Source organism: Demequina pilifera, from assembly GCF_048814985.1.
Taxonomy (GTDB): Bacteria; Actinomycetota; Actinomycetes; order Actinomycetales; family Demequinaceae; genus Demequina.
The window spans coordinates 410,514-525,268 of the sequence record NZ_JBMDTW010000001.1; the positions used below are offsets into that span (position 1 = coordinate 410,514).

At 70.2% G+C, this 114,755-nt stretch carries 99 protein-coding genes, 3 tRNA genes, 1 pseudogene and 1 riboswitch (1 of these 104 only partly in view); of the genes and pseudogenes, 27 read left to right on the forward strand and 76 right to left on the reverse strand.

The genetic code is table 11. The features are described from left to right. Both ACNI14_RS01830 and ACNI14_RS01835 read left to right on the forward strand, forming a co-directional pair. On the forward strand, positions 1–1,136 hold the 3' portion of the coding sequence (locus ACNI14_RS01830) for a PspC domain-containing protein (RefSeq protein WP_420518223.1). It extends 613 nt beyond the left edge of the window; only the last 1,136 of its 1,749 coding nucleotides appear in the window; its start codon lies off the left edge, out of view; it ends in the stop codon at positions 1,134–1,136. Continuing rightward, complete coding sequence (locus tag ACNI14_RS01835; protein WP_420518224.1) at positions 1,133–1,582, forward strand: hypothetical protein; 450 nt, start codon at positions 1,133–1,135, stop codon at positions 1,580–1,582. Before ACNI14_RS01830 ends, ACNI14_RS01835 begins: the two co-directional genes overlap by 4 nt. Positions 1,583–1,684: 102 nt before the next feature. Here the strand turns inward: ACNI14_RS01835 and guaA are convergent, their stop codons facing one another. The 5 genes from guaA to ACNI14_RS01860 form a co-directional block, all read right to left on the reverse strand. Then, positions 1,685–3,256: a glutamine-hydrolyzing GMP synthase gene (guaA, locus tag ACNI14_RS01840; RefSeq protein WP_420518226.1), complete on the reverse strand. Its 1,572-nt coding sequence runs from the start codon at positions 3,254–3,256 to the stop codon at positions 1,685–1,687. Between the two features lie 3 nt (positions 3,257–3,259). Continuing rightward, on the reverse strand, positions 3,260–3,631 hold the full coding sequence (locus ACNI14_RS01845; RefSeq protein WP_420518227.1) for a DUF3817 domain-containing protein: 372 nt from the start codon (positions 3,629–3,631) through the stop codon (positions 3,260–3,262). Further along, on the reverse strand, positions 3,628–4,404 hold the full coding sequence (locus ACNI14_RS01850) for an SURF1 family protein (protein ID WP_420518228.1): 777 nt from the start codon (positions 4,402–4,404) through the stop codon (positions 3,628–3,630). Before ACNI14_RS01850 ends, ACNI14_RS01845 begins: the two co-directional genes overlap by 4 nt. 5 nt (positions 4,405–4,409) lie before the next feature. Continuing rightward, positions 4,410–5,609 carry a GGDEF domain-containing protein gene (locus ACNI14_RS01855; RefSeq protein ID WP_420518229.1) on the reverse strand — a complete coding sequence of 400 codons (1,200 nt, stop codon included), beginning with the start codon at positions 5,607–5,609 and terminating at the stop codon, positions 4,410–4,412. Positions 5,610–5,727: 118 nt separating this feature from the next. After that, positions 5,728–6,861 (reverse strand): GGDEF domain-containing protein, encoded by a 1,134-nt coding sequence (locus ACNI14_RS01860; protein ID WP_420518230.1) that lies wholly within the window; start codon positions 6,859–6,861, stop codon positions 5,728–5,730. Between the two features lie 209 nt (positions 6,862–7,070). Between ACNI14_RS01860 and pta the strand changes: the two genes are divergently transcribed. The 3 genes from pta to ACNI14_RS01875 all read left to right on the forward strand — a co-directional run bounded on the left by pta (position 7,071) and on the right by ACNI14_RS01875 (position 11,252). Continuing rightward, a complete protein-coding gene (pta, locus tag ACNI14_RS01865) occupies positions 7,071–9,158 on the forward strand; it encodes a phosphate acetyltransferase (RefSeq protein ID WP_420518231.1) in 2,088 nt (695 codons plus the stop codon). Beyond that, a complete protein-coding gene (locus ACNI14_RS01870; protein WP_420518232.1) occupies positions 9,155–10,291 on the forward strand; it encodes an acetate kinase in 1,137 nt (378 codons plus the stop codon). The genes pta and ACNI14_RS01870 overlap by 4 nt, the downstream gene beginning before the upstream one ends. A 178-nt stretch (positions 10,292–10,469) precedes the next feature. Further along, a complete protein-coding gene (locus ACNI14_RS01875) occupies positions 10,470–11,252 on the forward strand; it encodes a phosphoketolase family protein (RefSeq protein WP_420518233.1) in 783 nt (260 codons plus the stop codon). A gap of 21 nt (positions 11,253–11,273) precedes the next feature. On the opposite strand, the gene ACNI14_RS01880 is transcribed toward ACNI14_RS01875, so the two are convergent. Beyond that, entirely contained in the window at positions 11,274–11,900 is a 627-nt protein-coding gene (locus tag ACNI14_RS01880; protein ID WP_420518234.1) for a hypothetical protein, read from the reverse strand. A 270-nt stretch (positions 11,901–12,170) separates the two neighbouring features. Here ACNI14_RS01880 and ACNI14_RS01885 point away from each other — a divergent pair, with 270 nt between their 5' ends. Both ACNI14_RS01885 and ACNI14_RS01890 read left to right on the forward strand, forming a co-directional pair. Then, positions 12,171–14,873: a helix-turn-helix transcriptional regulator gene (locus tag ACNI14_RS01885; protein ID WP_420518235.1), complete on the forward strand. Its 2,703-nt coding sequence runs from the start codon at positions 12,171–12,173 to the stop codon at positions 14,871–14,873. Between the two features lie 3 nt (positions 14,874–14,876). Next, positions 14,877–16,742 (forward strand): ABC-F family ATP-binding cassette domain-containing protein, encoded by a 1,866-nt coding sequence (locus ACNI14_RS01890; protein ID WP_420518236.1) that lies wholly within the window; start codon positions 14,877–14,879, stop codon positions 16,740–16,742. 77 nt (positions 16,743–16,819) lie between these two features. On the opposite strand, the gene ACNI14_RS01895 is transcribed toward ACNI14_RS01890, so the two are convergent. Beyond that, positions 16,820–17,992, reverse strand: coding sequence for an ABC transporter permease (locus tag ACNI14_RS01895; RefSeq protein ID WP_420518425.1), 1,173 nt, complete (start codon positions 17,990–17,992; stop codon positions 16,820–16,822). A gap of 2 nt (positions 17,993–17,994) precedes the next feature. Next, complete coding sequence (locus ACNI14_RS01900) at positions 17,995–18,900, reverse strand: ABC transporter ATP-binding protein (protein WP_420518237.1); 906 nt, start codon at positions 18,898–18,900, stop codon at positions 17,995–17,997. Positions 18,901–19,155: 255 nt separating this feature from the next. Here ACNI14_RS01900 and ACNI14_RS01905 point away from each other — a divergent pair, with 255 nt between their 5' ends. Next, entirely contained in the window at positions 19,156–21,621 is a 2,466-nt protein-coding gene (locus ACNI14_RS01905) for a phosphoketolase family protein (protein ID WP_420518238.1), read from the forward strand. A gap of 107 nt (positions 21,622–21,728) precedes the next feature. Here the strand turns inward: ACNI14_RS01905 and ACNI14_RS01910 are convergent, their stop codons facing one another. Beyond that, a complete protein-coding gene (locus tag ACNI14_RS01910) occupies positions 21,729–23,348 on the reverse strand; it encodes an HNH endonuclease signature motif containing protein (protein ID WP_420518239.1) in 1,620 nt (539 codons plus the stop codon). Positions 23,349–23,456: 108 nt separating this feature from the next. Between ACNI14_RS01910 and ACNI14_RS01915 the strand changes: the two genes are divergently transcribed. Next, positions 23,457–24,437: a hypothetical protein gene (locus tag ACNI14_RS01915; RefSeq protein WP_420518240.1), complete on the forward strand. Its 981-nt coding sequence runs from the start codon at positions 23,457–23,459 to the stop codon at positions 24,435–24,437. 9 nt (positions 24,438–24,446) lie between these two features. Further along, complete coding sequence (locus ACNI14_RS01920) at positions 24,447–24,803, forward strand: GntR family transcriptional regulator (protein ID WP_420518241.1); 357 nt, start codon at positions 24,447–24,449, stop codon at positions 24,801–24,803. Between the two features lie 87 nt (positions 24,804–24,890). Here ACNI14_RS01920 and ACNI14_RS01925 read toward each other — a convergent pair. Next, positions 24,891–24,966 (reverse strand) — tRNA-Ala (locus tag ACNI14_RS01925). 179 nt (positions 24,967–25,145) lie between these two features. Here ACNI14_RS01925 and ACNI14_RS01930 point away from each other — a divergent pair. Both ACNI14_RS01930 and ACNI14_RS01935 read left to right on the forward strand, forming a co-directional pair. After that, positions 25,146–27,461, forward strand: coding sequence for a glycoside hydrolase domain-containing protein (locus ACNI14_RS01930; protein WP_420518243.1), 2,316 nt, complete (start codon positions 25,146–25,148; stop codon positions 27,459–27,461). After that, positions 27,458–28,738, forward strand: a complete 1,281-nt coding sequence (locus ACNI14_RS01935; protein ID WP_420518244.1) for a glycosyltransferase — start codon at positions 27,458–27,460, stop codon at positions 28,736–28,738. The genes ACNI14_RS01930 and ACNI14_RS01935 overlap by 4 nt, the downstream gene beginning before the upstream one ends. A 64-nt stretch (positions 28,739–28,802) precedes the next feature. Here the strand turns inward: ACNI14_RS01935 and ACNI14_RS01940 are convergent, their stop codons facing one another. From ACNI14_RS01940 to ACNI14_RS01950, 3 genes are read right to left on the reverse strand one after another with little or no spacing between them, the layout of a single operon-like run. Beyond that, positions 28,803–29,810, reverse strand: a complete 1,008-nt coding sequence (locus tag ACNI14_RS01940) for a hypothetical protein (protein ID WP_420518246.1) — start codon at positions 29,808–29,810, stop codon at positions 28,803–28,805. Positions 29,811–29,862: 52 nt separating this feature from the next. Next, the gene (locus ACNI14_RS01945; protein ID WP_420518247.1) at positions 29,863–30,438 is read right to left on the reverse strand and encodes a GNAT family N-acetyltransferase; all 576 of its coding nucleotides are present in this window, start codon (positions 30,436–30,438) and stop codon (positions 29,863–29,865) included. A gap of 3 nt (positions 30,439–30,441) precedes the next feature. Continuing rightward, complete coding sequence (locus ACNI14_RS01950; protein ID WP_420518248.1) at positions 30,442–31,668, reverse strand: molybdopterin molybdotransferase MoeA; 1,227 nt, start codon at positions 31,666–31,668, stop codon at positions 30,442–30,444. A 125-nt stretch (positions 31,669–31,793) separates the two neighbouring features. Between ACNI14_RS01950 and ACNI14_RS01955 the strand changes: the two genes are divergently transcribed. Both ACNI14_RS01955 and ACNI14_RS01960 read left to right on the forward strand, forming a co-directional pair. Then, positions 31,794–32,420, forward strand: coding sequence for a 5-formyltetrahydrofolate cyclo-ligase (locus ACNI14_RS01955; RefSeq protein WP_420518249.1), 627 nt, complete (start codon positions 31,794–31,796; stop codon positions 32,418–32,420). A gap of 9 nt (positions 32,421–32,429) precedes the next feature. Continuing rightward, positions 32,430–32,633: an FmdB family zinc ribbon protein gene (locus ACNI14_RS01960; protein WP_420518251.1), complete on the forward strand. Its 204-nt coding sequence runs from the start codon at positions 32,430–32,432 to the stop codon at positions 32,631–32,633. Between the two features lie 15 nt (positions 32,634–32,648). Here the strand turns inward: ACNI14_RS01960 and ACNI14_RS01965 are convergent, their stop codons facing one another. The 10 genes from ACNI14_RS01965 to manA form a co-directional block, all read right to left on the reverse strand. Then, positions 32,649–36,914 carry a PDDEXK-like endonuclease domain-containing protein gene (locus tag ACNI14_RS01965; protein WP_420518252.1) on the reverse strand — a complete coding sequence of 1,422 codons (4,266 nt, stop codon included), beginning with the start codon at positions 36,912–36,914 and terminating at the stop codon, positions 32,649–32,651. Positions 36,915–37,138: 224 nt separating this feature from the next. Then, positions 37,139–39,064 (reverse strand): oxidoreductase, encoded by a 1,926-nt coding sequence (locus tag ACNI14_RS01970; protein WP_420518253.1) that lies wholly within the window; start codon positions 39,062–39,064, stop codon positions 37,139–37,141. A gap of 114 nt (positions 39,065–39,178) precedes the next feature. Next, a complete protein-coding gene (locus tag ACNI14_RS01975) occupies positions 39,179–40,027 on the reverse strand; it encodes a diguanylate cyclase domain-containing protein (RefSeq protein WP_420518426.1) in 849 nt (282 codons plus the stop codon). After that, on the reverse strand, positions 40,027–40,413 hold the full coding sequence (locus tag ACNI14_RS01980; protein ID WP_420518254.1) for a DUF7793 family protein: 387 nt from the start codon (positions 40,411–40,413) through the stop codon (positions 40,027–40,029). The genes ACNI14_RS01975 and ACNI14_RS01980 overlap by 1 nt, the downstream gene beginning before the upstream one ends. A 123-nt stretch (positions 40,414–40,536) precedes the next feature. Then, positions 40,537–40,611: riboswitch (cyclic di-GMP riboswitch) on the reverse strand. Between the two features lie 109 nt (positions 40,612–40,720). Continuing rightward, positions 40,721–40,796, reverse strand: a tRNA-Arg gene (locus ACNI14_RS01985). A 46-nt stretch (positions 40,797–40,842) separates the two neighbouring features. Continuing rightward, complete coding sequence (locus ACNI14_RS01990; RefSeq protein WP_420518256.1) at positions 40,843–41,826, reverse strand: aldo/keto reductase; 984 nt, start codon at positions 41,824–41,826, stop codon at positions 40,843–40,845. 184 nt (positions 41,827–42,010) lie between these two features. Beyond that, the gene (locus tag ACNI14_RS01995) at positions 42,011–42,697 is read right to left on the reverse strand and encodes a C40 family peptidase (protein WP_420518257.1); all 687 of its coding nucleotides are present in this window, start codon (positions 42,695–42,697) and stop codon (positions 42,011–42,013) included. 150 nt (positions 42,698–42,847) lie between these two features. Continuing rightward, complete coding sequence (locus ACNI14_RS02000; protein WP_420518258.1) at positions 42,848–43,570, reverse strand: metal-dependent transcriptional regulator; 723 nt, start codon at positions 43,568–43,570, stop codon at positions 42,848–42,850. Continuing rightward, positions 43,567–44,901 carry a UDP-glucose dehydrogenase family protein gene (locus ACNI14_RS02005; protein ID WP_420518259.1) on the reverse strand — a complete coding sequence of 445 codons (1,335 nt, stop codon included), beginning with the start codon at positions 44,899–44,901 and terminating at the stop codon, positions 43,567–43,569. The genes ACNI14_RS02000 and ACNI14_RS02005 overlap by 4 nt, the downstream gene beginning before the upstream one ends. A gap of 35 nt (positions 44,902–44,936) precedes the next feature. Beyond that, on the reverse strand, positions 44,937–46,094 hold the full coding sequence (gene manA, locus ACNI14_RS02010; RefSeq protein ID WP_420518260.1) for a mannose-6-phosphate isomerase, class I: 1,158 nt from the start codon (positions 46,092–46,094) through the stop codon (positions 44,937–44,939). 21 nt (positions 46,095–46,115) lie between these two features. Between manA and serC the strand changes: the two genes are divergently transcribed. Beyond that, positions 46,116–47,240 (forward strand): phosphoserine transaminase, encoded by a 1,125-nt coding sequence (gene serC / locus ACNI14_RS02015; RefSeq protein ID WP_420518261.1) that lies wholly within the window; start codon positions 46,116–46,118, stop codon positions 47,238–47,240. Then, the gene (locus ACNI14_RS02020; RefSeq protein ID WP_420518262.1) at positions 47,237–48,091 is read left to right on the forward strand and encodes a CAP domain-containing protein; all 855 of its coding nucleotides are present in this window, start codon (positions 47,237–47,239) and stop codon (positions 48,089–48,091) included. The genes serC and ACNI14_RS02020 overlap by 4 nt, the downstream gene beginning before the upstream one ends. 72 nt (positions 48,092–48,163) lie before the next feature. On the opposite strand, the gene ACNI14_RS02025 is transcribed toward ACNI14_RS02020, so the two are convergent. Both ACNI14_RS02025 and ACNI14_RS02030 read right to left on the reverse strand, forming a co-directional pair. Further along, entirely contained in the window at positions 48,164–49,168 is a 1,005-nt protein-coding gene (locus ACNI14_RS02025) for a DUF3027 domain-containing protein (RefSeq protein WP_420518263.1), read from the reverse strand. Between the two features lie 8 nt (positions 49,169–49,176). Further along, positions 49,177–49,560, reverse strand: coding sequence for a cold-shock protein (locus tag ACNI14_RS02030; protein WP_420518264.1), 384 nt, complete (start codon positions 49,558–49,560; stop codon positions 49,177–49,179). 181 nt (positions 49,561–49,741) lie between these two features. Here ACNI14_RS02030 and ACNI14_RS02035 point away from each other — a divergent pair, with 181 nt between their 5' ends. From ACNI14_RS02035 to ACNI14_RS02045, 3 genes are all read left to right on the forward strand, one after another. Next, on the forward strand, positions 49,742–50,443 hold the full coding sequence (locus ACNI14_RS02035) for an HD domain-containing protein (RefSeq protein ID WP_420518265.1): 702 nt from the start codon (positions 49,742–49,744) through the stop codon (positions 50,441–50,443). Between the two features lie 125 nt (positions 50,444–50,568). Then, positions 50,569–50,862 carry a WXG100 family type VII secretion target gene (locus ACNI14_RS02040; protein ID WP_420518266.1) on the forward strand — a complete coding sequence of 98 codons (294 nt, stop codon included), beginning with the start codon at positions 50,569–50,571 and terminating at the stop codon, positions 50,860–50,862. Between the two features lie 28 nt (positions 50,863–50,890). Continuing rightward, complete coding sequence (locus ACNI14_RS02045) at positions 50,891–51,166, forward strand: DUF4031 domain-containing protein (protein ID WP_420518267.1); 276 nt, start codon at positions 50,891–50,893, stop codon at positions 51,164–51,166. A 163-nt stretch (positions 51,167–51,329) separates the two neighbouring features. Here ACNI14_RS02045 and groL read toward each other — a convergent pair whose 3' ends face one another. The 3 genes from groL to ACNI14_RS02060 all read right to left on the reverse strand — a co-directional run bounded on the left by groL (position 51,330) and on the right by ACNI14_RS02060 (position 54,161). Further along, a complete protein-coding gene (gene groL, locus ACNI14_RS02050) occupies positions 51,330–52,958 on the reverse strand; it encodes a chaperonin GroEL (protein WP_420518269.1) in 1,629 nt (542 codons plus the stop codon). A gap of 275 nt (positions 52,959–53,233) precedes the next feature. Next, positions 53,234–53,854 (reverse strand): LytR C-terminal domain-containing protein, encoded by a 621-nt coding sequence (locus ACNI14_RS02055; protein ID WP_420518270.1) that lies wholly within the window; start codon positions 53,852–53,854, stop codon positions 53,234–53,236. Between the two features lie 10 nt (positions 53,855–53,864). Beyond that, positions 53,865–54,161, reverse strand: coding sequence for a DUF3263 domain-containing protein (locus ACNI14_RS02060; RefSeq protein WP_420518271.1), 297 nt, complete (start codon positions 54,159–54,161; stop codon positions 53,865–53,867). A gap of 274 nt (positions 54,162–54,435) precedes the next feature. On the opposite strand from ACNI14_RS02060, the gene ACNI14_RS02065 reads away from it, so the two are divergent. Further along, positions 54,436–55,116: a uracil-DNA glycosylase gene (locus ACNI14_RS02065; RefSeq protein WP_420518272.1), complete on the forward strand. Its 681-nt coding sequence runs from the start codon at positions 54,436–54,438 to the stop codon at positions 55,114–55,116. On the opposite strand, the gene ACNI14_RS02070 is transcribed toward ACNI14_RS02065, so the two are convergent. The 6 genes from ACNI14_RS02070 to ACNI14_RS02095 all read right to left on the reverse strand — a co-directional run bounded on the left by ACNI14_RS02070 (position 55,113) and on the right by ACNI14_RS02095 (position 60,832). Further along, a complete protein-coding gene (locus ACNI14_RS02070; protein WP_420518273.1) occupies positions 55,113–56,666 on the reverse strand; it encodes a signal peptidase I in 1,554 nt (517 codons plus the stop codon). The genes ACNI14_RS02065 and ACNI14_RS02070 overlap by 4 nt on opposite strands. A 26-nt stretch (positions 56,667–56,692) precedes the next feature. Next, positions 56,693–57,100 (reverse strand): hypothetical protein, encoded by a 408-nt coding sequence (locus ACNI14_RS02075; RefSeq protein WP_420518274.1) that lies wholly within the window; start codon positions 57,098–57,100, stop codon positions 56,693–56,695. Between the two features lie 457 nt (positions 57,101–57,557). Then, a tRNA-Thr gene (locus ACNI14_RS02080) sits at positions 57,558–57,633 on the reverse strand. 110 nt (positions 57,634–57,743) lie between these two features. Beyond that, complete coding sequence (locus tag ACNI14_RS02085) at positions 57,744–58,532, reverse strand: DsbA family protein (protein WP_420518275.1); 789 nt, start codon at positions 58,530–58,532, stop codon at positions 57,744–57,746. A 36-nt stretch (positions 58,533–58,568) separates the two neighbouring features. Beyond that, a complete protein-coding gene (locus ACNI14_RS02090) occupies positions 58,569–59,081 on the reverse strand; it encodes a MauE/DoxX family redox-associated membrane protein (RefSeq protein WP_420518276.1) in 513 nt (170 codons plus the stop codon). A 98-nt stretch (positions 59,082–59,179) separates the two neighbouring features. Further along, positions 59,180–60,832, reverse strand: coding sequence for a serine/threonine-protein kinase (locus ACNI14_RS02095; protein WP_420518277.1), 1,653 nt, complete (start codon positions 60,830–60,832; stop codon positions 59,180–59,182). 162 nt (positions 60,833–60,994) lie between these two features. Between ACNI14_RS02095 and ACNI14_RS02100 the strand changes: the two genes are divergently transcribed. Together ACNI14_RS02100 and ACNI14_RS02105 are read left to right on the forward strand one after the other, a co-directional pair. Then, positions 60,995–62,149, forward strand: a complete 1,155-nt coding sequence (locus tag ACNI14_RS02100) for an ABC transporter ATP-binding protein (RefSeq protein WP_420518278.1) — start codon at positions 60,995–60,997, stop codon at positions 62,147–62,149. A gap of 88 nt (positions 62,150–62,237) precedes the next feature. Further along, entirely contained in the window at positions 62,238–63,665 is a 1,428-nt protein-coding gene (locus ACNI14_RS02105) for a DUF4032 domain-containing protein (RefSeq protein ID WP_420518279.1), read from the forward strand. Positions 63,666–63,710: 45 nt separating this feature from the next. On the opposite strand, the gene rlmB is transcribed toward ACNI14_RS02105, so the two are convergent. The 8 genes from rlmB to ACNI14_RS02145 form a co-directional block, all read right to left on the reverse strand. Further along, positions 63,711–64,673: a 23S rRNA (guanosine(2251)-2'-O)-methyltransferase RlmB gene (gene rlmB, locus ACNI14_RS02110; RefSeq protein WP_420518280.1), complete on the reverse strand. Its 963-nt coding sequence runs from the start codon at positions 64,671–64,673 to the stop codon at positions 63,711–63,713. Positions 64,674–64,757: 84 nt separating this feature from the next. Further along, entirely contained in the window at positions 64,758–66,716 is a 1,959-nt protein-coding gene (locus ACNI14_RS02115; protein ID WP_420518281.1) for an endo-1,4-beta-xylanase, read from the reverse strand. A gap of 187 nt (positions 66,717–66,903) precedes the next feature. Further along, positions 66,904–70,113, reverse strand: coding sequence for a carbohydrate binding domain-containing protein (locus ACNI14_RS02120; RefSeq protein WP_420518282.1), 3,210 nt, complete (start codon positions 70,111–70,113; stop codon positions 66,904–66,906). An 89-nt stretch (positions 70,114–70,202) separates the two neighbouring features. Next, on the reverse strand, positions 70,203–73,394 hold the full coding sequence (locus ACNI14_RS02125) for a beta-xylosidase family glycoside hydrolase (protein ID WP_420518283.1): 3,192 nt from the start codon (positions 73,392–73,394) through the stop codon (positions 70,203–70,205). Positions 73,395–73,944: 550 nt separating this feature from the next. Beyond that, the gene (gene cysS / locus ACNI14_RS02130; protein ID WP_420518284.1) at positions 73,945–75,366 is read right to left on the reverse strand and encodes a cysteine--tRNA ligase; all 1,422 of its coding nucleotides are present in this window, start codon (positions 75,364–75,366) and stop codon (positions 73,945–73,947) included. 10 nt (positions 75,367–75,376) lie between these two features. Continuing rightward, positions 75,377–75,862 carry a 2-C-methyl-D-erythritol 2,4-cyclodiphosphate synthase gene (gene ispF / locus ACNI14_RS02135; protein WP_420518285.1) on the reverse strand — a complete coding sequence of 162 codons (486 nt, stop codon included), beginning with the start codon at positions 75,860–75,862 and terminating at the stop codon, positions 75,377–75,379. Beyond that, entirely contained in the window at positions 75,859–76,551 is a 693-nt protein-coding gene (locus ACNI14_RS02140) for an IspD/TarI family cytidylyltransferase (RefSeq protein ID WP_420518286.1), read from the reverse strand. Before ACNI14_RS02140 ends, ispF begins: the two co-directional genes overlap by 4 nt. Beyond that, positions 76,548–77,030 carry a CarD family transcriptional regulator gene (locus tag ACNI14_RS02145; protein WP_420518287.1) on the reverse strand — a complete coding sequence of 161 codons (483 nt, stop codon included), beginning with the start codon at positions 77,028–77,030 and terminating at the stop codon, positions 76,548–76,550. Before ACNI14_RS02145 ends, ACNI14_RS02140 begins: the two co-directional genes overlap by 4 nt. Positions 77,031–77,187: 157 nt before the next feature. Between ACNI14_RS02145 and ACNI14_RS02150 the strand changes: the two genes are divergently transcribed. Continuing rightward, a complete protein-coding gene (locus ACNI14_RS02150) occupies positions 77,188–77,649 on the forward strand; it encodes a hypothetical protein (RefSeq protein ID WP_420518288.1) in 462 nt (153 codons plus the stop codon). Positions 77,650–77,870: 221 nt separating this feature from the next. Here ACNI14_RS02150 and pstB read toward each other — a convergent pair whose 3' ends face one another. The 6 genes from pstB to ACNI14_RS02180 form a co-directional block, all read right to left on the reverse strand. Next, positions 77,871–78,650 (reverse strand): phosphate ABC transporter ATP-binding protein PstB, encoded by a 780-nt coding sequence (gene pstB / locus ACNI14_RS02155; RefSeq protein ID WP_420518289.1) that lies wholly within the window; start codon positions 78,648–78,650, stop codon positions 77,871–77,873. A 23-nt stretch (positions 78,651–78,673) separates the two neighbouring features. Beyond that, a complete protein-coding gene (pstA, locus tag ACNI14_RS02160; RefSeq protein WP_420518290.1) occupies positions 78,674–79,639 on the reverse strand; it encodes a phosphate ABC transporter permease PstA in 966 nt (321 codons plus the stop codon). Beyond that, complete coding sequence (pstC, locus tag ACNI14_RS02165; protein WP_420518291.1) at positions 79,639–80,643, reverse strand: phosphate ABC transporter permease subunit PstC; 1,005 nt, start codon at positions 80,641–80,643, stop codon at positions 79,639–79,641. Before pstC ends, pstA begins: the two co-directional genes overlap by 1 nt. Before the next feature lie 76 nt (positions 80,644–80,719). Further along, positions 80,720–81,832 (reverse strand): phosphate ABC transporter substrate-binding protein PstS, encoded by a 1,113-nt coding sequence (locus ACNI14_RS02170; protein WP_420518292.1) that lies wholly within the window; start codon positions 81,830–81,832, stop codon positions 80,720–80,722. A gap of 153 nt (positions 81,833–81,985) precedes the next feature. Next, complete coding sequence (locus tag ACNI14_RS02175; protein ID WP_420518293.1) at positions 81,986–82,681, reverse strand: response regulator; 696 nt, start codon at positions 82,679–82,681, stop codon at positions 81,986–81,988. Then, positions 82,678–83,820, reverse strand: a complete 1,143-nt coding sequence (locus ACNI14_RS02180; RefSeq protein WP_420518294.1) for a sensor histidine kinase — start codon at positions 83,818–83,820, stop codon at positions 82,678–82,680. The genes ACNI14_RS02175 and ACNI14_RS02180 overlap by 4 nt, the downstream gene beginning before the upstream one ends. Before the next feature lie 142 nt (positions 83,821–83,962). Here ACNI14_RS02180 and phoU point away from each other — a divergent pair, with 142 nt between their 5' ends. After that, positions 83,963–84,622 (forward strand): phosphate signaling complex protein PhoU, encoded by a 660-nt coding sequence (gene phoU / locus ACNI14_RS02185; RefSeq protein WP_420518295.1) that lies wholly within the window; start codon positions 83,963–83,965, stop codon positions 84,620–84,622. Between the two features lie 259 nt (positions 84,623–84,881). On the opposite strand, the gene ACNI14_RS02190 is transcribed toward phoU, so the two are convergent. The 22 genes and pseudogenes from ACNI14_RS02190 to dacB form a co-directional block, all read right to left on the reverse strand. After that, positions 84,882–85,625: a phosphoglyceromutase gene (locus ACNI14_RS02190; RefSeq protein ID WP_420518297.1), complete on the reverse strand. Its 744-nt coding sequence runs from the start codon at positions 85,623–85,625 to the stop codon at positions 84,882–84,884. Positions 85,626–85,782: 157 nt separating this feature from the next. After that, positions 85,783–86,874 carry a lactonase family protein gene (locus ACNI14_RS02195; RefSeq protein WP_420518298.1) on the reverse strand — a complete coding sequence of 364 codons (1,092 nt, stop codon included), beginning with the start codon at positions 86,872–86,874 and terminating at the stop codon, positions 85,783–85,785. Between the two features lie 64 nt (positions 86,875–86,938). Beyond that, entirely contained in the window at positions 86,939–87,253 is a 315-nt protein-coding gene (locus tag ACNI14_RS02200) for a histone-like nucleoid-structuring protein Lsr2 (RefSeq protein WP_420518299.1), read from the reverse strand. A gap of 136 nt (positions 87,254–87,389) precedes the next feature. Next, positions 87,390–87,611 carry a hypothetical protein gene (locus ACNI14_RS02205; RefSeq protein ID WP_420518300.1) on the reverse strand — a complete coding sequence of 74 codons (222 nt, stop codon included), beginning with the start codon at positions 87,609–87,611 and terminating at the stop codon, positions 87,390–87,392. A gap of 3 nt (positions 87,612–87,614) precedes the next feature. Beyond that, positions 87,615–89,078, reverse strand: coding sequence for a lysine--tRNA ligase (gene lysS, locus ACNI14_RS02210; RefSeq protein ID WP_420518427.1), 1,464 nt, complete (start codon positions 89,076–89,078; stop codon positions 87,615–87,617). A 226-nt stretch (positions 89,079–89,304) separates the two neighbouring features. Continuing rightward, complete coding sequence (gene nadC / locus ACNI14_RS02215; protein ID WP_420518428.1) at positions 89,305–90,195, reverse strand: carboxylating nicotinate-nucleotide diphosphorylase; 891 nt, start codon at positions 90,193–90,195, stop codon at positions 89,305–89,307. A gap of 276 nt (positions 90,196–90,471) precedes the next feature. After that, the gene (locus tag ACNI14_RS02220) at positions 90,472–92,166 is read right to left on the reverse strand and encodes an L-aspartate oxidase (RefSeq protein WP_420518301.1); all 1,695 of its coding nucleotides are present in this window, start codon (positions 92,164–92,166) and stop codon (positions 90,472–90,474) included. 184 nt (positions 92,167–92,350) lie between these two features. Beyond that, positions 92,351–92,812, reverse strand: a complete 462-nt coding sequence (gene panD, locus ACNI14_RS02225) for an aspartate 1-decarboxylase (protein ID WP_420518302.1) — start codon at positions 92,810–92,812, stop codon at positions 92,351–92,353. Beyond that, complete coding sequence (gene panC, locus ACNI14_RS02230) at positions 92,809–93,672, reverse strand: pantoate--beta-alanine ligase (RefSeq protein WP_420518303.1); 864 nt, start codon at positions 93,670–93,672, stop codon at positions 92,809–92,811. Before panC ends, panD begins: the two co-directional genes overlap by 4 nt. Further along, positions 93,669–94,553, reverse strand: a complete 885-nt coding sequence (locus ACNI14_RS02235) for a Rossmann-like and DUF2520 domain-containing protein (RefSeq protein WP_420518304.1) — start codon at positions 94,551–94,553, stop codon at positions 93,669–93,671. The genes panC and ACNI14_RS02235 overlap by 4 nt, the downstream gene beginning before the upstream one ends. Next, positions 94,546–96,162 carry a PH domain-containing protein gene (locus tag ACNI14_RS02240; RefSeq protein ID WP_420518305.1) on the reverse strand — a complete coding sequence of 539 codons (1,617 nt, stop codon included), beginning with the start codon at positions 96,160–96,162 and terminating at the stop codon, positions 94,546–94,548. Before ACNI14_RS02240 ends, ACNI14_RS02235 begins: the two co-directional genes overlap by 8 nt. Next, positions 96,159–96,638, reverse strand: a complete 480-nt coding sequence (locus ACNI14_RS02245; RefSeq protein WP_420518306.1) for a PH domain-containing protein — start codon at positions 96,636–96,638, stop codon at positions 96,159–96,161. The genes ACNI14_RS02240 and ACNI14_RS02245 overlap by 4 nt, the downstream gene beginning before the upstream one ends. Before the next feature lie 76 nt (positions 96,639–96,714). Then, a complete protein-coding gene (locus tag ACNI14_RS02250; protein ID WP_420518307.1) occupies positions 96,715–97,182 on the reverse strand; it encodes a DUF3180 domain-containing protein in 468 nt (155 codons plus the stop codon). Positions 97,183–97,191: 9 nt separating this feature from the next. Further along, positions 97,192–98,451: a 2-amino-4-hydroxy-6-hydroxymethyldihydropteridine diphosphokinase gene (gene folK, locus ACNI14_RS02255; protein WP_420518308.1), complete on the reverse strand. Its 1,260-nt coding sequence runs from the start codon at positions 98,449–98,451 to the stop codon at positions 97,192–97,194. A 4-nt stretch (positions 98,452–98,455) separates the two neighbouring features. Continuing rightward, the gene (folP, locus tag ACNI14_RS02260) at positions 98,456–99,292 is read right to left on the reverse strand and encodes a dihydropteroate synthase (protein ID WP_420518309.1); all 837 of its coding nucleotides are present in this window, start codon (positions 99,290–99,292) and stop codon (positions 98,456–98,458) included. Between the two features lie 6 nt (positions 99,293–99,298). Beyond that, a complete protein-coding gene (gene folE / locus ACNI14_RS02265; protein WP_420518310.1) occupies positions 99,299–99,997 on the reverse strand; it encodes a GTP cyclohydrolase I FolE in 699 nt (232 codons plus the stop codon). 10 nt (positions 99,998–100,007) lie between these two features. After that, positions 100,008–102,053, reverse strand: a complete 2,046-nt coding sequence (gene ftsH, locus ACNI14_RS02270; protein WP_420518311.1) for an ATP-dependent zinc metalloprotease FtsH — start codon at positions 102,051–102,053, stop codon at positions 100,008–100,010. A gap of 192 nt (positions 102,054–102,245) precedes the next feature. Continuing rightward, a complete protein-coding gene (locus ACNI14_RS02275; RefSeq protein WP_420518429.1) occupies positions 102,246–102,731 on the reverse strand; it encodes an endonuclease domain-containing protein in 486 nt (161 codons plus the stop codon). Positions 102,732–102,956: 225 nt separating this feature from the next. Then, positions 102,957–103,091: pseudogene (locus ACNI14_RS02280) on the reverse strand (type IV toxin-antitoxin system AbiEi family antitoxin domain-containing protein); the annotation flags it as partial. A gap of 221 nt (positions 103,092–103,312) precedes the next feature. Further along, positions 103,313–103,849 (reverse strand): hypoxanthine phosphoribosyltransferase, encoded by a 537-nt coding sequence (gene hpt, locus ACNI14_RS02285; protein WP_420518430.1) that lies wholly within the window; start codon positions 103,847–103,849, stop codon positions 103,313–103,315. 59 nt (positions 103,850–103,908) lie between these two features. Further along, positions 103,909–104,937 carry a tRNA lysidine(34) synthetase TilS gene (gene tilS / locus ACNI14_RS02290; RefSeq protein ID WP_420518312.1) on the reverse strand — a complete coding sequence of 343 codons (1,029 nt, stop codon included), beginning with the start codon at positions 104,935–104,937 and terminating at the stop codon, positions 103,909–103,911. Positions 104,938–105,000: 63 nt separating this feature from the next. Beyond that, the gene (gene dacB, locus ACNI14_RS02295; protein ID WP_420518313.1) at positions 105,001–106,419 is read right to left on the reverse strand and encodes a D-alanyl-D-alanine carboxypeptidase/D-alanyl-D-alanine endopeptidase; all 1,419 of its coding nucleotides are present in this window, start codon (positions 106,417–106,419) and stop codon (positions 105,001–105,003) included. Positions 106,420–106,483: 64 nt separating this feature from the next. Here dacB and ACNI14_RS02300 point away from each other — a divergent pair, with 64 nt between their 5' ends. Next, positions 106,484–107,008: an inorganic diphosphatase gene (locus ACNI14_RS02300; RefSeq protein ID WP_420518314.1), complete on the forward strand. Its 525-nt coding sequence runs from the start codon at positions 106,484–106,486 to the stop codon at positions 107,006–107,008. A 53-nt stretch (positions 107,009–107,061) separates the two neighbouring features. Further along, entirely contained in the window at positions 107,062–107,718 is a 657-nt protein-coding gene (locus ACNI14_RS02305) for a hypothetical protein (protein WP_420518315.1), read from the forward strand. Positions 107,719–107,749: 31 nt separating this feature from the next. On the opposite strand, the gene ACNI14_RS02310 is transcribed toward ACNI14_RS02305, so the two are convergent. Further along, positions 107,750–108,334 (reverse strand): hypothetical protein, encoded by a 585-nt coding sequence (locus ACNI14_RS02310; RefSeq protein WP_420518316.1) that lies wholly within the window; start codon positions 108,332–108,334, stop codon positions 107,750–107,752. Positions 108,335–108,652: 318 nt separating this feature from the next. Further along, positions 108,653–110,116 carry a C40 family peptidase gene (locus ACNI14_RS02315; RefSeq protein WP_420518317.1) on the reverse strand — a complete coding sequence of 488 codons (1,464 nt, stop codon included), beginning with the start codon at positions 110,114–110,116 and terminating at the stop codon, positions 108,653–108,655. A gap of 155 nt (positions 110,117–110,271) precedes the next feature. Here ACNI14_RS02315 and metX point away from each other — a divergent pair, with 155 nt between their 5' ends. Further along, entirely contained in the window at positions 110,272–111,468 is a 1,197-nt protein-coding gene (metX, locus tag ACNI14_RS02320; protein WP_420518318.1) for a homoserine O-acetyltransferase MetX, read from the forward strand. A gap of 94 nt (positions 111,469–111,562) precedes the next feature. Here metX and ACNI14_RS02325 read toward each other — a convergent pair whose 3' ends face one another. The 4 genes from ACNI14_RS02325 to ACNI14_RS02340 form a co-directional block, all read right to left on the reverse strand. Next, entirely contained in the window at positions 111,563–112,135 is a 573-nt protein-coding gene (locus tag ACNI14_RS02325) for a PIN domain-containing protein (protein ID WP_420518319.1), read from the reverse strand. A gap of 28 nt (positions 112,136–112,163) precedes the next feature. Then, positions 112,164–112,595, reverse strand: a complete 432-nt coding sequence (locus tag ACNI14_RS02330; protein ID WP_420518320.1) for a helix-turn-helix domain-containing protein — start codon at positions 112,593–112,595, stop codon at positions 112,164–112,166. A 113-nt stretch (positions 112,596–112,708) separates the two neighbouring features. Further along, the gene (locus ACNI14_RS02335) at positions 112,709–113,455 is read right to left on the reverse strand and encodes an SGNH/GDSL hydrolase family protein (protein WP_420518431.1); all 747 of its coding nucleotides are present in this window, start codon (positions 113,453–113,455) and stop codon (positions 112,709–112,711) included. 166 nt (positions 113,456–113,621) lie between these two features. Then, positions 113,622–114,752, reverse strand: a complete 1,131-nt coding sequence (locus tag ACNI14_RS02340; RefSeq protein ID WP_420518321.1) for an S-layer homology domain-containing protein — start codon at positions 114,750–114,752, stop codon at positions 113,622–113,624. Between the last annotated feature and the right edge of the window lie 3 nt (positions 114,753–114,755).

Sequence of the window (114,755 nt, forward strand, 5' to 3'; positions counted from 1 at the left end):
CCGGTTCGTTCGGCTCGGGTGGGCCGGCCGCGGGGGACGGCGCGAGCGCGCCGCCCCCTGTCGCCCCCGCCACCCGGGTGGACGGCGGAGAGGAAGGCGCCACAGCCGCTGGCCCCGCCGCGAGCGATGGGCGGGCGCAGCCGAACGAGCGGTCCCGCGCATCGGCCGTCGACCAGTCCGTTCCCTACGCCCCCCAGCCCTGGGAACCCGCACTGAAGCCGGGCGACCCCCGTGTGGCAGGCGCCGCCGGCGCCCCCACGCCGCCCCCCGGTGCGCCGGGGCATGCCGCGCCGCCGACGCCCCCCGCACCACCGGTGCCCCCGGTCCCCTACGCGCCCTACACTCCGCCCCGGCCCTCCGTGCCTGGACCGGGCAAGGGCGGCTACCTGGCCTTCCTCGGCGTGCTGCTGGTCGCTGCGGCAGTGGTGATCGGGGTCGAGCGGGCCGACAGTCTCGCGGTCAGCCCCGTGCTGGCATGGGGCGCGGTCGTGACGGTCGGGCTGGGCGTCGTGCTCATCGGGGTGGCCCTCAGCGGCCGCAAGCTCGGGTTCCTGGGATTCCTGTCCGTGCTCGCCGTGCTCGCGGCCGTGCCGCTGGCGGCGAATGCGGACCAGATCCGCGCCGACTACGACCAGCCGTGGGGCTGGTGGGACGTCGACGTGACCATCGGCGAGGGCGTCGAGACCACCGCGGCCTCGGCCGAACCGGTCGAGCCCGCCGACCCGGCGCTGAACCTGACCGCTCCCTTCGAGGACGACTACGCGCAGGTGTACATCGCCTCGGGGTGCTGGGCGCTGTCGGCCTCGGACGATCCGGACTGGGCTGGGGACCCGGAGTCCTGGGCCGGTGCGGGCCAGGCCAGCATCCGGCTCGACGAGGTGACCGCCGACACGTCGCTCGAAGTCGGCGACGGTGCGACCACTCTGACCGTTCCAGCCGGCACCAGCGTGACCGTGGCGAGGGGCGACTACGCCCACGTGGCGTGGGAGCAGCGCGACCTCGCGTGTGACTTCTGGGGCGACGAGCAGTCCGGTGACGGCGACTGGCTCGCGTTCACCAATCCCGGCGACCCCGTGCTCGAGATCGTCCCCACCGGCACCGATGCGGCCATCTTCATCCAGGAGGAGCAGTCATGACGTCCATCGCGAACCCCCGCCGCCGTGCGGGCCAGCGCATCTCCAGCGCCCTGTGGGGACTGCTCGTGGCAGGCATGGGAGTGCTGCTGATCGCGTCGTACTCGGGCTACGAGATCGACCTTGAGCTGGCCGCCATCATCGTGCTCGCGGCGATCGGCGGGTGGCTGCTGCTGTCCGCCGCCGTCTCCGGCATCGGCCGCAAGCGCGAGATCTCGCGCGCGACCGCGCCGACCGTCGAGGAGCGCGTGGGGCGCACCGAATCCGCGGATTCCAGCGCGGCCCCCGCGCCCGCCGACCGTGCGGGGGCCGAGCCACGCGAGAGCGCTGAGCCCGGCCACGCTGCCGAGGCGACGGAGCGCTCCGACCCGGGGACCGCATCGGCCGCCGGCGAGGGACCCACGGACGAGACCGCCGACCGCGAGGCCGAGGCCGACCGCGACCGCTGAGGGTCGGCGCGCGAGAGGACGACGCTCACGGTCCGCCAGGGCGCGCGGACTCTCCAGAACCGGCTCTCACGGTCCACACGGGCGCTGAGGCGGAGTGGGGGTCTACTCCCACTCGATCGTGCCCGGCGGCTTGGACGTCACGTCCAGCACGACCCGGTTGATCTCCGCCACGTCGTTGGTGATGCGGTTCGAGATGTGCGCCAGGGTCTCGTACGGCACGCGGGTCCAGTCGGCGGTCATCGCGTCCTCGGAGGACACGGGACGCAGCACCACCGGGTGTCCGTAGGTGCGGCCATCGCCTTGGACCCCCACCGAGCGGACGTCCGCGAGCAGCACCACGGGGCACTGCCAGATGTCCTGGTCGAGCCCCGCCTTGGTGAGCTCGTCACGCGCGATCGCGTCGGCACGGCGCAGGATCTCGAGCCGCTCCCAGGTGACCTCGCCGATGATGCGGATGCCGAGGCCGGGACCGGGGAACGGCTGGCGGCCCACGATCTCCTCGGGCAGGCCCAGCTCGCGGCCCACGGCGCGCACCTCGTCCTTGAACAGGGTGCGCAGCGGCTCGATCAGCGAGAACTGCAGGTCGTCCGGGAGCCCGCCCACGTTGTGGTGGCTCTTGATGTTCGCGGCACCCTCGCCGCCACCGGACTCGACCACGTCCGGGTAGAGCGTCCCCTGGACCAGGAACTCCACCTCTTCACCGTGCGCTCCGGCCTCCTCGACCACCTGGCGCGCGGAGTCCTCGAACACCCGGATGAACTCCCGGCCGATGATCTTGCGCTTGGTCTCGGGGTCGGAGACGCCCTTGAGCGCGGTCAGGAACCGCTCCTTCTCGTCGCGAATGATCAGGCGCACGCCCGTCGAGGTCACGAAGTCCTTCTCGATCTGCTCGACCTCGCCCGCGCGCATGAGCCCGTGGTCGACGTGGATGCACGTGAGCTGGTCACCGACGGCACGCTGCACGATCGCCGCCGCGACCGCGGAATCCACGCCACCAGAGAGCGCACAGATGACCCGCTTGTCGCCCACCTGCGCCCGGATCAGCTCGACCTGCTCGTCGATCACGTTCTCGCTGGTCCAGTCCGCGCGCAGGCCCGCGACGTTGTACAGGAAGTTCTCGATCGCGTGCTGACCGAGCGGCGTGTGCTTGACCTCGGGGTGCCACTGCACGCCGCACATGCGCCGCTCGAGGTCCTCGAACGCCGCGACGGGGGCGCCCTCGGAGCTCGCGAGGACCGTGAAGCCCTCGGGCGCCTCCTGCACGGAGTCGCCGTGGCTCATCCACACCTCTTGGACCTCCGGGCTGCCCGCGAGCGCGGTGCCGGGACTCGCGACGGTGGCCTGCGTGCGCCCGTACTCACGCAGCCCGGTCTTGGCGACGGTGCCGCCCAGTGCGCGGGCCATCTCCTGGAATCCGTAGCAGATGCCCATCACGGGCACGCCGCCGTCGAACAGCGCGGGGTCGATGCGCGGCGCACCGTCGGCGTAGACCGAGGCCGGCCCGCCGGAGAGGATCACGGCCAGCGGATCCTTGGCCAGCATGTCCGCGGCGCTCATGGAATGGGGCACGACCTCGGAGTAGACGTCGGCCTCGCGGACGCGCCGGGCGATCAGCTGGGCGTACTGCGCGCCGAAGTCGACCACCAGGACGGGCCGATGCTGGGTAGCGGGCATGGGTCAGGCCTCCTGTCCGGGGCGCACCTCGCGGGTGACCCGGCTCTCGATGAAGAAGGACAGCAGCGGCACCACGCCGCCCAGGAAGAGGGTGGCGAGGCGGCCGTAGCCCCAGCGCGCCCGCGACCACAGCTGCCACACGGTCACGAGGTAGACGATGTAGATGAAGCCATGGACCTGCGCGAGCACGGAGAAGTACGGCTCCCAGGACTCGGGAGTCGCGAGCGCGGGGATGTACCGCAGCATCGCGAGAAAGACGATGATGAGCAGGGTGCCGGTGATGAACGCCATCACGCGGTAGCGGGTGAGGACGCCGGGCGTCACTCCCGTCTCGGTCGCCTGCGCAGCCCTGGGCTCGGGTGCGGGTTCGGTCACGTATGTCCTCCGGGGGGCTCGTCCGCCGCGCCGGCCGGCTCGACGGCCTGGCGCTCACGCAAGCCATTGTCCCGTATCCATCGGCCCGCGATGAACGCGAAGAAGCCCCCGAACAGCCACCACTCGATCGCGTACGCGAGCGACCGGAAGTCCAGCGACCGCTCCACCTCCGGGGCGGGGAGCGGCTGCAGACCGGGCTCCGCGGAATCGGCGCTGAGCAGCGTCGTGTACAGCGGAGCCTCCCAGTGCTGCGCGAGGATCGCGGGAGACAGCCGGTCGGCCCAGAAGGCGTCGCCTGGAGCAGCCTCCTCTGGATCCGGGGCCGGGGCCGCCCCCTCTCCCGAGCGCAGGTATCCGGAGACGCGCCTATCGGCGGGAGCGCCCGCATCGAAGCCAGCCACGTCCTCCGGGGCGAGCCAGCCGACGATCACCGACAGGGTCGCGCTGTCCCCCGTGCCTGTGGCATCGGCCGCGACCGTGAACGGCCGCACCACCAGCACGGCCGGCGAACCGTCGATCTCGCGGCCAGGGACGAGGGCCGCACCGTCGGCGGCGAACTCGCCGTCGGCCCAGATCTGCCGGCCCTGTTCCGAACCCGGCGTGGTCGCGGGCGCGGCCACCTCCGCGATCGCGACGGCGGGGTCCGGCTGGCGCACCTCGCCCTGCTCGGAGGCTCGTCCCCACTGCCACCAGCCGAGGACTCCGCACACCACGATGGCGGCCGTGGCGAATGCCGCCACCGGGATGACGCGAGCCCAGAGAACCCTGCGCACCGCCGTCACGAACCCTCGCGGCTCTTGGCCGGCACGAGCGCCCCGTCCGCATCGGCCGGCGCGGCGGCCGTCGCCTCGACGACGGTGACGCGATCACGGCCGCCGGCCTTCGAGGCGTACAGGGCGTCGTCAGCGCGCCGGATCGCGTGGTGGGGACTGCCGTCGTACTCGCCCTCGGTCAGCCCGATCGACACCGTGATCGGGTGCTCGTGGCCCGTGCACGCGACGGCCACGCTTCCGATGGCCCCGCGCACGCGTTCCATCGACACCATCGCGTCGGGAAGCTCCGCATCCGTGATCACGAACACGAACTCCTCTCCGCCCCAACGACCCACCGAGTCCGTGACCCGCAGGCTCGCCTTGAGCCGGTTGCCGATGTCCGCGAGCACGCGGTCGCCGCACGCATGGCCATACCTGTCGTTGATGTCCTTGAAGTGGTCCAGGTCCGCGATCGCGAGGCAGTAGGGCGCCCCGCCCTCCACGGACAGCTGCTCGAGCCTCTCCATCACCGGCCTGCGATTCGCCAGGCCCGTGAGTGCGTCCGTGTTCGCGAGGTACTCGGCGCGGGCGGCGAGCTCGGCCGCGCGCCGGCGCGCGCGCTCGGCGCGGAAGTGGCTGAGGGCCGCGAGGATGAACAGGATGCTGGATATGAGCAGCGCATTGACCGAGAACAAGGCGGTGAGCAGCACCTGAGGCATCTGCACGATCGCGCTCGACGCCGGCAGCAGGAACTGGCACGCGAGGAAGCCGAACAGCGCCACGAACGCCCACACCCACCGCAGCGCGCGCTGAGCCTCGGTGAACACCATGAACACGAGCTGGGCGCCCAGCAGCATGAACAGGTGAAGCCCGGCCTCCCAGCCCACATAGGCGGAGGCCACGACGAGCTGGAGGACCGCGGTCCCCAGGGTGAGCAGGGCGGCGCCGAGCTGGCGCCCCAGACGGGCGAGCAGCACGCACAGCACGTAGATGACGGACACGACGAGGTTGAAGATGATGAGCGGCGCGAACGTCGACAGGTCGTAGGTGATGAAGAACGCCGAATACGACAGCGTGAGCAGGAGCGCGAGCAGCGCGATGCCATGGGTGGTCGACACGGACCGGCCGGGTTCACCGGTGAGCCGTCCGACGCGGCGGTCCAGCAGCCGCTCGACCGCTTCGCTCAGATGTCGGCCCCGTGCACCGCGCGCAGGGTCCCCGCCCATGGATGACCTCCCAATCGACCGCGCACCGCTCCGCAGCCGATCGCCGCTGGCAGCGCGCAAGGTATCCAGCCTACTTCGCCGCGACGGCCGGCTCCAGGGGCGCGGCGGAAACGGCCGCTCAGTCCAGTGCCGGCGTGGCGACGCTGGCGCCCAGCACCCGGTTCCGTCCTGACTCCTTCGCCTCGTACAGCTTCGCATCGGCGAGCCGCAGGGTCTCCTCCTTGCCCGCGTGCTGGCGAGCGTGAGCGACGCCCACGGAGATGGTGACGGGCTCGAGGAAGGCATCGTCGCCGTACTCGTACTCCATGGCCCGGCGCGCGTCCTCCATCACGGCGACGGCGGCGGAGAGCGACATGCCCGGCAGCACCACGAGGAACTCCTCGCCTCCCCAGCGCGCGACGCTGCCCCGGGACCCGACCGCGTCCACGAGCGTCCGCGCGACGTTGGAGAGCACCACGTCCCCCGCGCCGTGACCCAGACGGTCGTTGATGCGCTTGAACCGGTCCAGGTCCGCGAGGGCGAGCGCGTACTCGCCGGAGCGCAGGGCCTCAGACAGGACCGGGGTGATGCCCCGGCGGTTGTACACCTCGGTCAGGGCGTCGATGCGCGCCGCCACCTGCGCCTCCGCGAGCAGCTCGTCGTTGCGCCGCCGTTCCCGCACGAAGTAGTGGTTGTTGAACAGCGCGAGCACGGACACGATCATGACGACCACGATGACGTTCCCTACCGAGGCCCCGGTCAGCCACCCGTCGCTCACCTCCACATCGGGGACCTCGAAGTCCGCCGCGATGTACATGCGCACCAGCACGAGCGCGGCGATGGCGGTGATCGTGGCCGCCACCCGCCACTGCAGAGGGGGAAACATCACGAAGGCGAGTGCGCCCACTGTCAGCAGCGGCAGCGGGAAGCCCGCCTCGGTCGAGAACACCGACGACAGGTAAGCGAACTGGATGATGGGCATCGCGAGACCGATCACCGAGGCGACCACGTAGTGGCGGCGCCGGTTCAGGTCTACGCACACCACCCACCCGCACACCATCGCGAGGTGGGTGAGAGCGGGGACCAGGGTCTGGGGCGGGTGCGCCACGGCGATCGCGACCACCCACGGCAGACACACGGCGGCGCTCATCAGGAAGAATCGGTTGGCGCCCATCACCGACCGCGCGCGCACAGGATCCAGGCCGCTGATGCCCGAGTTCAGAATGATGACGAAGGCGCGTCGCAACGGTCGCCGACCCAGTGTGCCCGTCATGCCCCCGCCTCAGTTCCCGGTTCACGGCAGGCCGGCGCCACGGAGCACCCCCATCGCGTGCGCCGCTGTACCGGCCGCCATCGGTGGATCGAGTGTAGGCGAGGATGCCGACACGCCCGGCAGAAGTGTGGCGTGTTGCATACCGTCATCCCTGGCATGCCGGCAGTCGGGACCTCCGTCGCATGCGTGCGTCGGCCACGCGTGGAAGGATGGAGGGCGTGTCCAAGAGCATCTACATCGCATCCGCCGAGGGCCATACGGGCAAGTCCACGATCGCGCTCGGCATCACTGCGCTGCTCGCGCGCAAGGTGGGCCGGGTAGGAGTGTTCCGGCCCGTCGCCCGCGTGGCGGACGGCTCCGACTACGTACTCGACCTCCTGTTGGGCCACGACGGCGTCGACCTCAGCTACGAGGACAGCGTGGGCGTGACCTACGACGACGTCCACGCGGACCCCGACAAGGCGCTCGCGACCATCGTGGCCCGGTTCCACGAAGTGGCGAAGAAGTGCGATGCCGTCGTGATCGTCGGCACGGACTACACGGACATCTCCGGCGCCGCGGAGTTCGAGTTCAACGCACGGATCGCGGCCAATCTCGGCTCCCCCGTCGCCCTGGTGGTGCATGGGCTGGGCCGCTCTCCCCACGAGATCGCCCAGGTGGTCGAGCAGTCACGCGCCGAACTCGAGGAGCACCACGCGCGGGTCGCGGCAGTCTTCGCGAACCGCTGCGACCTCGAGCATCTCGACGAGGTCCGAGCGGTCCTTCCCGCGGACGTGGGCGTCAGCGCCCTGCCGGAGGAGCCGGTCCTGGTCGCGCCGTTGCTGTCCGCACTCGTGGAGGCGGTGGACGGCACCCTGGTCTCCGGCGACGAGTCGCTGCTGTCGCGCGAGGTGCGCGACGTGATCGTCGGCGCGATGATGCCCGAGCACCTGCTCGAACGACTGCGCGAAGGCGCCGTGGTGATCACTCCGGGCGACCGCTCCGACGCCCTGCTGGCCCTGCTCGCGGCACACGCCGCCGACGGCTTCCCCGCGCTCGCCGGAATCATCCTCAACGGGGGATTCCCCTCCTCCGAGCCCATCCGCCGGCTCGTCGACGGCCTCGGGTCCGCTCTGCCCGTCATCGAGACCGACCTGGGCACCTTCGAGACGGCGCGACGCGCCGGCGCCACTCGCGGCCGCCTCGCCAGGGAGTCGTCGCTCAAGGTCGACACGGCCCTGTCCATGTTCGAGCGCTACGTCGACTCCGATGCGCTGATCGACGTGCTCGACGTGGCCCGCACCGACGTGATCACGCCGCTGATGTTCGAGTACGACCTGCTCGACCGCGCCCGCGCGGCGCGCCGGCACATCGTGCTGCCGGAGGGCTCGGACGACCGGATCCTGCGCGCGGCGTCGACGCTGCTGACCCGCGGCATCGTGGACCTGACCATCCTGGGCGCGGAGTCCACGATCCGCGCGCGCGCCGCGGAGCTCGGCCTGGAGATCGAGGACGCGCGGATCGTCTCGACCGCGGACGAGACGCTGGTGAATCGGTTCGCGGCGAAGTACGCGGACCTGCGCTCGCACAAGGGCGTCACTCTCGAGCAGGCCCACGAAGTCGTGCAGGACGTGAGCTTCTTCGGCACCATGATGGTGCTCGAGGGCCTCGCGGACGGCATGGTGTCGGGAGCGGCGCACACCACCGCACACACCATCACCCCGTCCCTGCAGATCATCAAGACCGCGCCGCACGTGTCGATCGTCTCGTCCGTGTTCCTCATGTGCCTGGCCGACCGGGTGCTGGTCTACGGCGACTGCGCCGTCAACCCGGACCCGACGGCGGAGCAGCTCGCGGACATCGCGATCTCCTCCGCCGAGACCGCGCTCCAGTTCCACATCGAGCCGCGGGTGGCGATGCTGTCCTACTCCACCGGGTCGTCCGGCACGGGCTCCGACGTCGACAAGGTCAGGGAGGCCACGCGGATCGTGCGCGAGCGTCGTCCCGAGCTGCTCGTCGACGGACCCATGCAATACGACGCCGCCGTCGAGCCGTCGGTGGCAGCCAAGAAGGCTCCCGACTCGCCAGTGGCCGGCCGGGCCACCGTGCTGGTCTTCCCGGACCTCAACACCGGCAACAACACCTACAAGGCCGTCCAGCGCTCGGCCGGCGCGGTCGCGATCGGCCCCGTGCTCCAGGGGTTGCGCAAGCCCGTCAACGACCTGTCACGCGGCGCGCTCGTGCAGGACATCGTGAACACGGTCGCGATCACCGCGATCCAGGCGCAGGAGATGGACAGCGAGGAGACAGGCGCGTGAGCGTGAACTACGAGGGGACGGCACTCGTCCTCAACTGCGGCTCGAGCTCGGTCAAGTACCAGGTGGTCGACACCACCGTCGAGGAGCCGCTCGCCAGCGGCCTCGTCGAGCGCGTCACCGATCACTCCGAGGCGATCACCCAGATCATCGAGGCCCTCTCGGCGGCGGGCTCGGGGGTGGACTTGAGCGCGCTCACGGTCGTGGGGCACCGCGTGGTGCAGGGCGGAGCCGAGTTCTCGGCGCCCACCATCATCGACGACGACGTGGAGAGGGAGATCGCCAAGCTCTCGACGCTCGCGCCGCTGCACAACCCGCCCAACCTGGCGGGCATCACGGCGGCCCGGAAGGCCTTCCCTCAGTTGCCGCACGTGGCGATCTTCGACACCGCCTTCCACTCCACGCTGCCGGAGGCCGCGTACACCTACGCGATCGACCGCAGGGTCGCCAAGGAGCACGGCGTGCGGCGGTACGGCTTCCACGGCACGTCCCACAGCTACGTGTCGCACGAGACCGCGCGGCTCATGGGACGCCCGGTCGAGGACCTCTCGCTCATCGTGCTGCACCTCGGCAACGGCGCTTCGGCGGCCGCGATCCAGGGTGGCCGGTCGATCGACACGTCGATGGGGCTGACCCCGCTCGAGGGCCTGGTGATGGGCACGCGATCGGGAGACATCGACCCCGCCGTGACGCTCCACCTGGCACGCACCGCCGGCATGTCCATCGACGAGGTCGACGCGCTGCTGAACCGCCGCTCGGGCATGCTGGGGCTCGCGGGGTACTCGGACATGCGCGACGTGTGGCGCGCCGCGCGCGAGGGTTCGCACGATGCCCGCGTGGGCCTCGACGTCTACTGCCGCCGCATCCGCGGGTACGTGGGCCAGTACTACGCGCAGCTGGGCCACCTCGACGCCGTGGTGTTCACCGCGGGGGTGGGCGAGAACGATGAGGGCGTGCGGAGCGAGTCCCTCGCGGGGCTCTCGGAGCTCGGCATCGAGGTCGATCCCGAGCGCAACGCCGGACGCAAGAAGCAGCCGACCCTCATCAGCACCGACGACTCGCGCGTTCAGGTGTGGGTGGTGCCCACCAACGAGGAGCGCGAGATCGCCCTTCAGTCCGTCGCCGCGGTGACCTGAACCCGGGCCCGGGGGAATCTTCCACAGACCCCAGGCGGGGGTGTGGGGCATCTCACACGCCCGGGTTCGAAAGTTTCATCAGCGCTCCATTAACCTGGCATGACAGCCGCTCACGCCCAGATGGAGCGCCGAGAGATCGATGCCAGTGTGCACGTGCTGACATCGAGACGGAGGACCCTTGATCGACGTCAGCACGTGGACGGCGCACGCGAGCCGCGTACCCTCCGACGACTTCCTCAACGGCATCGACCGGCGCTGGCGCGAGACGCTCGTACAAGAAACCGGGACCTGCGTCTGGTCCCACTCCCCCCTCCATGCGCTCGTGCTGGCGCACGCCGACCGCGCGACTCATCGCCGTCGCCTGCGCACGCTGTTCGTGGGGCACGGCGAGTGCGAGCGCGGAGACGATGGCCACGGCTTCTCACCCATGTCGGACCTGATTCCGCACGACCAGTACTCGCCCGAGACCATCGCGGCTCGCCACACCGGCGTCGAGTCGCCGCTCGCGCAGGCGATGATCGCCGCGAAGCGCGACCCGAACCTGGCCGCCGTCACCGTGTTCACCGAGGAGCAGTTCACGTCGGTCGACTCGTACGACGCCCACTCCACCTCGAGCCTGCAGCCCGAGAGCCACGGGGTCGTGGTCCCCTTCCTCTACGCCTCCGAGGGCGAGTCCGAGGACGACGCGTACGAGCGCGAGGACCTGCTGCGCGCCAACGGCTTCGCGAGCTACACCGTCGACGTCACCGCGATCGAGGACGACCCCACCGGCACGCACCGCGCTCTCGCCCTCGTGATGGAGGACGTGTTCGACGAGATCTCTCAGCTCAAGGCTGACGCGGCGGCCCTGATCCTTACCCAGGACCCGCTCTGGCCGCTCGTCGTCGTGCGCGCCCCACGCTCGTGGGACCCGCTCGCCACCGCATCGGCCGGTCGCGGCCGAGACACGGCCGCCGCCTGACCCCTGGCGCAGGCCGCCAGGCTAGAGCCGGCAGTCCAGGATCTCGTCGGGTACCTCGATGTCGTAGGTGACCGTGACCCCCGGCTCCCCCGTCAGCGAGTCGACCGTGGCGGCCGTCCCGCTCACCCGGCCATCGCCGACGCCCACCTCGGTGGGGTCATCGGTGCCGAACACGCCCTCGGGCCCGGCCCACGAGACGGAGTCGAAGTCCGCCCCGGCGATCTGCTGGACGTAGACATCGATCTGCACCCAGTCTCCGTCGTTGTAGCCCTCGCCAGCGGGGACCTGGCCGCGCCCCGTGAGCTCGAGTTCGATGTCGATCATCTCTTGATCCGCGGGCTCGCATCGACGCAGCTCGTGCAGTTCGTACTCGACGCCGTCGACCACCGCCGTGCCGTATACCGTTCCGGAACCTGCGGCCTGCCCGGCATCCTCCTGCCCGGCATCCTCCTGCTCAGCATCCATCGTGGCTCCCGGATCCGGGTCGGAGGCCTCGGCTGCGGTGGCCGCGGACGACTCCGCCACTTCCGTAGGCGAGGGCGCCGAACCCGCGCCGGGGGCGGGGTCGCTTCCGCACGCCGCCAGCAGCACTGCCGTGACGCCCAGCGCGCCGAGCCTCGCGAGCGGCAGTGAGCGAGGCACGGTCACGACCCGGTCCCGCGGACAGCCAGCGGCGCCGTCACGTGTGGACGCCGATGCGACGGGAAAGCTCCGGCCCCGCGCCGAGGCTGTGCATGACGGCTCGCGCGGAGGCGGTGGATGTGCAGCATGTCATTCGACCTTCCCAGGTAGATGTGCGAATGCGGGGTGACCCGGACCGACGCTATGGTGGCCATTCGAGCGGGGCAATGGGAATAAGTTGGCTATGCCGCGTCACCACCGGCCCCGGACGGGTGACGCGCATGCTGAGGGGCGCCGATGAATCGACCTGCCGTGACTTCTGACGATGCCGCGCGCGTGCTTGCCGCGGTCGACGGCGCCGCCGCCGATGCCTCTGGCGCCGTGCTGCTGACGGGGCCTCACGGCATCGGCAAGTCTCATGTGCTGAGAGAACTCGCGGCGCGTGCGGTCGCGGAGGGCCTCGAGCCCCTGCGCGTCTCCGGCTCCCCGGCGGCCGCCTCGGTCCCACTCGGGGCCTTCGCGAGCGTGCTGCGCGAGAACGAGGGCGCACAGACGCCGAACACCGTCATCGGCACCCTGACCCGCCGGCGGTCCCGTGCGCTGCTGCTCGTCGACGCCGCCGATCTGCTCGACGAGAGCTCGCAGCTCGTGGTGGGCCACCTCGTCCGGTCGGCCGGAATGAGGGCGGTCCTCACCGCGCGCAGCGTGGGAGACTGCCCCGCCGAGCTGAGGAGCCTGTACGACGCGGGCCTGATGGCGGAGGTGGTGGTCGAGGGGCTGGCCGACGGCCCGCTCAGCGAGGCCATCGCATCGTGGCTCGGCGGCCCGGTCACGCCGGGCACGCTGCGGGCCGTGCTCGGCGCCGCGGACGGCAATCCCCTCGTCGCGCGCGAGCTCGTCGCCGGCACGGTGGCGTCCGGCTCCCTCCGCGAGACCCCTCACGGCTGGGAACTCGACGGCCCGATCGCGGCCACGCCGCGGCTGTCACAGCTGATCGGCGCCCACCTCGACGCCCTGGGACCCGACGAGCTCGACGCGGCCGCAGTGGTCGCCCTGGCAGGATCGCTGCCGGAGTCCGCAGTCCCGGATGCGCACCGCCGGCCGCTGCTGCGCGCGGGCATCGTCACTCAGGATGGCGACGGCTGGATCCGTTCGAGCCAGCCGCTGCTTGCCGAGGCGGTCCGGGCACGCATGGTCGACGCCCACTGGCGCGACCTTGCGCGCGACGCCGTCGCCGCCCTCGACCGGGCGGGGACGGACTGGCCCGAGCGCGCCCGCGAGGTCACGAGGCGCGGGTCGGTGATCGCGCTCGAGCACGGGCTTCCGCTCGACCAGGCGCGCTGCCTCGACCTGGCGGCGCACGCGCTCGGGGCGGGAGACCCAGCGCTCGCACTGCGAGCCGCCGATGCGGCCGCGGACTCCGCCGTTCACCGCACCGGGACGCGCCTCGGGCAGGCGACGGATGCGGGCGCACCGGCCGGCCCCCCGGCGGCCAACGCCCCGGCGGGCGACGCCGCCGCCCCCGATGTGCAGGCGCTGAGGCTGCGCGGCCTGGCGGCGTCCGCCTTGGGTCGGGCGGACGATGCCGAAGCTGATCTGCGCGGCGCCCTTGCCGCCAGCACCACGGACCCCGAGATCACCGCATCGGCGCTGGGCTTGGCGGGCCACCTCGGGCTGGCGGCGCGCGACGCTCCCGCCGCGCTGTCCGTGCTCGCGGCGGCGCAGGAGAGGGTGACCGACGCCGAGTCGCGCGGCCACCTCGAGCGGGCAGCGGTCAGGTGGGCGTCGGTGGCGGGCGCGGGCGGGGCCGAGGCGGCCGCTCCCGGCGAGGTCACCGAGGCCGAGGCCGCGATGGGGCTCGCCACGATGGCGACGGCCGCCGTCATCTCGGGTCCGCTCAGCCACGCCGATGCGCTCGTGCGGCGGTTTCGGGCGCTCCCGCCATCCGTGGTCGCCGAGGCGCCCGCGGCGGCCGCGCTCACCGAGCTCGCCTCCATCATGGCGCTGTCGTACTCGGGAGACGTGCGCGCCACTCGCGCCCGCCTCACCGCGCAGATCGACCTCTCGGTTCGCCACGCCCCCGAGACGAGCGGGGCGTGGGAGTACGCGCTGGGGATCGTCGAGCTGTTCGCCGCCGACGCGGGCGATGCGCACCAGCGCGCTTGCGACGCGGTGCAGCACCTGTCGTGGCGCGACCCCATGGGCCTGCTGCCTGCGGCGAGCGCGCTTCGCGGGGCCGCCGCCGCGGGTGCGGGCCTCGATCTCGAAGCCGCCGAGGCCTGGCGGGAGGTCCCGGACGAAGCCGCGACCGACCCCAAGGTCGCGGTGCTACGCCATTGGGCGGAGGCCTGGGGTGCCGCGGCGGAACGCCGCCGCACCGAGGCCGGGGAGCGACTGCGCGAGGGCGCGCAGGCGATGATGGCCGCCCAGCACACGTACTTCGCGGGCAAGCTCGCCCACTGCGCGATCCGGCTGAGCGGACGGGATGACGAGGCGCTGAGCGTGCTCGCCGAGGCGCACACGCTGGCCGGCGGCGGCCTGCTGACGGTGATGCTCGAGCACGGTCAGGCGTCGAGCGCCGGCGACGCATCGCGGCTCGACGCGATCGCCGAGGACATGGTGGAACTGGGCGCAGTGGTATCGGCGGCGGACACGTGGCTCGCCCTCACCCAGCAGCGCGAGCGGTTCGGCGCGAGCGAGCTGGACGCCCGGCGGTGGCAGGTGAAGGCGAGCGCGCTGCGCGCCGAGCACCCGTCGATGGCGCTGTGGCAGCACGAGCAGTCGGCCACGGGCGCGCTGCTGAGCAAGCGCGAGTACGAGGTGGCGTCGCTCGCGGCCCAGCGCCTCAGCGCCAAGGAGATCGCGGCGGTGGGCGGCGTCTCGCCCCACACCGTCACCAACCAGCTCAGCTCCGCCTTCCGCAAGCTCGGGGTGTCGAGCCGTACGGAACTGCGCGAGGTATGGGCGGAGAACGGGCGGCGCGACCGCGACTACCCTTGACGAGTGGCTCACCTACTCGGCGCTCAGGCGCTTCACGTCGACTTCGGGACCGGCACGGTGCTCGACTCCGTGACCGTGGGTCTCGACGACGGCGACCGGATCGGCATCGTCGGCTCCAACGGCGCCGGCAAGTCCTCCCTCATGAAGATCCTCGCAGGCAGGCTCGAGCCGCACGATGGGATCGTCACCACCTCGCGCGGCACGCGCATCGGCGTCCTGGACCAGTCGGACCACGTGGACCCCGAGATCACGGTCGCGCAGGCGATCGTCGGCGACGCCGACGAGCACGAGTGGGCCTCCGACCCGCGCATCCGCGACGTCATGGCAGGGCTCGTGCCCGACCTCGCGGCCGATGCGGTCGTGGGCACCCTCTCCGGCGGCCAGCAGCGACGGGTCGCCTTGGCGCACGTGCTCGTCGACGACCACGACGTGGTGTTCCTGGACGAGCCCACGAACCACCTCGACGTCGACGGCGTCGCGTGGCTCGCGGAGCACCTGGGCCGTCGTTGGGCGCGCGGCCGCGGGGCGCTCGCGGTGGTCACTCACGACCGCTGGTTCCTCGACGCGGTCACCACCCGCACGTGGGAGGTGCATGACGGCGAGGTCGAGGTCTACGAGGGCGGATACGCCGCGTACATCCTGCAGCGAGTCGAGCGGGACCGCATCGCCTCGGCGACCGAGTCCAAGCGCCAGAACCTGCTGCGCAAGGAGCTCGCGTGGCTGCGGCGCGGGGCCCCGGCGCGCACCAGCAAGCCCAAGTTCCGCATCGACGCCGCAAACGAGCTGATCGCGGACGTGCCCCCCATCCGCGACTCGATCAAGCTCAACCGCATGGCCGCCTCCCGGCTGGGCAAGGACGTCGTCGAGCTGGTCCGCTGCACCGTCCGCTACCCCGCGAACGACGGCAGTGCCGACGCGGACGGCACCGGCGGCGGAGAGGTCGAGGTCCTCACCGAGATCGACTGGAACATCGGCCCCGGCGAGCGCACCGGCATCCTGGGCGAGAACGGCGCGGGCAAGTCGACCCTGCTGAAGCTCATCACGGGCGACCTCGAGCCCACGTCGGGCCGGGTCAAGACGGGCACCACGGTCAAGGTCGCGACGCTCTCGCAGCAGCTCGCGGAACTCGAGGAGCACGCGGGCGAGCGCGTCTCGGCGGTCGTCAAGCGCTTCTCCTCCGTGTCTCTCGCGGACGGCAACGAGATGACGCCCACGCAGCTGCTCGAGCGGCTGGGGTTCACTCCGGTCCAGCTGAAGACCCAGGTGGGACGCCTGTCGGGCGGACAGCGCCGCCGCCTGCAGCTGCTGCTCGTGCTCCTGACGGAGCCCAACGTGCTGGTGCTCGACGAGCCCACCAACGACCTCGACACCGACATCCTCGCGGCGATGGAGGACCTGCTCGACTCGTGGCCCGGCACCCTCATCGTGGTCAGCCACGATCGCTACCTCATGGAGCGCGTCACGGACCAGCAGTACGCGGTCATGGACGGCGCGCTGCGCCACCTGCCGGGCGGAGTCGACGAGTACGTCGAGCTGTCCCGTGAGCGCCGTGCCAAGACGGGCGGGGTGGGCTCCTTCGGAGGCCAGACCTCGGCGACGGGCTCCGGAGGCCCGGCCCCGGCATCGGCCGCAGGTCCCTCGCTGGATGGCGCCGAAAGGCGCGCGCTCGAGAAGGAGCTCTCTGCCGCGGAGCGGCGCCTGGGCAAGCTGATGCGCGAGGACAAGGACATCCACGCGACGATGGCCGATCACGACCAGGCCGACTTCGAGGGACTCGCGAAGCTCACTGAACGGCTGCGCAAGAACGCCGCGGAGACGTCCGCTCTCGAGGAGCGCTGGCTCGAGCTGGGCGACCGGCTCGGGAAGTAAGGCCACTCACTTTCTTTCCGGCGCCACGGAGGCTCCGGCCCGCCGCGCAGCCCGCAGAGCCGCCAGCCGCCCCTGCCCTACCCGCGGCGCAGGGCCTCTCGCAGCTTCATCCGTCCGCCGGTGTTGAGCACCGCCCCGGCGTACACGCGCCCGGCCAGCCACGTCAGCACCGGGATCAGGATCACGCACAGGCCCACGGCGAGCGCGATCTCCCAGGTCTCGATGGCGCCGAAGGCCGAGCGCATGGGCACCATGAACGGCGCGAAGAACGGCACCTGGGTCAGCACCATCGTGACGGTGCCGTCCGGGCTGCTGGGAACCAGGTAGATCGCCAGGTACAGCGGCACCATGAGCAGCAGGATCATGGGGGTCGATATCGACCCGATGTCCTCTTGACGCGAGACCAGCGCCGCGAGGCCGCCGAACAGGATCGTGAACAGGGCGAAGCCCAGCACGAACCACACGCCGAAGTTCACGAGCAGCTGCCCCACGCCCACGTCGAGGGCGCCCAGGAACTCGAGGTGCCAGGCCGCGAACAGCAGCGGAAGCACCATGGTGGCGGCCTGAGCCAGCGAGTACATCCCCACGCCCAGGATCTTGCCGCCCAGCAGCGTCGAGGGGCGCACGGTGGCGAGCAGGATCTCCACCACGCGCGAGGACTTCTCCTCGACCACGCCCATCATGATGACGGAGGCGCTCTGGACCAGCACGAAGAACAGCACGAAGACCACGGCGAGCCCGGAGAAGAACGCCCCCGGCTCGAACTCGCCGTCGTCGTCGCCGAGCATGGTGATCGACGGGACGGCCTGGGCGAGCGCCTGGTTCACGGCCGCGGGGTCGCCGCCGAGGCCGGTCACCTGCGCGTCGAGCACGGCCGCCTGGGTCGCGGCGGTCAGGACGGACATCAGCGATTCCTGCATGCCGTCGACGAACAGCTCGGGCGAGTCGACCGGCCCCACGATGAGCCCGGTCGAGTCCTCGGTGAGCGCGGGCTCGGCGGGTGCGTCGACCTCTTCGAACACGGCGTTGAAGTCCTGGGCGGCCGCCGCGGCCTCGAGATGCGGGACCAGCTCTCCTGCGGTCGCGGAGTCCACCTCGACCACGTCGGGATCGTCGTCGCCGCCCACGATGAACGGCTTGAGGATGAGCGCGGCGGCGACGATGATGACGATCATCAGGCTCGACGAGATCAGGTTCGCCTTGGACAGGGTGCGGGTGCGGAACTCGCGCTTGGCGATCAGCCACAGCATGCTCACGCCACCTCCTCGGGGGCACTCACGACGTCTCGGAACAGGTCGGTCAGGGTGGGTCGCACGGGCGTGAAATCCGTCACCGCGCCAGCCTGGACGGCCGATGCGAGCACGGCCTGGGCGGCAGCGGTCGAGTCGGCCTCGACGAGCCAGCGGCCGGGACCGGACTCGCTGAGCCTCGTCCCGGGAGGCGCCACGGGCGGACCGCTCGCGCCGTCGAGCCCGAGGGTCCACTGGCGGGATTCGGTGGCGCGCAGGTCATCGATCGCGCCGGAGGCCACCATGGATCCGCGGGCGACGATGCCCACGCGGTCGCTGAGCCGCTCCACCAGCTCGAGCTGATGCGAGGAGAAGATCACGGGCACTCCCCGTTCCGCCTGGCCGCGCAGCACCTCGCTCATCACGTCCACGGCCACGGGGTCGAGGCCGGAGAACGGCTCGTCGAGCACCAGGATGTCGGGCTCGTGCACGAGCGCGGAGGCGAGCTGCACGCGCTGCTGGTTGCCCAACGACAGCTTGTCGACCTCGTCACCGCGGCGCCCGTCCACTCCCAGCACCTCGGTCCAGTGCTCCATCGCGGCGATCGCGCGCTCACGGCTGAGCCCGTGCAGGCGGGCCAGGTAGGTGAGCTGGTCGCCGACCTTCATGCGGGGGTAGAGGCCGCGCTCCTCGGGCATGTAGCCGATTCGCCTGCGCACGGCCACGTCGACGGGAGCACCCTTCCAGCGCACCTCGCCGCCGTCGCCCCGAAGCACCCCCAGGATGATGCGCATCGTGGTGGTCTTGCCGGCCCCGTTGGAGCCCACGAATCCGAAGATCTCCCCGGCGGGAACGTCGAACGACACCTCGTTCAGCGCACGCAGGTCGCCGTAGTACTTGGAGAGTCGGTCGATCTCCAGTGCGGTCACTCGTGCTCCTTGGGTGGTAGGTGAGGGCGCATCCACCTTAGACGAGACGGTCGGCTCCGTGGTGGCGCCGTCGTAGCTCTGTGGCGGCTCCGCGGCGGCTCCGTGGTGGCGCCGTCGTGGCTCTGTGGCGGCTCCGCGGCGGCTCCCTGACGGCTGCCGCAGGTGAACGTCGCGCAACGTAGGACCTTTGACCGCGCGCACCACGCGGCCCAGTGCAATGCTGGGGGCATCAGACACGCAAACGGAGGTCCAACGATGAGTCATCACGCCTGGCAGGAACGCACGAGCGACGCGGCTTCGACCGAGGAGATCGGCGCCATCGACCGCTGGTGGAGGGCCACCAACTACTTGAGCGTGGGACAGATCTACCTGCTGGACAACCCGCTGCTGCGCGAGCCCCTGCACCGCGACCACGTGAAGCCGCGCCTTGTGGGGCACTGGGGCACCACCCCGGGCCTGAACTTCCTGTACGCGCACCTCAACCGCATGATCAAGGCACGCCAGCAGCCCACGATGTACATCATCGGCCCGGGACACGGCGGCCCGGGGCTGGTCGCCTCGAGCTTCCTGGACGGCACCTACACCGAGACCTACCCCGACATCTCGTACGACCACGCCGGCGTCAAGCGGCTGTTCAAGCAGTTCTCGTTCCCGGGCGGCATCCCCTCCCACGTGGCGCCCGAGACTCCGGGGTCGATCCACGAGGGCGGTGAACTGGGATACGCGCTCAGTCACGCCTATGGCGCCGCGTTCGACAACCCCGACCTGCTGGTCGCCACGATCGTGGGCGACGGCGAGGCCGAGACCGGGCCCCTGGCCACATCCTGGCACTCCAACAAGTTCATCAATCCCGCCACGGATGGCGTGGTGCTGCCGATCCTGCACCTCAACGGCTACAAGATCGCCAACCCGACGGTGCTCGCGCGCATCGGCGACGACGAGCTCGACGCGCTCATGCGCGGCTACGGTCACAAGCCGCACGTGTTCACGGCCGGATTCGACGAGGAGTCCCACGAGTCGATCCACGCGAGGTTCGCCGCGACGTTGGACGACGTCATGGACGAGATCGCCGCGATCAAGGCGCAGGCTGCCGAGGACCCGGACATGGATCGCCCGATGTGGCCCATGATCGTCTTCCGCACCCCCAAGGGCTGGACCTGCCCCGACTCGATCGACGGACAGGTCACCGAGGGTTCGTGGCGCTCGCACCAGGTGCCGCTGTCGAACGCCCGCGACACGGACGCGCACCTGAGCACCCTGGAGGGCTGGCTGAAGTCCTACGGGCCGGACGAGCTGTTCGACGAGTCCGGAGCTCCGCTGCCCTCCACCAGCGAGATCGCGCCGGAGGGCGAGTTGCGCATGTCGGCGCGTCCCGAGTCCAACGGCGGCCTGGTGCTGCGGGACCTCAAGATGCCCGACTTCCGAGACTTCGCGGTCGACGTCCCGAATCCGGGGGCCGGCCCGGCCGAGGCCACCAAGCAGCTGGGGATGTTCCTCAAGGCAATCATCGAGAAGAACCCGGACAACTTCCGGATCTTCGCGCCCGACGAGCTCGCCTCGAACCGCCTGCAGTCGGTGCTCGAGGTGACAGACAAGGTGTGGAACGCCCGCCGCGAGGATGACGACGGTGCGCACACCGCGTCGTCGGGCCGCGTGATCGAGATGCTGTCCGAGCACCAGTGCCAGGGCTGGCTCGAGGGCTACACGCTCACCGGCCGCCACGGCCTGTTCACCTCGTACGAGGCCTTCATCCACATCGTCGACTCGATGTTCAACCAGCACGCCAAGTGGCTCAAGACGGCGAACGAGCTGCCGTGGCGCCGGCCCATCGGCTCGCTGAACTACCTGCTGTCGAGCCACGTGTGGCGCCAGGACCACAACGGCTTCTCGCACCAGGACCCGGGGTTCATCGACCACGTGGTCAACAAGAAGGCCGAGGTGGTCCGCGTCTACCTGCCCGCCGACGCCAACACCCTGCTCAGCACCTACGACCACTGCCTGCGCTCGCGCGACTACGTCAACGTGGTCATCGCGGGCAAGCAGCCTCAGGCCCAGTGGCTGACCATGGACCAGGCCATCGACCACTGCACGAGGGGCCTCGGCATCTGGGAGTTCGCGTCGAACGTTCCGCTCGGCGAGGAGCCGGACGTGGTGATGGCCGCCGCGGGCGACGTTCCCACCATCGAGATCCTCGCGGCGATCGACATCATCCGCCAGGAGCTCCCGGAGCTCAAGGTGCGCATGATCAACGTCGTCGACCTCATGCGGCTGCAGCCGGAGGAGGAGCACCCGCACGGCATGACGGACCGCGCCTTCGACCAGCTGTTCACCACCACCAAGCCGGTGATCTTCAACTACCACGGCTACCCGTGGCTGATCCACCGCCTCACCTACCGCCGCAACGGCCACGCCAACCTCCACGTGCGCGGATACAAGGAGGAGGGCACCACCACCACGCCCTTCGACATGGCGATGCTCAACGACATCGACCGCTATCACCTGGTGATGGACGTGATCGATCGCGTGCCGGGGCTCGGCACTCGCGCGGCCTCGCTGCGTCAGGACCTCTTCGACCGCCGACTGGCCGCACGCCGCCACGCACGCGAGCACGGCGTGGACCTTCCCGAGGTCGCCAACTGGACCTGGCCCGACGCCGATGAGGAGAGCAAGCGAGCCATGGCCGCGGCCAGTTCCACTGGGGGCGACAACGAGAACGACTAGCGTCTCCCGCACCACCTGAACGCTCCGCGCATCGGCGGATGCTGTATGGCATCCGGCCGATGCGCGCGCGGCTTCCCAGCGCGCGACACCTCCCGCCGTCAGAGCCGCTAGAGCAGCAGGATTTCGGGCTCTGACTCTGGCTCTGGCTCTGGCTCTGGCTCTAGTGCTTGCTTCCGCGCGGGCTCTGGCTCTGGACCTGGCGCCGGCTCGGGCTGGGCCTCCGGTGGCGGCGCGCCCGCTGCAGCGGCGTCGAGTTCGCGTTTTTCTTGGTCGGTGATGCCGAATCTGGCACGGCCGCCCAGTCTCGGTTGTCGCGTGGGGTCGATGGATGCGGGTGGGGTGAACCAGACGTGTTCGTTGGTGGCGTTGATGTCCCAGGTGCCCCACTTATCGCGATGGATGGTGTGGTGGCAGGCCACGCAGAGCATCACGCCGTTGGATAGGTCGGTGGGGCCTTGGTCTCTGTCCCACCACTTGATGTGGTGGGCCTCACAGTGGCTCGGCGGAGCCCCGCACATTGCGCACCCGCCGTCGCGCTCGACGAGGGCGACGCATTGGGCGGGGCTGAAGCGTCGCTTCTCACGCCCCACGTCCAACTTCTGGCCGTCACCACCGAGCACGAGGGGCACGTACTCGGCGTCGACCGCCATCTGGCGCAGCTCAGACACGGACATCGCACCCGCTGCCCCGTCCACGCTGACCGCGGTGTCACCGCAGTTCTCCAGCAGCTGGTCCAACGTCATCCGCACGTACACCTTGGTGGTTGCGTGGGCGATGGGAGCCTGGTCGCAGCCGAGCATGTGACGGGCGAACGTGGCGAGCGCGTCGGCACGGATCTGACCGGGCAGGCGGTTGTCGTCGGCGAGCGGGTCCCCGTCACGACGACGACGCAGCGTCGCCTTCACGACCGACTCCAAGGCCGCCCGAATCGGTGCTGCGGTCACCGGATCCAGAATCCCAGAAATCCGTACAGCACCGTCGGTTTCGTCCTTGATCACGAGGTATCGCCCTTTGGCGAGGCGTCGTTGCCTCTCCTCGGCGTCCTTCTCGACTAGACCGTCACGCCACCGCATCACGATGGGGGCGAACTGTTCCGCACTCAATCCCGGGGCACGCTCGACCAACTTCCGCTCCGCAAGCGCAAGCTGGTCCCGTGATGCAGCGTCAGACACCGAATCCAGCATCCGGGTGATCTGCGCCGCGTGATCCACACTGATCCGCCCCACCCCAAGCGCCTCAGCGACAACGGGGTAGGTGGGCTCCTCCGCCTCCGGCGCCGCGAGATCCGACTCGGCAGCTTCCTTCTCGCGGCGCTTCTGCTCCTCGGCCTCAGCCATCGCACGCCCGGCACGGATCAACCGGTCCGCCTCACGCCTGGACCCACCAGTCGCCGCAGCGATCTGCTTGGTCGGCTCAGAGAACCCCTGCTTGCGCGCCAAGCCCGTCGACCCCAACTCCGGTGCAGACAGCCGAGCGATCTCCGCGCACGCGGCGGCCAACACCAGATCCGCTTCCCTCTTCACATCCGTCGCGCCCGCCTGCACCGCCAACGCAGCCTTCTCCGACAGGGCCCGGCCCGCCATCAACTCACGAGCCGCACCCAACGCCACCCGCGCCTGCTGAAGGGCATCCACCAACCCAGCCGGCGCATCGGCCGACTGCGGTGAAGACTGCCCATTCGAGGTCATGAACCAAGTCAACCAACACCCTCTGACATTCCAAAACACCTGGCAGATAACTGTGGAAAGACAAAGGGCGCCCCCACCTGGGGACGGCCCGCAAGCAGTCGCAGTTCGCCTTCGACGCCGGATCATTGTATTGCTGCAATCGGCACCATGAGCGGCTCGCAGACCGACGTCTCCTTTGAGTTCGAGATCCCGACCGACGTGTTCGTCATGGTGATGAACGCGCTCCTCGTCCTGATGGTCACCGCCGTGGCGGTCCTTCTCATCGTTCGGCTCGTACGGACGTGGCAGCCCCGCCACCGGATGCGCGCGATCGAGTCTCTCTCGCGCAGCACGAACCCGACGATCCCCGACGACCTTCGGGAACCCCTCGCAAGCGCAGTCGCCGCCCGTACACGTGGAGCGGTGATCGGGTCGATGCTCTCGCTCCCCGTCGGACTCCACTTGCTCGCCCCCTGGTCTGACCCCCCGCCTTCTTACGGCGCCGCAGGCAGCCTCGTCGGCATCGCGACCGTCCTCGTCGGCACGACGACCGGCGCCCTCGTGGGCGGCCTGTTCGGGCGTCGGTCCACGCACACATCGCACCGCACCGCCCGGATGACGTCCGTGAACTACTCCGACCTGATCGCACCAGTCGAGCGCAGGCTCGTCACCGTGTGTGCGATCGGCGGGGTCGCCCTACCCGGGCTGCTCACGATCTCGACGTCCGCGCCCTGGGTCAATCGAGGCTTGGTGGCCTCCGGGGACTTCCCGCTGCTGCTCACGGCGGGCGTCTTCTCCGCCGCGCTCTGGCTGACGCTCCCCAGCATCGGCCGCCGACTCGCGGCAGCTCGGGCGATACCGGGCGACGAGCCGGCGCTGGCATGGAGCGACGCACTCGCCGCGCGCACCCTTCGCGATCTGGCATACCTCGTCGCCACTGTGAGTGGACTGTCCGTCATGATGGCGCTGATCTGGCTCGGCGCCGCCCTGCCCAGCGAATGGAGCACTGCGATCGGCTTCTTCGGCACGGGCGGCTTCTACCTGAGCATGGTCGGCCTCATTGCGGCGATCGTGGTCGTCAGCGCGCGCCACCCCGAACGCCACGTGCAGCGCACGCTCTGGCCGCAGTACGCGAACGACGCCCAGTAGTCTCAACCCATGCTCGTCGCCATCACCACCGACTCGGCCATCCCGCCGTACGAGCAGATCCGCACGCAGGTGCGCGAAGCGGTCCAGGCAGGAACCCTCGCACCGGGGGCCAAGCTCCCGTCCGTGCGACGCCTCGCCCAGGACCTCGGCCTGGCGGTCAACACCGTCGCACGCGCCTACCGCGAGCTCGAGGCCGACGGCGTGGTCGAGACGCGCGGCCGCAACGGCACCGTCGTCTCCCCCCACGGAGACGTGACCACTCAGGCCGCGCAACAGGCCGCGAGCGCCTACGTCGCAGCCGTGCGCCGCTTGGGGATTCCCGACGACGAGGCCCGCGCCCTGATCGACGCCGCGCTCGGAACCTAGACGCGCCAGCAGTCCGGCAGAGGGGCACCGACAGCACCCCGGACACACAAAACCCCCGGCACCGCGAGGGCGTCCGGGGGCTGCGCTTGGTGGAGCTGAGGGGAATCGAACCCCTGACCTTCTCATTGCGAACGAGACGCGCTACCAACTGCGCCACAGCCCCAAGGCTCAGACAGATTACCACCTCAGGCGGCCGGGATCATCATCGCCCGCAGCCGCCCCGCACACCGCGTAAAGCAATCGTCACATTCCGGCAATGCATCCGGAATCACGGAGGCCTACCGTCACACGTGTGGCGCCAGGAACGTCACCTCACGCCCTGAGCCGTACGAGGAGGCGCCCGTGATCGACAACGTTGACCCGTTCATCGGCGTCGGCCAGACGGACCTCCCCGCACAGTCGGGCCTCGCGGCGACGTGGTGGTGGCCCAAGCCGCAGGTGGGCAACACCCACCCCGGCGCGACGTTCCCGCTCGGCATGGTCTCGGCATGCGCCTACTCGGGCGGCTACCCCACCGGCTACGGCAGCTTCGATCTCTCCACGGAGGGCCTGCCCCCCGCCCTTCCCCAAGCGGCCGATGCGGTCGCCGGCGAGCAGCGCGCGTCCGGCTTCACGCATTTCCAGCAATCGGGGACCGGCGCGATCCGCAAGTACTACAACTACTTCCGGGTCACGCCCATGCTCGAGCCGCTCGACGTGCTGGGCCGCGACTGGGGCATCAGCGACGAGAAGGCGACGCCCGGGTACTACGCCGCGACCCTCGAGAACGGCGTGCGAGCCGAGATCACGGTGGGCCCCAAGAGCGCGGTCCACCGCTACACGTTCCCCGATCACCACGACGCCCGCGTGGTCGTCGACATGTCGATGGGCGGCCTCGCCATCCCGTACGGCGCCACCGTGCCGCTGCGCGCGCAGCTCGAGTCGGTCCAGCCCGGCGTCGCGCAGGGAGAGATCGTCGTCGAGGGCGCCCCGCTCGCCGTGCACATCGAGTGCGACGCCGAGTCGTGGCGCCAGATGCTCTGGTACGACCGCCGACTCATGCCCGGCGGCACGCGCCTGGACCTCGACCACATCCGCCCCACCACGCTGCGTCCCTTCGGCCTCATGTGGGCAGGTCCGGCCGTCGCGGGCCAGACCGTCGAGATCCGCATCGGCTTCTCGCTGCGCGGGGTCGATCAGGCCCGCAAGAACCTGCGCCGCGACTGCGATGACCGCTCCCCCGCCTTCGGCACCCGCCACGAGCGCACCCGCGAGGCGTGGCACGAGCGCCTGGACGCGATCCGCATCGAGGCCTCCGACGAGGACCGCCGCACCATCTTCGCGACGGCGCTCTACCACTCGCTCATCAAGCCGAGCTTCGCGGCCGACGAGAGCCCGTTCTGGCCCTCCAAGGGCCCCTGGGTGTTCGACGTCTCGACCATGTGGGACATCTACCGCACCCAGCTGCCGCTGCTCACGGCCCTGGCGCCCGAGCGCAGCGTCGAGCTCGCGAACGCGCTGCTGACCGTGTGCGAGCAGGAGGGCAACCTGCCCATCGGCTACCGCATGGCGCGCGGCTCCGACAGGTTCGGCCGCCAGGGCAGCGCGCTGGCCCACACGCTGCTGTCCGACATCTGCCAGATGGGCCTGCCCGGCATCGACTGGGACTGGGCGCTGGTGCACATGCAGACGGACCTGCGGCGCATCTACGGCGAGGACTTCCTGCAGCAGGGCTACGCGCACCCCATCAGCCACACGCTCGACCTCGCGTTCGGCTATTGGTGCACGCGCCACATCGCCACCCTGGTCGAGGACCACGACCTCGCCGCCGAGTACGAGCAGCTCGCCACCCGGTGGGTGAACGCCTACGACGAGGACACCGGGCTCCTCAAGGACTCCACGTTCTACGAGGGCACCCGCCACAACTACTCGTTCCGCATCCAGCACGACATGGAGGGGCGCATCGCCCTCGCCGGCGGCGACGAGGCCTTCGTCTCGATGCTCGACCAGTTCTTCGGCTATGGGGCCGATGCGGTGGTCCAGCCAGGCCTCGCACCCGAGCCTGAGGAGATGGCCGAGGGCTACGCCCTGGGCCGCTTCGAGGGCCTCAACAACGAGCCCGACATGGACGCGCCGTGGGCGTACTACTACGCGGGCCGCCCCGACCGCACCGCGGAGGTCGTGCACGCGGTGGTCAACCAGCAGTTCGGCACCGGCCGCGGCGGGCTGCCCGGCAACGACGATTCGGGAGGCCTGTCCAGCTGGTACGTGTGGGCCACCCTGGGCCTGTTCCCGGTGGCCGGCCAGAACATCTTCCTGGTCCACCCGCCGTCCTTCCGCTACTCCTCGATGCCCATGGCCCGCGGCACGCTCACCATCGACACCTCGGGCTTCGTCGAGCCCACCGCCGACTCCCCCGTGCTCTACGTGCAGTCCGTGAGCTTCAACGGCGCACCCGTCACCACCTCGTGGCTCAGCGGCAACGCGGTCCACGAGGGCGGCCGGCTGCACATCTCCTTGGGCCCCGAGCCCAGCGACTGGGGACGCGAGGGGCGGCCTCCGTCGTTCCGACCCACGTCCGCACCGGCGCCGCCCGTGGCTGCGCCCACCGACGACGACGGCACCCAGACCGTGGACCACACCACCGGCGGCGAGCCGCCACTGGAGGAGGCACCATGACCGCGAATCCGTCCCGCCGGCTCGTCATCGTGGTGCGCGCCGATCCGGTGATCTGCGGCCACTCCGGCGAGGCCCGCAACCTCGCCGAAACGGCGCTCACGCGTGGTTTCGACGAGGTGCGGATCGTCACCTGGCCCCTCGAGCGACTCGAGGAGACCGGCCTGCCGCTCAAGCCCCTCGACACCGTCATGCCGTACAGCCCGGGCATCGTCGTCGAGCGCCCCGAACCCGTGGGCGGCTACAAGATCCCCGACGGCCGCTACCTCGCCGGCCTCACCGGCCGGCTGGTCGAGCTGTTCACCGACGGCGTGCCCACCGTGTGCATGTCGCTGTACCTGTCGCCCCACACCATCGCGGTGGCCGATGCGGTCAGGACGGCGCGCTCGACCGGCCTGCCCGTGCGGGTCACCACCATTGCCGAGGCGGTGGGCTCCGACGTCACCGACGTGGTGCGCGCGTGCGTCGAACAGGACCGGTTCGGCGCCGCGGCGCACGTGCTGTCCAGCTATCTCAGCCAGGACGTGTGCGTCGCAGTCTCCGAGTACACCAAGCACGTGATCGTCGAGGCCGCCACCGAGATCGACGTGCGGCACGGGACGTCGTTCGCCGCGCAGTGCCGCGAGCGGATCGCCATCTCCTACCCGGCCATCGACACGGCCTCCTACCTGAACCTCGACGAGGCTCACACCGACCGCGTTCTCGCCGCGCGCGGCCTCGTGCGGGACGGCTACGTGCTGTACCTGTCACGCCTGGGCGCGGCCAAGGGGGTCGACGACCTCATCGACGGCTTCGCCGCCTCGATGGCGGGCCACTCGCTGCGGCTGGTGATCGCGGGACGGGGACCGGACGCCGAGGACCTGCGCCGCCACGCAGCGAGCTCTCCGGCCGCCGAGCGCATCGTCTTCCTGGACGACGTGGGCGACGAGGAGAAGCCGCACCTGATGGCGGCGTGCGCGGCCTACGCGCTGCCGTCCAAGCCGCGGCCGGAGTTCACCGAGACGTTCGGGATCGCGCTCGTCGAGCAGATGCTCGCCGGCGGCGGCCCCGTCATCACCACGGAGACCGGCGGAATCCCGGAGGCGGTGGGCGACACCGCGCTCACCGTGCCGGTCGACGACCCGGCCGCGATCGCCGGAGCCATCGACACGGCGGTGTTGGGTATGGATGAAGCGGCCAGGGCGGCGCACCAGCAGCGGGCACGCGCGCACGCGCTGCAGTTCGACAGGTCGGTGGTGTTCGACCGGCTCTTCGAGAAGGTCGTGGCCGCGGTCGGCTGACCGCAGCCTGCTCGGGCCTCTCGCCCGCGCTGACGCTTGGGCGCTCGCGCGCCTGCACCAGTCCTTAAGCGCTCGCGCGCCGACGGCGGGCGAGGATCTGGTCGAGAGCCGCCGTGGAGGTCGACTGCTCCTCGCTCACGTGCTGCCCGTTCGTGGACTGCGCGGGGGCGTCGTCCGCCCGCAGGTCGCCCCAGCGGGCTGCTCGCTGCTGCGCGACGTCGTAGTCCTCGTCGGAGATGGGGCGTGCCTGGCGCGGACGCACGGAGGACTTGAGCGTGTAGGCCGGGGCGGGCATCTCCTGCGGGCTCCACGGGGAGGGCTCTGCAGTCCGCTCCGCGGGCAGCTCGGGGGCCGGCACCGGGGCGGGGGCGGCGAGCGGCGCGAGGTCCTCGGTGGTGAGCACGCGAATCGCCTGGGTCGCGAGCTCCGACGGCTGGGCCTCGTGTCCGGCGGCCCGCTCACGGGTGACGGTGCGCAGCGCCTGGGTGGCGGTCGCTGCGGCCTCGACCTCGCGTGCGATCGCTCGGGCCTTCTCGTCGGCACGGCGCTGGGCGGCGGCCGCCCGCGCGCCGGTCACGACGATTCCCGCGAACGCTGCCGTCGCGAAGGCCCCCACGAACGGGGAGAGAGTGGTGAAGGCGACGCCGATCCAGGTGCCGGCGGCGACGATCATCGCGGCGGTCGCGACGGTCGCGCGGCGCCGGGCCTGAGCGGCGCGCTCGGCGAGCACGGCTGCGCGGTCGCGTCGCAGGGCGTCGCGCTCTCGCTGCGCATGCACGGCCGCCCTGTCAAGCGGGGTGGCGGGGCGCGACATGGACTCGGCGCGCTCGGATTCGATCCGCGCGGCGCGCTCTCCGCCGGTGCGCAGCAGCGGCACCTCGCCCGAGTCACTGGAGGGCCGAGCAGCGGCGCGCTGGATGCGCTCGGCGGTCGACTTCACGACCCGCATGTCGGAGGAGTAGCGGTCGTCGACGCGGACGAGCGCGTATTCGCCGCGTTCCTTGATGCGCTGCGGCAGAACATACGCGACGATGATGCCGAGCGCGACTATCGCGAGGAGTCCTGCAACCATGGCACGACGGTACGGCGCGGTGGGCACCAAGACCCGGATGGCGCGCGGCGTGTCAGTCACCCTCCGACCAATATCGGCCAGTTCGAGGCTCATCTTGAGTCAGCGCGTACACCCGGTGGTCGCGCCAGTCGCGGTCGATGTGCAGATAGGACGGCCGCAGGCCCTCTTCACGGAACCCCAGCTTCTCAACCACGCGCAGGCTCGCCACGTTCTCCGGACGCACGGCGATCTCGATGCGGTGCAGCCCCCTCCCGAACGAGAACTCGGTGGCCAACGCCACCGCCCGCGGCGTGATCCCGCGGCCTGCGTGGGACTGCGCGATCCAGTAGCCGATCGACCCGCCCCGCTCGGCCCCCCACCGGATGCCGGACACCGCGACCCGCCCCACGAGCACGCCCTCGAACTCGATCACGAAGGGGTAGGCGGATTCGTCGCGCCACTGGCGCCTCTCGCGGCGGACGAGCGTGCGGAAGGTCCCGGACGGCTCAGCGCCCCCAGGCGGGGCGGTCGCCTCCCATTGCTGCAGCCAGGCCCTGTTGCTCTGCCTCAGGTGCCGCCACTCGTACTCCTCGTGCCGTGCCAGCGTGCGCAGCGTGAGGTCCCCCGACGCGACGACCGGCGGGCGCATCGGCTAGCCACCCCACGAGGTGCACTCGACGATGTCCCCCGGGTGAATCACGCTCTCCTCCGGCCCCGACCACACCAGCGCATCGGCCCTCGCGAGGTCCGTGAGCGCGAGCGCATCCGCTCCCACGGGCGTGACCGCCGGCAGGTCGTGGTCCTCACGGTCGACCACCACCGGCATCGCGGTCACGACTCCGGGCGGCACGACCCAGCGCTTGCGCACGCGGGCGCGAAACACCGGGCGCTCGACGTCGGGGTGCCCGCACAGCACCCGTAGCGCCTGTCGCACGTAGGCCTCGAACGCGAGCGCGGCGCCCGCGGGAGCGCCCGGCAGTGCGATCACGGGGATGTCGCGCGACCCGGCCGAGATCGACCCGAGTCCATGCCGGCCCACCGGGCGCAGCTGCAGGTCCACGGTCTCGAAGCCGCCCATGCGCGCGAGCACGTCCGCCACGGTGTCGTGCACGCCGTCGGACAGCCCGCCGGTGGTGATCATCACGTCCGCGCGCACCAGCTGGTCCTCGAGCGTCGCGCGCAGCAGCAGCGGGTCGTCCGGCACCGCGCCCACGCGGTACGCCTTGGCACCGGCCTCCAGCACCAGGGAGGAGAGCATGTGGGTCGTCGACTCGGGCACACCGCCGCCCGGGCGCACCGCGCCGGGCTCGACGAGCTCGTCTCCCACCGCCATGATCACCACGCGCGGGACCGGCCGCACGTGCAGGCGCGAGCGCCCGAGCGCGGCGGCCACGGCGATCTGCCGGGGCCCGATGCGGGTGCCGGCTCGCACGATCACGTCGCCGGCCGTCGCGTCGAAGCCCGCGGGGCGGACCCCGTCGCCAGGGTGCACCGAGTGCGCGATGCCCACCCGCGCGACGCCCTGGTCGGTGTCGCCCAGGGCGACCACCGCATCGGCCCCTATGGGCACCGGGGCGCCCGACGGGATGCGCGCGGCCGCGCGCGGCACGTGACGGCGGGGGGAGCGTGAGTCGAAGCTGACGTCGTGAGAGACCGGAAGCCTCACGGGGTCATCCGGCAGGGCCGCAGCGACGTCGGCGCTCGCCACCGCGTAACCGTCGCGTGCCGCGATCGGCACCGCCGGCATCGCGGAATCGGCGACCAGGTCCTCCGCGAGCGTGGCCCCCGCCGTGTCTCCCAGCAGCACGTCGAGCACCGGACCCGGGGCGAGGGCCTCCGCCACGGCGGTGCGATGGCCGTCAAGGCTCCGTACTGTCACGCGTGCATTGTCTCGCGCCGCGCCGAGCCCCTGCAACCACCGCGCGCCTGCAACCGACTCGCGCGGGCGCCGTCTGTGAGGCACTCGACACGGCGCGTTCACGTTTCTTTGAGACACTGGTGGGCATGACGCCGCAGTCGCACTCCACCCGAGCGCCAGCCCCCGAGGATGTGAAGGCGCAGTTGCGCACTTCCATCCGCAAGGCCCGCCTCCATCGATCCGAGCGCAGGAACGAGGAACTGGCACAGTCGCTGCGAGACCTCGCGCTCGAGGACCCGGCGATCGCCCCGGCGCAGTGCGTGTCCGTGTACGCATCCCGCCCTCACGAGCCGGGCACGCTCCCGCTCATCTGCGCGCTGCACGATCGCGGCGTGAAGGTGCTGATCCCCAGGCTCGGCGACGGCCTCCAGCGGGGTTGGTCGCTCTACCAGGGGGCGGAGGACCTCGTCGAGCGCGCTCCCGGCCGCCCGCCGGAGCCCTCCGGTGAGTTCCTGCCCGCCGACGCGATCCAGGAGGCTGAGGCGCTGGTGGTGCCCGCCCTCGCGGTCGACGCCGAGGGCACCCGCCTAGGACAGGGAGGCGGCTGGTATGACCGCGCTCTCGAGCAGGTTCGCGACGGGGTGCCGATCATCGCATTCACGTTCGCGGCGGAGTTCCGCGGGCCCGGAGAGCTGCGGCTTCCGCGCGAGCAGCACGACGTGCCGGTGCACCGGGTGATCACCCCGCAAGGCACCACCTCTCTTCCCGCGTAGAATGCGCCCATGCCCACTTACGTCTACGCGTGCCGCGCATGCGGCCACCGCTTCGACGCGGTCCAGTCGATCCACGACGATTCGCTCAATGCGTGCCCCGAGTGCGAGGGCGCGCTGCGCCGCGTGTTCGGCACCGTCGGCGTGACGTTCAAGGGCTCGGGCTTCTACCGCAACGACTCCCGCGCCGCGGCGAAGGAGTCCTCGGGCTCCTGACGGCCCGCAGGCCGCTCACCAGTGCGGCGGCCGCTCCCGCTTGATCTCGTCCTCGCGCGAGTCGCCGTAGCTGCCGCCCCATCCCTCGTCGCGGTCCTCCGAGGCGCGCGTGGGGATCAGCGGCCGGTCAGTTCCGCGTGCCCGATCCTTCGCGCTGCGCGCAGGGTTCGTGCCGCCCTGCTTCTTCTGCTGCCTCGGTACGTCCTCCTGCTGGCTCGGTGCGGCCGATGCGCTCGTGGCCACCTTCGGCACGCCAAAGCCCAGTGAGGGCTGGGCGGGCGCGGCGGGGGCCTCTTCGTCGTCCTCGTCCTCGTCCTCGGGCTCGGGCTCGGGCTCGGGCTCGGGCTCGGGCTCGGGCTCGGGCTCGGGCTCGGGCTCAGGCTCAGGCTCAGGCTCAGGCTCAGGCTCAGGCTCAGCGGATTCTGCGCCCTCGGCGTCGGCGTCCGGTTCGTCAGCCTCGACGTCGTCCTCTTCCTCGTCCTCGTCGAACTCGAGCATGCCCGCCACCTCGACGGGCGCAGACTGCTCAGCCCCCGCATCGGCCGTCGTACCGGGCGCGCCGTCAGGCGCGATCGCGGGAGCAACGCGCAGGGACGCGGTGACGGCCTCGGCCTCCGTGGGCGCGCTCTGGTCGAAGAACGCCTCGTCGGACTCCTCGGCGGGAGCCGCGATGTCGATCTCGAGCGACTCCTGGACGTGCGCGGGCCCGCCGCTGTCGAGGGCGGAGGTCACCTGCTCCGCGGCCGCATCGGGATCCATGAAGACGTCCAGGGTCCACAGCGGGACCACAGTCCAGCCCAGCGACTCGAGGGACGTCCGCTGCCACCGCACGCGGTCGCGCAGCGACGCTGAGCCCGCGGGAGCCGCCTCGTCGGTCACCACTGCCACGCGGTATCCGCGGTCGTGACGCCCGCCCACGGCCATGGGCACCGCATCGGGCCCGTTGCCGTAGCGGACGTGCACGCCGAAACCGTCGAAGCGCAGGCGGTTCGCGACGTCGGAGAGCAGCCAGTCGCTCGGCGCGGGCTCGGGCCGCTCCGGCGCGATCGGCTGCTCCGACCCGGCCTGCAGAAGTTCGCGGAGGTCCTCGACTCCATCGCCCTCGTCGCCCACCGCGGGCAGGCGCTCCGCGGCGATGGCACTGAACACGGTGACGTAGGCGCGCGAGGCCACCAGCGCCTGCACGAGCGCCTGGCGTCCCCACGGCTCGGACAGCGCGCCCAGCGACTCCGGCACGTTCCCCCGCGAGTCGCGGGCATAGCCGAGCGAGATGACCACCTCATCGACCGCGTGACCGGCCGCGTCGCCCATCACCTCGACGGGGACCGCCGCCGCGAGGCGCGTGCTGCGCTCCTTGAGCGCCTCGGCGAGGCGCGCGGCGTGGAGGGGGTTGCCCGCGACGACCACGAGCTCGCGGCGTGGCAGCGAGTCGAAGGCCCGGGCCACGTGCTCCGCGACGGCCGCGACCTCCGCGCGCGTCGATTCGACGGAATCGGCCCTCGCGACGGGGGAGCCGACCCCGTCGACCATGCGCAGCTCGAAGCGGCTCTCGTCTCCCGGCGCCGGCAGCGCCTCGATGCTGCGGCCGTACGCGGCGCGGGCGAGCGCCGCAGTCACGCGCACATCCCGACCCTGGGGCAGGGCGTGCAGGGTGACGTGCGGCAGCAGCGCGGCCAGGGACGCGACGGCGGACCTGGTGGCGGCGTGGGCGTCCCCCACGACCACCACCTGCTTGGCACGGGCGAGGGTGGGCACGAGCTCGGCGAGCGCGAGCGACTCCGAGGCCACCACCACCGCGATGTCGAAGGCGCGGGTGGGCGGCGCGAGGCGCGACACCTGCTCTGCCTTCGCCACGACGACGGGTCGCAGGGCCGCGGACAGCGCGCCGAAGTCCCGCCACAGCTCCTTGATGGAGGCGTCCGCACCCTCGACCAGCGCGGCGAACAGGTCACGCGCCAGGTCCGGGTGGCGAGCGATGGCCGAGCGGCGACGCTCCGCGGCCGCGCGCATGAGCGGCCCCACGCGCGCGCCGGAGAAGGCCTTGTCTGACGCACGGAAGTGTTCGACGGCTGCGCCCAGCGCCCCGTAGTCGGTGAGCGAGGGGTCCGTGCGCACGATCGCGTCGAACGCCGCGGCCCACCACGCGAACTCGAGGTCCCGCCGCACCTGGGCGTCGGACGCATCGCGCGCACGCAGGTCGTCGATGAGCGGCCCCAGGCCTGCGGCCACGGGGTCGATCTCGAAGGGTTCGCCGGCGTCCGTGTCGATGGTGCCGGGCAGCCCCTGCGCGAGGCGGTCGAGCTCGCCGACCATCTCGTCCCACGGCACGGCCGCGAGGTCCTCGTCCTCCACGACCATGTGGACGGTCGGCGCGAGCGTGTCCCACATGGCCGATGCGTCGGCGACGCGCTCGGCGAACACGTCGTAATCGTCGGGGACCGTGGGCCATCCGCCCGCGGAGCAGTGCGCGCGCCAACGCAGCGCGAGGTCGTGGGCGCGGACCAGGTCCTCGTGGAGGGTGTCCTTGCCGCGGCCGGGCCGCAGCAGCTCCACGGCGCGGCGCACGAGCGCGCGGCGATCGCGGCGCGGCATGTCGACGTGCCGGGACGAGCCGTGGGGGGCCGTCGCCGACACGAGGTCGTGCAGCGAGCGGTGGAACACGGCTGGCGAGAAGGTCTCCAACACCTCGCGGAGCGCCTCGAACATGCGCACCTGGTCGAACCAGGCGGCCATCGACACGGCCTCGTCGACGCCCGTCTCGTGCGCGGCGATGGCCGCCTCCGCACGCATCTTGGGTATCGCTCGGCCCAGCAGCGTCGCGAGCGCCTCGTCGAGGCCCGCACCGTCCTCGGGATCCGCGTGATCCGCCCACCAGGACTCCGCCTGAGCGCTGGGAGCGTCGTCCTCGACGGGAACCGCGGCCGGCTGCTCGTCGTCGGGCCGCAGCGCCGCCACGAGCGCGGCCGAGACGGAGGCGAAGCCGTGGTCGGCGACCACCGCGCCGGCTTCCTTGCTGAGCCTCAGCGCCGTGCCCGGGGCGAGATCGGCGGTGGTGAGGCGCACGATCGCCTGCACGGCCTCGAAGACGCTCACACCCCACGGGCGATGCGAGCGGTGCAGCGCGTCGAAGCGCCGATGCAGGTCCCCGCGCGCCCGCAGCAGGGTCTCCCCCGCCGCGCGCAGGCCGTCGTCGTCCACCTGAGGCGTGCCCATCGTGATGGACTCGAGAAGGCGCGCCCGCGCATCGGCATTCCAGGCGGGCACGGTGCCGTCGATGACCAGGTCCTTGGCGCCGAGCGCGCGCACCCGGTCCGTGATCGCGCGCAGCGCTCGCTCCTGGCCGCCGACCACGGCGACGGTCTTGCCCGAGGCCGCGCCATCGGCGGCGATCGCCGCCGCCGTGCCGACCACGTCGGAACCGGGAGGGGCCTGGAGAAAGACGTCCCGGCCGGTGGCGATCAGGTCGAGGGCTGCGAACTGGACGTCGTCGAGGTCGCCGATGCCGCGCTCGGCGAAGGGGTCGCGATCTCCACGCGGGAAGGCGGGCAGCGGCTCGCCGAGCTGCGCCTGAGCGTCATGGTCACCCGCGGCCGCGGCCAGCACGGTCGACCCGGCGATGACGGGGTCGCAGTCGTCGAGGTCGTCGAGCAGACGCTGCTCAGGGTCGTCGAACGCTCCCAGCAGCAGCCGATCCACGACCTCGAGATCGTCGCCGAACAGGTCGGTCAGGCCCCGCACGTGCTCCCACAGCGGGCGCGGGTCGAAGTCGCGCCCACCGGCGACCGCGGGCAGCGCCGTGTCCCCGCCGGACTCGCCCGCGCGTTCGCGCACCAGCGTGGTGAAGACGGGATTGACGTGGACGTCGTCGCGCAGCGTGATCTGCACGTCATCGGTGCGGTGGCGCTCGAGCCCGACGGGCCGCATGAGCAGCGGCATCTCGACGCGCTCTCCGCGCTCAGTCCACGCCACGGTGCCGACCACCAGCGCCGCCGTCCAGGCCCCGGTGGCGGCGCGCACGCGCTCCGCCTCCTGCAGGATCAGCCGGCCGCGGTGCAGGCCCGACTCGCGGACCTGTGGGTCGCGCAGCAGAGAGGAGATGGCGGTGGGGCGATTCGCGAACAGCTGCGCGAGGCCCGAGGGGTGGCCGGCGCGGATGTCGACCAGGCTCGCCTGGGTCGCCGCGAGGTCCCTGAGCGGGGACACGGTCGCCCGGTCCTGGAGCTGTTCGCGCCACTCTCGGAGGGCGTCGGCCACGAGCGCGCGCCCGATGTAATCCACCACTCCCCCACGGTATACGTCGGGGTGCGGGATGCCTCGCCACCACGCCGCCCGTCAGGGCGGCACACGGGCGGCCCGCGGCGCCAGAAACGAGAACAGTGCGCGCCCACTTGCACAGCCGGCGCGCACCGTCACCGGGATTGTGGACCTCCGCGAGCGCCGCGTCAAGCCGGCTCTCCGCGCCCGAAGGCTGCGGGAGCCGGCCTGCGCCACGCGCCGCCCTCAGGTCACAGCGAGAAGGCCGCCTCGAAGCCCGCGTTGATGGCGTCGCCGACCTTGGCGGGACGCACGCAGTCCCCGACTGCGACCACGCCCGGCCTGTCGGCGAGCGCCGTGGGCAGGGCCGTCTCGGGCCGCACGCCGAATGCCGAGATCACGGTGTCCGCGGCCACGTGCACCGGCCCATCTGGGCCGCCCACCTTGACGCCGGACTCGTCGATGCTGGTCACGGTGTGTCCCGTGAGCAGCGTGATGCCCGCCTCGGCGAGGTCCCTCAGGAGCGTGATGCGGTTGATCATCAGCAGGTCGCCGGCGATGCCGTCGGCCATCTCGACGACCGTCACGTCGTGGCCGTTCTGCGCGGCCTCGAGAGCGAAGTCAGCCCCCGACAGCCCTCCTCCGCAGACCACGATCCGCTTTCCGAGTGCCGCGCCGAGGTGGGCGTCGATCACGTCGACCACGTTCGGACCGTCGATGCCCGGAATGGGCGGCGCTATCGGGCTCGAGCCGGTGGCGAGGATCACCGCGTCCGCCTCGGCCAGCTCGGGCGAGTCGTCCCGGATCTCGGTCTCCAGGTGGACGGTCACCGGCAGGTCGCGAAGCTGGCGCTCCCACCAGAAGATCATGGAGCGCAGCTCCTTCTTGAACTCCGGCGTGGCCGCGGGCCACAGCACTCCGCCCAGCTGGTCCGACTTCTCGTATACATCGACGGTGTGGCCGCGCAGCGCCGCGACGCGCGCGGCCTCGAGGCCGGCGGGTCCCGCACCGACGACCACCACGTGGCCAGGCGACGATGCGGGGGTCAGCACCCGCTCCCGCTCCATCCCCACCATCGGGTTGACGGCGCAGCCGAGAGCCTTGCCCAGGAACGCGTTGCCCACGCACATCTGGTTGCAGCGGATGCACGGACGGATGTCCTCCCGCCTGTCGTCGGCGAGCTTGTTGGTCCACTCGGGGTCCGCGATCAGCGCCCGGCCGATTCCAGCGAATTCCATCTCGCCGGCAGCGATGGCCGACTCCGCACGCTCCGGCGTGAGGTTGCCGCACCCCAGCACGGGAATCGTGAGGACCTCCTTCATGGCCGCAGCCGCGCCCATCATGCAGTTGTCACCCAGGTAGTACGGCGGGAACACGTAGTCCATCGCCTCGTACGAGCCCTCGTCCGCCATCATCAGGTCCAGGCCGGCGGCCTCCAGGATGACGGCGATCCGCTTGGACTCGTCAGCGGTGCGACCGCCTTCGTATCGGTGGTCGACCGAGAGGCGGAAGCTGACCGGCAGCCCGGGAGCCCCCTCCTTGACGGCGGCGATGATCTCCGTCGCGAACCGGCAGCGGTTCTCCACGGACCCGCCGTACTCATCGGTGCGGCGGTTCCACTGCGGCGACATGAACTGGTCGATCAGGTAGCCCGTGTGGCCGTGGATGTCGATGGCGTCGATCCCGGCTGCGGCGCAGCGCTGCGCGGCCTCGCGGAACCTCTGCACGATGATGGCGATCTCCTCGAGGTCGAGGGGACGGCACAGCACCGATGGGTCCAGCCAGTGAGGGTTGTCCGAGGCGGAGATGGGCGGTCGCTGGGGATCGATGTTGTTGATGTTGCGGCCGAGCCCCGCGGTGAGCTGGACGGAGATCGCTCCGCCGACCGCGTGCACCGCATCCGCGAGGGCCTTCAGGCCCGGAATGGCGGCGTCGGAGTCCACTCGCCCGAGCCCCTCGTTGATGACCTCGTAGTCGTCGGTGACCGCGTTGATGCCAGTGACCACGAGCCCTGCTCCGCCTTCGGCGCGCGCGGCGTAGTACGCGACCTCACGATCGGTGAGGTGGCCGTCGTGATCCCCCATCTCGGTTCCCATGGGGACCATCACCACGCGGTTGCGAAGCGGGAGGCCCGCAAGGGTGGTGGGTTCGAGAATGTGAGCGTACGGAGCCGACATGGCGTCCTCCTACAAGCGGCGGTGGGTGTGGTTCCTCCACGCTATGAGCAGCTCCATCGCCGCTGACGGGACGAACGTCCCCACACATCCGTCGGGCACATGCCTGGGGACGGCTCAGTCGGCGTCGGCGTGCGGGTGGGTGCCTCCCCACGCCGCGTCATCGGCCTCCACCATCTCGACCAGCGACGTGCGGCCGTGACGGTCGGCGCTGTAGAGCACGGACACGCCCCGACCACTGCGCTTGGCCTCGTACATCGCCGTGTCGGCGGCGGCGACGACCTCATCCGAGTTCGCGAAGCCGTCCGGTCCCACGGCCACGCCGACGCTGCTCGTCACGGTATAGCGGTGGTCCCCGAACTCGTGGGGCGGTCGCAGCCCGTCGCTCACGCGGTGCGCGACGGCCAGCGCCGCCTCGCCCGAGGCGACCTCATCGAGCAGGACGAGGAACTCGTCCCCGCCCACGCGAGCGGCGGTGTCGCCTGCGCGCAGTTCGGCCGTGATGCGCCGGGCCACCTCGACCAGCACCTGGTCGCCGGCGGCATGCCCGTGGCTGTCGTTCACCGTCTTGAAATCGTCGAGGTCCAGGAACAGCACCGCGAAACCGCTCGTGCGCCTGTCCGCGACGCTGAGCCGATGGTCCAACCGATCCCACAGGGCCGCGCGGTTCGACAGCCCCGTCAGGTCGTCCTGCATCGCTCGGCGACCGAGTTCTCGACTGGCGCGCGCGAGCTCCGCCGTGCGGTCCGCCACGCGGCGCTCCAGCTCTTCGTACGACGCCTCGAGCTCCTCCCCCAGCGAGTTCACGCCCGCCGCGACCGCGTCGACGAGGTCGCCCGTGCGACCGACGGAGGCGCGGGCGTCGAAGTTCAGTGCCGCCAGCTCTTGGATGACCTCCACCACCTCCTCGAGGCGGCGCTCCCTCTCGGACGCGCCGTCCCCGTCCGGCGGCACCGCGCGGGTCATCACACCACGTGCTCCCTGAGCCAGGCTTCGGCCTCGGCCCTGTCTTCGAACAGACGGACCGGCACCTCCGGCTTGCTCACGTTGATGAAGAACGTCGCCATCATTCGACTCAGAGGATTGCCCACGATCAACGCGACAGCGGACACGATCCCTTGCCTGCGGACGTACTCCATCCGCGCCGCGCGGTCCTGGGGACCCGCGTGCGTCGTGTCCACCAGCAGCGGGGCGGCTTTGCCGCCGGTGAGCTCGGTCATCGCCTCGATCGTCGCAACCGCGTCCTCGAGGCCCGAGGGGACGTGCGGAGCCCACTCGATCTCCACCAGGCCGTCTGGCCGAAGCCAGATGCGGAACTTGTCATGGGTGATCTCGGGATGCTCGCCGGTCATCGCGTCACGACCTGGCCGAGCACGCCGGTGCCGGCAATGGTGGTGCGGGCACGGCCTCGAGACTGAGGAGTCGAGGCGGCGGCAGTGCGGCTCTCGGACGTGGCGTTCACAGTGGTTCCCTTGTTCGGTGGCCCGGCTGACCCCGTGGGTCCCGTGGCTTTGCGTCCCCGCCTCGCGACGGGTTTGCCTTTTTCGTTGCTCTTCGCACTATACGCCCGGTTCGCCGCGTCTCAACGGGCTCCGATGTGAGATGCGACACCCTCACTGCTCGGCGACGCCTCATGGTTCTGTGAACGGAACCAACACCTGGTGCGCCTGGGCAGATTCGAACTGCCGACACCCGCTTTAGGAGAGCGGTGCTCTATCCCCTGAGCTACAGGCGCGCGGGACACCGACCAGGGTACCGGCACCCGCGCACACGGAGGAATCTCACCACTTCGCGTGCACGTGCTCCCGGATGCGCTCGTTGTAGAGGTGGGCGAGTGCGGCGAGGGTCTCCTCGTCGAACTCGGGCATGTCCGCCGCCGCGGCGTTCGACCGCGCCTGCTCGGGCCGCGAGGCGCCGGGGATGATCGTAGAGGCGCCCACGGCGCCGATCCACGCGAGCGCGAACTGGGCCGTGGTCCAGCCCTCGGGAGTGAGCTTGGCGACCTCACGGGCGGCCTCCACTCCCACCTCGTACGGCACGCCCGCGAAGGTCTCGCCCACGTCGAACGCCGCGCCGTCGCGGTTGAAGTTGCGGTGGTCCTTCTCGCCGAACGTGGTGTGCTCGTCGTACTTGCCGGTCAGCAGTCCCGAGGCCAGCGGGACGCGCGCGATGATGCCCACCCCGTTCTCGCGTGCGACGCCGAGCACGTGCTCGAGCGGCTTGCGACGGAACACGTTGAGGATGATCTGCACGGTCGCGATGTCCGGATCCCGCAGGGCGTCGAGCGCCTCGTCACAGGTCTCGACCGATACGCCGTAGTGCTCGATGCGCCTCTCCTGCTTGAGGGTGCGGAGGTCGTCGTAGGTCTGCGGGTTCGCGAACACCTCCGACGGTGGGCAGTGCAGCTGAACCAGCTCGAGCGTGTCGACGCCGAGGTTCTCGCGCGAGCGGTCGGTCCAGCGGCGGAAATTGTCGAGGGTGTACTGCGACGCCTCGTGCGGGTCAGCGCGGCGGCCCATCTTCGTGGCGATGGTGATGCCCTCCGCGCCGCGGTCCGCGACGAAGTCGCGCAGTGCGCGCTCCGAGCGGCCGTCGCCGTAGACGTCCGCGGTGTCGAAGAAGGTGACGCCCGCATCGGCCGCCGCGCGCAGGATGTCCTGCGCCGTGTCGTCTGCGACGTGAGACCAGTCGGCGCCCAGCTGCCAGCAGCCCTGGCCGATGAGAGAGATGTCGCGGCCGAGCCGCGGTACGAATGAGGTGCGCATGTCTCCACCCTAGGGGTCACCATGGGGTCCGTGCGACCCGGCAGCGGCCGCCACCTGACGCAGGCGTCGCGGCGGCGCCGGACGCGGGTCCTGGCGCACGCGACGCGAAGACGCCGGTGCCCCGGCAACGCGAAGAGCCGCCGCTGCCCGAAGGCGGCGACGGCTCTTGGCGTGTGCGGAGGGACTAGCCCGTGACGCGCACGTACGTGGGGTTGCTCTGCCAGATGCCACGGAACTGGATCGTCTTGCCGTGCGTCGGCGCGTCGATCTGCAGGTTCGGGCCGGCGTAGATGCCGACGTGACCCGGCGAGACGATGATGTCGCCCGCCTGGGGGGACGAGACGCGGGTGCCGACGTTGTAGTAGGCGCCCGACGAGCGCGGCAGCGAGATGCCGAGCTGGCCGTACACGTACGACGTGAAGCCGGAGCAGTCGAAGCCGCCAGGTGCGGCGCCGCCGGAGACGTACGGGTCGCCGACGTGCTTCGCAGCCTCGGCGATGACCGCCGAGCCCGAGATCGCGGCCTTGACGTTGGTGGACTGGGCGACGGGGCGCGCAGGCGAGGACGAGGAGCTCGAGCTGGTCGAGGAGTTCGCCTGGGGGGCGGCCACGACAGGCTCGGGCTCGGGCTCCGGCTCGGGGTGCGCTGACACGTCGATGTCCGGCGTGCTCACGTCGAAGTCGGCATCGTCGGAGGCGGTGACCTCGCTGGCGACGGCGGCCAGATCAGCGGAGGCGGCGTCGGCCTCCGTCTCGATCGCAAGAGTGTTGGGAGTGACGGAGTCGACCGTCATGTCCTGGGCGACGAGGGCCGCAGCGGCGGCGCCCGTCAGGGGGACCACCACAAGGGCGGCACCAGCGGTGGCAGCCACCGCACGCGTCCTGGCGCGCATGTATCCGTTCGTCAAAATCACGTTCCTTCCGCACCTGCGGTGCGTTGATGTTCCCTGGCCCAGCGAGTGGAACTCCGAAAAGGTTCCAATGCCATCTCCGGGGCCTGCGGTGTCCTGCTCTTTCGTGTTCTAGTCGACCATGTTACCAATTCGTGATGATTCGCCAAGTCGAGGGAGGCCGAAGAGGTGTCGCGCAGCGTCTCGAGACACGGCCACGGACCCCGTCGGGGAGGTCACGATGACCTCGTCGTCCTCGAGCCCGACCTGCACCGTCGCTCCTGGTACGAGTCCTGCGCGGATCGCCTCCTCGAGGAACCCCTCGGACGCCTGCGGGTTCTCCCCGATGCGCGTGACTGTGACTGTGGTCACTCCCGAAATTGCTGCCGTCTCAAGCGAGATCGAGGCCGAATCCGGGGCTTCCGGGTCGTCAAGGACGCCGAGCTCGGCCAGCGCCGGGATGGGGTTGCCGTAGGGCGAGAAGCGGGGGTTGTCGAGCACCTCAAGCAGCCGCCGCTCGACCCGATCGCTCATCACGTGCTCCCACCGGCACGCCTCCTCGTGGACGTGCGCCAGCTCGAGGCCGATCACGTCGATCAGCAGCCGCTCCGCGAGGCGGTGCTTGCGCATCACGCGCACTGCGGCGTGCAGCCCGGCCTCGGTCAGCTCCAGCCGGCGGTCGGATGACACCACGACCAGACCGTCGCGCTCCATCCTCGCGATGGTCTGCGACACCGTCGGACCCGAGTGGCCCAGCTGCTCGGCGATGCGCGCGCGCATGGGCGTGACGTCGTCCTCGATCAGCTCGTAGATGGTCCGCAGATACATCTCCGTGGTGTCGATGAGGTCGCTCATGCCGAATGCCGACCCAGCCCCCGGTACTCCCAGCCCGCGGCGATCCACTTCTCTGCCGGCAGGCAGTTGCGGCCGTCGATGATGCGGCGGTGGGCCACCAGGTCACCCACCACGGCGGGGTCGAGATCGCGGAACTGGCGCCACTCCGTCGCGACGATGACCAGGTCGACATCGCGGACGGCGTCCTCGGGCGAATCCGCGAAGTCGAGGGTGGGCCACACCTGCGCGGCGTTGGCCATGCCCTCGGGGTCGTGCACGCGCACGTGCGCGCCAGCGAGGTGCAGCTGACCGGCGACGTCGAGGGCCGGCGAGTCGCGCACGTCGTCGCTGTCGGGCTTGAACGCGGCCCCGAGCACCGCGATCTTCGCGTCCACCAGGCTGCCGCCCACCTCGCGCTCGGCGAGCTCCACCACGTGCTGACGGCGCCGCATGTTGACGTTGTCGACCTCGCGCAGGAAGGTCAGCGCCTGGTCCACGCCCAGCTCGCCGGCGCGCGCCATGAAGGCGCGGATGTCCTTGGGCAGGCAGCCTCCGCCGAAGCCGAGCCCTGCGCCCAGGAACTTGCGGCCGATCCGCTCGTCGTATCCGATCGCGTCGGCGAGGTCCTTGACGTCGGCGCCGGTCGCCTCGCACACCTCCGCCACCGCATTGATGAAGGAGATCTTGGTGGCGAGGAAGGCGTTCGCGGACACCTTGACGAGCTCGGCGGTCGCCAGGTCGGTGACGACGATCGGGGTCTCACGCGCGAGCGCCTGGGCGTAGACGCGCCGCGCGACCTCCTCGATGCGGCCGGGGTTCTCGAGATCGACGCCCAGGACCAGACGGTCGGGACGGAGCGTGTCCTCCACCGCGAAGCCCTCGCGCAGGAACTCGGGGTTCCAGCCCAGCTGGGCCTCGTCACCGACGGGCGCGAGCTCGCGCACGCGGTCGGCGAGCCGGGCGGCGGTGCCGACCGACACCGTCGACTTGCCCAGGATGACCGCGGGGCGGGTGAGCAACGGGGCGAGGGTCTCGATCGCGGCGTCCACGTACGCTATGTCGGCGCCGTAGCCGCCCTTGAGCTGGGGGGTGCCGACGCCGATGAAGTGCACGCCCGCGAACTCCGCCGCCTCCCGGGCATCGGTCGTGAAGCGGAGCCTTCCCGAGTCGACGTGCTTGCGCAGCAGCTCGGGCAGTCCGGGCTCGTAGAACGGCACGTCGCCGCGGCTCAGCCGCGCGATCTTCTCGGCGTCGACGTCGACGCCGATCACCTCGTGGCCCAGCTCTGCCATGCCCGCGGCATGGGTCGCGCCGAGATAGCCGGTTCCGATGACGGATATGCGTTCAGACATGCTGATCAGGATACCGGTGCGGGTCGGCCCGCTGGCTACCCCGGCAGGTGTGCGATGACGGTCGCGCCGCTCGCCCTCACCCGCATCGGCCCCTCGCTGTGCCGGCCGAAGGCCGCCTGCCCGCGACGCAGCGTCATCGCGCCGCCGTCGCACGCCACCTCGGCCTCCCCTTGCACCACCAGCACCACGCGTGGGCCCGCGGGAACCGCCGCGACGCCGTCCGTGACGACCGTCAGAGCGAACTCGTCGACGGCAGGCACCAGGGTCACCGCCGCCCCCGCCATGTCGACCCGCGGCCGTGCGGCCGGGCCCGGGGTGGTCTGCGCGAGCGACAGCAGCAGCGGCACGTCGACGCGCTTGGGCGTGAGCCCGCCGCGCACCACGTTGTCCGAGTTCGCCATCACCTCGATGCCGAGCCCGCGCTGGTAGCTGTGCAGCACCCCGGCGCCGATGAACAGCGACTCGCCGGCCGCCAGGTCGACGACGTTGAGCCCAAGCGCCACGAGGGCCCCCGCATCACCGGGGAACTCGGTCAGCGCATCGGCGCTCACCCGCAGCGAGGACCCCTCCGGCGCCGAGCGCCCGCGCTCCGCGAGCGCGGCGAGCGTCGCCTCGCCCACCTCCCCGGACAGCGCGAGGGAGACGAACTCGGAGATGTCGTCCCCAACCGCCGCGGCAAGGCGGTCCGCGTCGGCGGTGCCCAGCGAGCGCAGGTCGGCACGTAGGTCCTCCACGGGCCGCACTCCGGCGAGCACCCGCAGGTTCGTGAGGGCGAACACCATCTCGGGCTTGTGGAAGGGGTCCTGGAACTCGTACGGACCCACCGAGCCCTCGCGCCGCTCCGCCGCGAATCCCGCCCGCGCCTGCTCCATCGTGGGGTGGACCTGAATGGACAGCGGCTTGTCGATCGCCAGCAGCTTGAGCAGGAAGGGCAGGCGGACGCCATAGCTGCGCGCGCACTCGTCGCCCAGGCATGACGCCGGGTCGGCCGCGATGAGCGAATCGAGCCTCTCGATGCCGTCGGGCGTGTGCGCATGAGCGGGGCCGCTCTCGTGGGCCCCCCACCATGCCTCGGCGACCGGGCCGCCGGTCGGCTCGATGTTGAGCAGACCCACGATGTCGTCCCTGGTGCCCCACGCGTAGTCGCGCAGGGCGGGCGTGATGAGGTGCATGGAGGACAGTGTGCCAGCCATGGCCGCCACTACCCTGATCCCATGTCGCCAGAACTCGTCATTCCGTCCGCACTGCTGCCCCGCGACGGGAGGTTCGGCTCCGGCCCCTCGCGCGTGCGGGACGCCCAGGTCCAGGCCATCGTCGACTCCCAGCCCCAGGTCCTCGGCACCTCTCACCGTCAAGCCCCCGTCAAGAACCTGGTGGGCGCGGTGCGCGAGGGGCTCGCGGAGCTGTACTCACTGCCCGAGGGATACGAGGTGATCCTCGGCAACGGCGGATCCACCTCGTTCTGGGACGCGGCGACGTTCTCGCTGGTCGAGAGCCGCGCGCAGCACTGCGCCTTCGGCGAGTTCGGCGCCAAGTTCGCCAAGGCCACCTCGGCTGCACCGTTCCTCGAGGACTCGCAGGTCATCGAGGCTCCCGCGGGCGACATCGCGGTACCCGAGCCCACCGCGGGGATCGACCTCTACGCGTGGCCGCACAACGAGACGTCGACCGGTGCCATGGCCCCCGCCGTGCGGCCGCCGGGTACCGAGGGCGCGCTCACGGTGATCGACGGCACCTCCGCCGCGGGCGGCCTCGCCTTCGATGCGACGCAGGCCGACGTCTATTACTTCGCCCCTCAGAAGAGCTTCGGCTCCGATGGCGGGCTGTGGCTCGCGCTGGTGTCCCCGGCCGCGATCGAGAGGATCGAGCGGATCGCCGCCTCCGGGCGCTGGATCCCCGCGACGCTGGACCTGGCGACGGCGCTCGAGAACTCGCGCGCGAACCAGACGCTGAACACCCCGGCCGTCGCGACTCTCGTCATGCTCGCCGAGCAGCTGCGGTGGCTGAACGGCAACGGCGGCATGGACTTCGCCCTCGCTCGCACCACCGAATCTGCACGCCGCATTTATCAGTGGGCGGACGCCTCCGCGTTCGCTGAGACCTTCGTCACAAAGCCTTCTGTTCGCTCTTCCGTGGTGGCTACGGTCGACCTGACTCCTTCGGTGGACTCGTCCGTGCTGCGGTCGATCCTCCGGTCCCAGGGGGTCGTGGATATCGATCCGTACCGCAAGCTCGGACGAAACCAGATCCGCGTCGGGATGTTCCCGGCGGTGGACCCGGACGACGTCTCGGCGCTTGCGGCTTGCATCGACTGGATAGTGGAGAGATTAGAGACATGAGTGCACAGCAGGAGGTCCTCGGGACCGGCGATCGCCGTCGTCGTCCGCTGAGAGCCTTCCTGCTCGCCGCAGTGCCGCTGCTGATCGCCGCCGCCGGCGGTGCCGCCGCAGCTCAGATCGCTCCTGAATCCGTCACCCAGCCCGCTTCGCTTCCCGTCGACGAGGCGGTTCAAGAGGTCGCGATCGTCGAGACCCGCAGCGATGTGCTCGCTGCCGTGGTCGCCCCCGAGGTGGACGACGACGCCGCGGCCGCGATTCCCCAGATCGACGTCTCCTTCGCTCCGGAGCCCGAGCCGCTGCCCGCTCCCGCCGCAGCCGCCAACGGCGGCTCGACCACAGGTCCCGCGCCCTCCCGCTCCGGAACGTCAGGTTCCTCCTCGAACGGCTCCGGCTCCGGTTCGGCGCCCGCATCGCAGCCGGCCGCACAGCAGTCGCCCGACGCCTACTGCGCGGCGCCGTCCTCCCCGTACTCCGCCGGAGGCTCGGTCAAGGGCCTGCTGACCGCGGCCAACAAGGAGCGCGCGCGCATCGGACTCGGCTCCATGTCGTGGTCCGGCTCCCTCGCCTCCGCAGCGACGAGCTGGTCGCAGTCCATGGCTTCGCGCGACGAGGCCGGCAACGGCTCGGCCCTTGCGCACAACCCGAACCGCCCCGGCGGCGAGAACGTCGCCGTCAGCGGCTCCTCGGGCGGCATGTCCGTGGGCGCAGCGCTCAACAAGGCTCACGTCGGGTGGATGTACTCGGGCGGCCACTGCCGCAACGTGATGAACCCCGGCTACTCGACGATGGGCGCCGGCTCGGCCTCCACCGCCAACGGCAACGCGGTGTACACGACCGCGAACTACCGCTGAGCGGCGAACCGCCACTCGCGTTCGGGGGACCGCCTCAGCGGTCCTGATCTCCCAGCCAGCCGTGCGGGTCCGCTATCGGCCCTGATCGCCCTCGGCGGCCTCGCCAGTCCCGGCCTCGGCCTTGTCCGTTGCCTGGTCGCCGTCCGTAGCGGCGGCGTCCGTAGCGCCAGCATCCTCGCCAGTCCCGGCCTCGGCCTTGTCAGCGGCGGCATCCTTGTCAGCGGCGGCACCCTTGTCTGACGAAGCGTCCGTGGCCTCGCCCGCAGGCGCCTCATCCGTGCCCGCCGCCGTCGCGGGGGCGTCCGGGGCGTCCGGGGCGTCGGCGTCATCGGACTTGGCCGGCTCCTCCAGGCTGACGGGGTCGGCCGCGTCCGTGTCGATCACGGGATCCGGGGCGGGCCACCGCGAGCTCTGGTTCTCGACGTCCGTCTGCGAGTGCGCCCCGCAGCCGTGGTCGACGGCCACGATGCGACCGTCGGACGGCGACCACTCGTTCGCGCAGGCGCCGAACGCCAGGCGCATCGAGCCGGTCAGTGGAATGAAGAAGGCGCATGTCGAGCACGGCGCGGCCGAGGCGATGGCCGATGCGGCGGTGGGGCCGTGCGAACCGCGGTACCAGCGCTCGGCGGCGCTGTCGCGGCCCTCGGGCGCGAGCACCCGCTCGCGTCCCAGTCCGAGCTCCCAGATCTCGAGGGCGTCTTCGTCCTCGCCGTGCTCCTCGAGGCCCGGCATGAGCCGCTGATCCTCGACGATGTGCGGCAGCACCATGGTCGGCTCGAGATCGCCCGGCCGCACGCGGTCGGCCCACGGGATCCAGGACGGCGCGAGCAGCGCGTCGTCGGCGGGCACCAGGTGCGCCTCGCACACGGTGGCCTCGCGACCGCGCGGGGGCCGCGCCACGGTGACCGCCCACACCCAGCCGCGGTACCCCGGGAGGGTGCACGCGAACTGGTGGGTCAGGAGCCGTTCGGCGTCCTTGGTGACCGACAGGTGCGGACCGACCGCCTCGCGGTCGCCAGCGGCCTCGATGGCGGCCTCGTGGGCGAGGTCTACGGCTTTCTCGAGTACTGCATCCATCAGTCGGCTCAAGCCTCCAGCTGGTCGGCGACGGCGCGCAGCACGGCTGCCACCTTCGTCCCCTTGGCCTGGTCGGGGTAGCGACCCTTGCGCAGAGAGGTCGACACGCCGTCAAGCATCCTGATGAGGTCCTCCACGATGACCGTCATGTCGTCGGGGCTCTTGCGCATGCCCTGCGACACCGTGGGCGCGGATTCGAGAATCGTGACCGTCATGGCGGAGGGCCCGCGCTTGCCGTCGGCGACGGAGTAGTCCACGCGCGAGCCGGGACGGGGAGCCGTGACTCCGGCGGGCAGCGCAGATGCGTGCAGGAAGACCTCGTCGCCGTCGTCGCTCGCGATGAAGCCGAACCCCTTGTCGGTGTCGAACCACTTCACTTTGCCGGTGGGCACATCAACCTCGCGTATTGCTCAGGCGCCGCGTATTCGGCGCCTCACCAGTCTACCCATGGGACGCTGCACGGCCGATGCGGGGGGCGGCTTGGTGCGGACGCGCCAGGCCCGCTCGTTGCGGCCAGCGCCGCACGGGGCCAGACTGAGACGTTCACGCACGTCGATGGCAACTGAGGTGCACATGTCTACGTCTGATTTCCCGTCCTGGCTCATCGGGTCGTTCGCGCGCGCGATCGACGCCGTCGGCGGCACCGCGCCCCCCGAGCAGGTGCACGAGGCCGCACGGCGGCTGCTGGGCCGATGGAGCGAGCCCGAGCGTACCTATCACGGGGTGTCCCACCTCATCGACCTGCTGCAGCACGTGGATGAGCTCCAGCAGGAGACCCACAACGCGAACGCCGTCAGGCTGGCGGCCTGGTACCACGGGGCCGTGTTCGACGCCGCCGAATCCGCCGCCTACGCGAAGCGCGGCGGGGAGGACGAGGCCGCGAGCGCCGAAGTGGCGCGCGAGGAGCTGACGGGACTCGGCGTCCCCGAGGCAGCGGTCGAGACGGTGTCCACCATGGTCGCGGGTCTGGCGCGCCACTCGGCCCCGGCCGACGGCGGCGACAGCGCCGTACTCTCCGACGCGGACCTCGCGATCCTCGCCTCCGACCCTCAGCGCTACCGGTCGTACCTGACCAAGGTGCGCGAGGAGTACGCCCACATCCCCTCTCACGACTACCTCGAGGCGCGGCGGGCCATCGTCGGTCGTCTGCTCGCGCGCAACCCGCTGTACACCAGCCCGCTGGGACGCGGCTGGGAGCGTCAGGCGAGGGAGAACCTGAACGCGGAGCTCACCCGCATCGAGCGCGAGCTCGCCGGGACCGGAGCGAAGGCGTAGCAAGGGCGGCAGGTCCGCCCTCTATCCACAGGTTCCGCGGCTCCGACTCGCCGGTCGGACGCGTCCTGCCTAGCGTCGATGTCAGGCGCGACCGCCGTCGCGCCATGACGGCAGGAGGAGAACCCATGACCCGATATCACGTCGACGCTGAAGAGGTGGCGACGGCCTCGGCCCGCGCCTCCGGCACGGCCGAGACCATTCGCGCGGAGGTGGCCACGATGATGGGCCACCTGACGGCGCTCGAAGGCTCGTGGCAGGGCGGCGCCGCGACGGCGTTCACCGGCGTGCTCGAGCAGTGGCGCGGCGCCCAGGTGCAGGTGGAGCAGGCGCTCGACGCGCTCACCGTGGCCCTGTCCCAGGCTGCCGAGCAGTACCAGCAGGCAGAGGACACCGCCGCGCGGCTGTTCGCGCCCCGATAGCTGCGTGTCGCGGGCGTACGCTCGCCCGGTGACCATCTACCTCGATCCCCCACTGTGGCCACGGCACGGCAGAGTGTGGGGCCACCTCGTGTCCGACACGTCCGTCGAGGAGCTGCTCGAGTTCGCACGCCGTGCGGGCGTCCCGGAGCGGGCGTTCGATCGCGACCACATCGACGTGCCTGCCGAGATGTACCCGCGCCTGGCCGAGCAGGGCGCCGTGCTCGTGGACTCGCGCGAACTGATCCGTCGCCTGCGCGCCTCGGGCCTGCGGGTGACGTCTGCCGCGCGCCACGGGCGCGGCTGACACCGCGGGGCCACCGAGGCGACGCGAACCCGACCCCGCCCGCGTATCGGCCGCCGGGCCGACCGACCCAGCCCGCGCATCGGCCGCCTGAAACTGCCCCGGACGCACGAAGGCCCCAGGGATCTCTCCCTGGGGCCTTCGGGTACGGCAGGTGCGAAGGGGCTTAGAAGCCCATGCCGCCCATGTCGCCACCGCCGCCGGCCGGCATGGCCGGCTCGGGCTCGGGCTTGTCCGCGACAACCACCTCGGTCGTCAGGAACAGGCCCGCGATCGACGCGGCGTTCTGCAGCGCGGAGCGGGTGACCTTGACCGGGTCGTTGACGCCGGCGGCCAGCAGGTCCTCGTAGACGCCGGTCGCGGCGTTGAGGCCGTGTCCGACGGGGAGTCCCTTGACCTTCTCGACGACGACGCCACCTTCCATGCCGGCGTTGACGGCGATCTGGCGCAGCGGCGCGGTGATCGCGAGCTCGACGATGCGAGCGCCAGTGGCCTCGTCACCCTCGAGCGACAGTGCCGCCAGTGCCTTGGTGCCGGCCTGGATGAGGGCGACGCCACCACCGGCGACGATGCCCTCTTCGACGGCAGCCTTGGCGTTGCGCACGGCGTCCTCGATGCGGTGCTTGCGCTCCTTGAGCTCGACCTCGGTGGCCGCGCCCGCCTTGATGACGGCGACGCCGCCGGCGAGCTTGGCGAGGCGCTCCTGGAGCTTCTCGCGGTCGTAGTCCGAGTCCGAGTTCTCGATCTCGGCACGGATCTGGTTGACGCGACCCTGCACCTGGTCCTCGGCGCCAGCGCCGTCGACCATGGTCGTGTCGTCCTTCGTGACGACGACCTTGCGTGCCTGGCCGAGCATCTCCAGACCGGCGCTCTCGAGCGAGAGGCCGACCGACTCGGAGATGACCTGGCCGCCGGTGAGGACGGCCATGTCCTGCAGCATCGCCTTGCGGCGGTCGCCAAAGCCGGGAGCCTTGACGGCGACGACCTTGAGGTTGCCGCGCAGCTTGTTGACCACGAGCGCCGCGAGGGCCTCGCCGTCCACGTCCTCGGCGACGATGGTCAGCGGCTTGCCCGCCTGCATCGTCTTCTCGAGGATGGGCAGCAGGTCCTTGAGCGACGAGATCTTCGACTCGACGAGCAGGACGTAGGAGTCCTCGAGCACGGCCTCCTGGCGCTCTCCGTCGGTGACGAAGTACGGGTTCAGGTAGCCCTTGTCGAAGCGCATGCCCTCGGTCAGCTCCAGTTCGAGTCCGAACTGGTACGCCTCCTCGACGGTGATGACGCCTTCCTTGCCGACCTTGTCCATCGCCTCGGCGATGAGCTCGCCGATGGCGGGGTCACCGGCGGAGATGCCGGCGGTGGCAGCGATCTGCTCCTTGGTCTCGATCTCCACTGCGGAGTCGAGGAGCTCTTCGGTGACGGCCGCGACGGCCTTCTCGATGCCCTTCTTGAGAGCGATCGGGTTGGCACCGGCCGAGACGTTGCGCAGGCCCTCGCGCACGAGCGCCTGAGCGAGCACGGTTGCGGTGGTGGTGCCGTCGCCAGCGACGTCATCCGTCTTCTTGGCAACTTCCTTGACGAGCTCGGCGCCGATCTTCTCGAACGGCTCCTCGAGCTCAATCTCCTTGGCGATAGATACGCCATCGTTGGTGATAGTGGGTGCGCCCCACTTCTTCTCGAGCACGACGTTGCGGCCCTTGGGGCCGAGGGTGACCTTCACAGCATCGGCGAGGGCATTCATGCCCCGCTCCATGCCGCGGCGGGCGTCCTCATCGAAGGCAATCATCTTTGCCATGGGTGTGTAGTCCTCTTTCGATGGGTGGTGGCTCCGAATCGCCCGCGACGGACGATGCGGCCCGGGGCGTTCCCTTCACGCCACGAACCTGCACCTCGACCCGGAAGCCGGTGTTTTTAGCACTCTCGCATTGAGAGTGCTAACGCCGATTCTGGCACTCTCCCCCTCCGAGTGCAAACCGTGTCACTCTCTTTTCACCCAGAGCACAGCGCCGATGCGCGGGCCGGCCGGCGCCTCACGGCACCGGGGGCGCGGGGGCGAGCCCGGGACCCGGGTCAGGCGTCGGGCTCGGACGCGAGCAGCACTTCGATCTCGGCACCGCCGGGGGTCCCGCTGCCGTCGACGGCCTCGATCCCGAGCGTGTCGGCGATGTCCTGCGCCGTGTCGGCGAGGCGGTCGCCGTCGTAGGCCACGACGTTGGCCCCGTCGGGGATCAGCGAGGGGTCGATGTTGTTCGCCTCGATATTCGTGTAGCCGGCGTCCGCGAGGGTCTCCTGCTGCTCGCCCGCGAGGCCCTGGATGCGGGCGCCGTTGCGCACGTGCACCTGCGAGTCGTAGAGGATGACGGGCTCGGGCTCCTCCGTCTCCGTCGGCGTCGGGGTGGGCGACGGGACGGGCTCCTGAGAGGTCGCGGTCGGCACCGGGCTCGCGGTGACGGACGGCTCGCTGGAGGGGGTCACCGTGATGGTGGGCTCAGCGGTGGGCTCGGCCGGTCCCGCGACGTCGCGGTTCCACAGCACCGTGGCGATCGCGAAGGCGATGGCGCCCGCGATCAGGAACGCCAGCAGCGGTGGGAGCACCCGGCTCCACCATGGGCGGGGGGCACGGTGCACGCCGACGGGGCCGCCCTGGGCGGCGATCTCGTCGAATTCGTCTGGCTCGTAGTGCTGGGACACGCGGGTCACTCTAGCGAAGCGCCGCAGCATCGAACGAGCGCGTGGCGCGTCCTCGCTGACGTGCGGATCGCATGCGGCGCAGTCGCTTGACCAGCATCGGGTCGAACGCGAGGGCGGCCTCGGTGTCGATGAGCGCGCCGAGCACCTGGTAATACTGTGTGCTCGTCATGGAAAACTGCTCGCGGATCGCGTCTTCTTTCGCTCCCGCGAACTTCCACCACTTGCGCTCGAATCGGAGGATGCCGGCGTCGCGCTCGGACAGCTCGTCGACGGCGGTCGGGTGCTCGACTCGTGCGGTCTCGCTCATGAGCACCCTCCTCTTGCCTTGACTGGTGCGCCCCAGACTACCGGCGAACTACAGAGATGTCATTCGCCCGCATCGGCCGTCTTCTCTCCGCACTGACGGACCGCACCCACCGGACCCACCCGCCTCATCCCCCTTAAGTACGAACCACTCCGGGGGCCGACACCCCGAGCCAGCCACCGCATCGGCCCGCCGCCTCGGGGTGTCGCCACGAAAAGTGGTTCGCAGTTGACGGTCGGGGGTGGGCGCGGGACGGCGCGCGGCTAGTGTGGCGCACATGTCGGAGGCGTGGCGAACCCAGGTGGCGAGCGACTGGGCCGACGCCCTGGACCCGGTCGCGCCGGAGCTGGCGCGCATCGGCCGCTTCCTGCGCGAGGAGATCGCCGCCGGCCGGGGCTACCTGCCGGAATCGGAAGCTGTGCTCCGCGCCTTCCACGCTCCGCTGGCCGCCGTGCGCGTGCTGATCGTGGGCCAGGACCCTTACCCCACGCCGGGAAACCCGGTGGGTCTGAGCTTCTCGGTCCCACCCGGCCACCCCATGCCGCGATCGCTCGTGAACATCGCGCGCGAGCTGCGCGACGACACGGGCGAGACGCTGCCCGACGGCGACCTCACTCACTGGGCCGAGCAGGGCGTGCTCCTGCTCAACCGCGTCCTGACGGTCTCCCCCGGCGCTCCCGGCTCGCACCGGGGCAAGGGCTGGGAGGCGGTGACGGAGCATGCCATCCGCGTGCTCGCGGCCCGACCCGCGCCGCTGGTGGCGGTGCTGTGGGGCCGGGACGCTCAGAACCTCGCGCCGCTGCTGGGCGACGTGCCGCGGGTCGCCAGCCCTCACCCGAGCCCCCTGAGCGCGTCACGCGGATTCTTCGGGTCCCGGCCCTTCTCGCGCGTGAATGCGCTGCTCGCGGACCTGGGCGCCCCACCGATCCGCTGGGGACGAGGGTCGCGCGCGACCTAAGGTCGCGAGCACAGGAACTGGTCCGGGGCCATCCACGCGATCGGGACCTCGCTGACCACGAAGCCGGCGGTGGGATTGCTCCCGACCGTGCGCTCCTGGAACACGACCGACGTCGGATCCGAGCAGTCCTCGCCCGAGGCCAGCGCCGCGTTGTTGCCGTTGTTGTACAGGTAGTAGGAACCTGACAGGTCGAGCCCGGTGCCGTATGGCGGCGCGGTGAGATCGAGAGCGAAGCGCCACTCGGTGATGTCCTGATACTGCCGCCACCCGTCCGGTGACATGTAGCCGCCGGGCGAGAACTGCGTCGACATCTGGATGGTGCGGTAGTGGCCGGGGCCGCCGTTGTGCTGGTCCACGAACTTCACCGCCCCCACCTTGCCGGCGCTGAGGCTGCAGCTGGTCGCCGCCGGGATCTCCCCCGTCGACATGAGGTAGCCCTCGCAGGAGCCGACCACCGGATCAGCAGGGCCGGTCGGGGCCGGGGCGGTCCACGTGGTGGGGAAGATCCAGCCACCGATCCGTGCGACCACCGTCACGACGGAGGTCGCCGGATAGTTGCCCACGTCGATGGTTCCAGCGGCGGATGCCGTGCCGTCTCCCGAGGCGATGACCGTGCCGGACGAGTCGTGCACGAAGACCTCGAGGTACAGCCCATGGCAGTCGGCCGGAACTCCGCCCATGTCCACCAGGGAGAACACCCCGGCCGAGGTCCCGTCGGCACCAGTGGTGTCGATCACCGGCGCACCTGCAACCTGGGCAGGCGCGCACGCGGTCGCCGAATGAGAGAAGACTTCGGAGCCAGCGACCACGGTCAGCTGCGCGGCGCTCGCAGGCGTGGCGCACGCAACCGTGAGAAGACTGAGGCCGCCTGCCAACGCGGCGAAACCAAGGCGCTTACGCCCGAGCCGCGAAGCGGTCTTCGCCGCGACTGTCGCAACGGTGGCTGTGGCTGTGGCTGTGGCGACGGGCGCCGCATGGTCCTCGTTGTCCGGGACAGCCCCGTGCACCTCGTCCTCGGGCTCATCACCGTCGTCGTCCGGCTCGTCGTCCGAGTCGTCATCGGACGGCCACAGCGCCAGGACCGTCGCGGCGAGGATCACTCCGCACCACACCAACGGGTTCAGGATCCTCATGGTGACGGCGCCGGCGTTCGCGACGTGAAACTGCACGATCCCGCGCACCTCGGCCTCGGCCGGGCGGAACGGGTCGATGAAATCGTTGTTGTCCCCCTGCAGCTCCCACCCGGACTCGCCGTCCCCGCCGATGATCCGGTGCACCACCTGGGCCCCTCCAAGACCCTCTGGGGCGTAGACGATGACGTCGCCCACCTGGGGCGCCCCGGAGCGGGCCACGACGATGTCACCCGAGTAGTACGTGGGCTCCATGGACTCACCCGAGACGATGACGAGCGACGTGCCGCCGCCCAGTGAGGACGGCCACAGAAAGTAGACGGCGACGGCGAACAGCACCCAGGCGAGACCCTGCCGCACCACGCGCCAGTACCGGCTCGCGCGCTGCGAGCCGGTACCGGCATCGAGAGTGGCTGCCATCGGAGCCCGTCCGTTGAATCGTCCTGCTAGCCGATGACGACCGTCACAAGGCCAAGGTCGGTGGCGATGTCGATGGACTCCGTCACGGCCTTGGTGAAGCTTCCGGAGGCGTCGAGCTGACCGGTCACCACCGCGAGCGGCGCATCCCCCTCGGCCGCGCCGAACTCCTCGATCACGACTCGAATGCCCTCGCCATCGCACGTGTCCGAGATCCCGTCGACGGTGACGTCCTTGATGGTGAAGTCGTCCGTGTCATACGTGTAGTCGACCGCGACGGCGGTGTCGCACGCCGCGAAGGTCTCCGTGCCGATCGCGACCTCGTTGGAGGCCTCGACGTTGAGCGTCGCGGCCGACGCGACCGACAGCCCCGCCACGCCCACCAGCGCGAGCGCCAGCGCTGCGAATTTGCGCTTGTTGTGCTTCTTCTCTGCCATTTCCATTGCCCCTCTGTCAGTGATGCTGGCCGCCCCGGGGGTGGATTCCCCCGGGGCACCCCCCAGCGTCTTCTTTCATCACCGAATTGCATGGAAAGTGTGTCGTGACGGATGTCACAGCGTTCTCGTCATGTCATCAACGGTGATGTCCACACCCGCCACGAGAGTTTCCGCACTCTCGCGGCGAGCGCCATGCCCTGCTGTACTGCCTGCACTCTTGTCCGGTATTGCTCACCAAGGCCCCGTGAATGGCGCCCTCCCGGATCCCGGTCCGGCGCCACACGCGGAGTGTGATACCTGCCATACATCGGCATTAACGGGAAACTTAGTGAGGAATTCTGCAGCCGACGAGGCCAGTGTGATGATCTTCACACTCGGCGCGGGGCGCAGTTCAGATAATGTCGGCAGATAATGTCGGCAATTGGTTGCGGCGCGGCGGGCGCGGATAGAAAGAGAATGGAGCTGGCAGCGGGACTCGAACCCGCAACCCCCTGTTTACAAGACAGGTGCGCTACCAATTGCGCCATGCCAGCGGTGAGGCGCGCGAGCGCGCCGTCCCAGCAGGATACCGGTGCGCCGCCGTGCGCCGGACGCACGAGGGCCCCGTCGGCGTCGCCGACGGGGCCCTCGTAGCAGGTGAGGCCTAGAGGCCTTCGATGTGCGCCCTCAGTGCTCCGGGCTGGAAGTACGGGACCTCCTGCTGCTGCAGCATCTCGCGGTCGATCATGATCGCCGGGGTGCCCGGCACGCCGTCCTGCGACGACTGGTCGGTGGCGGCCACGACCCACTTGGTGAACCTGCCCTCATCGAGGGTGGCGGCCACGTCCTCCGGAACGCCGGCGTCGATGGCGATCTGCTCGATCTGCTCGTCGGTCAGGCCCCCGGTGCCCTCCGAGGGCTGGCTCGCGAACATCGCGCTCATGAACGGCACGATGTACTCGGGTGCGGCGTCCGCGACGGTCGCCGCCGCGTTGGCGGAGCGGGTCGAGAAGTTAGTGCCCTGCGACGCACGGTCCAGGATCGAGATCGGGTGCAGGTACAGCTCGATGTCGCCGGCCTCGCGCATCGCGTCGATGTCGTCCTCGTTGACCTCCTCGAACTGCGCGCACACGGGGCACATGAAGTCCGCATAGACGTCGACGCGTGGGGCATCGTCCGGGGCCTCGCCACCCGCGACGCCGTCCATGCCGACAAAGATCCCGCCCGTCTCGTCTGCCCCGAGCGGCGCCACAGCCTCTCCCGAGTCCAGTGACGGCACCGAGGACTGCTGCACGATAAACCACACGATGCCGCCGAAGATCAGCACCACCAGCGCTGCGCCGATGGTGATGTACAGCGCGGTGCGGCGCTCTTGCGCCTTGACCTGCTGCTGTGCCTTCTTCTTGGCCGCGGAGGCCTTGTCGTTCGAGGTGGTCGCCTTGTTCTTGGCCATCGGTCTACTTTCTGGTCTCTGGTTTTCGTCAGAACTCTAGTGGGCTGGCTGGGGCTCGGGTTCGGTCGCGGGCTCCGGCGCCAGCGCGCCGTCCACCGAGAACCGGCTCCGGGGCCAGATCGCGAGGAATGTGCCGAGGACGATGAACCCGAGCCGTTCCATCAGGTGCAGCGGGTAGTTGGTCTCGCTCGCGTCGACCTCCCCGCCGCCGCCAAAGCAGCCGCAGTCGATGGTCAGCCCGGTGGCCCATGCCCAGATCACCCCGAACGTGAACGCGGCCATCATGAGGAGCCACACGATCGCGCCGAGCCTCGTGAATGCGCCCAGGAGGAACACCACCGCGAGCGCGAGTTCGAGGAACGGCAGCATGGTGCCGACGAACGGCACCACCTCCTCCGGCAGCAGCCGGTAGGCGCGCACGGCGATGATGGACTTCGGGATGTCCTGGATCTTGGGGATCGCGGCGGCGATGAGGATCCCGGCCATCGAGAGCCGGACGAGCAGACTGAGCCACGGCTGGATGGTGCCGAACCGTCCTCTGAGTGCCATCGAACCCCTCCGTTGGTAGGCGCGCCGCAGCCTTGTCCGCACACGGTCACATCGCTTCGCCAACGTACCGCACGGCCGCGCGGTTCCCCGCCTGCCTGCTACACGAGCAGTTGCGGTGCGGGCCACCACTGAGGGGGAGCGTTGAGGAGCACCGCGAGCACCACGACGCCCAGGGCCGCCAGCCCCACCAGGGTCCAGGCGACGGCGACCCCGCGCGTGGGGGCGAGGCCGGAGGCGACGCGCCTGCTGCCCTCCCGGGTCAACTCCATCCACGGCCCCCACCACAGCGCGGCCACGGCGACAAGGCCTCCCGCTGCCAGCGCTGCAGCGTGGCCCCAGAGCTCCGAGTCGCCCGTGGCGACCCGCCCCTCGTCCACCAGCCACCAGCACAGCGCGGTCACCCCTCCGCCAGCGGCGATGGCGATCGCCGCCGCCGGCAGGGTCTCGCCGATCGAGCGCAGCAGGTGCCACGGCAGGCCGAGGGCGTGCAGCGCGGCGTCGCCCCGCCGCTCCCCTCGGCGCTGGCGAGCCAGGTGCAGGCCGACCGCGCGCCGCTGCACCGTCCTGGCGATCACTGCGGCCGCCACCAGCGCCGCGGCCGCCACCAGCGGGGCGAGCGCGGCCGATGCGGCGATCGCGAGCATCCACGTGAGCGTCATCAGCGGATGGCGCGGCGCGGGCGGGAGCGCGGCGTCGTCGTGCGCGAACTCGTCGTCGCCCTCGTCCTCACGGTCCGGATCGTCCGCGTCGTCGCCCTCGCCCGCATCGGCCGCGTCCCAGGGGTCGGCCGCGTCGCGGCGGCGAAGCTCGTCGCTGGTTACGGGACTCGCCGCCGTGACGGTGAGCCCGGCGGTGGGGTCCGAGCCGGCCTCGTTCCAGGTCCCGTGCGCGGGCATCACCGACGTCGCGGCCAGGCCCGGCGCCACCTCCGTGGCCGCCATCTGCTCCCCGGAGACCGGCAGCGCGATCGTCGCGCCGCGCAGCGCCGCGACCACCTCGTGCGGGCTCGGGCGCGCTCCGATGTCACGGCCCAAGGCGGCCCTGAGCGCCCCGGCGCCTGGCGCATCGGGCAGATCGACCTCGGCCGCGAGCGTCCGCGAGATGGCGCCCGTGCCGGAACCGAACGGGGCCGCGCCGGTGAGGGCGTACGCCACGGTGGCCGCCCAGGACCAGCGGTCCGCGATGGGGCCCGGCTCGGCCCCGTCGATCACCTCGGGAGCGACATAGCCGGCGGTGCCCGAGACCAGGCCGTCGCGCGTGAGGCGTTCGTCGTGCTCGCGGTGAGACAGGCCGAAGTCGATGAGCACAGGGCCCTCGGGGCCCACCATGATGTTCGACGGCGTCACGTCGCGGTGGACCACTCCCGCGTCGTGGACGGCCTCGAGCGCCGACGCGGTGCGGTCCGCGAAGTCGGCAAGCGCCTCCCCCGACAGCGGCCCGTGGTCCTGGACGTGCTGCCAGATGCTGACGCCGGGGATGTACTCGAACACCACGAAGGTCTCGGCGCCGTCCAGCTCGGCGTCGAGGACCCGGGGAACGGCCGGATGGCGCAGCGACTGCAGGGCATGCACCTCGCGCTCGAGCCTGCGCGCCGCCACCTCGTCGTGCTGGGCGTCCACGAGCTTGAGGGCGTACGTCTCACCGCCCTCGTCCCGCACCCGGTAGACCGCCCCGGAACCGCCCTGACCAAGCGTCTCGACGACGGTGTAGCCGCCGATCTCCTCGCCCATGTCACGTTTGACGCCCGCCATGCACATAACGTACCGCCCGCTAGGTGACGCGGCAGCGCCCCCTATGGCAAGATGATTCCACCCCCTGCATCGTTGCCGGGGGCAGTGTCACTGTGGACACCACATCGGCACTCTTCACCACGGATCGTCTGGCACGTACCTGCCAGTGAAGGGACCATCACCATGGCCACTGTTACGTATGACAAGGCGTCGAGGATCTACCCCGGCACCGAAAGGCCCGCGGTCGACCAGCTCGACCTCGACATCGCTGACGGCGAGTTCCTCGTCCTCGTCGGCCCCTCCGGTTGCGGAAAGTCCACGTCCCTGCGCATGCTCGCAGGACTCGAGGACATCGACGCCGGCAGCATCTGGGTGGGAGACCGCGAGGTCACCCACGTTCAGCCCAAGGACCGCGACATCGCGATGGTGTTCCAGTCGTATGCGCTCTACCCGCACATGACGGTGGCCGACAACATGGGCTTCGCGCTCAAGATCGCCAAGATCGACAAGTCGGAGATCCGCCAGCGCGTCGAGGCTGCCGCCAAGATCCTGGACCTCACCGAGTACCTGGACCGCAAGCCCAAGGCCCTCTCCGGTGGTCAGCGTCAGCGCGTCGCCATGGGACGCGCGATCGTGCGCCAGCCGCAGGTGTTCCTCATGGACGAGCCGCTGTCGAACCTCGACGCCAAGCTCCGCGTGCAGACCCGTACCCAGATCGCCGCCCTCCAGCGTCGACTCGGCACCACCACCGTCTACGTGACGCACGACCAGGTCGAGGCGCTCACCATGGGCGACCGCATCGCGGTGCTCAAGGACGGCGTGCTCCAGCAGGTCGGCACCCCGCGTGACATGTATGACGCCCCCGCGAACGTGTTCGTGGCCGGCTTCATCGGCTCCCCCGCGATGAACATCGGCACCTTCCGCGTCGAGGGCGACAAGGCGCAGGTCGGTCGCGGCGAGGTCACCCTCCAGCGCGAGGCGCTCTCGCACCTCAAGGCCGAGGACAAGAACCACGTGGTGCTGGGCTTCCGTCCCGAGTCGCTCGACCGCGTGGCGCCCCACACCGAGGGCTCGATCCCGGTCGACGTCGACGTGGTCGAGGAGCTCGGCTCCGACGCCTTCGTGTACGGCGAGGTTCCGTCCGACGCCCCCGAGGCGCAGGACGTCCACTTCAACGCCGGCGACGCGCAGATGATCCTCCGCATCGACCCCCGCGACGTGCCCAAGAAGGGCGACACCGTGTGGGTGAAGATCCGCGAGGGCGAGCAGCACATCTTCTCCGCGGCCACCGGGGAGCGCATCTCCAAGGAAGTGAAGATCGAGTCGAACCGCCGATAGTCTCGGCAACAGCATCAGGAAGAGGGGCGGTCCCGCAAGGGGCCGCCCCTCTTCTGTTGCCCGCACCTGCGCCCGCTAGTCTGACGGCATGCCGTTGCACATCACCGGAGCCGCCGATGCCGCCCTGATCGAGCTGCCGTGGGAGATTCCGCTGAGCGCCTGGCCAGAGGAGCACATCGCGGCGCTCCCGCGCGGCCTGTCGCGCCACGTGGTGAGATTCGTCCGCCACGGCGACAACGTGCTGGCGATCAAGGAGACCAACCCCGAGATCGCCCACAAGGAGTTCTCCATCCTGCGCGAGCTCCAGCGGCTCGATGCCCCGACCGTGCACCCCATCGCCGTCGTCACCGGCAGGCGCACCCCCACGGGCGAGGAACTGTCGGCGGCGCTCGTCACCGAGCACCTCGCCTACTCGCTGCCGTATCGCGCGCTGTTCGCCTCCGCCATGCGGCCCCGCACCCTCAAGCGGCTCGTCGGCGCGCTGTCGGTCCTGCTGGTGCGGCTGCATCTGTTGGGCTTCTACTGGGGGGACGTGTCGCTGTCGAACGCGCTGTTCCGCCGCGACGCCGCCGAGTTCTCCGCCTACCTCGTGGATGCGGAGACCGGCGACCTGCAGACGCGCCTCACCGACGGCCAGCGCGCGTACGACCTCGAGATCGCGACCACCAACATCACGGGCGAGCTCCTGGACCTCCAGGGCTCCGAGGATCTCGACGAGAGCGTGGATCCGCTGGAGATCGGCGAGCGGCTTGAGAAGCGCTACCGCGAGCTGTGGTCGGCCCTCACCGAGGTGTCGACCGCGACGTCGAACGTGCGCATGCGCGTGGCCGAGCGGGTGCGGCAGCTGAACGACCTGGGCTTCGACCTGGGCGAGATCGACATGGAGCAGACGGAGGACGGCACGGCGATCGCGATTCGCCCCAAGGTCGTGGACGCGGGCTTCCACCAGCGCCGGCTGATGCGGCTCACCGGTCTCGACGTCCAGGAGAATCAGGCCAGGCGCCTGCTCAACGACATGGACGAGTTCCGCGCGTGGAACGACAACCGCACCATGGACGAGGCCAACGCCGCCCACGACTGGCTGACCCGCATGTTCGAGCCCACCGTGCGGGCCGTCCCGCGTGGCCTGCGCGGCAAGCTCGAGCCGGCGCAGGTGTTCCACGAGGTGCTCGAACACCGCTGGTATCTGGCCGAGGCCGCGGGCCACGACGTGCCCATGCCGGTGGCGACCGCCTCATACGTCAAGCACGTGCTGCCCAAGAAGGCGGACGAGAAGGCCGTCCTGGGCCGCTCGATCGCGGAGATGACGGCCGAGCTGCCCGCCCTCACCGAGCAGCACGGCGACACGTTCGAACTGCCGGACCCGTACGCCAACGACAACACTCACGGATGGGGCAGCGTGCCCGAGCCCGAGGACCCCGAACCGCCGGTGGTCCAGCGGCGCTCGCTGCTGCCGGAGACCGCACCGACGGCCCCCACCGAGCACTCGGCGCCATCCGCGCCGAGCGCCGACTGACCGCGCCGACTGACGTCGCTGCCGGTCACCGCACCGACGGCAGGGTCAGCTCACTGCCTTGCGCGCCTCGTAGAGGGCGATCGACGCCGCTACGGAGGCGTTGAGGCTCTCGGTGTCGCTCGAGATCGGGATCGAGGCGATCTGGTCGCAGGCCTCGCGCACCAGGCGCGACAGCCCCGAACCCTCGGACCCGACCACGATCACCAACGGCCCGTCGAGCAGGTGGGAATCGGCGATGTCGACCTCTCCCCCGCCGTCCAGGCCGATGACGAAGACCCCGGCCGACTTGTACGCCTCGAGGGCGCGCGTGAGGTTGGTGGCGCGGGCCACGGGCAGGCGGGCGGCGGCGCCCGCGGAGACCTTCCACGCCGCGACCGTCACGCCGGCGGCGCGGCGCTCGGGGATGACCACGCCGGTCGCGCCGAAGGCGGCCGCGGATCGCATGATCGCTCCCAGGTTGCGGGGGTCCTGGATCCCGTCGAGCGCGATGATGCGCGCCTGACCGTCGATCTCGAGCAGGTCCTCGGGGGCGGCGTAGTCGTACGGCGGCACCTCCAGCGCGACGCCCTGATGCGGGCTGCCGCCGGCGAGCCCGTCGAGGTTCGCCTTGGTGACCTCGCGGACCTCGATGCCCGCCTCCACCGCGAGCGACACGATCTCAGTGATGCGGTCGTCGGCGTCGATGCGGTTGAAGACCGACAGCGCCAGTGCGGGCAGCTTGGTGCGCAGCGCCTCGAGCACGCTGTTGCGGCCGATCACGAGCTCGTGCGAGCTCGACGTCCGGTCGCGAGGGGTGATCCTGCCGGTGCGCTGCTGAGGACGCTTCGCGGCCTCCGACTCGGCCTTCTTCTTGAACTTGTACGCCTTGTGGTTGGGGCGTTCCTCGGCGCGTGGGGTCGGACCCTTGCCCTCGAGGGCCCGGCGACCCTTGCCCCCGGTGCCGACGGTGGCGCCCTTCTTGGAGCCTGAGTTGCGGGTCGCGCCGCGGCGCTTTGAGTTTCCAGCCATGCGCCCAAGGGTAGTCGCGCACCGACCCCGCCCGCGCATCGGCCGATGCGCGGGCAGGCTTGGGCGCGCCCGCTCGCTCCGCGCCTAGCGGGCGACGCCGTCGAATCGGTAGAGGAAGGCGGCCATCGCGTCGCGGGTGGTCTCGTGGAACGGGCGGAACTCGAAGCCGCCGCTCACGGGCCAGCCCTCCGTGACGCCCGTGGACTCCAGCCACGTGATCTCGGTGTAGAACTCCGTGTTCCCCGACGTGATGTCGGTGAACGGAGACACCACCGGATCCGACCACTCGGGCTCCCCATCGAGTCGATACAGGAACGCCGCCATCGCGTCACGAGTGATCGGCTCAAAGGGACGGAACTCACGCCCGCCGCCGGCAACGGGCCACCCCGTGGAGATCCCCTGGTCCGCCAACCACACGATCTCCTCGTAGAACTCGGTATTGGTGGGCGTGATGTCCGCGAACGGAGACTGCGCAGGGAGCGTGACGTCCGGCGAACCGGCGTAGCGGTAAAAGAACGCCGCCATCGCATCACGCGTGATCGAGTGGAACGGACGGAACTCCTGCCCCGCGCCGGTCTCCCAGCCAGTGCTGATCCCCTCGCCCGCAATCCACGTGATCGCCTCGAAGTGCTGGAGGGAATCGTCGACGTCGGTGAACTCGACCGGCGCAGGAGCCTCGGACACCGTCACCTCGAACGACGTCGCGATGGACGCATCCGCATCCAGCGTCACCGTCAGCGTCACGTCGCCGGCCGCCGACGAGTCGAATCCCGACACCGTGAACTCGTCACTGGTCAGCACCTGGGTAGCGGAGTCGGTCCACGTCGACGTGACCTCCAAACCATCCAGGTCCAATTCGTCACCGACCGTGTACTCGGTCGTGGTCGGCAACTGCGTCACCGCGATCGACTCGAGGGTCGCTGGTCGCTCCACCGATGCCACGGCGAAGGCCGCCGGCTTGGGTGCGAAGCTCTGGTCGAACAGGAGCGGAGCGCCATCGGCGGCGAGCCAGCTGCGGTCGTCCGTCAGGCCCCACACCGTGATCGCGATCACCGAAGGCGTGTCCGCGAAGACCTGGAAGGCGTCGCGGTAGAAGTTGGCCTGGTCCTCGAGCCGCTCGTCGGTCACGGGCGTGCCCGTGGGACGGTCGAACTCGGTGACGGCCTGCTGGACGCCGAGGTCCTCGAAGTCGCTGAGGGTGTCGTCCAACTGCTGCACCGACACGGACGAGTGGACGTGGAACTGGTGACCCACCACGTCGAGGGGCACGTCGCGCTCGAGCAGCCGCTCCACCAGCGCGTGATAGCGCGCCCGCTTGTCCGGCCACTCCGTCGAGTAGTCGTTGATGTAGAGGGCGACCGGGCGGTCCGATCCGGGCGCTGCGTAGGTCTCGTTGAAGGCCTCGTCCGCGTACTGGAACGCGAGGTCGATGAAGTCCTCGCCGAGCACCCGGAACCACTCGGACTCTCGCAGCCCGCCAGGGGTGCCGGGGTCGTTGCTCACGACCTCGTTGACGACGTCGAAGGAGACGATGGGGTTCTCGGCGCCGAAGAGCCCGTACTCGGAGCTCAGGTGCTCGGCGACGTCGAAGATGTGGGTCTCGAGCCGCTGACGCAGGATGTCCTGACCGCCCTGATCCGAGGGCAGCGGTGAGCCGTCCGCCGCGTCGAAGAACCAGTCCGGTGACTGGGAGTGCCAGGCCAGCGTGTGTCCGTGCACGTCGAGGTCGCTGTCGAGTGCGAACGTCATCAGCGTGTCGATGGTCGGAGACGGCGAGAACCGGTCCACTCCGGAGTACCAGGCGTAGGGCTTCATATGGTTTTCAGGCGTGAACTGCGTGGCATGAGTCCGCATCAAGGATGCCGCGGCGCCCGTCGTCTCGCGCTGGTCGATCGCGAAGCCGAACGGAATGTTCATGGCCTCCGACAGGGGCGGGAGCTCGGGTTCGGCCTCAGCAGACGTGGCTGGCGACGTCCCCGCGCCGAGCAGAGTGGCCGAGGCGGCGAGCACTGCGGTGCTCTGCATCAGGGTGGGGATGCGCATGGGTTTCCTCCCGGTAGCGGCGGCTGAGCGTCACCCGGGACGGGGCGCCTCGTCGCGCAGAAAAGTCTGTGGTGGTGCTTCAGGGCTGAGCAGCGGCGGCGCAGTCACTCGCAGCGAGTGCTCCGCCAAGCAGTCGGGCCCCGGCTCTCCTCGAGAGGAGGACCGGGGCCCGACTCACTGTGGTGGCCTAGCCGGCCACGTTGGTGTCGTAGCGGTTGAGGAACGCGGCGAACGCGTCACGAGTGGTCTCGTTGAACGGACGGAACTCGGCAACGCCGCCGTCCACCCATCCCTCGGTGACACCCGTGGACTCCAGCCACGTGATCTCGGTGTAGAACTCCGTGTTCCCCGAGGTGATGTCAGAGAACGGAGACTCGACCGGGTCGGTCCACTCGGGCTCTCCCGCGAAGCGGTACAGGAACGCCGCAATCGCGTCACGAGTGATCGGCTCGAACGGACGGAACTCCTGCTCCGTGCCAGTCTCACCACCCGTGTTCACCGTCCACCCAGTGGAGATGCCCTCCTGAGCCAGCCACACGATCTCCTTGTAGAACTCCGTGTTCGTGGGCGTGATGTCCACGAACGGAGACTGCGCGGGGAGCGTGACGTCCGGCGAACCCGCGTACCGGTACAGGAACGCCGCCATCGCATCACGCGTGATGTTCGCGAAGGGACGGAACTCCGTACCGTCCTCCGTGACCCACCCATTCGTGATGCCCTGGTCCGCGAGCCACATGATCGACTCGAAGTGCTCCAAGGTCTCGTCGACGTCCACGAAGGACGGCGCAGGCTCTTCGCCGTTGGCCGCGAAGGCCCAGGTGTCGACCTCCGCGAGGTCGACGTCCTCGGGCCCGGTGAACACGAAGAACAGGTCGTGAACACCGGCCACACCCGAAAGCGTGGTCGTGTGCTCGCCGAACTCCTCCATCGTGCCGTCGAGGTCAACAGTTCCCACAAGCGCACCGTCCGGCCCGCCAGCGCGAACCTCGATCGCTGCGCCTTCGGCCATCGGGCTCGCCAGCGCCGTGAACTCGACCTCGTCGTAGGCGCCGAAGTCGACCGAGGACAGTGCGGTCCAGTCGCCATCGTGCAGTGCGGTGAGGACGTTGTTGGCCTCCTGCGTGCCGAACTCGACCGAGCCCCGCTCGACGTGCCTGGTGAGCACACCCGACTGCCAGCCGATGGTCTCGGCCTCGATCGTGCGGTACGGGTCAAGGTTCTTCAGCTGAGCCACGCCCTCGTAGTCGCCCACGATCGGGACGATGGTGCCGTCCTCGTTGAACTCGACCTTCTGCATGTGCGGGCTGCGGTAACCGGTGATGTTGGTTCCCACCTGGTTATTCATCCGGGTGTTGACGCTCGGCACGTGGTACGTGAAGTAGTACTCCCCGTCGAGCTCGAAGAACGACTGGTGGTTGTTGCCGCCGTTGCCGCTCCCGAAGAACGTCGCCTGGTTGAGGAACGCAGGCCCGACGTAGTTGTCGGGTGTCCACGGGCCCATCGGGTCGTCGGCCATCATGTAGCCGATGGATCCCGTCGGCGGGCCGCTTGGGTCGCGACCCTGACTCGTGAAGTCAGCCGAGTAGGAGTAGTAGTACTTGCCCTCGCGCTCGAAGACGTGTGCCGCCTCGAAGACGTTCGGCGCATCGACCACCTCAACGTCACCGTCGAGCGAGATCATGTCGTCGCCCAACCGCACCGCGTACGTGGTCATGGGGTTGTTGACCGGGTCCTCGACTGCAGAGGACGGGTTCGGGTCGCCGCCACCGAAGTACATGTAGCCGTTGCCCTCGTCGTCGACGTAGACGCCCGGGTCGAAGTACCAGCCCGAGTACTCGGTGGGAACTCCAGGCGAGTTCCGGTCGGCCAGCGTGCCGCCGATCGGGTCCGTGAACGGGCCGGTCGGGGTCGGGCCCTCGAGGACGCCGACGCTCGAGCCGTTGTTGGAGAAGTAGAGGAAGAACTTCTGTTCTCCGTCGATCTCCTTGGTCGCGAAGGCCGGAGCCCAGGAGTTGGTCGCCCATGTGGCCGCGCCCTCCGGACCTGCCACGTCAATGGCGCCGTGGTCCACCCAGTTGACCATGTCATCCGAGGAGATCACGACGATCTGGTTGATGCGGGCGTAGGTGTTGGTGTCGGACTCCAGGCTCGGGTCCCACTCCTGCGTGTCGTTGGTCATGTAGATGTACACACGACCGTCGTAGACGAACGCGTTGCCGTCGGCACCGAAGCGGTGAGAGATCAGCGGGTTGTTCTCGCCGATGTTCTTGCCGACGATCGGGATGGTGACGTCGTCCGCGGCCGGGGGCTCGACCACGGGGAGCTGGGTCATCACCACGTCGTCCACGAAGAAGTCCATCAGATCCGCATCGGGGTCGCCTTCGGCCACGTACGGAGTCTCGAAGAAGAGGATCACGTCGTCGACGTTGGCGTCTGCCGCCACGTTGAGCGTTCCCGTGATCTCCGTCCACTCACCCTTGGCCGCGACTCCGTTGCCGCTCCTGTTGGTGGAGGCGAAGTCGAAGTAGGTGTTGCTGGCACCGCCGAACCGCGCGGTCCCGTTGAAGCGCTTGGTCGCCGGAGCTGCCTCGCCCTCGTAGCGCACCCACGCGGACAGGTAGTAGGAACGTCCCTGCTCGAGCTTGCCGCTGAGGTCCTGAGTCGCACCCGCGAAGGTGCCCTGACGCTCGCTGACGAGCACCGCGGCATCGCCCGTGCGCGCATCTTCGGGACCGGTCAGCGTGACCGTGGAGACGCCGTTGCCGTCGCCGTACCACGGCTCGATGCCGTCCTCGAAGCCGCCGTTGACGATGAGGTTGTCGTCTTCTGCAATGGGCGCAAGGACGGAGACGTCGTCGACCACATAGCCCATGAGGTCGTTGGGGCCAGGGGAACCGACGAACGGCGTCTCGATGAAGATCGAGGTGCTCTCGGTCACCTGGTCCTCGGTGAGCGTGAAGGTGCCCGCGAGCTCGGTCCACTCACCCTCGGTCGCCGTGACCGAGAAGCGGTCGTCGAACGCGAAGCCGCCAGCCCAGGTGGTCAGGTTGAAGGTCTTCTCAGTGACGGTGGCCTCCGCAGAGTTCCACTTGAGCCACAGGGAGACCGTGTACTCGACGCCAGCCTCGGCGACGCCGGACATGTCGAAGTACGGTCCCGACTGCGTGCCGGTGCGGTTGTTCACCTCCATCGACTGGTCGCCCGTGCGGGCGTCGTTGCTGATCTGCAGCGCGCCGCCGTTCTGAGCGGACCAGCCGTCGAGGCTGCCTGATTCGAAGCCGCCGTCTGGGACGAGCTCCAGGTCCGCGGCGTGCGCCGCAGGGACCAGGGCGGCGAATAGCACCGCTCCCAGCCCTACGGCCGCGATCGCGGCCCTCTTGGGTGTTCTCACGGTCATGGTGTGACTCCTCCTTGAGTGTTCGTCATGCGTTGAGGTGAATCTTTCGCCCGGAAGTCTCGTGCGCTCGGCCGGCGCTGACGCGCCCGTCATGAGGGCAAGTTGTCGTAGCGGTAGAGGAACGCAGCCATCGCGTCACGGGTGGTGGCGTTGAACGGACGGAACTCGGTGCCCGAGGACGTCACCCACCCCTTCGTGATAGCCGTGGACTCCAGCCACGTGATCTCGGTGTAGAACTCCGTGTTGTCCGACGTGATGTCCGAGAACGGAGAGGTCTCCGGGTCGGACCACGCGGGCTCACCAGCGAGGCGGTACAGGAACGCCGCCATCGCGTCACGCGTGATCGGCTCGAAGGGACGGAACTCCGTACCCGCCGGGGTCTCCCAACCATTGGTGATGCCCTGCTGCTCCAGCCACAGGATCTCCTCGTAGAACTCCGTGCTCGTCGGAGTGATATCGATGAACGGCGAACCATCCGAGGTGTCCACCACCGGCTCACCCTCGAAGCGGTACAAGAACGCCGCCATCGCGTCACGCGTGATCGAGCTGAACGGCCGGAACTCCGTACCCGACTCGGTCTCCCAACCCCTCGTGATGCCCTGCGTGGCGAGCCACATGATCGACTCGTAGTGCTCCAACGAGGCGTCCACATCGACGAACGTCGGAGCGGGCGAGCCGTCCGCTGCCTGCAGCTCCGCGATCGCCACCTCCAGCTCGTACTCGGGAGCGTCGATCTGGTTCTGGGTGCTGGAGTCCGCGACTGCGGCGGTCAGCCAGGTTGCTGCGGCGTCGACCGCTGCCCAGGACTCGGCGGAGTACTCCGACTGGACCAGACCCTCGACCATGCCGAGCAGCTCATCGGCCCGCGTCGTGTCGAGCGTGGCCGAGTCCGCGGTGAGCGTGTCCGACAGGTAGTAGTAGTCGAAGTCGGCGTGTCCACCGGCGGTCTCCTTGGCGTAGGTGAACAGACCGAACCGGTAGCCCATGAAGTGGCCCTGGTAGGAGTCGTTCGGCATCGCGTAGTCGTCGCCCAGCAGGGTCCACGTCTCGTTGTCGAGGCTGTAGTAGAAGGCCATGCGGCCGGCGCCCGTGTAGTCGATGTCCGCCTTGAGGTAGACGTCCGTGACGCCGTCGGGAATCGCGGCGGTCGTGCCCGGCTCGAAGTCTTCGGTGGCGCTGACGTCGTCCTCGTACGCGCCGTCGATCCGGGTGCGGTGCACCACTCCCACGGTGCGGCTGTCCCCGTTGTCCTGCACCGCGACGTATCCGTACTCGCGGGTGTAGGCCGCGAGGCCGGCCACGTCACCGGCGTTCAGGCCGGAGATGTCCACCCGGGTCTCCGCCGACGACGTGGGGCCGAACGTGCGCTGGGACAGCGTGTTGCGGGTCTCCTCGAAGTACGTGAGGCGGTTGGCCGCGATGGGGCTCTTGTTGAACTGGGCGTCGCCGGTGACCACGTCGAAGTTCTCGATGCGCAGCCAGCCCTCGCGGTCCGTCAGCGACCAGTGCTCATTGTGAGGGGCGTGGTTCCACTGCCACTCGAGAGCGAGCTCCGAGCCGTTGTTGGTCCACTCTTCCTCGTAGCCCTCGTGCACCTCGTCGTTGAATGCGCGAGGCTCCGCGTCGTTGGCGAAGTCGTCGGAGGCGACGATCTGTCGCAGGTTCTCCCGGTGCTGCTCGGCGGGACTCAGCTCGACAGGGATCGCCAGGTCCCCGGGCAGGTCGACGTCGCCGTTCTCGTCTCCGAACCGCGGCCACTCGCCGGATCCGGGCTCCGCCCATTCGACCGGCACCAGCGTGGGGATGCGCCCCAGCGGGTAGTTGTCGCGGAACAGCATCGCGTAGCTGTCCACCTCGCCGCCGTCGTGGCGGACGTCGATGAGCCCACCCTGGGCGATGCCGTTGGAGTCGAGAACGACCTCGTAGTCGTACGGTTCGCCGCCACCGACGGGTCCCAGCAGGTCGTCGCTGCGGAACAGCTGGGTCTGGCGCCTGCCGTCGATCCAGCTGATCATCACCACGTAGTACTGGCCGTCGATGAAGTACGCGTGGGCTCCCTCGTAGCCGCTGCCGAGGCCACCCTCGTACATCGAGTCGTGAATGAGCTGGCCATCCACTCCACCGGGAGCGGCCTGAGTCAGGTCCTCGGTGAGCTCCGTGATGGTGAGGCCGTTGTAGCCGTGCAGGACGTAGGGCTTATCGTCGTCGTTCGGGTCCCAGAACAGCGACGGGTCGTGGAAGGTGCGGTCGTATTCGATCCGGTCCCACTCGCCGCTCTCGATGTCCTCGGTAATGAAGAGGTAGGCGTGCCCGTTGTTGTTGGTGTTGAAGAACACGTAGTACTTGCCCTCGTGGTAGCGCAGCGACGTCGCCCACTGACCCTCGCCGTACGCGCTGGTGCCGCCGCGCAGCGAGTCCGAGTCGCCGGTCGACAGGATGTCGTACGTGTAGTTGACGATCTCCCAGTTCACGAGGTCGATCGACTTCATGATGGGGGCGCCCGGGTTCAGGTGCATGGTCGTCGAGACCATGTAGTACGCGTCGTGCTCCTCGCCGGTGTCCTCCTTGGGCACCATGATGGTGCTGACGTCGGGGACGTCGGCCTTGAGGATCGAGTTTCCGAACGTGCCGTCGTCGCGCACGGTCGAGGTGAGACCGCGGATCGCGGGCTCGGCCGGCGGCTCCGGGGGCGTGAAGGGCTGGCCGATCAGCGAGACGTCGTCCGCGTAGTAGTCCATGAGGTCGTTGACCGGATCGGGCGAGCCGACGTATGGAGTCTCGAGGAAGATGAGCGCGTCGCCGACGTTTCCGTCCCCTGGCACCGAGAGGGTGCCCGTGATCTCGCCCCACTCGCCCCGCGTCAGAGTCTGGGTCGCGAAGTTCGTCCACGAGTTCCCGCCGTAGCGCACCGTGACGTTGAACTGCTTGGTCGCGGGCCCCTCGTCGTACCTCACCCACGCAGAGACTTCGTAGTCGCGCCCCTGCTCGAGCTTGCCGGACACGTCCTGAGACACACCGGAGCCGGTGGCCGTGCGATCGGTGACGTGCACGGCGCCCGAGCCGCCGTGCACCGGGTCCGACACCGCAGTGATGGTTGAGGAGCCGTTATCGCTTCCCCACTCTGCGGTGCCGTCCTCGAAGTCACCGTTGACGATGATCTCCGGAGCCTCTTCGGCGGCCTGGGCCGGGATGGCGGTGAGAGCGATGGAGGTGATCGCCATGGCGACCAGCGACGCGGCGGCGCCCACCCGGCGCACGGGCTGAGGGAACTTCAAGGACATCGGATCTCCGTTGATCGTGCGTCAGTGAAACTGTGAGCGACTCGGCGCATACGGCCGCCGGATCACTGGTCGTGCGGGGCCGCCTGCCTGCCGCGGCCACGGGGACGGATGGTGAGCGTTCATGTGAGCGTTCCCATCCTTGCCGCTGGGTTTGATGCTAGACAAAACAAAGGGGTTTGCCAACCGGAGCAGGCAACTTTCTCCGGTCGAATCGTCACAAGGTTGGGCACTTGCGCCTGCAGCGGACGCCTGTCACGTCGCGCAGATGAGAGCGCTCACGGTTCCGCTGCTCGCGTGAGCCGCTCGCAGCGGGGGCGCCGCCCAAAGCGCACCGAGGGGTGCGGGGCGCGGCTCAGCGCACCGGGCCGATGCGCGGGTCGGCTGGGGCGCACGGGGCGCCGATGCTCGGGTCAGCTCAGCGCACGGGCATCAGTCGCCCGTGTCGCCAGTGTCGTCAGAACGCCGTGTCGTCAGAACACCGTGTCGTCAGAACACCGTGTCCTCGGACCACGGTGTCGTGAGTCGACCGCGCCGTCAGTCGACCGCGCCGTCAGTCCTCAGCGGCGAGGGACCAGCGCGCGCCATCGGCGCCGTCCTCGACCACGATGCCCGCGGCCGCGAGGCGGTCGCGGATCGCGTCGGCCGTCGCCCAGTCCTTGGCGGCCCGGGCCTGTGCGCGGGCCTCGATGTCGGCGCGCACCATCGAGTCCAGCGCCGCCATCGCTGCGGACGAGCCATCGCTCGCGCCGGCCCATTCGGCCGCGCCGGGGTCGAGGCCGAGCACGTCGAGCATTGCGCGCACCGACAGCAGCGACTGGGCGAGCGTCGCGTCATCCCCGGCGGTCAGCGCCGCGTTGCCGGCCCGCACCGTCTCGTGCACGTGCGCGAGCGCACGCGGCACGCCCAGGTCATCGTTCATGGCGGTCACGAACGGCTCGGGCAGCGGGGCGGCCGCGACCTGCTCCGCGGTCACCGCACCCACCTTGTCGGAGGCCCGCAGCACGAACCCGGCCAGGCGCGACCAGGTGGCCGCCGCATCGTCCATGGTCTGCTCGGAGTACTCGAGCATCGAGCGGTAGTGCACCTGCGCGAGCGCGAGCCGCAGCGCGGGCGCGGGGTGCCGGGACAGCACCTCGGTGACGAGCAGGCCGTTGCCGAGGGACTTGGACATCTTGGCACCCGACTGCGTGACCCACGCGGAGTGCATCCACATGCGCGCGAACGGGTCGCCGGCTGCGCGCGACTGCGCCTGCTCGTTCTCGTGGTGCGGGAACCGCAGGTCCAGGCCGCCGCCGTGAATGTCGAACTCGCTTCCCAAGAACCGTCGCGCCATCGCGGAGCACTCGATGTGCCAGCCGGGACGCCCCGGGCCCCAGGGCGAGTCCCATGCGGCGGTCTCGGGCTCCCCTGCCTTGTGCGACTTCCACAGCGCGAAGTCCCGCGGGTCGCGCTTGGCGTCCGTGGACGCGTCTGAGGCGGGGGTGAGGTCCTCGAGCGCCTGGTGCGTGAGCGCGCCGTACTCGGGGAACGACCGGACGTCGAAGTACACGGAGCCGTCGAGCTCGTAGGCGTGGCCGTTGTCGACGAGGGTCTGGACCAGCGCGATGATCTCCGGGATGTGTCCCGTCGCGCGCGGCTCGGCCGCGGGAGGCTTCACCCCCACCGCGGAGTATGCGGCCTGGAACTCACGCTCGTACCGCAGTGCCCATGCCCACCAGGCCTGGCCCGCATCGGCCGCCTTGGCCAGGGTCTTGTCGTCGATGTCGGTGACGTTGCGCACCATCGTGACCTCGTGGCCCGTGCGCTCGAGCCAGCGCTGCAGCACGTCGAACGCGACGGCGCTGCGCAGGTGGCCCACGTGAGGGCTGCCCTGGACGGTGGGGCCGCACAGGTAGATGCCGACGCGGCCGGGCTCGAGCGGCTCGAGGTCGCGCTCGGTGCGGGTGGCGGTGTCGAACAGGCGGAGGGTCACGCGTGCCAGGCTACCGGGGCTGACGAGGGAAGACGAGCGCGGTGGCGATCGCCGCCACTCCCTCGCCGCGACCCGTGAGCCCGAGCCCGTCAGTGGTGGTCGCGCTGACCGTGACCGGCGCGCCCGCGGCGGCGGTCATCGCCGCCTCGGCCTCGGCGCGACGCGGGGACAGCTTGGGGCGGTTGCCGAGCACCTGGACCGCGACGTTGCCGATCTCGAAGCCCGCCGCGCGCACGCGCGAGGCCGTCTCGGTGAGCAGCGCGGCGCCGCTCGCCCCCGCCCACTCGGGGCGGTCGGTGCCGAAGTTCGACCCGAGGTCGCCCAGGCCGCACGCGCTGAGCAGCGCGTCGCATGCCGCGTGCGCCGCGACGTCGCCGTCGGAGTGTCCGGACAGCGGGGTCTCGCCCGGCCACGTCAGTCCCGCGAGCGCCAGCTCGCCCGCGCCCGGCTCGCCGAACGCGTGGACGTCCACGCCGATGCCGGTGCGGGGGATCATGCTCCGCCCCCAGCGAGGGACCGGGCGATACCTCGGGCGAGCGGCGGGTCGCCGGGCCGCGTGACCTTGAATCCCCACTCGTGACCGTCCACGGCGACGATGCGGTGGCCACCGGCGCGCGCGAGCGTCGCGTCGTCGGTGGCGGCGGGCGCCTCTGCGGCCCGGCGGTGCGCGTCGATCGCGACGCGCGCGCGGAAGGTCTGGGGAGTCTGGACCGCGCGCAGACCGTCGCGGTCCACGACGTCGCCGATCGACCCGTCCGCGCCAGGGGCGGCGATCAGGGTGTCGACCACCGGCAGCACCGGGATCGCCCCATCCGCGCCGGCCCGCACAGCCTCGATCGTGGCGGCGGCCACGGACGGCTCCTGAAAGGCCCGCGCGGCGTCGTGGATCAGCACGATGTCGTCCGGGTCCAGCTCGAGAGCGGCGAGCCCCGCGGCCACCGAGGCCTGCCGGGTCTCGCCCCCAGAAACGACGAGCGCGCCGACCCCGGCGTCAGCCAGGGCGGCGCGCATCGCGTCAAGGTGGTCCGCAGGCGCGGTGACCACCACCGAGTCGACGACCTCATCCAAGCGAAGTGCCGCCCACGCCACCAAAGCCCTGCCCTCGATGAGGACCAAAGCCTTGGGTGCATCGGCCCCGAGCCGGCTGCCAGAGCCCGCGGCCGTGATCACGGCCGCGATGGTCACGAGGCGAGAACCTTGTCCAGGCGCTCCTCGGCGGTGTCCTCCGTGCACTTCTCGGCCAGTGCCAGCTCAGAGACGAGGATCTGGCGCGCCTTGTGAAGCATGCGCTTCTCGCCGGCGGACAGGCCCTTGTCGGTGTCGCGACGCGACAGGTCGCGGACCACCTCGGCCACGCGGATCACATCGCCGGAGGCGAGCTTCTCGACGTTGGCCTTGTAGCGGCGCGACCAGTTGGTGGGCTCCTCGATGTACGGCTCGCGCAGCACCCCGAAGACCTTCTCCAGGCCAGCCTGGTCGACGACGTCGCGGACGCCAACGAGGTCCACGTTCTCTGCTGGGACCTCGATCGTGAGGTCCCCCTGCGCGACCTTGAGCTTGAGGTAGGTCTTCTCCTCGCCCTTCACGGTGCGCTTCTTGATGTCCTGGATCTTCGCCGCACCGTGGTGCGGGTAGACGACGGTCTCGCCGACGACGAAATTCATGATGGAGGTGTGCCCCTTCTTCGCGGAACGCCCATTCTACCACCGCGATCCGCACGCATAACAGGCGCTCCTCGTGTTGTCCAGCACCGACGCGCCGGCTGTGCGCGTCGCTTCGCACCAGTATCCTTGGGGCAGCCCCGCCACGAAAGGAACCGCCGTGAAGTCCCTCGTCACCGCCGGCGCCGCCGCCGTCGCCGCACTGGTGCTCGCCGGCTGCAGCTACGTGAACCCCATCACCACCCAGCAGAACTACGCCGCCTCTGACGGCGTGCAGATGGTGGGCGGCGAGTTCGACGCGCTGAACCTGATGGTGGTCGCCTCCGACATCGGCGAGCCGGCCGTGCTGGTCGGCACCCTGTACAACGGTTCCGACGCCGATCTCGAGATCGACCTCTCGTTCGATGCCGAGACGTCCACGTCTGTGTCCGTGCCCGCGGGATCCTCGGTGCAGCTCACCCCGCTCGACGGTGTCGAGGTGCCCGGCACGTCGCCCGTGCTGCCGGGGCTGCTCGCCGAGGTGGGCATCGCGACCGGCGCCAACGGCTTCTACACGATCCAGGTACCCGTCATGGACGGCACTCTCCCCGAGTACCAGCCCACCATCGACGCGCTGGGCTGACCCCCGACCTTCACCGCTCGCTCCCCGCTCCCCCGCCCTTAACTACAAACCACTTCGCCGCGCGACACGCGGAGCCAGCCCCCGCATCGGCCCTGTGCCCCGGCGTGGCGAAGACTCAAGCGGTTCGTAGTCAAGGCGCGCACAGCGGCCGATGCGGTCGCCGGGGAAGCACAACGGCGCCCGGCCCGCAAGGGGCCAGGCGCCGTGGTGTCAGGTGAGGCTCAGCCGAAGCGGCCCGAGATGTAGTCCTCGGTGGCCTTCTCCGACGGCGTGGAGAACATGGTCGGGGTGTCGTTCATCTCGATCAGCTTGCCCGGCTTGCCCGTGCCCGCGATGTTGAAGAACGCGGTGCGGTCGGACACGCGAGCGGCCTGCTGCATGTTGTGCGTCACGATCACGATCGTGTAGTCGTTCTTGAGGTCCGCGATGAGATCCTCGATCGCTAGCGTCGAGATGGGGTCCAGGGCAGAGCAGGGCTCGTCCATGAGCAGCACGTCCGGCTTGATGGCGATCGCGCGGGCGATGCACAGCCGCTGCTGCTGACCGCCGGACAGCGAAGACCCGGGCTTGTCGAGGCGGTCCTTGACCTCTTCCCACAGGTTCGCGCCCCGGAGGGTGGACTCCACCACGTCCTCCGCCTCCGACTTCGACATGCGCCTGTTGTTGAGCTTCATGCCCGCCAGCACGTTCTCCGAGATCGACATCGTGGGGAACGGGTTGGGTCGCTGGAACACCATGCCGACGTGACGACGCACGGTCACGGGATCCACCTCGTCCGCGTACAGGTCGACGCCGTCCATCAGCACCTCTCCCTCGACGCGAGCGCCAGGGATGACCTCGTGCATGCGGTTCAGGGTGCGCAGGAAGGTCGACTTGCCGCAGCCCGAGGGACCGATGAAAGCGGTGACGGACCTCGGCTCGATCGACAGTGACACATCCTCGACAGCCAGGAAGCTGCTGTAGAAGACGTTCAGGTTGTTGATGTCGATGCGCTTGGACACAGATTGCTCCGGTTCTTGTCGGCTCAGCGGCCGGTCTTGGGGGAGAAGTACTTGGCGATCAGGCGGGCGATGAGATTGAGCAGCATCACGACGACGATGAGCACTAGCGCGGCCGCCCATGCACGCATCTCCGCAATATTCGCGACGCAGGCGATGGCCTCGTCATTGCACGGTGCCGCCCCCTTGCGCCATTCGGCGACGATGAAGACGGGCAGGCTCATCATGCGGCCTTCGAACGGATTCCAGTTGAGGGAGTCCGCCACGCCCACCGCGATGAGGAGGGGCGCGGTCTCGCCGATCACGCGGGCGATCGCCAGGGTCACGCCGGTGGTGATGCCGGCGATCGCCGTGCGGAGCACGACCTTGATGATCGTCAGCCACTTGGGCACGCCCAGCGCGTACGCCGCCTCGCGCAGCTCGTTGGGCACCAGGCGCAGCATCTCCTCGGACGAGCGCACCACCACCGGGATCATCAGCACCGACAGTGCCACCGCGCCCACGACGCCGAGCTTGGTGCCTGGACCGACGAGCAGGGCGAACACCGCGTAGGCGAACAGGCCGGCCACGATGGACGGGATTCCCGTCATGACGTCCACGAAGAACGTGACCGCGCGCTTGAGCCAACCCGAGCCGTACTCGACCAGATAGATGGACGTGAGCAGGCCGATGGGCACCGAGATCGCCGTGGCCACCAAGGTCATCGTGACAGTGCCCGCGACGGCGTGCACGATGCCGCCCTCCGGCATCCCGCCGAAGATTCCCTGCATGCTCTGGTTGAAGAAGTCGAGGTTGAAATTGGTGTCGCCGTTGCCATCGACGAAGAACCTGTCGATGCCCCGCGTGAGGACGGTGTAGGACAGCCACACGAGCGGGATCAGCGCGACCGTGAAGGCCGCGTAGACCACGACGGACATGGCCTTGTTGGTGAACTTCCGGCGGCTGCTGAGCTGTCCCAGCGGAGACGTCTCGGTCACGGTGGTCTGTGCCATCAGTTGGCTCCTGAGAACTCGGCTCGGCGGGACACGACCCAGCGCGCCAACATATTCACGAGCAGGGTGATCACGAACAGAGCGAGGCCCATCGTGATGAGCGCCGACACCCCGGACGTGTTCGCCTCCGGGAATTGCAGTGCGATATAGGCCGCGATGGTGTTGTGCTCGCCGGCCTGGAGCAGCGACGCTGCGTAGCTGAGTCCAGGCGACAGGATCATGTACACCGCCATGGTCTCGCCGAGAGCGCGACCGAGCCCCAGCATGGTCGCGCCGATCATTCCAGGGCGGCCGAACGGAATGACGGCCATCCGAATCATCTCCCACCGGGTCGCCCCCATGGCCAGCGCCGCCTCTTCGTGGAGCACCGGGGTCTGGAGGAACACCTCGCGAGTCACCGCAGTGATGATGGGGATGATCATGATCGCCAGCACGATGCCGGCCGAGAGCGCAACGCGCCCCGTCATGGACACTTCGCCGGTCACCGGGTCCGGAGCGAAGATGGGGATCCACCCGAGGTTGGCTCCGAGCCACTGGTAGAAGGGCTGCAAGACCGGCACGACCACGATCGCGCCCCAGAGGCCGTAGACCACGGAGGGGATGGCCGCCAACAGGTCGATCAGATAGCCAAGTCCCTGTGCGAGCCTTCGGGGCGCGTAGTGGGAGATGAACACCGCGATCGCGAAGGAGAGCGGGGTGGCGATCAGCAGCGCGATCGCCGAGATGAGGATGGTGCCGTAGACCAGGTAGCCGATGGTCGCGATCAGCGTCTCGGTCGACTCCGTGCCAAGCCAGCCGATCTCCGCATCGAGCTCCGCCGCCGAGGACGTCATCGCGGGCCACGCCTCGATCAGGAGGAAGGTCGCGACGGCCGCGAGCGTCACGAGGATCAAGCTCGCGGCGGTCGCAGCGATGCCGCCGAAGGCCCGGTTCACGAAGGCCCCGCGGTGCGTCGAGTACTCGGCTTCGGCAGCGGTGTGGGCCTGCTCCTGCGAAGTCGTCACGCGCGCTCTTTTCGTGGGTTGCGGGGGTGTGGCGATGGTGGGCCCATCCTTGCCGACGAGTTCACCATGGGTCCAGTCACCCGTCCAGTGAGCCGTCGGCGATCATGTCGAGAATCTCGGTCACGCGGCCACCGAGCTCCTCACCAATCGGCGACGAGCCTGCCGCGTTGGCCGAGGACTGCTGGCCCTCCTCCGAGGCGATGTACGTGAGGTACTCGGTGACCAGGGCGCGCTCGTTCTCGTCATCGTACTGCTGGCACACGATGTGGTACGAGACCAGGACGATCGGGTAGGCGCCCGGAGCGTCCGGAGTGCGGTCGATGTCGAAGGCCAGGTCGTACTCGCCGTTGGCTCCCTCCGACCGGGGGGAGTTGCTCACGACTGCCGCAGCCGCCTGCGGCGAGTACGGCACGAACTCGCCATTGATCTCAACCGCGACCGTGCCGAGCGAGCCGGCGCGCGAGGCGTCGACATAGGCGAACGATCCAGGGGTGTCCTGCACGATCTGCATCTGGCCCGACGTCGCGGGTCCGGCCTCGCCGACGCCGGCCGGCCAGTCCCCCGAGGGCTCGTAGGGCCAGTCCTCGGGAGCCGCCTCGTGCAGGTACTCCACGAAGTTCTCAGTGGTGCCCGACTCGTCGGCGCGGTACACGGGCATGATGGGTGAGGGCGGCAGGTCGACGCCCTCATTCAGCTCTGCGATGGCCGGGTCGTCCCACGAGGTCACCTTGCCGTCGAAGATCTGCGCGATCAGCGACGCGGTCATGTTGAGCGAGTCGATCTCCTCGAGGTTGAAGACCAGTGCGATCGGCGCGATGTAGAGCGGCAAGTGGATCGCGCCCAGATCACCGTCACACGCCTCGACGGCGTTCGCATACTCCTGATCGTCCATCAGCGCATCCGAACCCGCGAAGGAGGTGGCGCCATCCACGAACTGGGTGCGCCCGCCCCCAGACCCGATGGGGTCGTAGTTGACGGTCGCATAGGGGTGGAGCCGCTGGAAGCCCGCACGCCAGGCGGCGACTGCCGCCTCTTGCGACGAGGCGCCTGCGCCGCTCACCGATCCCGACAGCGTGGAGACGTCTTCACCGGTGGTGTCGATCCGCTCGTTCGACGGCGTGCAGGCCGCGAGGGCGAACGACATCGCGGCAACCGAGACGAACGCTCCCACGCGAGTTGCGGTCTTCACAGTCGAGTTTCCTCACTTGCTTGATTGGCCCGACTGTCTGCCGAACACCGTCCAAGGTAGCCAAGGCAGGTAACGGACCCTGGCGGGAGATCTGAACGATGGGTGAACAATGGGTGAACACACCTGCGAGCCGAGCGCCCTGACACGAAAATCCTATGCCTCGAAGGTGTACCCGACGCCACGGACTGTCTGGATCACCTCAGGTTGGGACGGATCGGCCTCGATGCGGCCGCGCAGCCGCTTGATGTGCACGTCCAGCGTCTTGGTGTCGCCAAAGTAGTCGGCGCCCCACACCCGGTCGATGATCACCTGGCGCGGCAGCACGCGCCCCGCGTTCTGCGCGAGCAGGTGCAGCAACGCGAACTCCTTGGGCGGCAGCGACTGCGGCTCGCCGTCGCGGGTCACCGTGAGCCTCTCCGGATCGAGAGTGAGCCCGGCGACGGTGAGGCGTTCGGGCTCGTCCAGTGCGCCCGCCGCACTCGCGAGCTGGCGGCGCAGCACCGCACGGACCCGCGCCACCAGCTCGCGGCCCGAGAACGGCTTGGTCACGTAGTCGTCCGCGCCGAGCTCGAGACCGATGATCCGGTCCACCTGGTCGTCCTTGGCCGTCACCATGATGACCGGCACATCCGAGCGCTCACGGATGACCCGGAACACCTCCGAGCCGGACATGCCCGGCAGCATCAAGTCCAGCAGCACCACATCCGCGCCGTCGCGCGCGAACGCTTCGACTGCCTTGGGCCCGGTGTCCGCCAACAGCACCGTGAAGCCCTCGCGTTCCAACACGTACTTGAGCGAATCCCGATAGGACTCCTCGTCGTCGACGACCAGTACCCGCGCCTCGCTCATATCTCCTCCTGTACCCCAGCCGCCGACTGCACGGAGCTCTCATGCTCCGCAAGCCGGAAGGTGAAGGTCGAGCCCACCGACGGCTGCGACCAGACTTCCACGGTGCCCGAATGCTGCAGGGCCACGTGCTTCACGATTGATAATCCCAGACCCGTGCCACCGGTCTCGCGCGACCGGGCCGGGTCGGTGCGGTAGAACCGTTCGAAGATGCGGTCCTGATCCTCGGGCGAGATGCCGATGCCTTGGTCGATCACCCCGATGCTCACCACATCGTCGGCCGAGTCAAGGGTAATGGCCACCTTGGATCCCTCGTCCGAGTAGTTCACCGCGTTGTCGACGAGGTTGCGCACCGCCATCGCCAAGAGGTCGCGGTCACCCATCACGGTGGGGCGCACGCGCAAGTCCGCGACCATCTCGATCCGCTTCTGGTCGGAGGCCACTCGCATGCCCTCCACCACCTCCTCCACCACGTCGGCGACGTCCACCGGCTCGTACTCCATCACCGACTCCCCGCCCTGCAGGCGAGAGATCTCCACGATCTCCTGAATCAGCTTCGCGAGGCGGCGGGTCTCCTTGCGGATCTTCTTGGCGAAGTCGCGGACCATGGTCGTGTCGTCGGCGTTGTCCTCGATGGTCTCGGCAAGCAGTGACAGCGCCCCGATGGGCGTCTTGAGCTCGTGCGAGACGTTCACCGCGAACTCGCGTCGGGTCTGCTCGGCGGAGCGCTGCTCAGTGTTGTCGTTCACGACCGCGAGCGCCAGATCGTCGCTCATCCGGGTCACCCGCACATGGACGACGCTCGACGACCCCAGTACTCCACGCTTGATCTCCACGTGGTCCTCGACGGGATGCCCGGACTGCCAGGCGCGCTCCGCGAGGTCTGCGACGCTCGGGTGGAGAGCGCCATCCGGCCGGGCCACGCCCAGGGCGGCGGCGACGGTGTTGGAGAAGGCACTGCGCCGGTCGCGCCGCACCACCGTCGCGCCCGACTGGAGAGCGGCCAGCACCTCGCGCGTGCGGTGCGGAACCAGGGTGTTGGAGACGGCCTCCTCACGCGCTTGGCGTCTGTGCGCGAGTGCGCCAAGACCAGCTCCGACGGCGAGCGCAACGGCGGCGACCAGCCACATCTCGGGGGTCATGGGGTCACAGTAACCACACGCCCCTGAGTTCACCCAATGTTCAGGGACGACACCGAATGTTCACCGACTGCGCGGCGCTAGCCTTCCGCCGTGCGCAGGCCGGATGACACACTAGGGGCAACGCCACATCGCTAGGAGAACCATGCGCACCCTCTTCACCGCAGAGATGTCGGAGCTCGCCGACGACCTGACCACCATGGCCAAGCACGTCGAGTCCGCGATCACCCGCGCCTCCGAGGCGCTGCTGACCCAGAACGTGGAGCTCGCCCAGCAGGTCATCGCGGACGACTCCAAGCTGGACGATCTCGAGGAGACGGTCGACGAGCGCTGCGTCCTGCTCATCGCGCAGCAGCAGCCCGTGGGCCTCGACCTGCGCAGCATCGTGGCCTCGCTGCGGATCTCCGCGGCTCTCGAGCGCATGGGCGACCTAGCCCAGCACATCGCCGAGGCCGCTCGCCGCGCGTACCCCGGATCAGCGATCCCCGCGGGCCACGAGGAGATCTTCACCGGCATGGCCGAGGCCGCCAAGAAGGCCGCGACCGAGGTCATCGAGCTGCTCGAGACCCGCGACCTCAACCTCGCCGCGCAGATCGTCTCCGACGACGACGCCCTCGACCAGCTCCACGCGCAGGCGTACAAGACCATGCTCGCCGACGACTACTCCGGCAGCGCGCAGGAGACCCTCGACATCAGCCTCCTCGCCCGCTTCTTCGAGCGGTTCGGCGACCACGCCGTGAGCGTCTCGCGGCGCATCGTGTACTTGGTCACCGGCGATCTCACCGGTGAGCGCGGCCGCATCTAACCCTTCGCCGCACTCCCCCGGTCCGCGCCCACCCCTCGGGCGCCCGAGGGCTCTCGACTGATGGTCGTCGGAATCATCAGTGATGACGCCACGCGTGCAGGTTCGGCACTGACGCTCGCGCCCCTGGTCCGTGCCCACGGTGCGCGCCACCGCTGAGCCGGCCCCCGCATCGGCCGCATGAACGCAGGCGGGCCCCCTGCCAGTGCTGGCAGGGGGCCCGTCTTGTTCGGCCACGCGATGAGAGGGTGACCGACCGTCCTTACTTCTTGCCCTGGTTCGCGACCGCCTGGATGGCCGCGGCGGCGGCGTCCGCGTCGAGGTACGTGCCGCCGGCCTTGACGGGCTTCAGGGTCTCCTCGTCGAGCTCGTACACCAGCGGGATGCCGGTGGGCACGTTGACGCCCACGATCTCGTCGTCGCCGATGCCGTCGAGGTACTTGATGATCGCGCGCAGCGAGTTGCCGTGCGCCGCGACCATGACCGTCTTGCCGTCCTTGAGGTCCGGCACGATCGCCTTGTCCCAGTACGGCAGGGCGCGCTCGAGCACGTCCTTGAGGCACTCGGTCTTGGGGGTCGGCTCGCCGGCGTAGCGGGGGTCGCCCTCCTGCGAGTACTCGTTGTCGGCGGAGATCTCCGGCGGCGGCACGTCATACGAGCGGCGCCAGGTCATGAACTTCTCCTCGCCGAACTGCTCGAGGGTCTCGGCCTTGTTCTTGCCCTGCAGGTCGCCGTAGTGACGCTCGTTGAGGCGCCAGTCGCGCTTGACGGGGATCCAGTGACGGTCAGCCGAGTCGAGGGCGAGGTTCGCGGTCATGATCGCGCGGCGCAGCAGCGAAGTGTGCACCACGTCGGGCAGCACGCCCTCGGCCTTGAGCAGCTCTCCGCCGCGCACGGCCTCGCCCCAGCCCTTGTCGTTGAGGGGCACGTCGACCCAGCCGGTGAACAGGTTCTTTGCGTTCCATTCGCTCTCGCCGTGGCGGAGCAGGATCAGTGTGTAGGTCATGTTTCCAGCCTAGCGCCGATGCGCGGGCCGGGCTGTGGGCCTACGGTCCCGGCGGGTGCGGGTACAGATTCTTCCTCAACGACGCCGCCTGGGTGCGGGCTGTGTACATGACGTGCCTCCAGGCCGGCGCGCGACGAGACACGCAGTCGTGAGTTGCCTAGTTCGGGTGGGGGACCACGCAGGCGGGGCTCGGCAGCGGGGCCGAGACGTACGGCAGCGTGGCGATGTGGCCCACCTCGGGCTCGGGTGCGAGCGACAGCACGTCGGCGAGCGCGTAGGTGCGGACCTCGTGACCGCGCTCGGCGCCCACGTGCAGGCGGTCGCCCACCACGGCGAAGTGACGCGGCCACTCGCCCGCGTCGAAGCTGCCGCGGTAGCGCGGCTCGCCCTCGGGAGACAGGTCGATGACGGCGATCACGTCGGCCCCGCGCACGCCGGCCAGCAGCGTGGCGTCGTCGGCCAGCAGCACATGGGAGTCGTAGAGGTCGTTGCCCGTGCGGCGCTCGGCGGTGGTGCTGGCGATGTCGAACACCACCTCGGCGGTGCCGGACCCGGAGTCCCATCGCAGCGCACGCAGGCGGTGGTCGAGTTCGCACAGCACGTAGATCCACTCGCCGCGGACCACGAAGTGGCGCGGTCCCGCCCCCGGCGCCAGCGTGACCGCGACGCCGTGGTCCTCGAGCAGCCCGCCGTCCGTGATCGCGTAGCGGCGCAGCTCGTCCGTGCCGAGGTCCGCGACGAGCACGTGGTGGCCGCCGGGGCCGAATCCGGCGGAGTGCGCGTGAGGGGCCTCCTGGCGGTCCTCGCGCGGGCCGGAGCCCTCGTGGCCGAACATCTGGGCCGGCTCGTCCAGCGTCGGCAGCCCGTCCTCGCCCAACAGCACGACTGCGAGGTCGCCGCTGGCGTAGTGCGACACGTAGAGGACCCGGGCGTCGGCGCTCAGCAGCAGATGGCAGCCGGAGGCGCCGTCGGTGCGGATGCTCGCGGCCACCCGCGGGGACTCGGGGTCGCTCACGTCGATCGCGTGGACCTCGCTGCTGTCCGTCTCGCTCACCGCATACACGATCGCGTGGTCGGGGTGGGCGACCAGAAAGGAAGGTGCGGGCAGCTCGAGGGCGAGGCGCGCATCGTCCGCCGTCTGTCGCCACAGGCCCTCGCCCACGCCGGTGGGGGTGCCGAGCCCGGCCTCCGGGTAGGTGCCCCACCAGACCGCGCCCTGCGCGGAGACCTCGGGAATCGCGTTGCTCATCATCGCTCCTTGGACGCAAGCGCGGCCCCGCCCGGGAAGGACGGGGCCGCGCTGCGTGGTCGAACTAGTTGGCCTTGGAGTAGGCCTCGCGGATCTCGGACGAGATGCGCCCGCGCTCCGATACCTCGTAGCCGTGGGCCTTGGCCCACGCCCGCACCTTCGACGAGTCGGACCGTCGCGCTCGCGAGGAGCCGCCGCGCTTGCTCGTCACCCGCCGAGCCTGCGTGGTCCACTTTTCAAAGTCCTTGCGCAACTGCTCCGCGTGCTGCTCGGAGAGATCTATCTCATACGAGACATTCTCAATCGAGAAACTCACGGTTTCGCTAGCCTCGCCACCGTCGACATCATCGACGAGGACGACTTGTACCTTCTGTGCCATCTTCCACCCTTTCTCAAGCGGTTCGCTAAGAATCACACGCGCTTACGTTTCGCGTCAAATCCACAAACATTCGCGCTTGTGAGAAGGTTTGGAATTGTTTGACGAAATGCCTCGAAGAACGTTCGTGCGGGGCGAATTACGCCGGGCGACCGCCGTCGCTCGCATCGCCTTCCGGGCGCGGTTCGGCATCCGATTTCTCGCCACCGCTCTGCGCGAGGGCCGTGCGTTCATTGCGGTCGGCGCGCAGCACCGCCCGCATCGCGAGCCAGAACAGCAGGCCCACGCCGATGCTCGGGATGATTCCCGCGGCGACCGGAATCCAGCCGTCCGGAATCCAGTCGGGGGGAAACCACTCCATGAGTCAGTCCTCCGTGGGCTTGACGAGCGGGAACGTGATGGTCTCGCGGATGCCGAGTCCCGTGAGGGCCATGAGCAGGCGGTCCATGCCCATGCCCATGCCGCCGGCGGGGGGCATCGCGTGCTCCATCGCGGTGAGGAAGTCCTCGTCGAGGCTCATCGCCTCATCGTCGCCCTGGGCGGCCATCCGCGCCTGCTGATGGAACCGCTCGCGCTGCACCACCGGGTCCACGAGCTCGGAGTACGCGGTCGCGAGCTCGAAGCCGCGCACGTACAGGTCCCACTTCTCGACGATCCCCTCGTGCACACGGTGGTCCCTGGTGAGCGGGCTGGTCTCCACGGGAAAGTCGCGGACGAAGGTCGGCGCCGTGAGCGTCTCGCCCACGTAGTGCTCCCACAGCTCCTCGACCAGCTTGCCGTGATTGGCGCGCTTGGGATCCACCGATACCTCGGCCGCGTCGCACCAGCGCTGCAACTGCTCGACAGTCGTGGCGGGCGTCACCTCCTCGCCGAGAGCCTGGGACAGCGACCCGTACATGGTGAGCTCGGCCCACTGGCCCGACAGGTCGTACTCCTCGCCGTCGGCCAGGGTCACGACCTGGGTGCCGAACACGTCGCTCGCCGCTCCCTGGATCAGTTCGCGGGTGAGCGTGGCCATGGTGTCGTAGTCGCCGTAGGCCTCGTACGCCTCGAGCATCGAGAATTCCGGAGAATGCGACGAGTCCGCGCCCTCGTTTCGGAAGTTGCGGTTGATCTCGAAGACCTTCTCGATTCCCCCGACCACGGCGCGCTTGAGAAAGAGCTCCGGGGCGATGCGCAGGAACAGGTCGATGTCGAAAGCATTCATGTGCGTCATGAAAGGCCGGGCCGCGGCGCCGCCATGCTGGGTCTGAAGCATGGGCGTCTCAATCTCGATGAATCCGCGCGAATGCAGCGACTCGCGCAGGCTCCTCATCACGGACGCGCGGTTCCTCACCATGTCCCGCGCCACCGGGCGCGCAATCAGGTCGACGTAGCGCTGGCGCACTCGCGTGTCCTCCGCGAGGTCCTTGTGCAGCACCGGCAATGGGCGCAGCGCCTTGGCCGCGATCTGCCATTCGTCCGCGAATACCGAGACCTCGCCTCGACGCGACTTGATGGCGCGGCCGTGCGCGAACAGGTGGTCGCCCAGGTCGACGTCGGCCTTGAACGCGGCCAGCGACTCCTCGCCCACCTCGGCGAGGCTCAGCATGATCTGCAGGCGCTCCCCCGCGCCGTCCTGGATCGTCGCGAAGCACAGCTTGCCGGTGTTGCGCACGAACACCACGCGGCCGGCGACGCCCACCACGTCCTGGGTCTCCTCGCCGGTCTCGAGCCGCTCGTACTCGCGCTTGACGTCCGCGATCTCGTGGGTGCGCGGCACGGAGACGGGGTACGCCTGCCCGCCCGCGGCGATGATGCGGTCGCGCTTGGCGCGCCGCACCCGCATCTGCTCGGGAACGTCGTCAGGGGTGGTGTCATGGGCGTCAGTCACGCCCTCTAGGCTACCCGGGCGCCCACCCCCAACACTCCGAACCACTTTCTCTCGCGACACGCTGGCGAGAGGGCCGATGCGCGGGGCGCCTGCGGGGTGTCGCGCTCGCACGTGGTTCGCAGTTGAAGGGCCGGGGCGAGTGCGGCCGATGCGCTCGCCGGCTCGGCCGCGCGCGTTCCGGTCAGCTCAGGTCGAGCGCGAGGTCCAGGATGGGGCTCGAGTGGGTCAGCGCGCCCACGGACAGGAAGTCGACGCCGGTCTCGGCGACCTCACGAGCGCCGCTCAGCGTCAGCCCGCCGGTGGCCTCGAGGCGCACGCCGGGCTCCAGCTCCCGCACCGTCTGCACCAGCGCGCGCATCGCGGCGGGCGCCATGTTGTCGAGCATCAGGAACCTCGCGCCGGCACCGATCGCCTCACGCGCCTGCTCCTCGCTCTCCACCTCGACCTGGATGGGAACGTCGGGGAAGGCCCGCTGGATCGCGCGTATCGCGGCCGCCACCGATCCCGCCGCGACGATGTGGTTGTCCTTGACCATCGCGCAGTCGAAAAGCCCGAACCGCTTGTTGGTGCCGCCGCCGGCGCGCACCGCGTACTTCTCGAGCTCGCGCAGGCCCGGCGTGGTCTTGCGGGTGTCGAGCACGCGCGCGCCCGTGCCCTCGAGGGCGTCGGCCCACTGGCGCGTGTGCGTCGCGATGCCCGATGCGCGGGACAGGAAGTTCAGCATGGTGCGCTCGGCGATCAGCAGCACGTGCCCGGCGCCCGCGATCTCGGCGACCGCCGCGCCGGCGTCGAGCCGGTCCCCGTCGGCGGCGCGCAGCTGCACGATCGGCACCGGCAGGCCCAGCCGCTCGGCCACCTGGCCCAGGGCCTCGGCGATGACCGGCAGCCCCGCGATCACGCCGGGCTCGCGCACCACGATCCGGCCCGTCACCTGGGCGTCGGCCGGGATGGTGGCCTGCGTGGTGACGTCGCGGCCCGGTCCGGGGCCGAGGTCCTCGTCGAGCGCCTCCCCCACGGATGAGGCGAGCCACGAGGCGCGCAGCCGACGGTCCTGGGGCAGGTCTTCTGGCATGGTCACGACCACCACCCTATTGCCGGGCGGGACGACGACCGCTCACGGGTTGACACGCAAGTAGTGACAGATGTCACATCCTCGCGATAACGTCGTGGCGCGAGGCGCGTTCGTCGGCCGATGAGCGCTGGGGGACTCCACGCGGTGGCGCGGCACGGCATTGGCCGACGCGCCACCGTGTGTGAGTAAGCACGTGTGTGAGCAGGCGCGTGTGTGAGCAGGCGCGTGTGTGAGCAGGCGCGTGTGTGAGCAGGCGCGAGCAGCCTCGGGCCGCCGTCAGCCCAGGTCGAGCGGGGCGCGCATCAGCGACAGCTCGCCGTCGGGACCCAGCGTCGCCGCCAGCCGCATCCGCCACCGCTCGTCGTCCGTCTCGGGAAAGTCCTCCCGCAGGTGCCCGCCGCGCGTCTCATCGCGCTCGAGCGCGACGGCGGCCAGCACCGAGGCGACCGCCAGGATGTTGCTGGTCTCCCACTCGGCCGTCTGGGGCGTGGCCGTGCGCAGGGCGTCCGCGCGGAACTTCGCGCGCAGGGTCGCGAGCCTGTCGATCGCCCGCTCGAGACCCGCGGCCGTCCGCACGGGACCGGCGCCGCGGTGAGCCGCGGACTGGATCTGCGGTCGCGCCGTGGCTGGCACGAGCGCGGGCGGCCCCGAGCGCTCGACCGGCTCCCGCTGGGTGACCACGCCGCCTGCCACCGCCCCTGCCGCATCGGCCGCTGCGCGGGAAGCGAAGACCAGGCCCTCGAGGAGGGAGTTGGAGGCGAGCCGGTTCGCGCCGTGCACGCCGGTGCACGCGGCCTCGCCGATCGCGTACAGGCCCGCCTGGGTGGACCGGCCGCGCAGGTCGGTGAGGATGCCGCCCGAGTGATAGTGCTGCGCGGGAGCGACGGGGATGAGGTCGCGCCCCATGTCGATGCCGCGCTCCTGAAGCCGCTCCCAGATCGTGGGGAAGCGCTCCTTGACGAACGTGGATCCCAGGTGGCGGCAGTCGAGGAAGACGTTCTCGGAGCCCTCGTCCTCCATCATCGCCACGATGCCCTTGCTCACCACGTCGCGGGGCGCGAGCTCCGCCAGCGCGTGGCGGTCGACCATGAATCGCTCGCCCGTCGCGTTGAGCAGGTGCGCGCCCTCTCCGCGGACAGCCTCGGAGATCAGCGGCTGCTGACCGCGCGCGGCGGAGCCCTGCCACAGCACGGTGGGGTGGAACTGGACGAACTCGAGGTCGGCGATCGCGGCCCCCGCGCGCAGCGCCGCCGCGAGCCCGTCCCCCGTCGCGGAGGCGGGGTTGGTCGACGAACGGAACACCTGGCCGATGCCGCCGGTGGCGAGGATCACGGACTTGGCGAGCGCGGCGCCTACGCCGTCGCGGGAGCCCTCGCCGATGATGTGCAGCGTCACGCCGCACACCGGGCCGGGGCGGCCGTCCCCGTCCGGCGCCGCCGTCAACAGGTCCACGACCATCGCGTGCTCGATCACCTCGATGCCAGGATCGTTCTCCACGGCCGCGAGCTGGGCGATGAGCGCGCGAGAGATCTCCGCGCCCGTCGCGTCGCCGCCGGCGTGCGCGATCCGGTCCCGCATGTGACCGCCCTCGCGCGTGAGAGTGATGCCGCCGTCGGGGCCGGTGTCGAAGTTCGCGCCCCTGCCCACCAGCTCGCGCACCCGGTCCGGCCCCTCGGTGACGAGCGTGCGCACGGCGGATTCGGAGCACAGCCCCGCGCCAGCCACGAGCGTGTCCTGCAGGTGCTCGTCGGGGGTGTCCTCGGGGTGCAGCGCCGCGGCGATCCCGCCCTGCGCCCACACAGTGGAGCCCGAGCTCAGCTCGCCCTTGGTGACCACGAGCACGCGGTCCACCTTGGCGCGCAGCTCGAGGGCGGCGGTGAGGCCGGCGATGCCGGAGCCGACCACGATCACGTCGGCGTTGATGGTCCAGCCGGGCGGCGGGGCGGCGAGCCGGCGCACGAACGAGGTCATGGGGTCAACCTACCGGCGCCTGTCCTCGCGCCCGTCCCCTCCCCCTACGCGGGCCCTCCCGAACATCGACGGACTCGACACTCCGCCGACGAACCTTTAGCGGCCCACGACGACGGCGCGCCGCGTCTCAGGATGTTCGGGACGGTACGGAGAAAGCGGTGGAGCGGGGCGGGAGCGGGGCGGCTCAGGACCGGAAGGCGTCCCAGCCCTTCTCGTGGAACTCGTGCACCGGGACGCCCGAGCGCTCGAGGCCGTAGCCGTCGGGCACCGAGCCGGGATCGTCGCACTCCTGCAGGATCCCGTTGTCGCCGTCCACGAACACCACGTGCGGCTCGAACGTGCGCGCCTCGGCGTCCGCGAGCGACCCGTACGCGATGACGATGATGGTGTCGCCGGGGTTCACCAGGTGGGCGGCGGCCCCGTTGATGCAGATCTGCCCCGTGTCGGGGGCACCGGGGATCGCATAGGTGGTCAGCCGCGCGCCGTTGGTCACGTCCACGACGTCCACCTGCTGCCCGGGGAGCAGGTCCGCGCTCTCCATCAGCGTGGCGTCGATGGTGATCGAGCCCACGTAGTGCAGGTCGGCCTGCGTCACGGTGGCGCGATGAATCTTCGAGATCATCATGGTGCGCTGCAGCGAAGTCATGGGCGTCCTTCCAGGTCGATGAGGACGGTCTTGTTGTCGATGAGTCGTGTTCCGCCCACCGTGGCGGCGACCGCGACCACCGCCTCGCCGCGATGATCGGCGGGCACCTCGTGAGCGGTGCGCGGGTCCAGCGCGGCGAAGTAGTCCACCGCCACACCGGCCGATGCGCGGGTTGCGTCGGTCAGCACGTCCATCCCGGTGCGGACAACGTCCGGGGCCGGGTCGCCATTCCGGGCGGCCGCCTCCGCGGCCGCGAGGGCTCGGGACAGGGCCAGCGCTGCCTCGCGATCCTGAGAGCTCAGGTGCACGTTGCGCGAGCTGAGCGCCAGTCCGTCGGCGTCGCGGATGGTCGGAACGGCCTCGATCCGGACGGGCACGGCCAGGTCGCGCACCATGGCGCGCACCGCGATCACCTGCTGAGCGTCCTTGGCGCCGAACAGCGCGACGTCGGGCGCGGTCAGGTGCAGGAGCTTGAGGACCACGGTGAGCACGCCGTCGAAGTGACCGGGCCGGCGGGCGCCCTCGAACACGTCGCCGATCCTCCCGGCGCTGACCGTCACGACGGGGTCGCCGCCCGGGTACATCTCCTCGACAGACGGGGCGAAGACGGCGTCCACCCCCTCGGCCTCGAGCAGCGCGCAGTCCGCCTCGAGGGTGCGGGGGTAGCGCTCCAGGTCGGACGGGTCGTTGAACTGCAGCGGGTTCACGAAGATGGTCACGATGACCTGTTCCGCGATCTCGTTGGCGCGGCGCACTAGCGCGAGGTGTCCCTCGTGCAGCGCACCCATGGTCATGACGACGGCGCGCGTGCCCTCGCGCGGGCGCTCGGGCAGCTCGGCGGCGGTCGAGGCGAGCCTCACGTGTCCACCCCCAGGGTCGCGATGATGTCGGCATACGCCGCGGGGCCGATGCGCCCTCCGGACAGTGCGAGATCCGCGGTCGCGCGCGCCATGGCCCGGTAGGCGTGAAGCATCTCCACCTGACCCGCGAGCGCGGCCAGATGGGCGGCGACGGTGCCGGCGTCGCCACGCACCACCGGTCCGGTGAGCGACGCGACCGCGCCGGGGGCATCGGCCAGCGCGCCCTCGACGGAGGCGTGCACGAGCGGGCCGAGCACGCGCCCGGGCTCCTCGACGCCGATGCGCGCGAGCTGCGCGCCGGCCTGCGTCACGGCCGTCACCACGTGGTTCGCTCCGTGCACGAGGGCCGCGTGATACGCGGGCCTGGCCGAGTCCTCGATCACCAGCGGCTCGCCGCCCATCTCGACCACCAGCGCCTGGGCGATGGGCAGCACCGGTGCGGGGGCGGACACCGCGAACACGGCGTCCGTCAGGCGGTCCAGGTCCAGGGAGGTGCCGGTGAAGGTCATCGCCGGGTGGATCGCGAGCGGCAGCGCACCGGCGGCGGTCGCATCGGCCAGCGCCTCGGTGCCGTAGCGGCCCGAGGTGTGCACCACGATCTGCCCGGCGCGCCACGCGCCCAGCGATGCCAGGCCGGCGGTCACGGCGTGGATCGAATCGTCCGGCACGGTCAGCAGCACCAGGTCGGCCTGCCGGACCAGCGCGTCGGGTTCGACCACGGGCACGCCCGGCAGCAGCGCGTCGATGCGGTCGCGGGACTCCTCGGACACTCCCGTGGCGCCCACGACCTCGTGGCCCGCGCGCCGCAGCGCCGCGCCCAGCACCGCGCCCACGCGGCCGGCCCCGAGCACTCCCACGGCCAGGCGGCCGGGCCTACTCACTGATCCCCACCGCCGACATCCACTGCTCGGGTGTCTGGCGGCGCCGGCCCTCGGCCGCGCGCTTGGACTGCGACTCGAGCAGCGCGATCCCGTCCTCCACGTCCAGGTGCTCCGCGACGGGCTTCACCGGACCGTTGGTCGAGTGGACCACGAACGAGGCGAGGCCACGCCGCTTCTCCCACGGGCCCTGCCGGAGCTGCAGCGACTGGGTGCGCTCGTGCGGCACGACGAACATCTCTCGCGACAGCCGTCCGCGGCGGATCATCAGCGCGCGGTCGGTGGCGCGCACGCCGCGCTGTCGCCACTGGATCGGGTCGAACAGCCGCGCGCGCGTCGAGGAGGCCGTGAACCCGTGCTCGTCGCCGGTTCCGGACAGCGCGGTCGACACGGTGCCGGCGGGGTCGGGGTCGCCCAGGTCCGGCAGCACCAGCCACAGCGCGGTGAGCGCGTCCTGCCGACTGCCCACGGGCAGCAGGGTCGACACGTTCTCCTGTTCGTCCTGGTAGCCCGCCACGTTGATGGTGACGCGCCACCAGTCCTTGCGCCGCCACAGCAGCGTCTGCTGGAACCGGACCGCCTGGACCCGGCCGGGCGGCACGGTCTGACGGCGGGTCTCGAGGGCGCCGTGGCGCAGCCGGATCCCGTCGGGAGACAGCGCCGCCTTGAAGCCGAATCCGGAGTTGAGCCGCGACCAGAAGAATCCCAGCAGTCCGAAGACCGCTGGCAGGACGGTGAACAGCCCGGCGCCGATGGTCATGGCGACCACGTCGTCCAGGTCCAGCGGAAGTAGCAGCACTGCGAGCCCGACGATGATCGGCAGCGACACCAGGAAGATGAACGGCCCGGTCAGCACGATCGACAGCGCGAGCCTGGACAGCGGCACCGCGTAGATCTCGCGCTCGGGAGCCGCCTGCGTCTCGACATCCCCCGCGGGCATGCCCGCGATGTCGCGAAGTGACGCCTTGTCCGCGTCGGCCGCCCCAGCATCGGCCGCAGTGCCGGAACCCGCGACGGCGTCCACCGTCGCCTCCTGCCCCGCGGCCTTGGCGCGCTTGACGCCGGCCGCGAGCGCGAGCAGCTCGTTGCGCATCGCCTCCGCGTCGCCCAGCCTCAGGTATTCGAGGACGATCCCGGAGTTCTCGCCGCCCGCGACCTCGATGCGGAGCTCCGCGAAGCCGAAGAATCGCGCGAGCAGCGGCTGCACCACGTCCACGGCCTGCAGGCGGTCGAGCCGCGCCTGGCGCTGCTGGCGGAACAGGATCCCCTTGCGCTGCTGCACGGCCTCGTCGCCGAGCCGGTACATGTTGACGCGCCACTGGAGGTAGCCCGCGCCGAGCGTCAGGGCCAAGATCACGACGGCGCCGAGGGCGAACCAGCCCAGCGAGCTCGTGAGGGTCTCCGCGAGCTCGACCATGCCCTCGTCGGGACCGGCCCAGTTGGGCGCGTAGTTGTAGAGCATGATCGAGCCGACCACACCCAGCACGGCCCAGCCGCCGAGCAGCGGCGAGATGGGGTGGACCCGCTTCCACTCGCGCGGGGCGCGGTAGACGATGCGCGGAGCGGTCTGCTCGGGGGCCCCGTCGCCGGTGGGTTCGCTCTCGCCGGTCACAGCCCCGCCAGCTGCGCTTCGCCGCGCGAGGAGAGCCGGTCGCGCAGTCGCGCGGCCTCCGCCTCGGGCACGCCCGCGATGTTGGCGTCGGTGCCAGGGGAGGCGGTGTGGAGCTGCACGCGCGCGATGCCGAAGGCGCGGGCGAGCGGCCCGGACTCGACCTCGACGTACTGCATGCGGCCGTACGGCACCACGGTCACAGAGCGGAACAGCCGCCCGCGCTTGACCACCAGGTCGTCCTCGCGCTCGGCCCACGCGTGCGCGGTCACCTGACGGACGATCACCCAGGCGCTCCACAGCATCGCGATCAGCACCGCGCCCGCGCCGATCCACACCCACGCGCTGGTGAGCGCGCCGAGCACGATCAGGCCGATCAGCGGCAGCCCCAGCACGGCGCCCATGGTGATGAGGCGTGCGGGGATCAACTTGCGGGACACGTACTGCCAGGAGGTGTCGTCGGGCTCGAACCAGGTCATGGCTCCAGTCTGCCAGCCGTGGCGGACGCGACGCGCGCCGGAGGGCGTGCCGGGGGCCTTGCCGGGCGGGGGCAGGTCAGGCTGCGGAGGGTTCGCCGCGGTCCTCATCGTCGCCGCCGTGACGGCACCAGTGCTCCGCCACCGCCCCGGACGTGAGCAGCGCCGCGCCCGCGAGGGCGCCCAGCAGCGCGGAGACGATCACGTCGCGCCGGGGCGCATGCGACCACTGGTCGGCGAGTCCGAGCGCGTAGCCGAGGAACGCCCCCACCAGGATCGCGCCTCCGTACGCGCACGCCTGCGCGAGCACCGCGGTGCGGGCCGCGGCCATCCCATCCAGGTCCGGCTTGTCGCCCTTGAGGTAGCGGCGCACCTGCCAGCCCCTCCACAGCGCGAACGCGCCGGCGGCCACGCACACCACGAACACGGTCCAGGGCACGGTCTCGGGGGTCGCGCCGCCGCGCTCCATCACGTCCGTCACCAGCCACGCGAGGGCCACGGCGCACAGCCCCACGAACGTGAGGCGCTGCCACGTCAGATACGACAAGGCTGGCGGCTACTGCGAACCGGAGGGACCGGCGCCGGGCTCCCAGCGGGGCTGTTCCGGCTGGCCGTACTGTTCCGGCTGGGCCTGGTGCTCGGGCTGGCCGTACTGGTCCTGCTGGCCGTGCTGCTCGTGCTGGCCGTGCTGCTCCTGCTGGCCCGACTCCTCGTACGAGCCGACGGGATCGGACCAGTCGGACTGCTGCTCGGGGGCGAACTCCGCGGACTGCACGGGCGGAACCGACCCGAGCGCATCGGGCGCGGGCACGTGAGGCCACTCGGGCGCGACCATGGTCAGTCCCTCGGTGCTCAGCTGGCGGGCCATGTCCATGACGCGGCCATGCGGCTCGAGCACCGCATCGGGCTCCATGTAGGACCACGGCACCAGCACGAACGCCCGCTGATGCGCGCGCGGGTGCGGGAGCGTGAGGTCCTCGCTCTCGCCGGTCACGCCGTCGTAGCTGATGATGTCGAGGTCGAGGGTGCGCGACGCACGCGGCACGGAGCGGTCGCGGCCGTGCAGCATCTCGACGCCGTGGCACGCCGCGAGCAGCTCGCGCGGGGACAGCATGGTCTCGATGCGCGCGACGGCGTTCAAGTAGTCGGGCTGGTCCACGCCGCCCTCGGGAGCGGTCCTGAACAGCGGCGACGCGGCGCGCATCTCGATGCCGGTGATGCGGTGCAGCGCCGCGAGAGTGTCCCGGAACACGGGCTCGACGTCGCCGAGGTTGCCGCCCAGCGCGATGACCGCGCCCACGGGCTGCGGGGGCCGCTCGTCCATCCGGTCGCGCGCCGGCCCGCTCTCCGGGTCCAGCGGGTCGTCCGAGAATCCCGCCGACGAGCCGATGCGCTTGTCCGCGGACAGCGACCCGTCGCGCCGGTCGCGGCGGATGGTGATGGTGACGTCCTTGAACTCGACGTGCAGCGGCGCCTGCGGCTTGTGCACCGTCACGTCCACGCAGCCGATCCCCTGGATCTCGAGCAGCTCGCGCGCGATGTGCTCGGCGACGGCCTCGATGAGCTGGAACGGGGACCCGGCGAGGATCTCTGCGGTGCGGTCCGCGATGTCCGAGTAGTTGATGGTGCGCGACACGTCGTCGCTCGACGCGGCCGCTCGGGTGTTGACGTGCGCGACCACGTCCGCGAAGAACAGCTGCCCGTCCTCGCGCTCGTTCGCGTACACGCCGTGAAAGCCCTGGACGCGGATGCCGCGCACGGCGATCTGGTCGAACTCGATACCGTCCTTGACGTATGGCCTCGCTGCTGCGCTCATAGCCTCATCGTTGCCTCTCGCGGGCGTTCTGCCAAGCGGACACGACCTGAACCGCGTCGCGAGCGGCCCTGGCATCGTGCACGCGCACCGCCCACACGCCCTGCTGGGCGCACATGGTCGTGATCGCGGTGGTCGCGTGGTCGCGGGCCGATGCGGGGGCCGGGTCTCCCTGCTCCTCACCTGCGCGAGCAATGGCCGCGCCCAGGAACCGCTTGCGCGAGGCGCCCACCAGCAGCCGGTGGCCGGCCCCGAGCTGCTCGAAGACGTCCAGGTGCGCGAGCAGGTCCCAGTTGCTGTCCCCCACCTTGGCGAAGCCCAGCCCGGGGTCCAGGATGATCCGCGCGGGCGCAATCCCGGCCGCGACCAGCGCGCCCACGCGGGCCGCGAGCTCGTCACGCACCTCGCGCACCACGTCGTCGTAGTGGGCCCACTCGTTCATCTCGGTGCTGTGCGCGCGCCAGTGCATCGCGACGTAGTCGCACTCGAGCTCGGCGACGATCCGCGCCATGTCGGGGTCCGCGAGGCCGCCCGAGACGTCGTTGACGATCCGCGCGCCCGCATCGACCGCGGCCCGCGCCGTGCGCGCCCGCATGGTGTCGACGGACACGGTGACGCCCTCGCCCGCGAGCGCCTCGATGACGGGCAGCACGCGGGTGACCTCCTCGCCGGGCTCGACGCGCTCGGCGCCGGGACGCGTGGACTCACCGCCCACGTCCACGATGTCCGCACCCTCCTGGGCGAGCGAGAGGCCCTTGGCGATGGCCGCATCGGCCGTATCCCATTCACCGCCGTCGCTGAAGCTGTCCGGGGTGACGTTGAGGATCCCCATCACGAGGGTCACGGCGCGCTACTTTCCGACGATGAGGCTCATGGCCTCGGCGCGGGTGGCGCCGTCGCGCATCACGCCGCGGACCGCGCTGGTCACGGTGCGGGAACCGGGCTTGCGGATGCCGCGCATGGACATGCACAGGTGCTCGGCCTCGACCACCACGATGACGCCACGCGCGCCCAGGTGCTCGACGAGGGCGTCCGCCACCTGCGTGGTGAGCCGCTCCTGGACCTGCGGGCGGCGCGCGTACATCTCAACCAAGCGAGCCAACTTGCTCAGTCCCGTGATGCGGCCGTCCTCACCAGGGATGTAGGCCACGTGGGCCACGCCGTGGAACGGCACCAGGTGGTGCTCGCACATCGAGTACAGCTCGATGTCCTTGACCAGGATCATCTCCTCGTGGCCCAGCTCGAAGACCGCGCTCAGCACGTCTTCGGGGGTCTGCGACAGTCCGGCGAAGAACTCCTCGTACGCGCGCGCCACACGGCCCGGGGTGTCCCGCAGCCCGTCGCGGTCCGGGTCCTCCCCGATCGCGATCAGCAGCTCTCGCACCGCGGCCTCGGCGCGCGGCTGGTCGATCGCGCCTGCCGCCGATGCCCGGGCCGGCTCCTCGTCCACGCGCGGGGCCTCCGCCGCCCGCAAGGCGGGCGGGACGGACTGCCCGGCCCGCGCATCGGCCGCTTGGCTGGTGCGCTTCTTGTCGCTGTCCTCGCTCATGCGCGTCTCGCTACTGGTTGTCGCCGGAGACCGGGTTGTCGGGGGTGGCGTCGGCGGGGACGTCTGTGGGCGCGTCCGACTCGGTGGGGAGCGAATCCTTGGGCTCCTCCTTGGGCGGCGGCGGCGCGGTGACCGGCTTCTTGCGGGGCGCGGTCTTGGGCGCCCAGTCGCCGCTCACCCAGTGCTTGCGCCGCGCGACCGGCTTGACCTTGGTGAAGATCTCCGCGAGCTCGGTCTCGTTAAGGGTCTCCTTCTCGAGGAGCTCGGCCGCGAGCGCGTCCAGCACGCCGCGGTTGGCCTGCAGCGCCTTGGTGGCCTCCTCCATCGCCCGGTCCATGAGGCCGCGGACCTCGGCGTCGACCTTGGCCGCGAGGTTCTCGGAGTAGTCGCGCCCGTGGCCCATGTCGCGGCCCATGAAGACCTCTCCGGAGCTGCCGGCCAGCCGCACGGAGCCCACGTCCTGCGACATGCCGTACTCGGTGACCATCTGCTTGGCGATCTCGGTCGCCTGCTGGATGTCGTTGGACGCGCCGGTGGACGGGTCGCCGAACACGAGCTCCTCCGCGACGCGTCCGCCCATCGCGTAGGCGAGGTTGTCGAGCAGCTGGTTGCGGGTCTTCGAGTAGCGGTCCTCCTGCGGCATCACCATCGTGTAGCCGAGCGCGCGGCCCCGGGGCAGGATCGTCACCTTGGTGACCGGGTCCGTGTGGTTCATGGCCGCCGCCACCAGGGCGTGACCGCCCTCGTGGTACGCGGTCACGGCCTTGTCGTGGTCGTTCATGATGCGCGTGCGCTTCTGGGGTCCGGCGATCACGCGGTCCACGGCCTCGTCGAGCTCGGAGGGGCCGATGAGCTTGAGGTCCCTTCGTGCGGTGAGCAGGGCGGCCTCGTTGAGGACGTTCGCGAGGTCCGCGCCCGTGAAGCCGGGGGTGCGGCGGGCCATGAGCGTCAGGTCGACCTCGGGAGAGATGGGCTTGCCCTTGGCGTGCACCTCGAGCACCTTCTGGCGGCCCTTGAGGTCGGGAGCGTCGACGCCCACCTGGCGGTCGAACCGGCCCGGGCGCAGCAGTGCGGGGTCGAGGATGTCGGGGCGGTTGGTCGCCGCGATCATGATGACGTTGGTGGTGGCGTCGAAGCCGTCCATCTCGACCAGCATCTGGTTGAGGGTCTGCTCGCGCTCGTCGTGGCCGCCGCCCATGCCGGCGCCGCGGTGGCGACCCACCGCATCGATCTCGTCGACGAAGATGATCGCCGGGGCGTTCTTCTTGGCCTGCTCGAAAAGGTCGCGCACACGGCTGGCGCCCACTCCCACGAACATCTCGACGAAGTCGGATCCGGAGATGTGGAAGAACGGCACGCCGGCCTCGCCCGCGACGGCGCGGGCGATCAGCGTCTTTCCGGTTCCCGGGGGGCCGTACAGCAGCACGCCCTTGGGGATCTTGGCGCCCACGGCCTGGAACTTCTCCGGGTTCTCGAGGAACTCCTCGATCTCGCGGAGCTCGTCCACGGCCTCCTCGACGCCCGCGACGTCGTCGAACTTGACGGTCGGGGTGTCCGGGGTGACCAGCGAGGCCTTGGACTTGCCGAACTGCATGAGCCGGCCTCCGCCGCCCTGCATGCTCGACATCAGGAACCAGAACAGCGCGACCAGCAGCAGGATCGGCAGGAACGTGAAGGCCAGGGTCGACCAGATGCTGGACTGCGGCACCTCGGAGTCGTAGCCGCCCTCCGGGTCCGCGGCCTTGACCTCGTCGACGATCTCCTCGCCCTGCGGCGCGGTCCAGAAGAACTCGATCTGCGCCGGGTAGTCGGCCCACTCCTCGGGGGCGTCCTCCGGGATCTCCTCGGCCCAGTTCTCGACGAGCGTGAGCTGCACGCGCTGGTCGCCGTCGATGATCTTCGCCTGCTCGACCAGCTCGGCATCCAGGATCTGGAGGCCGGTGGACGTGTCGACGCGCTGGACTTGGGGCGCGAACAACCCCGACACCAGCCAGCCGATCACGACGGCGAGGAGGATGAGGGGGATGATGCGGCGCAGGGTGAGTGCCTTTTTCATGGTGGTGTAGAGCCTACGGCAGTGAGATGGGCCGACTTCAAGGTTTCGCTGAAGGCGAGCCCGGCCCCCTCCCCCTTTCCCAGCGACGCGTTCCTCACACGGATGTGAAGCGCGGGGCGCGTGGGGTGGTTGTGAGCACCTCACCCGTCTCATCAGACACACACGTCCCAGGTGTGTGAGCAACGCTGCGCATCACCTGCGCAACGGACTCGCATCGAGCGCCCGGCGCACGTCGCTCACCACTCGGTCCGGACGGTACACAGTGTCGGCGTAGGGGAATCGGAGCACGTCGAGCCCTCGAGCGATTAGCTCCCGGTCCCGCGCGCGGTCCCTTGCGAACGCACGGGGATCGGAGTGATAGTCACGCCCGTCACACTCGACCACCACCCGCCCCTCCACGAGCAGATCCACCCGGCCGACTCCCGGGAACACGGCCTGGCTCACCACGTCGAGACCTGCGGCGCGCAACGCGACACGCGCACAGGTCTCGGACACCGAGTCGGACCGCGGATCAACGGCAGCGAGCAGCCACGCACGACGGGGACCAGGTGTCACAGTGAACGCGGCGATGTTCTTCCGCGTGCATGTGCCGATGCGAAGCGCGTGGTCGAGCATCACCAACTGCGCCATGGCATCGACGCAGTGCACCGAGATGTCGATTGCTCGGGCCGTTGACACGAGCTCCCGCCCCTCCGTAAAGCTGCGCGACCGATGCAGGCGCACCGAGTCATGCGCGCGGGTGGGCCGGCGTCTGCGCCCGAGCTCCGAAGGGAGTTCCAGGTGTACCGCGGAAGGCCGTTCGAGCACACGGAGCCCATGTGCTTCCGCAGCGCTGACGCACGTAATCCGCCCTCCGAAGTAGCACGCCAACGCTCTCGCGTCGGAGACTTCAGCGAGGACGTAGACCCCTCGGTACGGGCGTTGAATGAGCCCCTCCCGACATGCTCGGTCGAGTGCGCGCTCGCTCACCCCACTTCTCAGCAGCGCGGCACGGTGGGCTGCACCGCCAGCGGCTCGCAGTGCTCGAATGGGGTCCATCGCCCGAGGATGTGCGGCGGCCTTCGACGATGGCTACTACGGCCCGCTCCGATGGGGGAAGCGAGAGACCCCGGGGGCGTTGGGGACGCGGCGGCGCGGGGCGTTGCTCACACGGTTGTGACGAGTGAGGCTGTCGAGGCTAGAGAGGCAGTCGCATGTCGCCCACGCGCACCACTCGTCACATGTGCGTGAGGAACGCTGCAGATGCGGCGTCGGTGAGGCTAGTCGCCGTAGACCTGCGGGTTCAGGATCGCCACGAACGGCAGGGTCCGGTACGACTCCGCGTAGTCCAGGCCGTAGCCCACCACGAACTCGTTGGGGATCTCGAAGCCCAGGTACTTGACGGCGACCTCGACCTGCTGGGCGTCGGGCTTGCGCAGCAGCGTCATGACCTCGACGGAGGCGGCGCCGCGCGAGCGCAGGTTCCCCAGCAGCCAGTGCAGCGTGATGCCGGAGTCGATGATGTCCTCGACGATCAGCACGTGCCGGCCGGTGAGGTCCGCGTCCAGGTCCTTGAGGATCCGCACCACGCCGGAGGACTTGGTGCCGGAGCCGTAGGACGACACCGCCATCCAGTCCATCTGCACGGAGGGCGGCATGCGGCGCGCGAGGTCGGCCATCACCATGACCGCGCCCTTCAGCACGCCGACCAGCAGCAGGTCCTTGCCCTCGTAATCCGAGCGGATCTGCGCCGACAGGGTGTCGAGCTTGCGGGAGATGTCGTTCTCGCTGACGATCACCTTGGTGAAATCGTCCATGTCGTACTGGGCTTCCACAGCTGCTCCTCGGCGTCTTCCGGAAACGAGGTCGTCCAGGCTCAGGGACGGGGACTCGGGCGGGTGATCACCAGCCTGCCATATTCGCGCCGCGCCTCGTAGCCTCCGGGGAGCGCGACGCCGCCCTGCCCTCGGAACCCGGTCACGAGCAGGTCGATCGCGACCACGTGGGCGGTGGTCAGCGGCCCGGCGCCGGCGTTCTCCGCGAGCATCTTGATCATGCGCGAGCGGATCGCGTCCGGCAGCGCCGCGAGCATGTCGCACTGCCATTCGCTCGCGTCACTGCGCCCGGCCGATGCGCCAGCAGCCTTCGTACCGGCCGCACCTCCGGCGCGCATCGCCGACCGCGCCTGCCGGTCGAGCTCGTCGGCATCGGCCTGCAGCAGCGCCGCCGACCGCGCGAGCCCGGACACCACGCCGGGTCCGAGCACGTCCACGAGCGCCGGCATCACCTTGGCCCGCACCGCCGAGCGCTTGGGCCCGTCCGAGACGTAGTTGGTGGGGTCGTGCCACGGCTCGAGGCCGAGCGCCTGGCACGCCGCCACCGTGTCCTTGCGACGCAGCGACAGCATGGGCCGGATGATGCGCCCCCGCCGCGCGGGAATCCCGGCCAGCGCCCGCGCCCCCGACCCGCGCGCGAGCGCCAACAGCACGGTCTCCGCCTGATCGTCCATGGTGTGGCCCGTGAGCAGCACGGGAGACAGCCCGCCCTCGGCGTCCATGCGGTTGTTGAGCGCGGCGTAGCGGGCATTGCGCGCGGCGGATTCCAGCCCGCCCTCTCGGCCCACGGTGACCTTCTCGACGAAGACGTGATGGATGCCGGCCTTGCGCACCTCGGCCGCGGCGCGCTCGGCGACGGCGGCGGAATCCTCCTGCAGGCCGTGGTCCACGATGATCGCGCCCGTGAGGTAGCCCTCCTTGCGGCCCACGAACGCGGCGCCGGCCGCGAGCGCCAGCGAATCGGGCCCCCCGGAGCACGCGACCCACACGCGCGAGCCCACCTCGGTCTCGTCGAGCGCGGCGCGCACGGCGGTGCGGATCGCGGCGACCGAGGGGTGCGGCCCGGTCATCTCACGCCCGTCCGGGCGGCCGATGCGCGGGCCGGCTGAGCGCGGAACTGACCTGGGGCGGGACTACTCACACCCGCATTGTGCCAAAGCGTTGACCATCTCATCGAACGCGTCGCGCGGCCCCTGCGGGTTGTACTCCATGCCGTCCGCGAGCATCGCGAAGGCCAGCAGCCGGCCGTCGGCGGTCTGCACGGTGCCTGCCAGGGCGGTCACCCCGGTGAGCGATCCGGTCTTGGCCCGCACCGACCCGGCGGCCGGGGTCTCGGCGTAGCGCGAGGCCACGGTCCCCTCGAGCCCGCCGACGGGCAGCCAGTCCAGCAGCTCGCTCGTGTTCGGAGAGTCGAGCCCGGCGGTGATCGCGGCCGTCAGCTGCTCGGCGGAGATGCGGTTGCGCTCGGAGAACCCGGCGCCGTCGCGAAGCACCAAGCCGTCCACAGGCACGCCGAGCTCGGAGAGGCCGGCGACTGTCGCATCGGCCGCACCGGCGGGCGTGGTGGGACGGCCGGTCTCGAGCGCGTGCACCCGCGCGACCACCTCGGCGATGGTGTTGTCGGAATCGCGCAGCAGCAGGTGCGCGATGTCGCTGAGCGGCGCGCTCGGCACGGCGGCGACGGCCGATGCGCCCGCCGGGCTGGCAGCGCGCTCGACGTCTCCGGCGACGGTCGCGCCCAGCGCGGTGACGGCGGCGACGAGCGCGTCACCGGCGGCGACGGAGGGGTCGTCGAAGCGTGAGGCGTAGGTCTCGGGGCTGGTGCGGCCCGCGTCGACGGCCAGCCCCGTGGCGGCCGCGACGTAGCCCTGGTCGAGCGCGTACTGCGGCCAGTCGGGGTTGATGGCAGGCCCCTCGAAGGCCGAGTCGTCGACCGCGACCGAGACCTCCTCGCCGTCGAGCGCATCGGGCGCCGCGAGCGCGATCGCATCGGCCAGGTCCGCGATCCCCGCGTACCCGTTCGCGTCGGCCCCGTCCCCGCCGTGCCCCTCGCCGGCTGCGAGCAGCATGTCGCCGCCCGCGACGAGGGTCAGCACGCGGTCCTCGGGCTCCCACGTGACGGTGGTGCTCATCCGGTGGTCGGGGCCCAGGTCCGCGACGGCGCTGACGGCGGTCAGCAGCTTGGTGGACGAGGCCGGCACCTGCGGGTCCGCCGCGTCGAGGTCCACCAGCACGTCGCCCGTCACCACGTCGATGACGGAGATGTTCGTGGAGGTGCCGGTGCGGGGGTCGTCGCGGACGTCCCGAGCGAGCGACTGGAGGTGTTCGGCCGACGGCACGGGGGCGTCGTCACCCACCATGCTGAGGGCCGATGCGGGGGCCGGGGCGGCGCTCACCGGCGCGTGGGTGAGGAACGGGGCGGGGGTGACCGGGACGGGCTCGGCGGTCAGAAGTCCGGGCACCACGTCGTAGGCATCGGCGACCGCGTAAAGGCCGGCTCCACCAATCACAAAGGCGGGGACAAGAATTCCCGCCAGCACCTTTCTGCGCACGCGTCACCTCCGGACTTAGGCCACACTAGTACGCAGCACCACACTCCCCGACGCGAGGTAGACCATGGAATTCAACGTGACGATCGAGATCCCCAAGGGGTCGCGAAACAAGTATGAGGTGGACCACGAGACGGGCCGCATCAAGCTCGATCGCATGTTGTTCACGTCGACCCGCTACCCGGACGACTACGGGTTCATCGACGGCACGCTGGGCCAGGACGGCGACCCCCTCGACGCGCTCGTGCTGCTCGAGGAGCCCACGTTCCCCGGCTGCATGATCCGCTGCCGCGCGCTCGGCATGTTCCGCATGAGCGACGAGGCCGGCGTGGACGACAAGGTGCTGTGCGTGCCCATGGGCGACCAGCGTCAGACGTGGCGTCAGGAGCTCGAGGACATCTCCGACTTCCACCGCCTTGAGGTGCAGCACTTCTTCGAGGTCTATAAGGACCTCGAGCCCGGCAAGTCGGTCGAGGGCGCGACCTGGGAGGGCCGCGCTGAGGCCGAGGCGGAGATCACGCGCTCCTTCGAGCGCGCCAAGGGAACGGCGTTCGCGCACCTCAACCCGTTGTTGCCGCCGCAGGGCCACTGACAATTCGGCGTGTGCAGTAACCTGGCGGCAAGGCCTTCTACCAGGGGAATCCAATGACGGATCTGCTTGAGACGACGTTCCAGCGCGAGACCGCGTTCGCGGGGGGCTTCGAGGACTACACGCGCCGGCTCGAGCGATTCGACTCCCGCCTCATCGAGATCGCCGCACGCGCGTGGATGCAGGACAAAGACGACGACCGCACCTTCCCGGACTACGTCGCCACTCTCGAGCGCTACGACGTCAACCTGGTCGACGCCGCCGCTCGGCTGTGGCCCCACGACGACACCAACAAGCGCACGTTCCCCGACTACGTCGACAGGCTCCGTCGCTACGACTTCACGCTCGTGGACATCGCCGCTCGCCTGTGGCCGCAGGACATGGCGAACCGCCGCCAGTTCCCGGACTACGTGGAAGCTCTCAAGCGCTACGAGTCGCAGCTCACGGACACCGCCGCGCGCCTGTGGATCCAGGACAAGGCCAACCGGCGCACGTTCCCCGAGTACGTGGACACGCTCGAGCGCTACGACTTCACCCTCGTGGACCTTGCGGCGCGCATGTGGCCGCAGGACACCGCCAACCGCCGCCACTTCCCCGACTATGTGGAGGCGCTCAGCAAGTCGCCGGTGCCGGCGATTCTCAGCGCGGCCGACGCCTGGGAGCAGGACGGCCGGCGCACGTCGCTGCCGGACTTCGTCGCGCAGCTGCGCTAGACGGCGGCAGTGTCGACCCCGTGGTGCGCGGTCAGAAGGACAGGCGCTCCACCGGAACCTTGAGGTCGCTCGACCAGCCGTCGTCCTGACCGCCCACGTGGCCCGAGGCGCGCAGCGACAGTCCGCTCACGTGCGGGGCGTCGGGGGCCATGCGCAGCCGGAACGTCGCCTCGGCCGTCGCGCCGGGGGCGATGGCCCCGCGGTGCACCAGCGTGACCGCCATCCGTTCGCCGATCCGCGAGACCGTGAAGCTCCACCCGTCCGCCTCGCCCAGCCAGCCGGCCGCGGCGTCGCTCTCGCACGCCGCGCACGCGCCGGGCACGTCGAACGCCACGTCGACGTCCGAGTGGGCCGCCCGCGCGCCCGCGTTCTCCACCACCACGCGCACCACCAGGCAGTCGGGCGAGCCCAGCACGCCGTGCTGAGCGAACGTGCGGCTGGCGCTCAGGCGGACCTGGCCGGCCTCGGGGTCTGCGGCGGGGTCTGCGGCGGGAGCGTCCGCGTCCAGGGGCTTGACCGTGCCGTCGCGCACCACGCGAAGCGCGCGGCGGCGCAGCAGGGCGCCTCCGGTGAGTCCCAGCTCAGCTTCGCGCTTGGATATGCGTGACTCGATCATGATGTCCTGCTTCTCGTGAGGTGACGGCGTTCGAGAATTGTGACGGGTCACGGCCCCGCGGATGACGCAATTTTCGCGAGGAGTGAGGGATCTCATGCCGTGCGCCTCGGGCGTGTCGCGCCCCGGCCCCGGCGTCGCCCACAGCCCGGGCGCGTTCCTCACACGGCTGTGACGGCAGTGACTCCAGTGACGGGCGTGCAGCCACACGAGCCTCATCAGTCCCACTCGCCCCACGCGCGTGAGCAACGCTTCAGCTCAGCGGCAATACGGCCGATGCGCGGGCTGGGTCAGTCCGCGCGCCCGGCGCAGCGCGAGAGGCTACGGGCGGCCGATGTAGGGCATCATGTCGCCCACGGCCCACGAGTACATGCCGCGCGACTGCGCCGGCGCACCGTGAGTCTGAGCCTCCATGATCATGCCGCCGCCCACGTACATGGCCACGTGGTAGATCGACGACGAGCTGCGGCCCGCGCCCCAGAAGATCAGGTCGCCCTTGCGCAGCTCCGAATACGGCAGCAACGTCATGCCGTGGTACTGCTGGCCCGACGAGCGCGGGATCGACACCCCGGCGGTGCGCCACGAGGCGGAGGTCAGGCCCGAGCAGTCGTACGCCGGCCCGGACTGGCCCCAGCCGTACGGCGCGCCCTTGAGGGTCAGCGAGTGCGCGGCGGCGGTGGCCCCCTGCGAGGCGCTGGAGCGCCATGAGTGCGACGGCTCCGGCTTTGGCTCGGGCTTGGGTTCCGGCTTGGGGTCGGGTGCCGGCGCCGAGGTCTCCTCGGGCGCGGGATCGGGGGCCGAGGTCTGCGTGGGGCGCGGGTTCGGCGCAGGGTCGGAGGTCTGCGACCCGCCCGAGTTGGACGACCCACCGGAGTTGGAAGAACCACCCGAGTTGGACGACCCACCAGAGTTGGAAGAACCACCGGAGCTCGACGATCCGCCGGAGTCGTTCGAGGCGGCCGCGGCCCGCTGAGCGCGCTCCTGCTCCTCCTGGAACTGCGCCTGCTGGCGGGCGACCCGCTGGGCGGCGAGGCCGTCCTGACGCTCCTGCTCGAGCTCGGCGGTGACGCCGCGCATCTCGGCCAGGCGCTCGGTGGCGGCGGCGCGCGCCACGGCGGCGTCGCTCACGGCCTGCTCGGCCGATGCTCGGGCGGCCTTGGCGGTATCGAGCGCCTCTTCAGCTTCCTCGGCGGCCTTCTCGGACTTCACGGCCGCTTCTTCGGCGTACTCGCGGGTGGTGGCGGCCACGATCTCCGCCGCCTGCACCTTCTGCACGGTCGAATCGGCGTTGGCCGATGCGCGGCTCAGGCCCTCGGTGCGCGTCACCACGTCGTCGAATCCGTCGGACTTCACGATCGCCTCGACGCTGCCCATCGAGCCGGCGTTGCGGTACGAGGCCATCGCGACCGCGGCGAGGCCGGTCTTGGCCTCCGCGAGCGCGGCGTCGGCCTCGTCGGCGCGGTTGTTGGCCGCGTACAGGTTGCGCTCGGCGGCCACGGCGGCGTCCTGAGCGATGTGATAGTCCTCGTCGGCCAGTCGCGCGGCGACGTCGGCCTGGTGGAGGGCGTCCTCGAGCTGCGCGATCGCGGCGTCGAGCTGCGCGACGCTGGTCGCGGCGTCGGCGGCGGCGGCCTGGGCAGCGGCGATCTCGTCCTCACCGGGGAAGTCGGCGGCCTGCGCCGGGGCAATGGGGAAGGTCACGAGGCCGGTGAACGCAAGGGCGCCCACGACTCCCATCACGGTCATCCGCTTGGGCGCGCGGCGCACAGCCTGCCATCGCGACATGTCGCCTACTTTCGAAGTCACAGTCCACAACCCTCAGTCACATGTGTCACATGAATCACATGAGACTCACCTGTCAAAGACTAGGCGGCGTTCCTACATCTGGCTACCCCGTGTGAAAAAACAGGCAGGCACCTGCCCCGCACTAGGGTTGCCGCATGGATGATGACGGCATCGAAACCGAGGCCTGGGCCGCCGACGAAGGCCCCGCCGTAGGCGCCCCGATACCCGCATCGGCCGCATGGCGCGAGGGGGACCACCCGGGCCGCCGGCACTTCTTCACCCTGGGGGATCTCGCGCTCGAGGCCGACCCTCTGGGCACCCTGCCGAACGTCACTCTCGCGTACGAGACCTGGGGCGAGCTCAATGCCGCCAAGGACAACGCCGTCTACATCGCGCACGCGCTCACGGGGGACTCTCACGTGTGGGGCCCCGCCGAGGAGGGCCACATCACCGGCGGCTGGTGGAACGCGATGGTGGGCCCGGGCCGGCCCATCGACCCGGAGCGGCACTTCATCGTGTGCGCGAACGTGGTGGGCGGCTGCCAGGGCAGCACGGGCCCCGCGAGCGCGCACCCCGAGGACGGCCGGCCGTGGGGATCGCGGTTCCCGTACGTGACCATGCGCGACATGGTGAACGCGGAGATCGCTCTCGCCGATCACCTCGGCGTCGACCGCTGGCGGCTCATCACCGGCCCGTCGATGGGCGGCATGCGCGCCATCGAGTGGACCGTCATGGCGCCGGGCCGCGTGGGCGCGATCGCGCCGGTGGGCTCGACCGCGGCCGTGACCGCGGACCAGATCGCGTGGTCCACCACTCAGCTCGCGGCCATCCAGGCGGACCCGAACTTCCGCGGCGGCGACTACTACTACGCTGCCGACGGCGACGGCCCCCACACCGGGCTCGGCATCGCGCGCATGATCGCGCACGCCACGTACCGGTCGGAGCGGGAGCTTGGCGAGCGGTTCGGCCGCCAGTACCAGGGCGAGACCGACCCGCTGGGCAAGGGCGGGCTGTTCGCGGTGCAGAGCTACCTGCAGCACCACGCGCGCAAGCTCGCCCGCCGGTTCGACGCCAATACATATGTACGTCTCGCTCAGGCCATCCAGAGCCACGACGTGGGCCGCGGCCGCGGCGGCGCCGAGACCGCCCTGGCCCGCTACACCGACCCCGCGCTGGTGATCGCGGTCGACTCCGACCGTCTCTACCCGCTCAAGAACTCGCAAAGGCTCGACCAGGCGCTCTCCGGCTCCGACGGCGTCAAGGTGGTCCACTCCCCCGTGGGCCACGACGGCTTCCTGGTGGAATCCGGTCAGCTCAACGCGTTCATGCAGGAGTTCGAGCGGTCGCTCTAACTTTCACGCGGCCGATGCGGGGGCTGGGTTCCCGCAGAATGACTAGTCTCGTCTCCGCACAGTGACTAGTGATGCCTCCGCAATTGTCGGGGAACTAGAGATCTGCGTGCTGGTGGCGCCACAAACGCTCCGCAAACTGTGGGCACCCCGCGTCCCGGAGCCGTTGCGGTAGGTCTGTCGACGGATCCTTGGAGCGCCAGTAGGTCCATTGCTGATGCATCACCTCACTGACCGACGTCGGACTCGAGTCGTCCACCAAGACCAGGAAGGAATCGGCATCGATCACTTCATACGGCAACTCGTCCAGCACTTGAGGCGGCAGGTGGAGGAAGTCCGAGTCATCGGTCAACAACATGTTGACCCCGCCAGCCAACGCCGCGGCATGCACGTGTAGATCGTTCGCATCGGTCAGTGCGGGGAACGGCTTCACAGCAAAGCCCTCGATGCGTTCCGACATCGTGGCCCGAAGCCGGTCAGCGATGCGGGTGATCACCTCGCCGTCTGCGTGGCGATTGCGCCGACGGATCCCGTACACCGTCTCCGCAAGAATGTCCTCTGTCCAACACGTCGCAAACATTCCGGGCGCGTTTATCTGGAGCAGCAGGATCCAATCTCGGAGAGTGCGCGACACTAGAACGTTTGCGTCAACGAGCACCCTGGTAAACACCCCGCCACCCTATCGACGGGGAACGACATCACTCCAGGTTCAACTCGTCCTCGAGCTCGAGCAGGCGTTCGAGTTCCTCTCGCTGACGGGCAAGACGTTCACGTCGGAGCGCCATGACATCGGCAGTCCGCACACGGGTATGCGCTCCGACCTTGTGCGAAGAGATCTCTCCTGATCGAACCCACTTCATGAGCGTGGAACGGCTCACGCCCAGTTGCTCAGCCGCCACCGTGGTGGTGAGCTCTTCCGGGAGCGCGCTGACTGTGACGGTCCGTCCGCGCGCCATGTCGTCAAGCAAGCGGACCACGAGCCTGCTGAACTCGGGGGTAATCTCGGGCGCGGCAATCGGGCGCTCAGTCGGCAGAGGCTCCGTCAATCTGGTGAGCCAGTTCGCCAGTGATCTCGATTGCGTCCGCTCCTCGCCTTCAAGGAAAATGCGGTCAGCTAGCGACTCAGTCATCACGTTCTCCAGTCCACGGCACGCGCGAGATGTAAGTGTTGCACGCATCAGTTATATCTGACAACCGATGAGTGCGCCGTTTCATGCCCATACGGATCACTCAGCCAAAGCCCTTACTGCCCCGCCAGGACCTCGCTGATGCGCTCGGCAAGGAAGGCGTGACCGGCGTCGGTGGGGTGAACGCCGTCGAGGCCAATCAGATCGTTGTCGCCCACGAACCAGTCCTCGGCGATCGGGTCGACCCAGGTTGCCTCAGCCTCCGACGCCGCATCGGACACGGCATCCCGCACGGTCAGGATCTCGGCTGGCGGATCTGCATCTGTCCACGGCGGGCCGATCACTATCAGCGTGGCGTCGGGCGCATTCGACTGCGCAATGACAAACGCCTCGTCAGCGGCTTCGCGCACCTCGTCGTACCCATACGAGGCGTCGTTGATGCTCCCAAAGAACACCACCGTGGCGGCATCAGCAGGAATCTCTTCCGCAAGGGCAACAAAAGACGCACCTGAACCGCCCTGCACGTATCCCACACCAGAGGTCGCAATCGGCTCCACACCGGCAATCGCTGGCCATCGTGAATCCTCGCCCGAGTCCGCAGGGGAACCCGCCGTATACGAGTCGCCGACCACCACTGTGCCGTCAGGGCCAAGCTCCGCAGCAGCGCTCTCCGTGCTCACAGCGGCCTGCGTAGGCGGAGCCCACTGCGGAACCTCGTCGACCTCCGACCGGTCCCACATGACATAGAAAGCGAGCCCCACCAAGAGCGCCAGTACCGCAATCGTCGCCCAATGGGGCACTCCGCCCAGTTCGCGTTTCAGCCAGGGCTTCTCGTACCCTCGATACTGCTTTTTCTTTGCCATGTACACCCCTCCAGCGTCGGGGAAATACTACTGGTTCAGTGGGCGAGCGCTAGCGGACAAAGAGGGACAATCACGTGAATTCATGGTCGAATTCGAAAACCCGCCCTTCGAAACTGGCGCACGGCATTGATTATGAAGGCCCACGCCCCGCCGTCGCGTTCGCGCCTCACTGTCCCGCTGGCTTCACCAGTTCCAGCTCGGGCGCCGAGCAGCCAGACGCGTCCACACATGACACGAACGGCCCGCTCGTGGACGGCGCGACAGAACTGTCAGCGGGCGTGGACCGCACACCGGGCTTCGGCAACTCGGCCACAGACAGTTCGGACGTCGAGCCCGCCTGGGGCTCGGACTCAGGCTCGCCAAACACCTCGTCGTAGCGGTAGATGAACGCCGCCATCGCGTCGCGCGTGATGGGGTCGTACGGCCGGAACTCCTTGCCTGTCGACGTGTCCCAACCCGTAGTGATCCCGGTCTCGGCGAGCCAGGTGATCTCCTCGTAGAACTCCGTGCTGATGCGGTCCACGTCCTCGAAAGGCGACGTCGCGGGCGGCACGACGTTGGGCGAACCCGCAAATCGGAAGAGGAACGCCGCCATGGCATCACGGGTAATGGCTTGGAACGGGCGGTATTCCACCCCGGCGTAGGTGTCCCAGCCCCTGGTGATTCCCTGTTCCGCGAGCCACGCGATCTCGTCATAGAAATCCGAGCTGGCCGGGGTCACGTCCACAAAGGCCGACTCTGCGGGCAGAGTCACCGGAGGCTCACCCGCATACCGGTACAGGAACGCCGCCATCGCATCGCGGGTGACCTTGCCGAACGGCCGGTACTGGCTGGTGCCGTCGCCGTTCGAATACCCGGTGGTGATGCCCTGGTCCGCGAACCAGGTGATCTCCTCAGCGAACTCCGAGTAGTACCGCGAGGAGGGGTTGTCCGAGACGTCGGTCAGCACCACGGGCCCGGGGGGCTCGACCACGACGCCATAGGACGACTTCTCGAGCGCCACACCTGGCGAGAAAACCGCCACCCAGACCTCTTCGCCGACATCTGCTGACGTGGGGATGTACGTCGAACGCGTCGCCCGTGGGATGGGATCGCCCCCGCGGTACCACTGGTACTCGAACTCCGGGACGTGCGGCGGCACGAGCGGCCCCCAATATCCCGTCGAGGCGCTCAGGGTGTAACCGGCCCGCCCATCGCCTGAGACCTCAGGCCAATAGCTCACTCCGGGCGCAGTGATCGCATGCTCGATCCAGGATTGCCAGTCTGCCCAGTCGGACGTCGGGTGGACGATGAGCATGGT

Excerpts from the sequence above, each read along its gene's own strand:
- ACNI14_RS01920 (WP_420518241.1), top strand. The coding sequence starts at position 24,447 with ATGCTCGTCGCCATCACCACCGACTCGGCCATCCCGCCGTACGAGCAG.
- ACNI14_RS01975 (WP_420518426.1), bottom strand. The coding sequence starts at position 40,027 with ATGACCCGCGCGGTGCCGCCGGACGGGGACGGCGCGTCCGAGAGGGAG.
- ACNI14_RS01895 (WP_420518425.1), bottom strand. The coding sequence starts at position 17,992 with ATGCTGTGGCTGATCGCCAAGCGCGAGTTCCGCACCCGCACCCTGTCC.
- hpt (WP_420518430.1), bottom strand. The coding sequence starts at position 103,849 with ATGGACGATTTCACCAAGGTGATCGTCAGCGAGAACGACATCTCCCGC.
- serC (WP_420518261.1), top strand. The coding sequence starts at position 46,116 with ATGTCGCCAGAACTCGTCATTCCGTCCGCACTGCTGCCCCGCGACGGG.
- ACNI14_RS02090 (WP_420518276.1), bottom strand. The coding sequence starts at position 59,081 with ATGGCACTCAGAGGACGGTTCGGCACCATCCAGCCGTGGCTCAGTCTG.
- ACNI14_RS02190 (WP_420518297.1), bottom strand. The coding sequence starts at position 85,625 with ATGACCTACACACTGATCCTGCTCCGCCACGGCGAGAGCGAATGGAAC.
- ACNI14_RS02000 (WP_420518258.1), bottom strand. The coding sequence starts at position 43,570 with ATGAGCGACCTCATCGACACCACGGAGATGTATCTGCGGACCATCTAC.
- ACNI14_RS01955 (WP_420518249.1), top strand. The coding sequence starts at position 31,794 with ATGACGCCGCAGTCGCACTCCACCCGAGCGCCAGCCCCCGAGGATGTG.
- ACNI14_RS02025 (WP_420518263.1), bottom strand. The coding sequence starts at position 49,168 with ATGGATGCAGTACTCGAGAAAGCCGTAGACCTCGCCCACGAGGCCGCC.
- ACNI14_RS02095 (WP_420518277.1), bottom strand. The coding sequence starts at position 60,832 with ATGGCGGGCGTCAAACGTGACATGGGCGAGGAGATCGGCGGCTACACC.
- ACNI14_RS01835 (WP_420518224.1), top strand. The coding sequence starts at position 1,133 with ATGACGTCCATCGCGAACCCCCGCCGCCGTGCGGGCCAGCGCATCTCC.
- phoU (WP_420518295.1), top strand. The coding sequence starts at position 83,963 with ATGCGCACCCTCTTCACCGCAGAGATGTCGGAGCTCGCCGACGACCTG.
- ACNI14_RS02105 (WP_420518279.1), top strand. The coding sequence starts at position 62,238 with ATGCCGTTGCACATCACCGGAGCCGCCGATGCCGCCCTGATCGAGCTG.
- ACNI14_RS01970 (WP_420518253.1), bottom strand. The coding sequence starts at position 39,064 with ATGTCGGCTCCGTACGCTCACATTCTCGAACCCACCACCCTTGCGGGC.
- nadC (WP_420518428.1), bottom strand. The coding sequence starts at position 90,195 with ATGCCAGAAGACCTGCCCCAGGACCGTCGGCTGCGCGCCTCGTGGCTC.
- ACNI14_RS02300 (WP_420518314.1), top strand. The coding sequence starts at position 106,484 with ATGGAATTCAACGTGACGATCGAGATCCCCAAGGGGTCGCGAAACAAG.
- ACNI14_RS01935 (WP_420518244.1), top strand. The coding sequence starts at position 27,458 with ATGACCGCGAATCCGTCCCGCCGGCTCGTCATCGTGGTGCGCGCCGAT.
- ACNI14_RS01990 (WP_420518256.1), bottom strand. The coding sequence starts at position 41,826 with ATGCGCACCTCATTCGTACCGCGGCTCGGCCGCGACATCTCTCTCATC.
- ACNI14_RS02065 (WP_420518272.1), top strand. The coding sequence starts at position 54,436 with ATGTCGGAGGCGTGGCGAACCCAGGTGGCGAGCGACTGGGCCGACGCC.
- ACNI14_RS02315 (WP_420518317.1), bottom strand. The coding sequence starts at position 110,116 with ATGTCGCGATGGCAGGCTGTGCGCCGCGCGCCCAAGCGGATGACCGTG.
- ACNI14_RS02120 (WP_420518282.1), bottom strand. The coding sequence starts at position 70,113 with ATGACCGTGAGAACACCCAAGAGGGCCGCGATCGCGGCCGTAGGGCTG.
- ACNI14_RS02100 (WP_420518278.1), top strand. The coding sequence starts at position 60,995 with ATGGCCACTGTTACGTATGACAAGGCGTCGAGGATCTACCCCGGCACC.
- ACNI14_RS02040 (WP_420518266.1), top strand. The coding sequence starts at position 50,569 with ATGACCCGATATCACGTCGACGCTGAAGAGGTGGCGACGGCCTCGGCC.
- ACNI14_RS02335 (WP_420518431.1), bottom strand. The coding sequence starts at position 113,455 with ATGGCAAAGAAAAAGCAGTATCGAGGGTACGAGAAGCCCTGGCTGAAA.
- ACNI14_RS02205 (WP_420518300.1), bottom strand. The coding sequence starts at position 87,611 with ATGGAGTGGTTTCCCCCCGACTGGATTCCGGACGGCTGGATTCCGGTC.
- ACNI14_RS02180 (WP_420518294.1), bottom strand. The coding sequence starts at position 83,820 with ATGACCCCCGAGATGTGGCTGGTCGCCGCCGTTGCGCTCGCCGTCGGA.
- ACNI14_RS02200 (WP_420518299.1), bottom strand. The coding sequence starts at position 87,253 with ATGGCACAGAAGGTACAAGTCGTCCTCGTCGATGATGTCGACGGTGGC.
- rlmB (WP_420518280.1), bottom strand. The coding sequence starts at position 64,673 with ATGGCTGGAAACTCAAAGCGCCGCGGCGCGACCCGCAACTCAGGCTCC.
- ACNI14_RS02125 (WP_420518283.1), bottom strand. The coding sequence starts at position 73,394 with ATGTCCTTGAAGTTCCCTCAGCCCGTGCGCCGGGTGGGCGCCGCCGCG.
- ACNI14_RS02220 (WP_420518301.1), bottom strand. The coding sequence starts at position 92,166 with ATGACCTCGTTCGTGCGCCGGCTCGCCGCCCCGCCGCCCGGCTGGACC.
- ACNI14_RS02115 (WP_420518281.1), bottom strand. The coding sequence starts at position 66,716 with ATGCGCATCCCCACCCTGATGCAGAGCACCGCAGTGCTCGCCGCCTCG.
- ACNI14_RS02175 (WP_420518293.1), bottom strand. The coding sequence starts at position 82,681 with ATGAGCGAGGCGCGGGTACTGGTCGTCGACGACGAGGAGTCCTATCGG.
- ACNI14_RS02085 (WP_420518275.1), bottom strand. The coding sequence starts at position 58,532 with ATGGCCAAGAACAAGGCGACCACCTCGAACGACAAGGCCTCCGCGGCC.
- ispF (WP_420518285.1), bottom strand. The coding sequence starts at position 75,862 with ATGATCCCCCGCACCGGCATCGGCGTGGACGTCCACGCGTTCGGCGAG.
- guaA (WP_420518226.1), bottom strand. The coding sequence starts at position 3,256 with ATGCCCGCTACCCAGCATCGGCCCGTCCTGGTGGTCGACTTCGGCGCG.
- ACNI14_RS01905 (WP_420518238.1), top strand. The coding sequence starts at position 19,156 with ATGAGTCATCACGCCTGGCAGGAACGCACGAGCGACGCGGCTTCGACC.
- lysS (WP_420518427.1), bottom strand. The coding sequence starts at position 89,078 with ATGCGGGTGCGGCGCGCCAAGCGCGACCGCATCATCGCCGCGGGCGGG.
- ACNI14_RS01960 (WP_420518251.1), top strand. The coding sequence starts at position 32,430 with ATGCCCACTTACGTCTACGCGTGCCGCGCATGCGGCCACCGCTTCGAC.
- ACNI14_RS02330 (WP_420518320.1), bottom strand. The coding sequence starts at position 112,595 with ATGACTGAGTCGCTAGCTGACCGCATTTTCCTTGAAGGCGAGGAGCGG.
- folE (WP_420518310.1), bottom strand. The coding sequence starts at position 99,997 with ATGAGCGAGGACAGCGACAAGAAGCGCACCAGCCAAGCGGCCGATGCG.
- ftsH (WP_420518311.1), bottom strand. The coding sequence starts at position 102,053 with ATGAAAAAGGCACTCACCCTGCGCCGCATCATCCCCCTCATCCTCCTC.
- pstA (WP_420518290.1), bottom strand. The coding sequence starts at position 79,639 with ATGGCACAGACCACCGTGACCGAGACGTCTCCGCTGGGACAGCTCAGC.
- ACNI14_RS02245 (WP_420518306.1), bottom strand. The coding sequence starts at position 96,638 with ATGACCTGGTTCGAGCCCGACGACACCTCCTGGCAGTACGTGTCCCGC.
- ACNI14_RS02035 (WP_420518265.1), top strand. The coding sequence starts at position 49,742 with ATGTCTACGTCTGATTTCCCGTCCTGGCTCATCGGGTCGTTCGCGCGC.
- ACNI14_RS02005 (WP_420518259.1), bottom strand. The coding sequence starts at position 44,901 with ATGTCTGAACGCATATCCGTCATCGGAACCGGCTATCTCGGCGCGACC.
- ACNI14_RS02060 (WP_420518271.1), bottom strand. The coding sequence starts at position 54,161 with ATGAGCGAGACCGCACGAGTCGAGCACCCGACCGCCGTCGACGAGCTG.
- ACNI14_RS02070 (WP_420518273.1), bottom strand. The coding sequence starts at position 56,666 with ATGGCAGCCACTCTCGATGCCGGTACCGGCTCGCAGCGCGCGAGCCGG.
- ACNI14_RS01945 (WP_420518247.1), bottom strand. The coding sequence starts at position 30,438 with ATGCGCCCGCCGGTCGTCGCGTCGGGGGACCTCACGCTGCGCACGCTG.
- ACNI14_RS02020 (WP_420518262.1), top strand. The coding sequence starts at position 47,237 with ATGAGTGCACAGCAGGAGGTCCTCGGGACCGGCGATCGCCGTCGTCGT.
- ACNI14_RS01855 (WP_420518229.1), bottom strand. The coding sequence starts at position 5,609 with ATGGGCGGGGACCCTGCGCGCGGTGCACGGGGCCGACATCTGAGCGAA.
- metX (WP_420518318.1), top strand. The coding sequence starts at position 110,272 with ATGGATGATGACGGCATCGAAACCGAGGCCTGGGCCGCCGACGAAGGC.
- manA (WP_420518260.1), bottom strand. The coding sequence starts at position 46,094 with ATGGCTGGCACACTGTCCTCCATGCACCTCATCACGCCCGCCCTGCGC.
- ACNI14_RS02145 (WP_420518287.1), bottom strand. The coding sequence starts at position 77,030 with ATGAATTTCGTCGTCGGCGAGACCGTCGTCTACCCGCACCACGGTGCG.
- ACNI14_RS01860 (WP_420518230.1), bottom strand. The coding sequence starts at position 6,861 with ATGACGGGCACACTGGGTCGGCGACCGTTGCGACGCGCCTTCGTCATC.
- ACNI14_RS02310 (WP_420518316.1), bottom strand. The coding sequence starts at position 108,334 with ATGATCGAGTCACGCATATCCAAGCGCGAAGCTGAGCTGGGACTCACC.
- pta (WP_420518231.1), top strand. The coding sequence starts at position 7,071 with ATGGAGGGCGTGTCCAAGAGCATCTACATCGCATCCGCCGAGGGCCAT.
- ACNI14_RS01940 (WP_420518246.1), bottom strand. The coding sequence starts at position 29,810 with ATGGTTGCAGGACTCCTCGCGATAGTCGCGCTCGGCATCATCGTCGCG.
- ACNI14_RS01885 (WP_420518235.1), top strand. The coding sequence starts at position 12,171 with ATGAATCGACCTGCCGTGACTTCTGACGATGCCGCGCGCGTGCTTGCC.
- tilS (WP_420518312.1), bottom strand. The coding sequence starts at position 104,937 with ATGACCGGGCCGCACCCCTCGGTCGCCGCGATCCGCACCGCCGTGCGC.
- panD (WP_420518302.1), bottom strand. The coding sequence starts at position 92,812 with ATGACTTCGCTGCAGCGCACCATGATGATCTCGAAGATTCATCGCGCC.
- ACNI14_RS02340 (WP_420518321.1), bottom strand. The coding sequence starts at position 114,752 with ATGCTCATCGTCCACCCGACGTCCGACTGGGCAGACTGGCAATCCTGG.
- ACNI14_RS02195 (WP_420518298.1), bottom strand. The coding sequence starts at position 86,874 with ATGAGCAACGCGATTCCCGAGGTCTCCGCGCAGGGCGCGGTCTGGTGG.
- folK (WP_420518308.1), bottom strand. The coding sequence starts at position 98,451 with ATGAGCGCAGCAGCGAGGCCATACGTCAAGGACGGTATCGAGTTCGAC.
- ACNI14_RS02075 (WP_420518274.1), bottom strand. The coding sequence starts at position 57,100 with ATGGCAGAGAAGAAGCACAACAAGCGCAAATTCGCAGCGCTGGCGCTC.
- ACNI14_RS01915 (WP_420518240.1), top strand. The coding sequence starts at position 23,457 with ATGAGCGGCTCGCAGACCGACGTCTCCTTTGAGTTCGAGATCCCGACC.
- ACNI14_RS02305 (WP_420518315.1), top strand. The coding sequence starts at position 107,062 with ATGACGGATCTGCTTGAGACGACGTTCCAGCGCGAGACCGCGTTCGCG.
- ACNI14_RS01980 (WP_420518254.1), bottom strand. The coding sequence starts at position 40,413 with ATGACCGGCGAGCATCCCGAGATCACCCATGACAAGTTCCGCATCTGG.
- groL (WP_420518269.1), bottom strand. The coding sequence starts at position 52,958 with ATGGCAAAGATGATTGCCTTCGATGAGGACGCCCGCCGCGGCATGGAG.